The organism is Pandoraea sp. B-6, from assembly GCF_000282835.1.
Taxonomy (GTDB): domain Bacteria; phylum Pseudomonadota; class Gammaproteobacteria; order Burkholderiales; family Burkholderiaceae; genus Pandoraea; species Pandoraea cepalis.
Genome location: NZ_KB290535.1, coordinates 4,337 through 106,027, shown reverse-complemented (window position 1 = coordinate 106,027; position 101,691 = coordinate 4,337). Strand labels below are relative to the sequence as shown.

Sequence of the window (101,691 nt, the reverse complement as noted above, 5' to 3'; positions counted from 1 at the left end):
CGCCGCCGCCCCCCGGAGCCATGAGCGCCGAGGCAGAGTCGACCGAAGTGGCCTCGATGACGTTGCGCCCGCCATCGACGACGACGGCGTAGGTGGTGAGTTTCTTCCCGCTCACGACCGGCAGGTTTCGCCATCCGGATGGCAAGGCACTGCCCGGCACGGCTTTTGAGAAGAGAAGGGCCTCCGGGGCAGGATCGGCCGCCCGTGCCACCGCCGCGCTCAGGCCGACGGCCACGGCTGTCAGCGCGCCCACGAGCACACGCGTCCCCGCGCGCAGGGGGCCATCACGTCGACACGTCGGGACCCACGAGCGCGCGAGTCGCCCAAGCGGCCCAAGCAAAGCAGAGTGGGATGCGGCCAACTCGGGGACGATCGACATGGAGCCTCCAACGGATTCGGTGGCAACGCAATGCGTCCATCATCCCAGATTCTGCGTGAGGCGGTCCGACAGAAGGGCGGGCGAATCCTGAAGCGTCTTGCGCCGCAACGGTGGACGATGCTCGCTTTTCCGACATCCAGGAGGCGCCGACATGCCATTCGTTTCCCATGCAGCATCCCACCCGGTGAATCCGTTCATGCGCTTGGCCAACGAGGCAGTGAACTGCCTGCATGACGGGGTCCGCGGCGATTTCGCAGGCGCATCCGCGTGTTTGCGAGACAGCGGACTGCACCACCTGCTCAACGACGCATGGCAGAGCGCGTGCCTGGGGTATCAGCGACACGGCGCAGCACTCACCGGGGCCGCTGAGGTGACGTTCGCCTGTGCGCTGAGCGCCGTCACGGCGGGCGCCACGTGCCGATATCTTTGGCCCGAGCTGCGCGCGCTGGAGCGCGCCTGCACCGCGGGCGAGGGCGCGCTGCGCGAGTGGGCGCTCGACACCGATGCGCAACTGCAGCGTCGGACGGTGGAGGAAGTCACCGCCATGCGCCAGTGTCTGGCGGCATTCGACGCAACACAGACCGCCGCCCATCCCCTGCCACCCACTGCGGTTTCGCAACGCGCCAGCACAACGACGCGCCGCAAGTTCGCGGAACTGCGCATCGCGGAATCGCTGATTCTGCATCTCGCCGACGCGCCGCAAGCGAGCTTGGCGCAAAGCGACCGCGTCGTCGGGCTTTGCCAGTTACTGGCCCATGGCCTGGGTTTCCGGCTGTCCGGCGCCGTCCGGCACGCGCTCAACCTGAGCGACGACCGTCCCTCGCTGATCCGTGACGATGCTGTCTTCGCGCTGCTGCGCGAACGTCTCGAACCCGATTGGCGACACGATGCCGAGGGCTCGCCGACCTTCAGCGTTCATCCGGTCGACGTGCAACTGTTCGATCCGTTGGAGACGACTGACGATCTCTCGGACGACACGCGAGACGCCCGCGCGATGCTGACCCATCCGGAGGCCCTGCGACGCGTTCGATCCCGCGTCGTCGCGTTGATCGCCGCCAGCGTGCGCGATGACTGCGGCGGTGATGGCGACTGGCGAAATCTCGCCGTGCGCGCGCTGAATACCGCCGCGCTGCGCGGGATGACCTGTGAGCGCGTTCTTGACGCCATCGGCGTCGCGACACGCGCGAGTATCAGTGCGCGCTTCGCTTGGCGCTGGACCGACGAACCGTTGCCGCAGGCGGGAGAGGTCGTCGTTCCGGCGATCCCGATAGACGTTGCCCCCTGGATTGCCCGCTTGATGATGGTGGCCGGAACACCCGAGCGGCGTTCCCCATGCCCACCCCGGCTTGCGGCGCTGGCACGCGGCGATACGCCCGCGTCGCTGGTGATCGGGTCCACCGACTGGATGCATCTGGTCGACGGGATCGGCACGTTGGGCCGTGATCACTGGCACGCGTCGTACGCGCACGTGCGCGAGGCGGGCAGGGGGTGACGTAAGCGGCGGGCGCGACCGCTGCCGCTACAGGTACGCGCCACCGAGCAAACCCGCGATGCTGCCCGCAGCGAGCCACCACAGCGGATGCACGCGCGTGCGGATGGCGAGCACCGCCACGGCCGCCGTGATCCCGCCGAGCCACCACGATGTCGCCGACGCTTCGACGATCAAGGCCGCACTCGCGGCAACGAGTCCCGCCGTCATCGGCACCAGACCAGCCTGCACAAGGCGACGCCATGGCCGGTCCTTGAAGCGCTCCCACAGGTGCAACACGCCGATCGTGATGAGCGATGACGGCCCGAACTTCGCGAGCGATGTCACGAGCATGCCCTGCCAGCCGGCCACGTGCCATCCGACGAGCGGCACGATCATGAGGTTCGGGCCGGGCGCCGCCTGCCCCAGCGCAAACAGTGCGCTGAATTGTTCCGACGTCATCCAGTGATGCAGATCGACGACCTGACGCTCCATCTCCGGCAGGATGGTATTGCCGCCGCCGAAGGCCAGCACGGACAACTGCGAGAAGATGAGCGCGAGCGAGACGAGGGTGCCGGTCATTGCGACACCCGCCACGTGGCGTAAAGGGAGATCGGTGTCATCACCACCATGGTGAGCACGAGCGGCACGCGCAGCACCGCGATGGCGATGAAACACGCCGCCGCCACCGCGGCAAGCACCACGGACTTGCGCAGCGGCCACGAGACTTTCCAGGCGATCTGGATCAACAGCCCGGCAGCGGCCGCTGCGAGTCCGGCGAAGAGATGCCGCACGTGCGGGTCGTGCTGAAAATGCTGATAGATCGTGCCCAGTGCGATCACCACCGCCGACGGCACGGCGATCAGGCCGAGGATCGATGCGAGCGCGCCGCGCCATCCATGAAAGCGCATGCCGAGCGCGACGGACAGATTGATGATGTTGCCGCCGGGCAGAAATTGGCACAGCCCGAGCAAGTCGGTGAATTCGGCGGGCGTGATCCATCGATGCTTCTCGACGATCATCCGACGCGCCAACGGCAGCGCTCCGCCGAACGCGGTCATGCCAAGGCCAAGGAAGCCCAGGAACAAGGCGCGAATGCTTGGGGCGTCGGCAACTGGCGGCGCCGGCGTCGTGGCGGGCAGGCCGGAGTCTGCAGGTGCGGAGGGGGCCGGAAGGCTCATGGCGGGTTCGATCTGAAAACGGGACTGCGGTGGGGGACGCAAGACAGGGGGCCATCGAAGGACGGACAGCACCGATGCCGCGCGCAACCCCTTGAGCGTAGGCGGATTGCGCTATATTGTCCAATATATGGAAGTGACTTGAATCATATCGAATCAATATGGCAAATATCGACGTGCGGTTATTGCGCTACTTCATTGCGGTGGCTGAAACGGGGCACATGACGCGCGCGGCCGAGCGTCTGGGCATCGGACAACCGCCGCTCTCGCAGCAGATCCGGGTGCTGGAAAGCCAGCTGGGCGTGACGCTCTTCGAGCGCCTGCCGCGCGGCATGGCGCTCACCGACGCCGGCCAGGCGTTTCTTGGCGACGCGTACGAGGTCGTGCGCAAACTCGATCAGGCGGTCGACGACGTGCGCCGCGTCGCGGCCGGCATCAAGGGACGGCTGTCGGTAGGCCTGACCAGTTCCGCAGCACTGCACCCGTTCGTGCCGACGGTGATTCGTACCTTCCGAAGCGATGCGCCAGCCGTCTCGCTGATGCTCGACGAGAGCAGTACAAGCGAGCTGCTCGACGGCCTGCGCGACGGGCAACTGGACGTTGCATTCGTACGCCAGCCGCAGGGGGATACCGCGCAGATTGTCTTCGTACCGGTGCTCGAAGAGCCGATGGTGCTCGCGGTCCCGTCGGCGCATCCGCTGGCCCTGACGGGGCGGGCGGGCAAAGCCGCCGTGCCGATGACGGCCATTGCCACGCAGAAGCTGATTTTGTATCGGCGCCGCACCGGGCAGGGGCTGTACGACGCCATCATCGCGGCGTGCCATGGCGCAGGCTTCAGTCCGAACATCGAGCAGGAAGCACCGCGTCTGCTGACGACGCTCTCGCTCGTCGCGGCCGGGTTGGGCGTGTCGGTCGTGCCCGCATCGCTCATGCGCATGCAGGTGGAAGGTATCGTCTACCGGCCGCTTGCGCCCGCGCCACGTGCACCGTTGTTTTGCGCCCACCGCGAAGGCGTGCTCGCCGGGCCGGCGGCGCGACTGCTCTATCACGTGCGCGAGGCCGCGCAGTCGATCGCAGCCGGATGAGGGGGGAAGTCGGAAGAGGCTTGATGCCGTGGGGGGGGGCAGCAACGACGCACACTCAGGCCGTCGTGCCCCCCTTTTGCGTTAGCAACGCCTCGATATGCCCGTGCAGTCCCACGTCGCTCCATTCCAGTTCGCCCATGCGCCAGAAGCGCGCGTTGCCCGCGCGATCGACGAGATAGGTGGCCGGCAGGCCGAGCGATCCGAAACGCTTGTAGACGGCACCGTCGGCGTCGAGCAGCACGGTGCCGTCGATGGGAAGTTTGTCGAGGAACGGCTTGACTGTCGCCAGGGGTTCCTTGTAATTCACGGCGACCAGCGCGAGGCCGCGCTGACGGTATCGACGTGCCACCTCGCCCATCGCCGGAATCTCCTCGCGGCAGGGGCCGCACCACGTGGCCCAGAAGTTGAGGATGACCACGCGTCCACGCCATTCGGACAAGGCGTGCGGCCGGCCGTCGAGTCCATCGAGCGTAAAGGCGGGCGTGGCCCCACGCCACGCCGAGAGCGTGCCGCCGGACGTGCCCGCGAGCGCGCTGTCATCGACTTCCGCCGCCCCATTGACCGGCCCGGCGGCCCGCGCTGGTGCGCCGACGCCCCCCAGCGCACCGGCCGTGCCGAGGGCGCCGAGGGTGTGAAGAAAATGACGGCGATGCATGGCGGTGCGCTCCTTCGTGCGTGACGTCAGGCGGTGATTTCGCGGGCGTTCATGCGATAGCGGAAGGTGTCTGGATCGAGGCTGTCAAGTCGGGCGTGCGCCACCTCGCCATTCGGATACATGAGGAACGGCACGGTGCTCTGGCGCGCCGCCAGTGCGCCCGGGGCCTCCGGCAACGCAATGTCCGCGCCGTGATTGAACGCGACCCAGTTCATTTCCCATTGGCCGAAGAGCATCGCACGCGCGGCCCGCACGCGCAGGTCGTCGATCGGCAGACCGCCGGCCACTTCTTCGAGCATGACCTTGCGCACGTCCGCCGGGTCGACCGGCACCCACCCGTAGCCGGCCGCGTAGAACTCGGCGCGGCAATGCTGCGCCCGCGTGACGTCACCTGCCTTGCCCAGACTGTTGAAGCCCCGCCGCGACGTCGCGACGCGCACGCCATAGGCATCGCGGGCGGGGATGCCGACCGAGCGCGCGAGTGCGGTGAAGAGGGCGTTGATGTCGGCACATTTGCCCGCAAGGTTGCCGGTGGTGAGCATGTAGCGCACGTCGCCCGTGCCACAGCCGCGCACAGTGCCTTCGCGCCGGCAGTTTTCCACGATCCACTGATAGATGGCGCGCGCCTTTGCCACATCGCCCGTCTCGCCGCGCGTGATCTTCTCGGCCGTCTCGCGCACGAGGCCGTCGGTCGGCTGGAGCGCTGTCGGCTGGAGATACTGACGCAAGACCTCCGGCGATTCGCGCGGGGCGTTGGCCGAGGGCGGCTGCGACAAGTCAACGGATCGATCGCGCGTGGTAAAGGTATTCACCAGCGTGACGGTGCGCGTGTCCTGGGCCGCCCCCTCGGGCCATGCCACCGCGAGCATCGGCACACCGATGCCCGATGCGCCATGCACCATGCGCAACGCGGCATTCGCGCCCGGGGCCTCCCAGCGCGTGCCAAGGGCATGCTGGTAGGTACCGGACGGCGATATCGCCACCGGCAGCCAGACATTCGCCGGGCCTCTCGTGGCGGGCAAGTCGACGCGCGTGGTCAGCTCGAACGTACGCCAGCCGTCGGCCGGGCCCGGCGACGGCGAGTCCGTCGACGCGGCCTGGGCTGCGGTGGGAACGAGTGAAGTGGACAGAACGGAAGCGGGCAGGGCGAAGGCGCCCAGCGAGAGGAAGCGGCGGCGTTGCATGGTGGGGTCCCCTTAGGCGTCAGCGCTCACGGCGCGTAGTGGTTAGGGTGTTGCGATGCTGCGGCAATGGCGTCCCCCCGATGGCGGGACGCGGTGAATCGGTCGCCTCATGCCGTCGACCGCCATTTCGAGACAAATCGACATGCAAAAGCTGCTTCATAATACGTCGACTTTTGGCAAACTGTCGTCATTCCGGGCGCAGCGAGTGCGAATTTCTCGCCGGCGACGCGCCGATCGAGGCTGCCGCACGCCTTGTGACGGGTTCCCGGCCATTCGCAACGCACACCAACGACCATGACCGCAATCGATGCAACCCAAGCGGGCGCCACACCGGCCGCTCCGCGTCTCACTTCGCTCTCGCACGGCGGCGGCTGCGGCTGCAAGATCGCGCCGGGCGTGCTCTCCGAACTGCTCGCCCGCAACGACACGCCGCTGCCGGCACCCGCCGCGCTGCTCGTGGGCACGGAAACCTCCGACGACGCCGCGGTCTACCAGCTCAACGACGAGCAGGCCATCATCGCGACGACGGACTTCTTCATGCCGATTGTCGACGACCCGTTCGACTTCGGCCGCATCGCCGCGACCAACGCCCTGTCCGACATCTATGCGATGGGCGGCAAGCCGATTTTTGCGCTGGCGATCGTCGGCATGCCGATCAACGTGCTGCCACGCGAGACGATTCGCGAGATTCTGCGCGGCGGCGAATCGGTCTGCACCGAGGCGGGCATTCCGATTGCCGGCGGGCACAGCATCGATTCGGTCGAGCCGATCTACGGTCTCGCCGCGCTCGGGGTGGTGCATCCGAAGCGGCTCAAGCGCAACGCCGATGCACAGGCGGGCGACGTACTCGTGCTCGGCAAGCCGCTGGGCGTGGGCGTGATGTCGGCGGCGCTCAAGAAGAACCAACTGGATGCGGCGGGCTATCGCCGCATGATCGACGCCACGACGCGCCTGAACCGTGTCGGCCCGGCGCTCGCGGCATTGCCCGGCGTGCATGCCCTCACGGATGTGACGGGTTTCGGTTTGCTCGGTCACACGCTCGAAATGTGCCGCGGCGCGAATCTGGCGGCGTATCTGCGCATGTCCGACGTGCCGTTGTTCGACGGCGTGCGCGAACTGGCCGACCAGGGATGTATTACTGGCGCGTCTGGCCGGAATTGGGCGTCCTACGGGGCATCGGTCGAGCTGGGGGAGCGGCTGACGACGCGTGATCGCGATCTGTTGTGCGATCCGCAGACGGCGGGCGGCTTGCTGGTGTCGTGCGCGCCCGGCGCGGTCGACGATGTGCTCGCGGTCTTCCGCGCCGACGGCTTCCATGAAGCCGGCATCATTGGCGCCATGCGTCCGGGCACGCCCGGGGTGCGAGTGATCTGACGACGGGCATCGTCGCAACGCGCGCCCTCCCTCGGTGGGCGCGCGCCCGCCACGTCATGCCGCCTGACGGTTTGCCGCCGCGTGATGGCGGCCAATGAACGCGATGATGGCCTCGGCCAGTGGCTGGGGCGCGTCGCGGTGCGGTGAGTGTCCGCACGCCGGCAGCTTCACGACGCTCGCGTGCGGCACATGCGCGGCAATGCTGTCCATCTGCGCCATCGTGCCGTACTCGTCGTCCTCGCCCTGGATCGCGAGCAGCGGCTTCGAGATACTCGCCACCGCGCCGACCAGATTCCACTCGCGAAACGCCGGGTCCAGCCAGATATCGTTCCAACCCCAAAACGCCGAATCGACGTCGTCGTGATAGCGACCAAGCTTCGCGCGCAGGTCGGTCGTCTCGTACACCGCCTTCGTCTTCGCGATGCTCTGCACCGACAGATCCTCGACGAACAGATGGGGGGCGAGCACGACCGCACCGGCGAGCCGCTCGGGGAATGCCGCGCTGAACAGCAGCGCGATCGAGCCGCCGTCGCTATGGCCGACAAGCCACACGTGCCCGGCCTGCTCGGGGCCGACGCCCACCGCATCGAGAAAGGCGGGCAACACTTCCCGCGCCTGACGGTGCATGAAGTCGACCGGCCATTTCTCGCCGGGCTCACGCGGGGTGGAGCGGCCATAGCCGTTGCGCGAATAGACGAGCCCGCGAAAGCCGCCCGCGTCGCACAACTGCTGCGGCCAGTCTTTCCACATCGCAACAGAGCCCAGCCCCTCGTGCAGGAAGACCAGCAGCGGGGCGTCGGCAAGCTCACGGTTGAGCCATCGGTATTCCAGCGAGAGCGGGCCGTGCGAGGCCGTCTCGATCCGGGCGAACTGTACGTCCGACATCGTCTTGTCGTCTCCTAAAGCAACTCGCGCAGCTTAAAGCGCTGCACCTTGCCCGTCGCCGTCTTCGGCAGATCGTCGACGAACACCAACTCACGGGGGTATTTGTGCGGGGCGAGGCGCGCCTTGACGAAGGCCTTCAACTCGGTGGCCATCTCGTCGGTGGCTGCGATGCCGGGCTTGAGCACGACAAAGGCCTGTGTCTTGGTCAGGCCGCCGTCGTCGCGTCCCACGACGCCTGCCTCGAGCACTGCGTCATGCTGCATGAGCACCATCTCGACTTCGATGGGCGAGACGTACTGGCCGCTGACCTTGAGCATATCGTCACTGCGCCCGGCATAGACGTAATACCCATTGGGCAGACGCTGGTACTTGTCGCCGCTCTTGAGCCAGTCGCCGAGGAACGTCGCGCGCGTCTTGTCGCGATTGCACCAATACATGAGCGCTGCGCTCGGGCCCTTGATGTACAGATCGCCGATCTCGCCGTCGGGCACGGGATGACCGTCTTCGTCGCGCAATGCCACGGCGTAGCCCGGCACCGGTTCGCCCGTCGTCCCGTAGGCGACCTGGCCGGCACGATTGGACAGGAAGATGTGCAACATTTCGGTCGAGCCGATGCCGTCGAGAATCTCCGCCCCGAAATGCGCCGTGAACCGTTCGCCGATTTCGCGCGGCAACGCCTCGCCCGCCGACGTGCACAGCCGCAGCGCCACGTCTTCACGGGCCGGCAGGTGCGGCGAGGCGAGAAGGTTGGCGTAGAGCGTCGGCACGCCGTAGAAAATCGTCGGGCGATGCTCGCGAAGCCGTTGTGCCACGGCTTGCGCGGTCGGTCGCTCGGCCATCAGCACGACGCTCGCGCCGACCGAGAGTGGGAACGTCAGCGCATTGCCCAACCCGTAAGCGAAGAAGAGCTTCGCCGCGGAGAAGGCGATGTCATCTTCGCGAATGCCGAGCACGTGGCGGCCATAGGTCTCGGCCGTCCAGTACAGGTTGGCGTGCGTGTGCACGGTGCCCTTGGGCTTGCCGGTCGAACCTGACGAATATAGCCAGAAGGCGATGTCGTCGCCGTCGGTGTCGGCGGGCAGTGCGCTCGGGGGGCCGTCGACCAGGGCGTCGAAGGTCGGCAGGGCGCGCGCGTTGCCCGCCTCGGTCGCGATCGGTTGCGAGACGACGCACGGCGGCGGCGCCGCGCTCTCGGCCACCTTGTCGAGCGCGGCCTGCACGGTCGGCAGGAGCGCGCCGGACGCAATCACGAGCTGCGCCTTGCTGTGCGAGATCATGTAGGCGTAATCGTCGGCCGTGAGCAAGGTGTTGACGACGACAGGCACCACACCGGCGTACAGGGCGCCGAGAAAGGCGACCGGCAGGTCGATGGTGTCGAGCATGATGAGCAGAATGCGCTCTTCACGATGAATCCCCGCGCGCGCGAGCCCGGTCGCGAAACGTCGGCTTTGCTCGGCCAGCTCGCCATAGGTGAGCGCGCGCGTGTCGTCGAGATAAGCAGTCTTGGCAGCGCGCCCGCGGTTGAGCGCCTCCAGATGCGCGGCGAAGTTGAAGTTCGCCGGCGGTGGGGTAAGTACGGCTTCCATGGTGTCTCCGGTGGATCACCGCACGGGGCACTCGTTGGAGGCGTGCACGCGCGGCGTGAGGACTTGTCGGCGCTCTGGCGGCGCCTGAATGAATCACCTTGACTGCGACGGTTTGCGACGGCCGCTGAAGAACAGATTACGCCTTCGGGAGTTCGACAGCATCCTGCGTGATCGCTTCGATCAGCGCGGCGGGACCCTGAACGGCCGAGCGCACGTGATAGAAGCGCAACGCGCGCAAACCGCCCAGTTCCTCGCCGCCGCCGGCGCGGCCCGGGCCGCCATGCAGTGATTGCGGCATGACGTTGCCGTGGCCCGTCTGTGTCTTCACGACGGATGGGTCGACCGCGTGCACACGGCCGTGTGCGTCGGCCAGCGCGAGGGCGGGCGCGCGCATGGCCACGGCGTCGTTGCTGTACAGCGAGACGACGAGGGAGCCCTGCCCACGTTTGGCCAGCGCGACCGCTTCGTCGAGATCGCGATAGCCGACGAGCGTGGCGACCGGGCCGAAGACTTCGGTGTCGTGCACGCGCTGTCCGCGCGCACCATCGCGCAGGCCGAGCAGCACGGGGGCCACGCATGCGCTGTCGGCACCGGCGTCGATGAAGGCGGTCTCGCGATTGCCGTCGTAGAGGGTTTCGGCTTCCGCCTGCAGATAGGCGATGCCGTCGAGCACGGCGCGCTTTTGCGCCAGAGCGACGAGCGAGCCCATCTTGACGGCCTCGTTGCGCGGATTGCCGACGACCGTCTTGGCCAGACGCTCGGCAATGGCGGCGGCCGCGGCATCGAAGTGCGCGACGGGAACCATCGCGCGCCGAATGGCCGTGCATTTCTGGCCAGCCTTGACGGTCATCTCGCGCGCCACCTCGCGCACGAACTGGTCGAACGCGGCGGTGCCGGGCGCCGCGTCGGGCAGCAGCACGGCGCTGTTCAGGCTATCGGCCTCCACGTTGATGCGCGCCGAGCGTTCGGTAAACGCCGGATGCGCGCGCAGCGTGGCAGCGGTGTCGGCCGAGCCGGTGAAGGAGACCACGTCGAACGGGCCGATCCGGTCGAGCAGACCGGCGGCGCTGCCGCAAATCACCGACAGGCTGCCCGGCGGCAGCAGACCGGCGGCGACCACATCGGCCACCATGCGTTGCGTGAGCCAGGCGGTCGATGTCGCCGGTTTGACGATGACCGGCACGCCCGCGAGCAACGCGCCCGCGGCCTTCTCCCAAAGTCCCCACGCGGGGAAGTTGAACGCGTTGATGAACAGCGCCACCCCCGGTGTCGGACGGAACACGTGACGCACGGCGAACGACGCATCCTTGGCCAACGGCACCGCCGCGCCGTCGAGCAGCGTGTGCGCGTCGCCCAGCGTTGCGCCGAGCTTGGCATACGTCGACAGGGTGTAGATAGCGCCATCGATGTCGACGGCGGAGTCGGTGGCGACCGTTCCTGAATTGGCTGTGGCGATGGCGTAGTAGTCGTCGCGGTTCGCCTGCAAGGTGGCGACAATCTGTGAGAGTCGCTGCGCGCGTTCGCCATACGACAAGGCGCGCAGCGCCGGGCCGGCGACGTCTCGCGCGAAGGCGAACGCGGCGTCGAGATCCAGACCGGCGCTCGATACGAAGGCGAGTGTCTCGCCTGTCACGGGATCGGTGAGCGCGGTGGGCGCGCCACTACCGGCCACCCAATGGCCGGCGACATAGTTTTCCAGCAAGGCAGGGGAGTGCATGAGCATGAACCGGGGGAATCAGGAAGGGGGCAGGCGCCGGATCAGGCGCTGCGCGTGAATTCAATGGCGCCGTCTGGCAACAGATACAGCACGAGGGCGCGTCCGTGGGCGACTGTCGGTCGATGGGCTGTGCCGGGACCGTAAACGCACCAGCCCGCCGGGTGTCCGTCGAACGTTGCGCCGGGAGTGAGCGGCATGATCAGATCGATTTCGCCATTCGGATGCGCATGGTGCGGTCCGGCCAGATCGGCCATGTCCACCACGTCGACGGAAAATCCGTGCGTGTCGGGCGTGGGCTTGATGACGCGTCCGTAGCGAATGCCACCGCCTTCGCGGTTGCACAGCCAGCCGTCGGCAACGCCGGTGCGACAGGCGTCGGCAAGTGCTTCGTAACCGGCGGAGCCGGCGCCGTAATGCGCGTTGAGCCAATCGGCGAGGGAGGCGTCGAGGGCGCGGCCATCGAGTTGTCGCGTCAGGTCGGCGATCAACGCCTGAAATTGAGGCACATCCATCCATGTCTCCTGGGGACGTCGATATGACGCCGATCAATGGCGGGACTCGGGATGTCCGGTCCGCGTTTGCTTTTTTATCGGCGCATGGTGAAAATTAGAGCATGCAATTTTGGCTGTCAAGCAATATATTACATGTTACCTGCATTGAGGATCTTGTCTGATGAATAAGAGTGCGCAAGCCGATGGGGTGCCGACGGCGCGAGGCGCCGGTGAGAAAGACCCGTTTCTGGTCGCGCTGGGTGAGCGGGTGCGCACGCTGCGCGCCCGGCGTGGCTTGACGCGCAAGGCGCTTGCGCTGGACGCCGGTGTTTCCGAGCGTCACGTGGCCAATCTGGAGTCGGGTGTCGGTAACGCGTCCGTGCTGTTCCTGCGTCAGCTTGCACAGGCACTAAATTGCACATTGGCCGAAATCGTGGGCGACGAGACGACGTCGTCAGCGGAATGGTTGCTCATTCGGGAAATTCTGCACGGGCGCGACGGCGAGGCGCTCACGCGTGCGCGTCAGGCGCTCAGCGAGCTGTTTGCCGGGAGCGAGCGCGACCCGGATCGGCGTGGCCGCATCGCGTTGATCGGGTTGCGGGGTGCGGGCAAGTCGACGCTGGGCCGCATGCTCGCCGACGACATGCATGTCCCGTTCGTCGAACTCAATCGCGTGATCGAACAACTGGCGGGGTGCCCGCCGTCGGAGATCTACTCGCTTTATGGCGCGAGCGCCTATCGCCGCTATGAGTTGCGTGCGCTCGAAGCCGTCGTGGCCGAGCATCCGCGTGCCGTGATCGCCTCGCCGGGCGGTATCGTGAGCGACGCGGCGACCTTCAACTTCCTGCTCACGCACTGCTATACGGTATGGCTGCAGGCGTCGCCCGAAGAGCATATGAAGCGGGTGGTGGCGCAGGGCGATCTGCGTCCAATGTCGGGCAATGCGGAAGCGATGGACGACCTCAAGCGTATTCTGGCCGGCCGCCAAGACTTCTATGCCAAGGCGGATATGAGCTTCGACACCGGCGGGCGGGTGCTGGCCGACGCCTATCTGCAACTGCGCGGCCGCCTCGCCGTGCAATTGTCGTCAGATTGACCTTCATGGGAATGCAAAATAATTCATTTTTGTTTGGAAAACTAGTTGACGGTGTAGTTGTGCTGCACTATATTGCAATCCAACAAGATCATTATTCGTGTTGGAGGCAATCATGTTCGGCAAACCCCACGTCGACTATCGTACGGATCCCACGCAGTACAAGCACTGGAAACTGAGCTTCGAAGGCCCGGTGGCGACGCTCGCCATCGATATCTCGGAAGACGGCGGCATTCGCGAAGGCTACAAGCTCAAGCTCAATTCGTACGATCTCGGTGTGGACATCGAACTGCACGATGCCGTTCAGCGCATCCGCTTCGAGCACCCGGAAGTGAAGACGGTGGTCGTCACGAGCGCCAAGGACCGCGTGTTCTGCTCCGGTGCGAATATCTTCATGCTCGGCCTGTCCACGCATGCGTGGAAGGTCAATTTCTGCAAGTTCACCAACGAAACGCGCAACGGTCTGGAGGATTCCAGCCGCCATTCCGGTCTGAAGTTCCTCGCCGCCGTGAACGGCGCGTGTGCGGGCGGCGGCTACGAGCTGGCGCTGGCCTGTGACGAGATCTATCTGGTCGACGGCCGTTCGTCGTCGGTCTCGCTGCCGGAAGTGCCGCTGCTGGGTGTGCTGCCGGGCACCGGCGGCCTGACTCGCTTGACCGACAAGCGTCACGTGCGCAACGACCGCGCCGACATCTTCTGCACCGTCGTCGAGGGCATTCGCGGCGAGCGTGCCAAGCAATGGCGCCTGGTCGACGAAGTCGTCAAGCCCGCGCAATTCGCACAAACGGTGTCGGCGCGTGCGCTAGAACTCGCTCAAGGCAGCGACCGTCCGGGCGGCAAGGGTGTGACGCTCACGCGCCTGGAGCGCACCGACGAGCCGGACGCGATCCGCTATGAATTCGTCGACGTGGAAATCGACCGCGCCAACCGCACCGCCAGCCTCACCGTGAAGGCGCCGAAGTCCACGCCGCCGGCCGACATCGCCGGTATCGAGGCCGCCGGCGTGAACTGGTGGCCGCTGAAAATGGCGCGCGAACTCGACGACGCCATTCTCAATCTGCGCACGAACGAACTCGATATCGGCACGTGGCTGTTGCGCACCGAGGGCGAGGCGAAACACGTGCTGGCGGCTGATGCATCGCTGCTGGCCCATCAGGATCACTGGTTGGTGCGCGAGACCATCGGCATGCTGCGCCGCACGTTTGCGCGTATCGACGTGTCCTCACGCTCGCTCTTCGCGCTGATCGAACCGGATTCGTGCTTCACCGGCACGCTGGCCGAATTCGCCTTCGCGGCCGACCGCACGTACATGGCGGCGCTGCCCGCCAGCGAGGAAGACGAACCGGCAATCACGCTCACCGAAGTCAACTTCGGCCTGTTGCCGATGGTCACCGATCAATCGCGTCTGGCACGGCGCTTCTATGAAGACGCGGCGGAACTCGACGCCGTGCGCGCCACGATTGGCCGCCAGGTGCGCCCCGATGAGGCGGAACGCCTCGGGCTGGTCACGGCCGCCGTCGACGATCTCGACTGGCCGGACGAAATCCGCATCGCGATCGAGGAGCGCGCGGCCATGTCGCCCGACGCGCTCACCGGCCTCGAAGCGAACCTGCGCTTCAACGGCAAGGAGACGATGAACACCCGCATCTTCGGCCGTTTGTCGGCGTGGCAGAACTGGATCTTCATCCGTCCGAACGCCGTGGGCGAGAAGGGCGCGCTCAAGGTCTACGGCAAGGGCAACAAGGCGCAGTTCGATCCGAACCGCGTCTGACGAATGGGCTGCAACGTCGCCGGTGACGAACGCCGGGCGGTGGCAGGACCGAACAAGTCGTTTTACACAGAATACGTACGAGACACGAGGATTCCCACGATGGCTTCGATCAACTACAGCGAGAAGATCCCCAACAACGTCAACCTGTCGGACGATCGCACGCTGCAACGTGCGCTTGAACAGTGGCAGCCGAATTTCCTGTCCTGGTGGGGCGACATGGGGCCGGAAGGCTCGCACGGCTTCGACGTCTATCTGCGCACGGCGGTAAGCGTGGATCCGGGCGGCTGGGCGCACTTCGATCACGTGAAGATGCCGGACTATCGCTGGGGCATCTTCCTCACGCCGGGAGAAGCCGATCGCAAGATCCACTTCGGCGAGCACAAGGGCGAAGCTGCGTGGCAGGACGTGCCGGGCGAACACCGCGCGAACCTGCGTCGCATCATCGTCACGCAGGGCGACACGGAACCCGCGTCGGTCGAGCAACAGCGTCACCTCGGACTGACGGCGCCGTCGATGTACGACTTGCGCAACCTGTTCCAGGTGAACGTGGAAGAAGGCCGCCATCTGTGGGCAATGGTCTACCTGCTGCATCGCTACTTCGGCCGCGACGGCCGTGAAGAAGCCGAAGCGCTGCTCGGCCGCCGCTCGGGCGACGAAGACAATCCGCGAATTCTCGGTGCGTTCAACGAGAAGACGCCGGACTGGCTGGCGTTCTACATGTTCACGTACTTCACCGATCGCGACGGTAAGTTCCAGCTCTCGGCACTGGCCGAGTCGGGGTTCGACCCGCTCGCGCGCACCACGAAGTTCATGCTGACCGAAGAGGCGCACCACATGTTCGTGGGCGAGTCGGGCGTCTCGCGCGTGATCGCTCGCACGGCGCAAGTGATGAACGAATTGAAGACCGATGACGTCGCGAAGCTGCGGGCAGCGGGCGTGATCGATCTGCCGACGATTCAGCGCTACGTCAACTTCCACTACTCCGTGACGATCGACCTGTTCGGTGCGGATCAGTCGTCGAACGCGGCCATCTTCTACAGCTCGGGCCTGAAGGGCCGCTACGAAGAGGGTAAGCGCGACGACGACCATCAGCTCAACGGTCAAATGTATCGGCTGCTGGACGTGGACAACGGCAAGCTCGTCGAGCGCGAGGTGCCGATGCTCAACGCGATGAACGAAGTGCTGCGCGACGATTACATCAAGGACTCGGTCGCGGGGGTGAATCGCTGGAACAAGGTGCTGGAGAAGGCCGGTATCGACTTCCGCCTTAGCGTCCCGCACAAGGCATTCAATCGTCAGATCGGCACATTCGCGGGCGTGCGCGTGTCGCCGGACGGCCGTGTGGTGAGCGAGGCCGAATGGGCTGCGCATGAGCGTGAGTGGCTGCCGTCGGCGGAAGATCGCGCGTATGTGGCGTCGCTCATGGGCCGCGTGACCGAGCCGGGCAAGTTTGCCAACTGGATCGCGCCGCCCCCGCTTGGCATCAACCGCCAGCCGATCGACTTCGAGTACGTGCGCTTCAACTAAGGCCAACGAGAGCCCAGGCGCGAGCCATCCCACAAGGAGACAGCATCATGAACGGCCCCGTTCCGGTCGAAGTTCTGAAGCAGCATCTGATCGATCCGGAGATCTGCATTCGCTGCAACACCTGCGAGGAGACGTGTCCGGTCGACGCGATCACGCACGACGAGAACAACTACGTGGTGCGCGCGGACACGTGCAATGGGTGTATGGCGTGTATCTCGCCGTGCCCGACGGGGGCCATCGACAACTGGCGCGATGTGCTCAAGGCCGACGCGTATGCTGTCGACGACCAGCTCACGTGGGACGAGTTGCCCGTGCAGGACGATGCGCTCGCCGGTCAGGGCACGATCGGCGAGGCGGCGCCGGGCGTGGCTGGCGGTGCGTCGGCCGACGTCCCCGAGCCCGTCATCGCCGGCTCGGATTTCGTGCGCGGCTCTGTCGTGCCGCCGTGGTCCGCCGCCAAGCCCTATGTCAATCTGTACAACCACAAGGCGCCGGTACAGGCGACCGTGGTCGGCAACTATCGCCTGACCGACGCCAGCACCGAGAGCGACATCCACCATATCGTGCTCGACTTCGGCAAGCAGCCGTTCCCGGTGCTCGAAGGACAGTCGATCGGCATCATTCCGCCGGGCACGTCGGGCGACGGGCGGGCGCACCATGCGCGACAGTACTCGATTGCGTCGCCGCGCGACGGCGAGCGGCCCGGTTACAACAACCTGGCGCTCACGGTCAAACGCGTGACGAAGGATCACCAGGAGCAGGCGGTTGGCGGGGTGTGTTCGAACTACCTGTGCGATCTGAAGAAGGGCGACGTGGTGAACGTGATGGGCCCGTTCGGCAGTACGTTCCTGATGCCGAACCACGCCGATTCGCACCTGCTGATGATCTGCACCGGCACGGGGGCGGCCCCGATGCGGGCGATGACCGAGTATCGTCGTCGTCGCCGTCTGAAGGGCGCGACCGGCAAGCTCATGCTGTTCTTCGGCGCGCGCACGCAGGGCGAGCTGCCGTACTTCGGCCCCCTGCTCAACCTGCCGAAGGACTTCATCGACACGAATCTGGCCTTCTCGCGTACACCAGGACAGGCCAAGCGCTACGTGCAGGACGCCATGCGCGAGCGCGCGGCCGATGTGGCGGCGCTGCTGCGTCACGACCACACCTACATTTATGTGTGCGGGCTCAAGGGCATGGAGGACGGCGTGCTGCAAGTGCTGCAGACCATCGCGGGCGACGCCGGGCTCGACTGGCAGGCCCTCTGGCAACGGATGAAGACGGAAGGGCGTCTGCATCTGGAAACCTACTGATTGACTGACGACTGACGATATCGGCTCGCGCAGCACCCGGCAGAGGGTGTGGCGCGAACCTCGGCTTGACCGACGGCGTTTTGCGCCGGCTTGACACCGCGTGCTTCGGCACGCGGTTTTTTTTCGTTCGTCGATGACGGTCGGGGTATCGAAGGCTGTCGCGGCGACGTCACCGGAATTGAGTAACATGGAGGAGCGGTTTCCCTTCCATCTTTTCTCTGAACGGAGAGTCATATGGGCAAGAAGCGGATTCTGGTACTGGCAGGCGACTATGTCGAAGACTACGAGCTGATGGTGCCCGTGCAGGCACTCATGGCCGTGGGTCACCGGGTGGAAGTGGTCTGCCCCGGCAAGAAGGCGGGCGACAAGGTGCGCACTGCGATTCACGACTTCGAAGGCGATCAGACGTACAGCGAGAAGCGCGGTCACGACTTCACGCTCAATGCGACATTCGACGGACTGTCTCCCGCCGACTTCGACGCGCTGGTGATTCCCGGTGGCCGCGCGCCGGAATATCTGCGGTTGAATGATGAGGTCGTCGAGATCGTCAGACATTTTGCCGAGAGCGACAAACCGATTGCCGCGATCTGTCACGGGGCGCAGTTGCTGGCGGCGGCCGGTGTGATCGAAGGGCGCGAGTGTTCGGCGTATCCGGCCTGTGCGCCGGAGGTGCGGCTGGCCGGCGGGAAGTACATGGAGATCGGGATCGACGAGGCGCATACCGACGGCAAGCTGGTGACCGCCCCCGCCTGGCCCGCGCATCCGGCGTGGATCGCGCAGTTCCTCGCCGTGCTGGGAACGAAGATCGAGCTCTGACGCGCGGCGGATTTGTCCGAACTTGCCTCGTTTTCGAAAGCTTGACGTCCGGTGGCGCAGCAAGATCGGCCGATCTCAACCAGGTCGGTCGGCAGGCGCTGCGCGCGCCGGAGCCCCGGCATACGACGAAGGAGGGTCGTGATGGACGTCAATGCTTATCCCTTCAGGGGCCATGCCGCAGGCTCCCCTGCCAGTCCCACGGCCGCTGGGCCGACGCGTGCCGGATTATTGCCGGAAGCCGGACCACTTGGAACGTTCGGGGCAGTCACCGGACATGACGGTAGCGGCACGCCGCTGCCGCCCATCGGACCTTACGATTTTTCTACCGCGCGGCGCGTGCACGAGGTCCTTCCGGCAGGGGCCCCCAGTGCGGCTGTTCGACTATCGTTCGAAGCGGACGCGCAAGCACCGCAATACGTGGTGACGGCGTTCCCGAGCGCTGGGCATGCCACGCGAGCGTGGCTTGCCTCTCGCCTGTTCGGCGCGTTGGGCCTGGCGACACCGACGGCCGTGTTGGTGCGGGGATGTTCGCTGGCATTCGATGGAACCCAGGCGCCTGAGCGGATCTACCTGGCGACGACGTATCTTCCCGTGTACCGGCCATTGGGGGAATGGTTGGAGGGGGAGGCCGCGCTGCGCGCGATCGACGCGGCAGATGGCGCGCAAAGCTCGCCGAGTGCGCGCGGCGGTGGGGGCGATGCGTGTGAGCGTGCTCGAGACGGCGCCCGCGCGGCCGGACGGCAAATGGCGCAAGTACTTGCGCAGTCCGGCGGTGCACCACTGCATGCGCTCGCTGGCGCGCCGGCACAGGCGTATACCGACGCCACACGCACACGCGACGAAATGCGCGGCGTGCTCTGCGCTTGGCTCCCCGAAGTCTATCGATGCGCATTGGAGCGTCAGTACGTCGCCGCGCTGTGGCTGGGCGATCGGAATCTTTTCCACGCCGTCATGGAAAACGTCGGTGTCTGGCGAGACAAGAACGACTTGCCCTACATGATGACGGTCGATTTCCGGGCCTGCCTCGATGCGGGCTTTCAGGGCGCGCTGTCGGATTTGATGCCGTATCGCCTTGGCGAACCTTCCACGGCATTCGTGCGGCGGTTGGCCGGGCTGACACAGACCGTCGACAGCAAGACGGTGCTCGACGAACTGAAGAATCCGACGGGGGTTCGGGCACTGGCGGCCGAGATGGCCTTCCGCCTCGGGCGAATTTCGGCGCACCACATCGCGCCTTGGGTGGACGATGCCCAGGACTTGGTCCGCGCGACATCGGTCGCTGCCAAGGTGGCCGCGGCGGCCGAGGACTGGAGCGGAATCGTGCCCCACCTCCTGGCGCGACGCGACCGTCTCGTGACCCGGCTGGGTGGCGCCTGGGCCGCACAGGCGTGGACACAACTGTACCCGACGCGCGCCCGCGCCATCGAGGCGCATCAGGCGCCCTTTTTGCGTTCGGCCGCAGCCGAACGCGATCGTGTGTGAGCCCGTCGGATCGGGCCGTCCGACCCATTGTCAAGCCGCCTCGGCGAATGGCACCAATTTGGTGCGCGGCGCCGATTGACGTGCGTTTGCCCCGGTTGCCTAACGTCGCAAGCTCGCATAAACTATCGACGCCACAAACCCCGCGTGACTGGCGATTAGGGTGCACAGCCTTGTGTGCCCGAGGTGGAGCAACCCACCGGGAAGCGCCGGGGTCTTATTTGCCGTTCGCCTGGGCAGCCGTGATGGTTGGTGCTGCCCTGTCTATCGTCTTCCGAAGCACAAAGGAAGATGCGCTGCGCCATCCCCTCCCGGAAAATCTGTTCAATTCAACGGAAACGCCATGTTCGACAAATCGAAATCCACCGTTGCCTCCGTCGATCCCGACGTTTGGGCTGCGATTCAGAAAGAAAATCAGCGTCAGGAAGACCACATCGAGCTGATCGCATCGGAAAACTACACCAGCCCGGCCGTGATGGAAGCGCAGGGCTCGCAACTGACCAACAAGTATGCGGAAGGTTATCCGGGCAAGCGCTACTACGGTGGTTGCGAGTATGTCGACATCGTGGAACAACTGGCCATTGATCGCGTGAAGGCGCTGTTCGGTGCCGAAGCCGCGAACGTGCAGCCGAACTCGGGCTCGCAGGCTAACCAGGGCGTGTACTTCGCCATGCTCAAGCCGGGCGACACCATCATGGGCATGAGCCTGGCGCACGGTGGCCACCTCACGCACGGCTCGCCGGTGAACATGTCGGGCAAGTGGTTCAACGTGGTGAGCTACGGCCTGAACGAGAACGAAGACATCGATTACGACGCTGCCGAGAAGCTCGCGCAGCAGCACAAGCCGAAGATGATCGTGGCGGGCGCCTCGGCCTTCGCCTTGAGGATCGACTTCGAGCGTATGTCGCAGATCGCCAAGTCGGTCGGCGCGTACTTCATGGTCGACATGGCGCACTATGCCGGTCTGATCGCCGCCGGTGTGTACCCGAACCCGGTGCCGCATGCCGACTTCGTGACGACGACCACGCACAAGAGCCTGCGCGGCCCGCGCGGCGGCGTGATTCTGATGAAGGCCGAGTTCGAGAAGCCGATCAACTCGGCCATCTTCCCGGGCATCCAGGGCGGCCCGCTCATGCACGTGATCGCCGGCAAGGCCGTCGCGTTCAAGGAAGCCGCGTCGCCGGAATTCAAGGCGTACCAGGAACAAGTCGTGAAGAACGCCCGCGTGATGGCCGAGACGCTGGTCAAGCGCGGCCTGCGTATCGTGTCGGGCAAGACCGAATCGCACGTGATGCTGGTTGACCTGCGCGCCAAGAACATCACCGGCAAGGCCGCGGAAGCGGCGCTGGGCGAAGCGCACATCACTGTGAACAAGAACGCGATTCCGAACGATCCGGAAAAGCCGTTCGTGACGAGCGGCGTGCGTCTGGGCTCGCCGGCCATGACGACGCGCGGTTTCAAGGAAGCTGAAGCCGAACTCGTCGGCAACCTGATCGCCGACGTGCTGGAAAACCCGGAAGACGCCGACAACCTGGCTCGTGTGCGCGCACAAGTGGCTGAGTTGACGAAGCGTTTCCCGGTCTACGGCTAAGCCCCGGACGCCGCCCGCATGCGCTGCCCGTTCTGCCGTCACGACGACACGCAGGTCATCGACTCGCGTGAAGCGGAAGATGGCGCCGCCATCCGGCGGCGCCGGAAATGCCCGGCGTGCGACAAGCGTTTCACCACGTACGAGCGTGTCGAGCTAGCGATGCCGGCGGTCGTCAAGAAAGACGGCAGCCGCGCCGAGTACGACCGCGCGAAGGTGCGCGCCAGCATGCAGTTGGCGATTCGCAAGCGCCCTGTGAGTGCCGAAGCGATGGATGCCGCAATTGCGCGCATCGAATACAAGCTGCTGGCCGGTGCGGAGCGCGAGGTGATGAGTCAGCGTATTGGCGAATTGGTGATGCGCGAATTGAAGCGGCTCGACAAGATTGCGTACATTCGCTTTGCGTCGGTGTACCGCAGCTTCGAGGACATTGCCGAGTTTCGCGATGTGCTCGAGGAAATCGACAGCACCGATGTCAAGCCCAAGCGTAAGCCGGTGGCCTGAGTCGACGGCGATGCGAGAGCGCGTATGAGCTTGCGCTGGCGACCGTAAGGCCCGTTTGCTGTAAAGAAGGACAGGAAACCCGTCGTGTCTGAAAGGGCACGGCGGGTTTTTTTATGGCACTCCCAGTGCTTTAGGGAACGTCAGCGTGCGCAAGGGCGAGAGCGCGCTAGGTGGCGGTATCTCGGCCAAGTATCGCTTCTGAGCCTGCGTACCCACGTCAGGCGGGCGAAGAATCGTCCTGTTGTGACCAAGCGGAAGTGAAGAAACCCGTCGTGCCTGAGAGAGCGCGGCGGGTTTTTTTATTGGCGCTGGGTATAGGCATTCGGCTCGCATTGTCCGGCCGGAACGCGGTGCAAAACGCATGATGCCGAGCAGAAATTTTTCGTTGGGATATCTCCCGCTTGGTTTCGATATCCGTTGTTTGCGTGTCGCATGCTTCGCATGATTGGGATTTTAATGATGGGATGTCTTGAATTATTGGGACCTTCTTCTTTTTTGATTTTGAATATTTAAAGAATTATCCCAACTTATTGATGGATTGTTTTCTTGGGTTAAGTACCAAAACTCAATGACTTTGCGTCGATTTCGATAATCCGAATTTTAGACTTCGTGAGCCTTGACGCACGCCGTCGTGTCGTGTCTGGAGCGTGATGGAGCAATTCGTCACTTTTCACGAATTAATTTATGGATTATCGAATGCAAAAGAACCATCCGAAGTCGAGCGCGCTGCGTCAGACAAAGATTTGCATGGCCGTCGCGGCCGTAGTGACCGCAGCAGCACTGCCGGGGTATGCTGCGGCGCAAACCGGGCAGAAACAATGGCAGGAGGATCGCACCGCTCGTCTGGGAAAAATTGATACCGATGCCAAGGCTGTGACGCCCGAACTCCAAAAGGCCATTGCCACGCGGCGACTTGCGGAACGTATGGCTGAGCAAATGGAAGCCGCCTCCGCCGTCATGGATTCCACGGCTACGTGGAGTGACAAGAGCTTGGCGCTTGAATTCGTAAGTGCCGCCGTCGGTTCCATTCTCACTGAAACTGCCGATGCTTCCATTTCCACTGACGGATTGTCAAAAAAGACGGCGCTCGCGACGCTGAAGTCGAGGATCGATGTGGCCGCGAAGGCAAAACATGCTGGGCGGGCAGAAGCATACGGTGACCTCGCAACCGAGATCAACAAGCACGCCACTTTTGCAAAGGCGAGTGCCGATGCCGTCACGCCGCTGCAACGCTCGGCCGATTTGTTGGCACTGAAGCAGGCGCGTGTGCAAGCCGCCGGGACAGAGGCGGCACTGACGGCGCTCAAGAATACGCGTCAACTGGACGCGGCCACGCCGAATGCTGAGAAGCAAGTCGCGCGTTTGACTTGGCACGACAAGCATCTGACCAACTTCATGGGGGACGAAGCGAATTCCGATACGCATGCCGTCATCGGCGCCGACACCACGCTGGAGATCACGAGTGCCTCCGGGAGGTCGTCGGATGCGATCCACGGTGTCGTCGGAGGCAAACGGGACGTGGGTACGCTTTACGTCGCCGAAGGCGCCGATCATGACGTTCTCGTCGCCGGTACGGGTAAGGAACTGATCGTTCATCGTGCCATCGAGGGTGCGGGCGATCTGTCCATTTCGGTCGTCGAGGGGGGCGCGCTGACCTTCGCCGCGCAAGGTGAGAATCAGACCGGTGCCATCTACGCGGAGAACGTTGCGCTGTCCGCGACCGGTGCAAACGGAAAGATCCAGTTCAATGAAGGCACCAGCGCCGGATCGGCAACGATTGCACTCAACAACGGTGGCGAACTGGTGTTCGGAACGAACGCCAATGCAGGCAACAGCCAGATCACTGTCGGCATGGCGGTGACCCAGGGCGATGTCGATGCCGCCCTGCTGGCGAATCCGAAATCCGGGCTTGGCGTTGCCGCCGCTGGGAAGCTGACGGTCAGTGATGCCTCGGCGGGCGACGCGACGGTCGTCAATTTTGGACTCGCATCGTTCGACAAGTCGAAGCTTCAGAATCTGGCGTTGCTGAATGCCGGCAAGACGACGCTCAGCAATCAATCCGAGGGCGGCAAGGCGGAAGTCATTAACCTTGGCGGCGCGACACTGGACATCGCCGATACGAAGCTGCAGCGCATGACGCTGACAAACGCCGGTGAAGTCACGATGTCAGGCAGCACGGTCGCGGGCGAAGCGACCATCAACCTCGTGGGCGGTTCTCTGGACGTGTCGGCGATTGCGCTTCCCGCGGCGGAGCCGAGCGATCCCGTTGTCAAAGCGCTCACTATCGGCTCGCTGACGGGCAGCGGCGAAGTTGTTGCCGGTGAGACCACGATTCGCCTCGGCGCATTGCATCAAGACGACGTGTTCGACGGCCGCATTCTGAGCGTCAAGGCTGCAGTGTCGGATAGTGACGACGTTACGGTCAGGCTGGACACGTTCAACAAACAGCCGCTCGCGCTGGGCGACGCGCCGTTGAGCCACCAAGCCGACGCGATCTCCGATCCACCCACCCACCTGCAAGTGGTCAAGGTGGGTAACGGCAACCTGACGCTGACCAACGACCAAAGCGCCGTCAAGCGCATGGAGATCGAGGCCGGTACGTTGACGGCGGCGCACGCCAATGCGATGGGCTCGGGCACCGTGAGCGTTGCCAGTGCGGGTACGGTTGCGCTGGGCGCAGACGTCAGCGGCGTGACCGACATCACGAATGCCGGCACGATTGAACTCGGTACGAACAAGCTGGCCGTGCGCAAGTACGCGTCGAGCGAGGGGGCGAAGATCAACTCGCGTGTTGCGAAGCAAGGTGAAGACCTGGCGTTCGGCGCGATTCAAGTCTCGGAAAGCAGCGATTTCCGCGCGACCAAGATCAACGTCGCCGTCGATGACGGCATCGAAGTCGCCGATCTGCTCAAGCAGCAAGTGACGGTCGTGGATGCGCCGGGCGACGCCGATGTGCAGATCGGTGAAGTCGAGTTCGGCAGCATCGCGACTGGCGATGGTGCCGATGGCGGCACCGATGGCAATACCGGCGGTCGAGTGACGATTACCGAAACCAGTGCAGTGAATTTCCTCGGGGCAGACGGCGGTTACAACGCCAACGAGCAAGCGGTGCTGGCCTCGGTCGACGGCGTGGCGTTGGGCGATCTGGCCTTGGGCAAGATCGGGGGCAGCGTGCTGTCGGCCATGGCGTTGCAAACGGCGGGTTCCGAAGAGCAACGTCGTTCGGCGCGTCTGCTCTCGGGTGAGTCGCTGGTGAACAACGCGACGACGGCGCAAGGGTCGGCTACGTCATTCCAGCGCGGCATGCAAACGCGCATGATCGCCGGTGGCACGATGTTCGACGACAAGACGGCGAACGGCGCGATGGCGGCGGACAACGGCATCGCGGGTTGGGCCTCGTTCAAGGGCGGCAACGCGAGCCAGCGCGGCGACGGCATGTCGTTCGACGTGAAGGGCCTGGACGGCGCGATCGGTATCGACAAGCGGGTGGGCCAGAATACGCTGGTGGGCGCGTCGATGGGCCTGGGCAACCAGGAGTCGAAGGCGAAGGGCATGCCGGGCGAGTCGAAGGTCAACAGCGTGAGCGTGGGCCTGTACGGATCGCACCTGAGCAGCGCGAACTGGTTCGTGAACGGCGCGTTGTCGTACACGAATCACAGCGTGAAGACGGATCGCACGGTGGCGGCGCGCAATGCGTCGGCCCGCTTGACGGGCAAAACGAGCGGTCAGACGTTCGGGATGTTCGGCGAGGTGGGTAAGCGCTTTGGGGTGTCGGGCGTGAACATCGATCCGTCGGTGGGCGTGCGCGTGGCCTCGACGCGTCTGAACGCGTTCGACGAAACGAACCGGGATGGCCAGGGTAACGACGGCCTGAAGGTGGGATCGCAAACGCAGACCTCGACGCGCGGGGTGTTGGGCGTACGACTGTGGAGCGAAGTGGCGAGCTTTGCGGGCGGCAAGGTGGCGCCGTCGCTGCGCCTGTCGTACGAGCACGAGTTCGGCAACACGCAGAGCCGCCTGACGAATGCGATCTACGGCGCGCCGCGTGACTTCACGGTGAAGGGGCCGAAGTTGGGCCGGGACATCATCGCGGCGGATCTGGGTGTGGACATGCAGATCAAGAAGCAACTGGAAGTGCGCGTGGGCGGCAACGTCAGCGTGCGCAAGGGCGAAAGCGCGATGGGTGGCGGTATCTCGGCTAAGTATCGGTTCTAAGGAAGTCGGCAAGACGCTTTCCTCGCAAGGGGAAAGCGCAGATCGCCTCCGAAGACGATTCAGATCGCGCATCGCGCAGTCATGATCGATGCGTTATTGGCCGAATACATTTGGGTCGAAACCCCCGCTACTTATCGTCAGGAAAAAGCCGTCCGGCAATGCGCCGGACGGCTTTTTCGCATCTCGCGCCCGGGGGCTCGCTACTACGCCGCCTGATCAGAACGAATGCGACACGCCGACATAGGCGCCGGTCTGGCCTTTCCCTGCGGGCGGGTTGTCGAGCGAGTCGCTCGGAATGGCCGCGACCGAGAAGTTCTGGTTCGAACTGTTTTTCACGTAAGCGAGGGTGCCATACAGGAACGTGCGCTTCGACAGGCTGTACGTCGTGCCCACCTCGAACATCGTCGCGTTGCCGAAGCCGCCCGGCACGTTGACATGATAAACCGCCGCATTAGCGGCCCAAACCGGGGTGGCTTGATACCTTACGCCGGCCCAGTAATGGTCGGCACGCGTGGCGAAGTCGGGCGCGGGCGCGTCCGGCGCGGACATATGCGTGTAGCCGAGTGAAATCGTGAAGCGGTTCAGGAACACATTCGCGCCGGCGAAGTACTCGCGCGACGTGGCGAAGACATCAGTGAAGCGCCCCGTGCTATCGCGAATTTCGTCATACAAGGCGCGCAACTGGAACCGGTCATGCGTGTAGGTCAACTGGGCCCCCATGCCACGCCCGTTGTTGAACTGCCCGGCGATGTTGGAGAACGCGTATTGGCCCGCCACGTCGAAGCCGTACCAGTTCGGGCTCTGGTAGTTGACGGTGTTGCTCGCCTGCGGCCAGTTACGCCCGCGCACGAGCGACGCCGAGGAGAAGGCTTGCTGCTGGAATGGATCGAAGTCCCAGACCCCGTTGCTGATGAACAGATTTCGCCCGATCGTCAGTTGCCCCCACGAGCGGGAGTTGAAGCCGACCAGCGCGCGCCGGTCGAAGATCGAACCCGCGCCATTGTTGTTGAAGCCGTTCATCAACTGGAAGCCGCCTTCCAGGTTGAATACCGCATGCAATCCTTGCCCGAGATCCTCATAGCCGCGCAGGCCGAACAGGCTCGTGCCGTAGTCGCCGCCTTGCGCGCTCCAGCGCGAGACGGTGCCGCCGTTGCCGTCCTGAAGGTGGTTCATGAACTGAAAGCCGCCATCGACGCGGCCATAAAGTTGCACGCTCGACTGCGCGTGCGCAAACGTGCCGATGCTGCAAAGCAGGCTCGCTGCGATGAGCTTCTTTTTCATGGTCTGCTCCCCAGTTGCGTTTTGCCCCGCACCTTCTTGCGCGGTTATGACCGTCGTCGTCGCACAGCGTCCAAGCGAAGACAACACGAGATGTCGTCGGAAAAGCTTGAAAAGCCTGAAAATTCGTTACGAGTGACAAAGCATCGGGAAGCGGGCACGCCTGGGCAACGGGCGCCGCATGGGGGCATGCGGGCGGTTGCGAGTGATGCCGTCACGCTCTGGTTGTCAGAGTTCATCGTCATGGCAGTCCACTGGCGTAGCGTCGTCGGCGGGGCGGCGCCAATACAGGCGCACACGCGGCCATACGACCGGATTCGGCTGGCGAGGCGGCAGGCGATGCTTCGCATGTCATGGACTGCGACGCAACGAGCCGTTATCGCCCGGATGGCTTCATTTATAGACGAATTCCCCCGCGCGCAACATCGGGGAAAGGCTTAATACGGCGATTGTTGCGTGCCAGCAACCGAAGCCGGGCAACGCGGCGACCGGGTCCATGCCCGTCGACGTTGGCCGTTCACGTCAGTCCGGGGCGCCAAACGCTTCCATCTTGCTCGCCAAATGGGTCAGCAAGCGGTTGGCCGCGCCGGACAGCCGCCGGCCTGTGCGCGTGACGAGATGGGCTTCGGCCTGATTGAGAATCGGGTGATCGATCGGCAGCGCGCGCAGCTCGCCGGCCTCGATCTCCTGTGACACGGCAAACGCGGGCAGGAATGTGGCGCCCAGTCCGGCGCGCACGAAATGCTTGAGCACGGAAATCGAGTTGGTCGTGACCGCGGGCGTCAGCCGATACTTTTCCGACTGCTCGGCCAGCGCCATCAACTGGCGGGTGCCATACGCCCCATGCATAAGGGCGAGCGGCACGTCGTAGAGCGCGTCGAGCTTGAGTCCCCCGGCCGCGCGACACCGCTCTACGAGCGGCGAGTCGGGCGCGACGATCGCGTGCACCGGTTGGCGCATCTGCGCGCGCGACACGATCTTGGGTTCGATCGGGGGGTTATAGACCAGCCCGATGTCCGCATCGTCTTCCGCGACCCGCCGCATGACTTCGTTGGTTCCCGCCAGATCGAGCGTGAGCGTGATGTCCGGATAGCGCTTGCAGAAGTACTGCAGCGGCGCGCCCATCAGATCGCTGACGAACCCCTCGCCGACCGCCAGCCGGATATGCCCGCGCCGCAACCCCCGCACCTCCTGCAGCTTGGCAAGCAAGTCCTCCTGGTGTGCGCGCTGTTCCCGGTAATACTCCATGAGCAACCGGCCGGCCTGCGTCAGATGGACGCCGCGTTTGTGACGTTCGATCAACGGTAGCGCCATTTCGGCCTCCAGCAGGGCGATCTGACGGCTGACGGCCGAAGGGGCAATGTCCAGTCTGTCCGCCGCGGCGCGCACGGTGCCGCACTGGACGGCTTCAAACAGATACAGCAGTCGGTTTTCGTTGATGGCAGGTGTCATACCCTAAAGACTAATTTTTAGAACAAAAATCTTCAAGCGTTGTCATTGAGCGTCGTTTTTTTTCATCCCACACTGCCAATCAATGTCCAAGCGTTGGCCGGCACGTTCGGCCGACGAAGCAACGCGATGTCGCCCAAGGGGGAGACGTCATCCTCGCAGTCAATCTGGAGTCAACATGAAAATCATCGGAGTGGTCGGACTGGGCAACATGGGACGCGGCATGGCGCTGTCGTTGCAGCGCGGCGGTTTCACGGTGCTCGGCTTCGATCCGTCGCCGGCCGCCGGTCGCGCCTTGGCCGACGCGGGCGTCGGACTGCGGGCGTCGGTGGCCGAACTGGCCCGCGAAGCCGACGCCCTCGTGCTGTCGCTGCCGACCTCGCAGGTCGTCGAGGCCGTGGTGAATGGCGCCGATGGGATTGCCGCGAACGGTCGCGAGGGCCTGATCGTCATCGACACCTCGACGGCCGATCCGGCAAGCACGCGTGGACTGGCTGCCACGCTGCGCGAGAAGGGTATCGCGCTGGTCGACGCACCGGTCTCCGGCGGCCCGAAGGGCGCCCTGAACGGCGCGCTCACGATGGTGCTGGGCGGTTCGGTGGAGGACATCGCGCGGATCGAACCGGTGCTCGCCGCCATGTCCGCCAAGCGCGTGCATATCGGCGACGTGGGCGCCGGTCACGTGACCAAGCTGATCAACAACCTGATGTGCGCGGCGCATCTGGTCGTGGCGGGCGAAGCGATGCGTCTGGCCGAAGCCGCCGGCGTAGCGCCGGCGCAAGTGCTGGAGGGGCTGAATGCCGGCTCGGGCCGCAGCGGCGTGACACAGACCAACTACCCGACGTGGATCCTCAACAACGCGTTCGACTCCGGTTTCACGATGAAGCTCATGCGCAAGGACGTGCGTCTGGCGATGGCACTCGCCGAGCAGACGGGCACGCTCGCCACGGGACCGCTCTCGGCCGAAGTCGGTCGTCTGTGGGCCGCAAGCGCGGCAACGGTAGGCGATGACGAGGACTTCAATCGCATCGTGCAGTTCATCGAGCCGGGCCGGGCGTGATCGCGCGTCAGCCCGCTCCGGCATTACGCCGGGTCGTTTGATTTTCCATTGTTGTTTGACGAAACGATGCGCCCGATGCGGCGCGTCGCACGGAGTGTTCTCATGGCAGACCCACAAGCCGCCGCTTTGCTCGGCGCATTCGCAAAGTTCTTCCCCAAGGCCACCACCCTCGGCTCGTTCGTGAATGGCGAACTGCTCGAAGGCACGGGTGACGCGAACATCGAGATCGTGAACCCGGCCACCGGCCAGACGGTATTGTCGTATCGCGACGCCGGTGCCGCCGTCGTGGCCCAGGCGGCCCACGCCGCGCAAGCCGCGCAGAAAACCTGGTGGGCGCTGACCCATGCGGCGCGCGGTCGTGTGATGCAGGCCGTCGGCAGCAAGATCCGCGAAAACGCCGAAGCGCTCGCGCAACTCGAATCGATTGGCGCGGGCAAGCCGATTCGCGACTGCCGCGGTGAAGTCGCCAAGGTCGCCGAGATGTTCGAGTACTACGCGGGCTGGACCGACAAGTTCTATGGTGATGTCATCCCCGTACCGAGCACGCACCTGAACTACACGCGTCGCGAAGCGATGGGCGTGGTGTTGCAGATCACGCCGTGGAACGCCCCGGTCTTTACGTGCGGCTGGCAACTTGCCCCGGCTATCGCCATGGGCAACGGCGTGCTGCTCAAGCCGTCGGAACTGACCCCGGCCAGCTCACTGGCGGTGGCCGAACTGGCCGAGCAGGCGGGCGTGCCGCGCGGTCTCATCAACGTGCTCGCCGGTTTCGGTCACACCACCGGTCAGGCGGCGATCTCGCATCCGGTCGTCAAGAAAGTGGTGTTCGTCGGCTCGCCCGCCACGGGCAGCAAGATCGCCGCGGCCGCCGCGCAGCGCCTGCTGCCGAGCGTGCTGGAACTGGGTGGCAAGTCCGCGAATATCGTGTTCAACGATGCCGACCTGAAGCGCGCCTGCCTCGGCGCTCAGGCCGCCATCTTCTCGAGCGCAGGCCAGAGCTGTGTGGCCGGCTCGCGTTTGCTGGTGCAGCGTGGCGTGTACGACGAGATGGTCGACATGCTTGCGCGCGGCGCGGAGAAGATCCGCGTGGGCGAGCCGCTCGACGACACGACCGAGGTCGGTCCGATCTGCAACCGTACCCAGTACCAACACGTCATGAACATGATCGATGCGGGCGTCGCGGGCGGCGCCCGGTTGGCGGCCGGTACGCAGCAGCGCAGCGATGGCGGCTTCTTTGTGCGCCCCACGGTGCTGGCCGACGCGAACAATACGATGGGCGTGGCGCGTACCGAAATCTTCGGCCCGGTCGTCGTGGCGATTCCCTTCGACACGGAGGAAGAGGCGCTGGCGATCGCCAATGACAGCGAGTTCGGCTTGGCCGGCGCGGTGTGGACGCAGGATGTCGCGCGCGCGCACCGTGTGGCGGCGCAGGTCAATGCCGGTACGTTCTGGATCAACGGCTACAAGACGATCAACGTGGCGTCGCCGTTCGGTGGCTACCACCATAGCGGTTACGGTCGCTCCAGCGGCATGGAAGCGCTGTATGAGTACACGCAGACGAAGAGCGTGTGGGTCGAGACCGCGGCGAACCCCGCCACGCCGTTTGGCTACGTCTGATGCTGGTCCGCGGCGAGCGTAGGGCCATCCGGGGGGAAGGGGTGTCGTCATGCGTTCGGTCGTCGGGGGCGTCGCGTCGACGGGGGCGCGCTGGATCGGGGCGACGGTCGTGAGACCCCGCTCGGTACGGAGCCGTTTCAGCCCGTGAGATTCGGGGCCGAAACGGCCATTTTGGCCGCGTATAATGCCGCCCTCGGGTGGTTCGGCGCGGAACGCTGTTGTTGTCACCGAGGTGTGCCAACCTGGCGAGCCGTCAGGCGTCATGGGGAAGTCCGACGGTCTGGGGACCGGACGGATGGCGTGCCGAATTTCCTTAACCACCGAAATGTTCGTACACCTTCCGGGTCACCGGACGGCACCGGACCGGTTCAATAGCATGTGCAGGGGAGACCCAGATGGCAGTCATGGAAAAAAGCGCGGGCCAACCGCAAGGGGGCGCCTTCAGCGATGGTGTGCGCCTATATATTTGGGCAATCGTGATTCTCGTCATCGCGGAGCTGATCGGGGCGATCAGCATCAATGCGGGGCACGGCAAGATCGTGTTGCTGCCGATGGTCTGGGCGTTGCTGCTCGGCGCGGCGTTGGGTTTGTCGCAAGCGCGTCTGCCGCGTTTTGCGCAGATCAACCTGCCGATGCAACACAAGGCGTCCGCCATTCTGCAACCGGCGCTACTGCTCTTCGTGGCCAAGCTGGGGCTGCTCGTGGGGGGCTCGCTGCCCAAACTCGTGGCCGCCGGTTGGGCGCTCGTGTTCCAGGAGTTTGGCCATTTCGTGGGCACGATCATCCTGGGCTTGCCGGTCGCGCTGATGCTCGGCATCAAGCGCGAGGCCATCGGAGCGACGTTCTCGGTCGGTCGTGAGCCGAGCCTGGCCATCATCGGTGAAAAGTATGGCTTCGATTCGCCGGAAGGCCGTGGCGTGCTGGCCGAGTACCTGACGGGCACGGTGTTCGGCGCAGTGTTCATCTCGCTGTTCGCGGGCTTCATCGCCAGCCTGAATCTGTTCCACCCGCACTCGCTCGCCATGGGCGCCGGCGTGGGCTCGGGTTCGATGATGGCCGCTGCCGCCGGCGCCATCGCCGCGCAGCAAACGCCGGAAGTCGCCAAGGAAGTGGCCACGTTCGCCGCCGCATCGAACCTGATCACGACGACCATCGGCACGTACTTCACGCTGTTCATCTCGCTGCCGCTCGCCGTGTGGGGCTACCGCGTGATGGAGCCGGTGCTGGGCCGCATGAGCCGCCGCGGTCGCGCCAACGCCGAAGCCGCTGCGGTGGCCGATGCCGACGCCGCCAAGGAACTCAAGGAAGCGAGCACGGCGCACACCGTCGAAATGAATTTCGGTGCACGTTTGTTCGCCTGGGTGTTCTCGGGTGCGCTGGCGCTGGTCGGTAACACCATCGCCTTCAAGACGCCGTTCCTCGACGGCGTGCCGGGCATGGTCATCATGATCGGTGCCGTGATCGTGGGCGAGGCGCTGTACTACGTCACGCGCCGCAAGGTGCCCGCCGTGTGCTGGGTGTCGCTCATTGCGATGTTCCTGACGTCGCCGGCTTTCCCGTTCGCGCCGATCGTCGAGCAGTTCACCGGGAAGATCAACTTCCTCTCGTTGGTGACGCCCATGCTGACGTACGCCGGTCTGTCGGTCGCCAAGGATGTGCCGGCGTTCCGTCGTCTGGGCTGGCGCATCGTGGTCGTGTCGTTCCTCGCGAACGCCGGTACGTTCCTCGGTGCTGCGCTCATTGCCGAGTTCTTCCACGTGTAATACGTGCCTGTTGTGCGCGGCGGTGACACGCCGCACGCATGACGCGCAAGCGAATACGCCACGGCATGCCGTGGCGTATTTTTTTGCGCTACCGAGCGAGGGGCTCAGGGTTTCGTGGTTGCCGCGTCGGCTTGCGCGCGCTCGTGATAGTAACGGCGGAAGTAAGCGCGAATCTCCGCGGGCGAGAGCTTGCCGTCACGATTGGCGTCGATCAGCTCGAAATGCCGATCGAGGAACGGCTCGGCGGCCGCCGTTTCGTCGCGGCTCAGATAACCGTCGCCATCCTTGTCCGCCGCCTTGAAATAGCGCTCGAACGTGGCGCGACGCGCCTGCAACTGGCTGTGCTGATAGGCCGACCATTCATTGCGGTCGATCTTGCCATCGCGATTGGTGTCGATGGCGTCGAACGAGCGTTGCAGGTACAGCCCGAGCGCTGCGTTCTGATCCGACGCGTCGCCGTAGTCCGGGCCCGGTAACGGCGCAGGCATGGGCGCCGAAGGTGTCGTCGGCACGACGCCGTTCATCGGCGTCCGCGTCTGTGCATGGCCGGGCAGCGCGACGAGCGACAGGGCGGCGGCGCTGGCGCAAAGCGTGATGACGGCGAGTGTCCGGCGCGCCGTACGCCGTGTCGCGAGGGTTCGAAGCGTACGTTGATGCGGTGTCTGTTGAGATGTCATGCCGCGCTTCTCCTGATTCGTTGAACAGTGACGGCGGTATCGGCCTCGCGATGCGATGCGCTGACGAGAGGGGAGCCGCCCGATGACGGGGAGACCGGTATCAACGGCGACGGCGGTCGTCCGTGATGACGTTACCGATCACGCCGCCGACGACGGCGCCCCCCACGGTCGTGCCCAGGTCGCCGCCGGAGATGAGGGCGCCACCCAGGGCGCCGACGCCGGCGCCAACTGCCGTATTACGCGATTCGCGTGGCGTCATGCCGCCGCAGCCGGCCAGCGTGCCGATCAATGCGGCCCCTGCGAGTACCGGGCCGGCCGAGCGTGACAGACGGGAGAGGTGCGAGATCCATCGTTGTGTAGTTTTCATGACGCATGACTCCTTCAAAGAGGGGGGCGTCGGGCCCCGGGCAATCGCAGGCATCGCCTGCCGTTCAATAACAGCGGTCGCTGACGGCGCAGGCTTGATACACGATCCATTTACGGTCGATGCGCAGTCCAATGCGGTATTGCGCGGTATTCGTATTCATGGCGTCTGTCGCCAGCGCTGATTGATTTAGGTTTGACGCAAGTTGCGGTATTTGGGTCGCCCGATCTTGTAAGACTTTGTAAAGCCCTTGGGTCGGGCGTGACGGTCGCGAACCTGTGAGCTCCACGGTGCTTTCTGTGCGATCGGTATATAAAATGCAGTCCGAAATAAATTGTGGACGTTCTGACGATGCGGAGGGCGACACCAGCGACGCTGGCGCACGCACCATCGCGCATGTTCCTGTGCTTGTGCGACGCCGCGGGCGGATGTCGTCGTAAAGCGGAGCTGTCGAAAGCGTGACATCGAAATTGTTCAAGTTTGAAATGTCTCGGCCGGCGGCTTTAAAAGCCGCCATTCATGCCGGAAGGTGCGGAATGCGCGGAGTATGCGATTACGCGGCGTATTACGCGATGTCTGTCATCGCAAATCGCGCTGAATGCGTTGAAACCATCGGGAAAGTCCGGGGGAGTATTTGCGCTTAGTTTTCGCCGCAAGCTGCGTTTGCGCTGGCATACTGTGCCCGCTGAAGTTCGGTACTGAATTCAGCGATTGTTGAGACAAATCGATTGAGGTGCTCGGCCTATCCGCGCAAGCTTATCCATGCCACAAGTCAAGAAAGAAGACATTCGTCTGGCCATTTTGGAAGCATCGCATGCCCTGTTTCTCGACAAGGGCTATGTCGAAACGACCATGGTGCAGATCGCAAAGCGTGCCGGCATTTCCCACGCGAACATCTACAGCTACTTCACCGCAAAGTTGCAGGTCTTCTTCTGCGTCTACGAAACCTGGTTCAAGGCGCGCATTACCTTGCTCGAAGCCGAGGTGATGGCGGCACACGGCGCCCATGCCCGCATGCGCACCCTGCTCGACGGCCTGCTGGTCCAGATGCCGAGACTCGACAACGGCTTTTCGCACAACCTGGTGCAGGCGCTGGCCACCGTCCGCCCGGGCGATCCGTACGACGCATCGCTGCTGCGCTGGTTTCGCGAGCATCTGTCGGGCATGCTGGCGGCAGTCGCACCGAGCCTTGCGCGCGATAGCGTGCGACGTGCGCGTCTGGTGGATATGCTTGTGCTGACGTTCGACGGATGCCTCGTCAACCATCATGTCAATCCGGCGTCCCTGCCGGACGCCGCGATGCTGGAGGAGTACGTCGTCGCATTCCTGCCGGGCGACCCTGCCGAGTCTGACGCGGCTGCGTCGGTGGCGCCCGCGGCGCAGGGCGTGCCGGGGGCGGGGGCGGTGATACCGTCCGGCTCCGCGGCGGCGGCCTGAACGGCACGCCGATGCGCTCGCTGCCCTGGACCTCCCTCAATCTCGGACGAAAGCTCAAGTTCCACCAGCTTCAGGTGTTCGATCGCGTGCTCGAGACGGGCTCGCTCGTGCGCGCCGCCAACGAAACCGGTCTCACACAACCGGCCGTGAGCAAGATCGTGCACGAGCTGGAATCGTGTTTCGAAGGACCGCTCTTCGTACGCAGTAATCGCGGCATGCAGCCTACGGAACTGGGCGAACTGCTCGGGCATCGCGTGAAATCGCTGATGGCCGAGCTGCGCTACCTCACGGACGAAGTGAATGCGTTCAGCGCAGGTACCAGTGGACACGTCATCGTCGGTACGCTCATCTCGGCCGCCGCGGATCTTCTCCCGCGCACGATTGCGATGCTCAAGTCGCGGACCCCGGGCGTACTGGTCACAGTGCGTGAAGCGACGACCGCGCAACTCTTCCCCGCGCTGGCCAGCGGCGATCTGGATATTGTCGTGGGCCGTCTGCCCGAGCGGGCATTGCCTGTCGCGAACGCCTTCGCCCTGACGCACGAAGTGCTCTTCAACGAATCGCTCAGCGTAGTCGGTGGGGCGCGTCACTGGCCACAGGGGCCGGCGCGCGTGCCGCTTGCGCAGTTGCGTGAAGGGGCGTGGATTCTGCCGGTGCCGGAATCGCCGTCGCGGCTCGCTGCCGAGCGGCTCTTCCACGATGCGGGGCTGGCATTGCCCGAGGACGTCGTCGAGTCGCTCTCGGTGCTGACCAACATCGGCTTGATGCTGGAGACCCCGCGAGTAGCGCTGATGCCGCGTGTGGCGGCCACGCCGTTCGTGGAATCGGGATTGCTGCGGGTGCTGGCCGATACCATGCCCGGCAGCTTCGGCGATGTGGGGTATTCGCTACGTGCCGACAGGCCGCCGAGCCCGGCTTGTGAGCGCTTCGTCGCCTGCCTTCGCGAAGCGTGCGGCCTCAGGCCGTAGCGCCTTCCTGCCGATGTCGCCAAAACGAAGGGCGGCATGCCGGTGCATCGGCGTGCCGCCCTTTGCGATGGGCCGGCGCATGAACCTGCCCACGCGCCCCAACGGTAACGCGAACTGCCGACGCGGCGAATGGCGTGAACGCAATCGCGACACTTGCGAAACCCTGCAGCGAAGCCACCACGGATGCGATGACGATCGTGCGAATGCGGGTCAGAGACGTGCGAGCGACGAGACTAGCCCGGGGTTCTGTTGCACGAGCCGAATGAGGCAGGCGGCCTGGGCATTGGGGCGCGCGCGACCCTGCTCCCAGTTCTCCAGCGTGCGCGGATTCGTACGCAAGTAGTGCGCGAAGACGTTACGCGACATGCCGAGATGCTTGCGCAGGGCGAGCAATTCGTCGGGAAAAACTTCAAGTTTCGGAAGCGGTGTGCGCGGCAGCTCCTTGATATTGAGCGGAAGATCCGCAGGAAGGCCGTTCTTGACGTGCGCCGGTTCGGCAGGCGGTGGCGCACCGGTGTCCTGAGAGAGCAGCCAGCGGAAGGGATTCGAAGGCGTATTGGAGTAAGCCATAGTCCTACCCGGGTGTCGGTGTTAAGTGAAGGGATAAGCACGCTTGCGAAGTCAATCAAGCGGAACCGATTGCACCACAGAGTTCTACTGGGTGCTTTCACAAAACACTCCGGATTTTCGCGTATGACACCCATCGAGGACCAAGCACCCCGCCGAAACGAGGTGCCGTAGAGTGTACGCAAAACGGTGCGGTACGCAGCGTGGCGCGTGCCTCAAACGCCCAGATACGCCTGTAATTCCGGCAACGCGCGACGCAGGCTTGGCGAGTCGCCTTGCCAAGCTACACGGCCTTTGTCGACGATGTAGTGGCGATCGCCGAGTTCGAGCATCGGTGCAAGGTTCTTGTCGATGCACAGGATCGACAGACCGCTGCCTTTGAGTTGCTTCAGGCACTGCCAGATTTCACCCCGAATGAGCGGTGCCAGCCCCTCCGTCGCTTCGTCGAGAATGAGTAATTTCGGATTCGTCATCAGCGCGCGGCCGATCGCGAGCATCTGCTGCTCGCCGCCGGACAGGTTGCTGCCGAGGTTTTTCTCGCGTTCGCGCAGCCGCGGAAACAGGGCGTAGATGCGCTCCAGTGTCCACGGCGAGCGCGCACCATGACGATTGCTGGCGGTGGCCACGAGGTTCTCGCGCACTGTCAGCGTGGGGAAAATCTGGCGTCCCTCCGGCACGAGCCCCATGCCCGCGCGCGCGATACGATGCGACGGGCTGGCGTGCACAGGCTGTCCGTCGAACACGATTTCGCCACGGGCAGGGCGCATGAGGCCTGTCATCGACTTGACCGTGGTCGACTTGCCCATGCCGTTGCGGCCGAGCAGCGTGACGAACGCCCCCCGCTCGATGTCGAGTTGCATGCCGAACAGCGCCTGACTCGCGCCGTAGTACGACTCGACGCCAGACAAAGACAACAAGGGGCTCATGCGGTCGCTCCCAGCATTTCGTTGCGGGTGTCATCCCCGAGATAGGCTTCGCGCACGCCCGCGTCGTTGCGGATCGTGTCGGCGTTGCCGCAAGCGATGGCGCGCCCGTAGACGAGCACGGTGATGCGGTCGGCCAGCGCGAAGACCGCGTCCATGTCGTGCTCCACCAGCACGATGGCGTAATCGCCCTTGAGATCGGCGAGCAGATGCGTCATCTGTTCGGACTCGGCCTGCGACATGCCGGCCATCGGCTCGTCGAGCAGCAGCAGTTTCGGGCGTCCCGCGAGCGCCATGGCCAGTTCGAGCTGACGATGTTCGCCGTGGGCAAGCGCGCTGGCGGGCACGTGCATGCGCGCGGCCAGTCCGGTGCGCGCCAGGATCTCGCGCGCCGGCTCGACGAGCGCCGCTTCGCGAATGGCTGGCCGCCAGAAGCCGAAGCTATGGCCTTGCATCGCCTGCACGGCCACGAGCACGTTCTCCAGCGCGGTGAATTCTCGAAACACCGACGTGATCTGGTACGAGCGCGCGAGCCCCGAGCGGGCGCGCTGCTCGATCGGCATGGCCGTGATGTCGTGTCCGTCGAAATGGATGCTGCCTTCGTCGGCGCGAAGCTCGCCGGCCAGTTGGCCGATGAGCGTGCTCTTGCCGGCGCCGTTCGGGCCGATGATGGCGTGCAGCTCCCCCGGCGCGACATCCAGGCAAAAGTGATCGGTGGCGATCAGCCCGCCGTAGCGTTTGACCAGTTGGTCGACTTGAAGCAGGGTCATGCCTTGCCCTCCACGGTACGGGCGCGCCGGGCGAGCCGCACCTGCAGGTCGCCGAGCAGGCCATACAGGCCGCGTCGCGACACCAGCACCGCCACGACGATGAGCGGCCCGAAGATAATCATCCAGTGCTCCGTCATGCCCTTGAGCCATTCCTCGATCAGCAGCATGGCGGCGCTGCCCAGTACCGGCCCGAAGAACGATCCCAGCCCGCCGAGGACGACCATCACGATCAACTCGCCCGACGCCGTCCACGCCATGTAAGCGGGCGAGACGAAATGCGTGAGGTTGGCGTAGAGCATGCCCGCCACGCCGCAGGTCATGGCGCTGATGATGTAGGCCACCAGCTTGTAGCGCAGTGTCGGATAGCCGAGCGCGCGCATGCGGCGATCGTTTTGGCGCGCACCGCGAATGACCATGCCGAAGCGCGCATCGACCAGCCGGCGACCGGCCCATACGCACAGGCACAGCACGGCGAACGCCACGTAATACAGCGTGGCGGGGTCGTCGAGCGTCATGCTGCCGAAGCGGCTGCCGGCGGTGACCGGCAGGCCGTCGTCGCCGCCGTATTGCCTCAGGCCGACGGCGAGGAAGTAGAACATCTGGGCGAACGCCAGCGTAATCATGATGAAGGCGATGCCGGTCGTGCGCAGCGAGAGCAGACCGGTGACGGCGCCGACGACGGCACACAGTAGCAGCGTCGCCCCGAGATGCAGGAAGCCGTTGTCGATGCCGTGATAGCTGAGAATGCCGACGACATACGCGCCCAGCCCGAGATACAGCGCGTGGCCGAAACTCACCATGCCGCCGTAGCCGAGAATCAGATCGAGCGAGACGGCCGCGATGGCGAACACCACAATGCGCCCGAACAGGGTGAGATAGAACGGTTGCTGGGCAAACGTCGCGTAGAGGGGCACCAACGCCAGCACGGCGAGCAACAGCAGCGGCACGGCGGTGCGAAGATTGAGTTTCATTTCCATCGTCAACCGTGTTTGACCGGGAAGAGACCTTGCGGACGCACAGCAAGCACGGCGGCCATGACAAGGTAGATGAGCATCGAAGCGAGCGCGGGCCCGGCGGTGTCGGCGGTGCTGCGCTCCATGAGGCTGCGCAGCAGCGTGGGCAGGGCAGTGCGTCCCACGGTGTCGACCACGCCGACGATCAGCGCCGCGAGAAATGCCCCGCGCACCGAGCCGATGCCGCCGATCACGATCACGACCATCGTCAGGATCAGAATCGGCTCGCCCATGCCCGGCTGCACCGACAGGATGGGGCCGGCCATGAGCCCGGCGATCCCGGCGAGAATCGCGCCCAGTCCGAACAGCAGCGAGTTGAGCAGCACGATGTTCACGCCGAGCGCGCCGACCATCTGGCGATGGGTCGACCCGGCGCGGATCAGCATGCCGATGCGCGTGCGGTGAATCAGCAGATAGCAGCCCAGCGCCACGGCCAGCCCCACCACGATGATCAGGAAGCGATACGCCGGATACGCGAGGCCGAACAGATCCACCGTGCCGGCGAGCCAGTCGGGCACTTCCATGTAATACGGCGACGGCCCCCAGATCATGCGCGCGAGCTCGTTGAAGAACAGGATCAGACCGAAGGTGGCCAGCACCTGATCGAGGTGATCGCGGTCGTACAGCGTCTTGAGCGCGACGAATTCGACGATCAGGCCGATCACGAGCATTGCGGGAACGATGGCGATCGCGGCGAGCGCGAACGATCCCGTATGGTTGTACACGGTGGCGGCGATGAACGCCCCGATCATATAGAGCGAACCGTGTGCGAGGTTGACGAAGTTCATGATGCCGAACACCAGCGTGAGCCCGGCCGCCATCAGGAACAACAGCACCCCGAGTTGCAGCCCGTTCAGGCACTGCATGACGAAAAGCGTCAGACTCATGCGGCCTCCCGGGGTAGCCCCATCAGGCGAAAGATGGCTTGCGTGAGCGGACTGGCGGTGTCGTTGAGCGTGAGCACGATATCGAAGTGATTGGTGCCGGGCATCGGGACATAATCACCTGCGAAGCCACGGGCGCGCCATGCCGCGAGATAGTCCTCGCTCTGGCGCTTGAATTCCGCCGTCTCGCTCTCGCCGTAGGACACCACGATCGGGCAGCCGTGCGCGGGCAGATGGAAGTGGGGGCTGTTGCGATGCGCGTCGTCGGCGGACAGCTTCATCCAGTCGTTGATGTGCGTGAACGGAATCGGCGTGAGATCGAACAGGCCGGAGAGCGGGGCGGCGCCGGCGACGACGTCGTGGGGCACGCCGTAATCGGCGTGCCAACCCTGAGCGAGCAGCATGCCCACGAGGTGGCCACCGGCCGAGCTGCCGCACACGTGGATGCGGCGGGCGTCGCCGTGGTGTTCGCCAATGTGCCGGTGCACCCAGGCCAATGCACGGCGCGTCTGGTCGACGATGGTATCAAGCGAGGCGCCGGGCGCAAGCGAATAGTTGATCGTGACGACCGTCGCGCCGGCGCGTGTGAAGGCGGGCGCCATGTTGCTCGAATCGTCCTTGCCGAGCGCGCGCCAGTAGCCACCGTGAACAAAGAAGAAGACGGGGGCGTCGGGGACCGGTGACGGGAAGATGTCGAGCGTCTCGTCGGGGTGATCGCCGTAGGCGACATCGAGGACGCAGGGCGTGGTCGCGCGGGCGTGCGCGCTCTCGGTGGCGTACTGCGTCAGGATGTCGAGAACGTTGGGCGTGGTGGCGCGAGCGTTGTACTGAACGTCCAGCTCGGCCTCGTCGAAATTGCGGTAGCGCTTCATAAACCCTCGATCGTGCTCAGGTACGGCTCGGGTCGTGCACCTGCAGTGCCGCCGGCCTATCGCGTGGTATCGCGCCCGCCCGGGACGGCCGGGCGGCGCGTCGGCAACGGCGGGCATCGTCCGCGTCGAACCGCACGCCGGCGATGCCCGCCCGTCGCCTTACGACTTGATCTTGCACTGCGCGGCCAGGTCGGCGCGCGTCTTGATCTGAATCTGCCCCTTGGTCGCGAACCGGGCGCCGTTGGCGTCCTTCACGACATCCACGCGGTAGAACTGCGCCACGGGGAACTGGTTGCTGGCGAACTTGAACGGCCCGCGCACCGACGAGAAATCGGCCGCCTTGAGTGCGGCGCGCAACGCTTCGCGATCCGCCACGTTGCCCTTGGTCTTCGTGAGGGCCGAGTCGATCAGGTTGGCGGCGTCGTAGGACTGCGCGGCATACATCGACGGCACGCGGTTGTATTTCTTCTGGAAGGCCGCCACGAACTGCTTGTTCTGCGCGTTGTCGAGATCGGGCGAGTACGGGGCGCTGGTGATGGCGCCGACCGCCAGTTCCTTGAGCGCGGGCAGGGTCGAGCCGTCGATGGTCGACACGGAGATCAGCGGAATCTTGCCGAGCAGCCCGGCCTGACGGTATTGCTTGACGAAGTTCACACCCATGCCGCCTGGATAGAACACATAGACGGCGTCGGGCTTGGCGGCCTGCAACTGGGCGATTTCGGCCGAGTAGTCGGGCTGGTTGACCTGTGTGTACACCTCGTCGACGATCTGGCCCTTGTAGTCGCGCTTGAAGCCGTTCACGGCGTCGCGTCCGGCCTGATAGTTCGGGGCCATCACGTACATCTTCTTGTAGCCCAGGTCGCTCGAGAGCTGGCCACCGGCCTCGTGCAGTTCGTCGTTATCCCACGACGTCGAGAAGAAGTTCGGCGAGCATTGCGCGCCGGCAATCGGGGTCGGCCCGGCATTCGAGCCGACCATGACCACGCCCGCATTCGTCACGGTCTTGTGAATGGCCATCATGACGTTCGAGAACGTCACGCCGGTGATGAGCGACACCTTGTCGCGCTCCACCAGCTTCTGCGCGGCCTGCACGCCGACGTCGGGCTTGAGCTGGTCGTCTTCCTTGATCACCTGCACCGGCACGCCGCCCAGTTTGCCGCCCTTTTGCTCGATGGCGAGCATGAAGGCGTCGTACTGATCCTGGCCGAGCGCGCCGCCCGGGCCGGAGAGCGTGCCGATGAAGCCGATTTTCACCTGGGCGTGCGCGCCGCTCGAGGCGAATATCGCCGCGCCGGCGGCAAGGGCGCCGAGCACGGCGATGGCTTTGCGTTGCGTGGTCTTCGTTCCCGTCATCATGGTCTCCAAACTTAGTTCCAAAACAGGCAAACACTTTCCGCAGAGGACTCGCGCCGGGAGACTTGACCGCTTCTTCACGTCGGTCATCGCAGGCCAGGCGCGTCAGACTACCTAAATTGTTTAAGCATCAAATATTTAAGTGCCCAGCGTAAACGACGCCTTTTACGTAGGCAAGCGATTTCAAAAACACCTCGGGAAAGCACCAGTTACAGGCCGAAGAACTCGCGGGCGTTCGCGGCCAGAATGCGGTGGCGAGCCACGTCGTCCAGATCGGGCTGCTCGGCCACCAGGCGGCCGATGTCCTGCTCGCCGAGCGGGAACGGATGATCCGAGCCCAGCATGATGCGTTCCGAGCCCAGGGTGTCGACCAGCAGGCGCAAGGCGCGCGGGTCGAACACGGCGCTGTCCACGTAGAAACGATCCAGATAATGGGACGGCGGATGCGGGCTGTCGGCACGCACGATGTCGCGGCAATGCCAGGCATTCTCGGCACGGCCCAGCAGATACGGGAACGCGCCGCCGCCGTGAGCGAAGCACAGCTTGAGCGAGCGGGGCAGACGCTCGAACGCGCCCGAGAGGATCAGCGAGAGGATCGAGAGCTGCGTCTCGGCAGGCATGGCGACGAGCCACGGCATCATCCATCGCTTCATGCGGCCGTCGGTCATCATGTCCCACGGATGCACGAGCACGGGGATGTGTTCGTTGCCGCAGTGCCGCAAGAAGGCCACGAGCTGTTCGTCGTCCAGGTCCTTGTCGCCGAGATGGTTGCCGATCTGCACGCCGACGTGGCCGCTCGCCTTGGCGCGCGAGGCTTCCGCGCAGGCCAGATCGAGGTTCTGCAGCGGTACTTGCGCCATCGCCTTCAGGCGCGACGGCGCGTAGGCACAGTGCTCGAGCGCCAGATCGTTCATGCGCTGCACCCAGTCAATGACTGCGTGCCCGTCGTAGCGATAGCCGAACATGATCGGCGTGGCACAGACCACTTGCAGGTCGATGCCGTGACGGTCGAGTTCTTCGACGCGCAGCGCGGGGTCCCACAGCGCGCGGTAGACCGGTCGGAAGGCGCGGTCGTCGATCATGATGTTGCCGGTCTCGCCGCCGTCGTCGATGCGCAGCCACGGCGCGGTAGCGGGGTCAAGGCGGGCCGCCTCGTCCCGCGTGATGCGCGGGAAGAAGTGGGCGTGCATGTCGATTTTCTTCATGACGTAACGGGTAAGGGGCTGGGCGCGGCGTCGCGAATCAGGCCGACGCCGGTGCCGTAGTCTTGGGTTGCGCGGCGCGGCCCGGGTGGATCTCGCCGCAACTCGGGCAGCGGCGCAGCGATTCGGTGCCGTAGAACGTTTCGAACAGCGGCGGCAGGTCGGTCACAATGCTCTTGAGCTGCACTTCCACACGATGAACCAGCGTGCCGCATTGGAGGCAGTACCACTCGAAGCCGTCGAGCAGGCCGGGCGGGCGCTGGCGTTCGATCACCAGGCACAGGCTTCCCACTTCTGGCCGCTGCGGCGAGTGGCGCACATGCGGCGGCAGCAGGAAGATGTCGCCCTCCTTGAGGTCGATGCGCTCCGGGCGGCCGTTGATCCACAGATTGACCCACGCGTTGCCCTTGAACTGATAGAAGAACTCCTCGAGCGGGTCGTCGTGATAGTCGGTGCGATGGTTCGGTCCGCCCACCACCGTCACGATGAAATCGCTGTCCTGCCAGACCTGCTGATTGCCGACGGGCGGCTTGAGCAGTGACGCGTGATCGTCGATCCAGCGCTGGAAATTGAAGGGCTTGCCATACGTCAACATGCTGTCTCCCAGGTCATGCGGCGTCAGGTGGAGTCTCGGGGTGCTTCAGCGCGAACGCGGCGCGTAGGCCACGCACTTGATTTCGATAAGCAGCAACGGATGCGGCAACTGGTGGACGGCCACCGTGGTGCGCGTCGGCCCGCTCTCGTCGAAATACTCGCCGTACACCGCGTTGTAGCCGCCGAAGTCGTTCATGTTCACGAGGAACGCGCCGACTTCGACCACGTCGGCGAGGGTGGCGCCTTCGCTGGCGAGAATGTCACGAATGTTTTCAATGACGGCGCGCGTCTGCTCACGAATGTCGAGCTGCGTCACGCCCAGCGCATCGACCTGCGCACCGGCGTAGGTGTTGTCCGGGCGGCGCGAACTGGTGCCCGAGACGAACAGAAAGTCGCCGGCGCGCTTGATGTGCGGGAACTTGCCGCGCGGCTTGGCCTTGCCGGCCACCACGCGGGCCTGCGTGTCTTGCGATGCGCTCATGTGTCGTCAGTCTCCGTTGTGCCTTGTTCTTGGGACGGCGCACGGGTGCGGGGGGCTCGACCCCCATCGATACCCCCGCACCGTCGCCTCACAGTTTGATGCAGATGTTGGTGATTTCGGAATAGAAGTCGAGCGAGTGGCGTCCGCCTTCGCGGCCCAGTCCCGAGCGCTTCACGCCGCCGAACGGCGTGCGCAGGTCTCGCAGGAACCAGGTGTTCACCCACACGAGCCCCGTCTGGAACTGACGCGCCACGCGATGCGCGCGCGACAGGTTCGTTGTCCATACGCAACCGGCAAGTCCGTACTCGCTGTCGTTGACGCGGCGAATCACTTCGTCCTCGCGATCGAACGGGGCGACGTGGCACACGGGGCCGAAGATCTCCTCGCGGACACAGCGCGCCGTATCGGGCAGGCCGGTCCAGACCGTGGGTTGGACGAAGGCGCCGTCGTCGCGGGCATCGCCGAAGGCGGGCACGCCGCCGCCGGTCACGACCGTCGCGCCTTCTTCCACCGCCAGACGATAGTAAGCGAGCACCTTCTCTCGATGTTTGCGAGACACGAGCGGACCCATCTGCACGCCGATGGCGTCGGGTGCGTCGATGCGCAACGCGGCGGCACGCTCGGCCAGCGCGGCGACGAAACGGTCGAAGATCGGTCGCTCGACATAGACGCGCTCCGAACACAGGCACACCTGACCCGCGTTGGTGAACGACGAGCGAACCACGCCATCGAGCGCGCGCTCGAAGTCGGCGTCCGCGAACACGACAGCGGCGTTCTTGCCGCCCAGTTCGAACGAGATTTCCTTCACGCCGTCGGCCACGGCCTTCATGATCGCGCTGCCGGTCCGCGACTCGCCGGTAAAGGTGATCGCCGCTACGTCCGGGTGTTTCGTCAGGTGTTCGCCGGCCGAGTCCGGGCCGAAGCCGTGCACGAGGTTGAAGACCCCGGGCGGCACGCCGGCGGCGTCCATCACCTCGGCGAGCAGGGTGGCGGAAGAGGGCGTTTCTTCCGACGGCTTGGCGACCACGCAGTTGCCCATCGCCAGCGCGGGGGCCACCTTCCATGTGAAGAGCAGCAGCGGCAGGTTCCACGGCGAGATGATGCCGATGACCCCGAGCGGTTTGCGCGTGACGTAGCTCATGACGTCGCCCCCGTCGGCGGCGCGCATGTCGTACATCTCGGTGCCGGCCGTCTTGACGAGATCGGCGAACATGCGGAAGTTGGCGATGCCGCGTGCGATGTCGAGGGTGCGGGCCTGTTCGACGGGGCGGCCCGTGTCGGCCACTTCGGCCGCGACGAAATCGTCGAAGCGCGCCTGGATGCCGTCGGCGATCCGATGCAGCACCGCGGCGCGCTCGGCGGGCGTGGTGTTGCCCCACGGCCCGTCGTGCAGGGCACGGCGCGCGGCGCGCACGGCGCGATCGACGGTAGCGGCGTCGGCTTCGCAAACCTTCGCGACGAGCCGCCCGTCGACAGGGCTGACATTATCGAACTGGCGATCGGTGGCAATGAACGCGCCATCTACGTAGTGCCGCAGCAGCGGCGGAGTCGCAAGGCTCACGAGGTCTCCTGGAGCAGGGTGTTTTGCGGGGTGGCGAGGGCGAGAACGCCAGGGCACAACCGCCGGATGCCCTCCAGTCTAGGCATCTGGCTATATAAAAAATAATGAAAACTATCGTGGCGTCTATTCCTGATTGGAATAGCAAGGGGCAGCAAGGAACAGAAGGGGGCAGCGGGGAACAGCAGCCAGGCTCAGTGGTGCGCGTCGTGGCTCATCCGTGCGCGCGCCTCGCGCAGGTCACGCGCCTCGCGCGCTTCGCCGATGGCGGCGGGCGGCAGGTCGGTGTCGAGGCACTCGACCAGATGGGCGTTGAGCAATGCCGCGAGACCTTCGCCGCCACGTCGCATGACGTAGTTGTGATTCCAGCGGAACAGCGGACGGGCAATGGGCGCGAGCTTGTTCATCCAGGCGCGCTCCGTATGCACGTCCCAGGCATAGCGCACCGCCGTAATCGGCCCTTCCGTGTCGAAGCGCCACACGCCGGTGCCCTCCAGCTCGCCTGACGCGACACTGCGCACCTCGCGCATCGGGTCGACGTGCGTGACGCGCGTCTCGATGGTGAGCGAGTAGGGCAGCGCACCGTGCCAGGTCAGCACACGCACCGCGCCCACGCCTTGCGCGTCGCCCGGATCAAACGTGCGCACGTCGCGCACGCACGGCCACCACCGTGCCCAGTGGTCGACGTCGCGAATCGCGTCCCAGACTTCGTCCAGCGGCGCGGTGAGCCGCCACAAGGTGAGGAAGTGATAGTCGTTCATGGCCGATCCCGGTCGTGGAGGGAGAGGGTGCCGTCATGCCCCTTCGGGCTGGGGAATTTCAGTATAGGCGGCATCCCGGGGGCCGGCGTGCCGCTGCTCATGTCGACCACGCCGGGCAATGCGAGCCAGGGCTGGACGGGCGAATTGCCGGCGGTGTCTGCCCGTTGTCGTTCCTTGTCATTTTTTGGGCGATGTCATGAATCCATCACATTGTCTCCATAGAATCCCGAAGTGAAAACGTTTTCGTAAACGTTTACATTTGCAAAAAATCCGTCAACGGCAAGTATCGACGGTACGACACAAGGGAGACGAGCGTGGCAGATATCCGGGACGTGGCGCAGCGCGCGGGGTGTTCGATTGCGACGGTGTCGCGCGCGCTCAATTCACCTCGGTTGGTGCGTCCCGAGACACTGGCGCGCGTGCAGGCGGCCGCCGCCGAGCTCAAATTCCGTCCCAATGCACTTGGCCGTCAGTTGCGCGGCGAGCGCACCGGACTGATCGGCGTGATGCTGCCCACGCTGGGCAACCCGGTCTTTGCCGATTGCCTGGAAGGCATTGAAGCCGCCATTGACGGCACGGGCCGACGGTTGTTGCTCGTTACCACCCAATACGACCCGGAGCGCGAGCGCAACGCCATCGAGACCTTGCTGCAACAGCGCGTTGATGGCCTGCTGCTGACGCTGGCCGACGCCGAGCACAGCGCGCTGCTCGACGATATCGCGGCGGAGGGCGTGGCGTGCCAACTCGTCTATAACGATGCGCCGGAGCGTCCATGCGTCTCCGTGGACAATCGGACCGCTGCCGCGCAGGGGGTGGCCATGCTGATCGAGGCGGGTCATCGCGACATCGTGATGGTGACGGGCGCGTTGCATGCTTCCGACCGCGCCAAGCGCCGCTATCTCGGCTACGGCGATGCCATGCAGGCCGCTGGGCTGACGCCGCGGCCGGCCTTTGAGATCGACTTCAACAGCGGGGCCCGTGGCGAGCGGGTGCGCGAATGGCTGGCGCAGCGCGAGCGCGACGGCGCGCGTCCCACGGCACTTTTTTGCTCCAACGATCTGCTCGCCCTTGGCGTGATGCGCGCCCTGCGCGAGGCGGGGCTGCGAGTGCCCGACGATATGTCGGTGCTGGGCTTCGACGGGCTGGGGGTGGGCGAGCTGCTTTCGCCGACGCTGGCGACTGTCGTACAACCGAGTGTGGACATCGGCCGTCACGCGGCGCAACGTTTGCTCGCCCAGATCGACGCGCGCGTCGGCGCGACGCCCTCGCACGACGCCTCACTGAGCCATGCGCTGATTCTGCCGCACGAGATTCGTCGCGGCGGCACGGTGTCGGCACCGCCGCGCCGGCGGGGGTGAGACGCGCCATCGAACGGTATTGCACGGTTTTGAAGGGAACGTAGTAGCAAGGAAAGCGGCCGACGACTGGCTCCGGAAAGAGAGTTCAGCGCCGGCCGAGGCAATCAGGCATCCGGGCATGAGGCCCGCACTTATCCGGCGGCACGTGAGTTCCGCCAACGCTCAGACATTCAGGAGCTTACCAACATGAAGCTTTGGATCACCCGCGCCGCCCGCACGCTGGCGCTGTTCACCCTGCTCGGCGCTGGCGCCGCGCAGGCCCAGCAGACGGCCATCTGCTACAACTGCCCGCCGGAATGGGCCGACTGGGCCGGTCAGGTCAAGGCGATTGCACAAGACACCGGCATTCGCGTGCCGCTCGATAACAAGAACTCCGGCCAGGCCGTTGCGCAATTGATCGCCGAGCAGAAAGCGCCGGTGGCCGACATTGTGTATCTGGGCATCACGTCTGCCATCGAAGCGGCGAAGAAGGGCCTGCTCGCGCCGTACAAGCCGGCGAACTGGGATCAGGTGCCGGCCGCCATGAAGGATCCGAACGGCATGTGGACGACGATCCATTCGGGCACGGTCGGCTTCTTCGTGAACCGCGACGCGCTGGAAGGCAAGCCGGTGCCGCGTTCGTGGGCCGACCTGCTCAAGCCGGAATATCGCGGCATGGTGGGTTACCTGGATCCGAGCAGCGCATTCGCCGGCTATGCCGCCGCGATTGCCGCCAATCAGGCGCTCGGCGGGTCGATGGACAACTTCGGTCCGGCCATCAGCTATCTCCAGAAGCTCAAGGCGAACGCGCCGATCGTGCCTAAGCAAACGGCGTATGCGCGCGTGCTCTCGGGTGAGATCCCCATCCTGATCGACTTCGATTTCAACGCCTACCGTGCCATCTACAAGGACCACGCCAACGTGCAGTTCGTGATCCCGAAGGAAGGCACCGTGTCGCTGCCGTACGTGATCGCGCTCGTGAAGAACGGCCCGCACCCGGACAACGGCAAGAAGGTGATCGACTACACGCTGTCCGACAAGGGCCAGGCGCATTGGGCGCAAGCGTTCCTGCGTCCGGTGCGCGCGAGCACGATGCCGGCCGAGGTCGCCGCCAAGTTCTTGCCCGCGAGCGACTACGCGCGGGTGAAACCGGTCGATTTGCAGAAGCTCGCCGCGCAGCAGGACGCGTTCGGTCAACAGTATCTGAAGAACGTGCGCTAAGCACGCAGGGTCGTTTCGCCCTGATGTTCAACGAGGAAGAGGAGCAAAACAAGCGATGCGTGACCTGACTCTGCCGCGCGGCTGGCGCGTGGCACTGCTGCTGCCGGCGCTGGCGGTCTTTCTGGCGTTCTGGCTGTTGCCAATGGCTGCCCTGGTGCAGGTGAGCGGCGACGGTCACGCGTTCGAGACCTATCGCGCCATTCTCACCAATGCGCGTTATCTCGACAGCCTGTGGCAGACCATCGCGCTCTCGGCGCTGGTCACCCTTGCCACGCTGGCGTTATCGCTGGTGGCGGGCCTCTTCCTCACCCGTCACGACTTCCTGGGGAAATCGGCGCTCGTATCGATGCTGACGCTGCCGTTGGCGTTCCCCGGCGTGGTGGTCGGCTTCATGGTCATCATGCTGGCGGGGCGTCAGGGGCTCATCGGCGATCTGTCGGCGAAACTCCTTGGCCACAAACTCGTGTTCGCGTACTCGCTCACCGGGCTCTTCATCGGCTACCTGTATTTCTCGATTCCGCGCGTGATCCTCGCCGTGATGGCCGCGGCGGAGTCGCTCGATCACTCGCTCACGGAAGCGGCCGCGTCGCTGGGCGCCGGGCCGTTCGCCATCGCGCGCGACGTGACGCTGCCTGCGTTGGCGCCGGCGCTGATCGCGTCGGGCGCGATGTGTTTCGCCACCTCGGTCGGCGCATTCGGCACGGCCTTTACGCTGGCGACCGATATCGACGTGCTGCCCATGACCATCTACACCGAGTTCACGCTCAACGCCAACGTGGCGACGGCGGCGGCGCTCTCGGTGGTGCTCGGCGTGGTGACGTGGGCGGTGCTCATGCTGGCCCGCAATTTTACGGGGCAGGCGGTTGCCGCCGGAGGTTGATTCGCATGCTCAAGAAAACGCTTTTCACGCTGCAACTGCTGCTCACGCTGCTGATGTGTGCGTTCCTGCTGGTGCCGGTGGGTATGTCGATACTTGCCGGGCTGTCGGTGAACTATTTCCGGGGGCCGTCGGCCGGCCTCACGTTCAAGTGGGTGATCCAGGTCTGGCAGGACTATCACGACGCGATTCTGAATTCGCTGTACGTCGGCGCCGCCACGCTTGTGCTGGTGACGCTGCTCGGGGTGCCGGCCGGTTACGTGCTGGCGCGCTGGCGCAGCCGCATGGCGCGCTGGATCGAGGAGCTGCTGACGTTGCCCATCGCGCTCCCCGGGCTGGCCAGTGCGCTCGCGCTGATCAGCGTGTATGGCGGCATGCGCGGCTTCCGCGAGAGTCTCGCGTTCATTGTCGTGGGTCACGTCATCTTCACGCTGCCGTTCATGGTGCGTGCCGTGGCGGCGGCATGCGCCGACGCGCGCATCAAGCTGATGGAGGAGGGCGCGGCAAGCCTCGGCGCGGGTTTCCTGCGGCGCTTCACGACGGTGGTGCTGCCCAACATCCGCAGCGAGATCGTGGCGGCCGCACTCATCGTGGTGACGCTCTCGCTCGGCGAATTCAACCTGACATGGATGCTGCACACGCCCGACACGAAGACGCTGCCCGTGGGGCTGGCGGACGCTTACGCGTCGCTGCGCCTGGAGATCGGCAGCGCGTACACGGCGGTGTTTTTCGTGATGATCGTGCCGTTGCTGGTCGTCATGCAGATGACGGCGCAACGGGCCAAAGTGTCGAACGGGAAAACGTCGGCGCGTGGCCGCACTTGATCCGGCGGATGCGAGTACGCCACCGAATGCTTAGGATATGACGATGAAACTGACTTCCATCCCAATTCATCTCGAACGCTGTGCCAAGACGTTTCACGGCACCACGGTGTTGCAGCCCCTCGATCTGACGATCGGCGCGGGCGAGACGCTGGTGCTGCTCGGCCCGTCGGGGTGTGGCAAGACCACGACCCTGCGCATGATCGCCGGACTCGAGCGGCCCGACGCTGGCGGCCGCGTGCGCTTCGGCGACGAAGACGTCACGCGTCTGCCCATCGAGAAGCGCCGCGTGGGGATGGTGTTCCAGAACTACGCGCTGTTCCCGAACTTCACCGTGCGCGGCAACGTCGCGTACGGCCTGAAGCTGCGAGGCCTGCCGTCCGCGCAGATCGACAAGCGCGTGAACGAGCTGCTCGACCTCGTGCAGCTCACGCCGTTCGCCGAGCGCGCGATCGCGCAGCTCTCGGGCGGTCAGAAGCAGCGCGTGGCGTTGGCGCGCGCGCTCGCGCCGGAGCCTCGCGTGTTGCTGCTCGACGAGCCGCTCACGGCCCTCGACGCCAAGCTGCGCGAGACGGTGCGCGCCGATATGGATCGTCTGCTGCGTGGCCTGGGGGTCACAACCGTGTATGTCACCCACGACCAGGACGAGGCGATGGCGTTGGGCGATCGCATCGTGGTGATGAGCGCGGGGCGCATCGAGCAGATCGGCGCGCCGCGAGACATCTACTACCAACCGGCCTCTCGCCATGTCGCCAACTTTGTCGGCACGATCAACCGTCTGGCCGGCGTGTGGCGCGAGGGACATTTCCATCTGGAAGGCGGACGTTTTGCCTGCCCGAATGTGCGTGCCGACGTGCAGGAGTTGTACTTCCGCCCGGAAGATGCGGTGGTCGTGCCGGCGGACGATGCAGCGCTCGTCGGCCGTATCGAGGAAGTACAGTTTCTCGGCGACCGTACCCGACTGACGCTGGGCGGCGTGTCCGCCGCGGGGTCGGTGCTGGTCGAAGTGTCCAGCCGTCGCGCATGCCGCGTCGGCGAACAGGTCGGGTTGTCGCTGCCCGCCGCCCATGTCTTTTCGCTTCACGGATAAACTGCCCATGCTGTTCGCACAAATCAGCGACCTTCACATCAAACGGCCCGGCAAGCTGGCCTATCGGCGCGTGGATACCGCCGCCTATCTCGAACGCTGCGTGGCGCGTCTGAATACGCTGGTGCCGCGTCCCGAATTCGTTGTGCTGACGGGCGATCTCGTCGATTTCGGTGCGCGCGAGGAATATGAGCACCTGCGTCGTTTGCTCGCGCCGTTGCAGATCCCGTACTACCTCATCATCGGCAATCACGACGGTCGCGACGCACTGCGCGAGGTGTTTCCCGAGCACACGTATCTCGGCGAGCCGGGCAGCTTCGTGCAGTACACGGCGACGCTCGGCGCGCTGCGGCTCGTGGCGCTCGATACGCAGGACCCGCCCAACGGCGGTGGGCGCTTGTGCGACCAGCGTCTGCAATGGCTCGAAGCGGCGCTCGCCAGCGATACCGCCACGCCGACGGTGATCGCCATGCACCATCCGCCTTTCGCGTGTGGTATCGAGCACATGGATGCTCAGGCGCTCGATGCCGCCGATGCGGCGAAGCTCGCCGACGTGGTGCGCCGTTTCGACAACGTCGAGCGATTGATTTGCGGTCACGTGCATCGGCCGATTCATACGCGCTTTGCCGGCACAATTGCGAGCGTATGCCCGTCACCGGCCCACCAGGTCGCGCTCGATCTGCGCGAGGGCGGACCGTCCGCGTGGGCGCTCGATCCGCCGGCGTTCCAACTGCATCGATTCACGCCGCAGATCGGACTGGTCTCGCATCTGGCCTTCGTCGACGATGCGGGCGGCTCGCATCCGTTCTATGACGCCTCGGGCGCCTTGATCGACTGAGGTGTCATCGGCGGCGGCCCGCGCGGCGGGGGCACTGCATCTCGATGACAAAACGACACGAGGCCCCCAGATTCGGGGGCCTCGTGTCGTTTACCGCGGGGCTGGATCAGAGCAGGTGATCGAGCGCGTCCGGACCGAAGACTTCACGATGCAGACGCTCAGCCGGCACGCCGGCGTCGCGCAGGGCGCGCCATTGCGTCTGCATGAACGGCACCGGGCCGCACAGCAGGTAATCGGCGTTGGCAGGCAGTGTGAGGCGCGAGATGTCCATGCGGCCGGCGTAGCTGTAGTCGGCGCCTTCGCGTTCGTGGCTTTGCGGCGTTTCGAAGAACGTCGCCACGCGCAGGTTGGGCAGTTGCGTAGCCGCGAACGTCAGGTGACGGCGCAGAGCGACATGCGAGCCGTGGCGGGCGGCATGCGCGAACAGAATCTCGCGGCGCGACCCCTTGGCCGCCAGCGCGGCGACCATCGACATCATCGGCGTAATACCGACGCCGGCGCTGAGCAGCACGAGCGGACGAGCCTCGTCGAGCGACGTCGTGAACTCGCCGTACGGCGCGCTCACGAGCAGGCGGTCGCCGGCCTTCACATTCGCGTGCAGCCAGTTCGAGACCTGACCGGCCGGCTTCGTTTCGTCGGCGGCCTCCGCCTTGACGGTGATGCGCCAGTGCGCGGCTTGCGGTGCGTCGGACAGACTATATTGACGGCGTTGTTGCAAGCCATCCGGCAGCGTCACCGAGACGCTCACATATTGTCCCGGGGAGAACTCACCCGGCGAGCCACCTTCGGGCGTGGTCAGGTAGTACGAGACGATGTGATCCGTTTCGCGGTCGACATCGGCCACCACCAGTTCGCGCAGCGCGCCCAGCGGCGAGTGCGTGCGTTCCGACAAACGGGCTTCGGCCGCGATCAGTTCGCCGGCGAGCAGCCAGTAGGCTTCGTCCCACGCGGCGATCAGTGCGGGCGTGGCGGCGTCGCCCAACACGTCCTTGATGGCACCGAGCAAATGGCGGCCAACGATCGGGTAATGCGACGGCGTGATGCCGACCGACACGTGCTTGTGCACGATACGCTCTAGCACCGGCCCAAGCGCTGCGGCGTTGTCGATGTTCGCGGCGTACGCGAACACGGCCGAGGCGAGCGACTGTTGCTGCGCGCCACTGGCTTGATTGCCCATGTTGAAGAGATTGCGCAGCTCAGGATGGGCTTCGAACATGCTTGCGTAGAAGTGGCGCGTGATCGCAAGACCGTGCTCGCGCAAAACCGGAACACTCGCATCGATGTAGGGGCGGGAAGCTGCGGAAAGCATGGCAAAAACTCCTGAGTTTGTAAGATGCAATTCATATGCATCTTTTTTGTCGCACTTGTGGGTATTCCATCAGCACCGCCGGATCTCATTGTGCGGAAGATTCTCGGTGCGGCATTCGGTCGCCGGTGTCCCAGGGCTCACAACACGACCATCTCTTTAGGGACCCGGCGAGCGCATTATAAGATGCAAATTAAATGCATGTTATGGGGATGCGACGTAATGTCGCATCGTCGCGACGGGCTGTCGCGCGATCGACACGGCCGAAGCGCCCGATCCGCCCGAAGCGCGCGATCCGCCGCATGTTGGGGCGCGCGCTATTGCCGTTGGGCGACCTTCTGTCGCGCGCTGTTGCGCGTCTCGGAGACGAACGCGAAGCTGGCCCGCACGAACCGGGTGCGCTCGGTGCTCAGGAACGAGAGTGCCGTATTTCCGCATCGATTGGGCCGGGTGGGATCGCCACCATACCGCAACGCTGTGCTCAGCATGTAGTCGGCCAGGATGGCGCTCTCACGCGTGCGGGTCGCGCCCGCCAGGGCGTGAATGAGCGTATTGCCGTCCGGCCCGCAGGCGTTGGCGTTCGGGTGGAGTGCGAGCAGCACTTCGGCGGCGCCGCAGTATCCCTGTCGGGCCAGCCACAGGACCGGGGGCGTGCCGTCGGTATGTCGTTGCCCGATGTCGACGCCGTCGCGCTGGAGCGACATCCCCAACTGGAAGATCGATTCGTGCGGCAGCAAGGGGTCGTGCCCCTGCGCGATGAGTCGATGCGCCTCGGCGGCCACGGCAATGACGAAGGGCGGTACATGACGGTTGGCGTTCTGGGCACCCGGCGCCGTGGAGGCCGACACGCCACGCCTTGCCCGCTCGCGAGCTTGCGCAATCATCGTCTGATTGAGCCGCAGGTACTGCGCAAGGCCGTCGCGAAGCAGTGCGCACGGCGTCGTGCCTTCCCGGTTGGGTTCGGCGGGATCGTGGCCGAATCGCAAGGCGAGGTTGAGCAGGAAAAAGGCGGAGACGGCGTGTTGCCGGAGGTGCGTCACGGCCGCGAGATAGTGCATGAGCGTATTGCCGTTGCGGTCGGGATGACTACCGCCCGCGCCGAGCGAAAGCAGGGCCTCTGCCGCGGCGCAATAGCCGTTCAGCGCGAGCAGCATGGCAGGGGGGGATCCGGTGCGGGAGCGCTGCGACAGATCGGCGCCATGTGACTGGAACATCGCGCCAAGTTGCTGATACGACACATGCGGGACGAGCAAATCGTGGCCCTCCGCATAGAGACGTTGGGCCTGGGCCGCCAGGGCGGTGGCCACGAGCGGCACACCGTTGACGGTGCGTTGATTGACGTCGGCGCCGTAGTTCAGCAGTGACGGCAACCATTCGGGCGCGACCTGGCTGCACACATGCGAGAGCGGGAGATGGACATCGCCCGCGACTTCGGACGCCGCGACGTCGTTGGTCGTGTCACGGCCGCAGGCGACGAGCACCCGGAGCGCCGCGGCGAGCGTCCCTGTCAGCTCGGCGGGGGCGTTCAGGATCGAATCGACAAACACGCTGAGGTAGCCCGATGGCGACGCGGCAAAACGGAGCCAGAGCCGCAGTCCTTCGTCGCTCAACAGCAAGGCGGCGTCCTCGGGGCGTAACCGGTCACGTCGTGTCCGGTCGATGAAGATGCCGGCTTCGTCGAGTTTGGCGAGGGTGCGGTCCTGCGCTGCCGTGCAGAACAGCGTGGCCATCGAAAAGGCCAATTCCTCGGGGCGGGACGCGCCGGAAATCAGGCAACTGTCGCGTAGCTCCCGGCCTGCCGTCGTGTTCAGGTTCATCAGTATTTCCCATGCCTGCTGCGGTGAGCATTGGCCGTCTTGTTTGGCGATCAGCAGGCGATCGAGCGTCATGTCGGACAGCGCCGAGGAGGCGGTGGCGACTGAACCGCTGGGGCCGATGTCAGAGGGCTTGGGCTGTGCTGCGGGACTCAGGCAAGCGGCCCCGCTACAAGCGGACGGCGTGGCCAGTGGTGATTGAGGCATGGAGAATAGGAGTGCAAAGCAATATGGGGGTGCGCATGTCGAGGCAAGCGCGATGCGGCAAGCCGCCGTCGCGCGACGCCATGTCGCATGGCGATGGCCGCCGCGCGACGGCGTGCGCGCCGGAGGACGGCGGAACTCGGGCCGGTGCGCGAACTAGATCAGTGCGCGAATCCGTCGAAGCGCCGTGGTTCTGACGGTGTCGAGGTGCTGATCGCCGATCTGAGGGGCGGCGGGCAACGGTTCGGGGATCCACGAGCGCGGCGTTTGTCCTGCATGGTTGGCTCGGGTCATGTCGCCGCCGTAGCCGGACGCGACGACGAGGGCGTGTCGCGCGAGGCACGCGCAGTCGATCTTTACCGGGTCGTCCTGCAGGCGAACGATGTACGCGAGATGGTGCATCAGCGTGTTGCCGTTCCGGTCGGGGGCGTTCGGATCGGCGCCGGCGGCGAGCAGGGCTTCGGCGGCGCCGCAGAGCCCGTGGAGCGTGAGCAGGGCCGGCCCGGGCATACCATCGCGATTCGATTGTGCGAGATCCGCGCCTTGGCGCCTGAGCAGTTGTGCGAGTTGGTGCAGCGAGTCGTGCGGATCAAGGGGATCGTGATCGGCGGTGTACAGGCGAAGCGCTTGCGCGCGCATGGCGACCACCGTCAGCGGCATGCCTTGGTCGTTCATCTGCTCGGGGCACGCACCGAGTTGGAGCAGGCGGCGCAGCCATTGTGGGGCGGTCTGGCTGCACAAATGCGCGAGGGGATTGCGAGGGGCCGTGGCGGTCGGGTTCGCGGGTGTGGCGTCGGTCTTGTCGCGCCCGACCGCCACCAGCACGCGAAGGATCTTGTCGATGCGCGCGCGGCTTTTGGTGGTGGCTTCGCCGAAGACGTCGGAGCCGTCGAACACGCTCAGATAGCAGGTCGGCGACGCGGCGTATTGCAGCCAGAGTTTCAGGCCTTCGTCGCTTCGCAGCAGGGCGGCGTCGTCGGCGCGAAGTTGCCGGGCGCGGGCCGGTACGAGGAAGATGCCCACGTCAATCAAACGATCCAGCGTGCGCTCCTCCTCGGGCGTGTTGAGCAGGGTTGCCATTTGGAGGAACAATGGTCCGTTGGGGGAGGCGCTCTCGCAAGCGAGTCGTAGTTCGCGACCCGCATCGGCTTGGGGATCGACTATCGCACGCCAGATATCCTGCGTGCGATAGTCGCGCGACCGGCTTGCCGCGAGCAGTTGACTGAGTGTCATGCTCGCCAATGACGCTGTGTCGCGATGGTGGATACGCCGCACGGCCCCATTTTCGGCGGAGGGCGGAGCAGGCGAGAGAATTTCGGGCGTGCTGGCGGCGGGAGACGGGATGGACGACGGACCGGGCATAGTCGTTGGACGCGTGGCGGTGGGAAAACCGCATGGTGGCGCAGATGCCGTCGGGCCGTTTTGGCATTCGTGCCCCTGAATTATCGATGCTGAGCATGCTGGCGGACATGCGTGTTGGACGCGGTGGGAATTACAATGCGGTATTCATGATGAATCGCCAAGTGCCCGTATGACGCAGAAGACCTTTCCCGTCCCTGACACCACACCCCCCATGGCGCAAGCGCAAGCGCAAGACCATGAGGCTGTGATCGCGGCGACGCGTCATTGGCTCACGCGTGCGGTGATCGGGCTGAACCTTTGCCCGTTTGCGAAGGCGGTGCACGTGAAGGAGCAGATTCGCTACGTCGTGAGCGCCGCGCGCGACATGGAAGGGACGTTGCTCGATCTCGAACGCGAGTTGCAGTGGTTGGCGCAAGCCGATCCACAAGCCGTGGACACGACGCTGCTGATCATGCCGGGTGCGCTGCTCGATTTTCACGAGTACAACGACGCGCTGTTCTTCGCGCAGCGCATGCTCAAGTCGTTGCATCTCGAGGGCGAACTACAGATCGCGAGTTTTCATCCGGACTATCAATTCGAAGGTACCGCGCCGGACGACGTGGAAAACTACACGAACCGCGCGCCGTATCCGATATGGCATTTGCTGCGCGAGTCGAGCATCGATCGCGCAGTCGAAGCGTTCCCCGAGGCCGAGATGATCTTCGAGCGCAACGAAGCGCTCATGCGGCAGATGGGCGTGGCGGGCTATCACGCGTGGATGGCGCAGGCGGCGGAAGATGAAGATGGGGCGAATGATAATGCGGTCGATGGCGCGGCCGACGGCAGCCAAGCGAAGCGCTGAACCGCGAGGCGATCGCTCGCGTCCCGGTCGTGGTGTGGTGTGGCGGGAGGCCTCGTTATGCCCCTAAAAATGCCCTCGGATGGGGCGAGAATAGGGGGGCATGGCGTCCCAATTGCGAGAAAACAAAAAACCCGCAAAGCTAATGCTTATGCGGGTTTTGAGGACTTCGTCGTACCCAACGATTTAAGTCGCTGGTGCCGGAGAGAGGAATCGAACCCCCGACCTTCTCATTACGAATGAGCTGCTCTACCGACTGAGCTACTCCGGCGCTGCGAAGAAGTGAGATAATAGCAGACTTTGCCCGTTTGTCACTACCTTTTCCAAAGATTTTTTACTGTCTTTGCGTGAGTTACGCGTAAATCTTTGAAATCTCAGACATTCGGCGCTTTCGTCGTCGCGAGGCATTTTTCCCAATCATGGGCTCGCGTCATGCGGCCTTCGCAACGACGATCCATCCGCCTTGATTCCGCTTCATTCGCCCTGTTTCGTACCCGCTTCCAGGTGATAGCCCGTCACGCGCTCGACTTCATGCTTCGAGCCGAGGAACACCGCCACGCGCTCATGCAACTTTTGCGGTTGAATTTCCAGAATGCGCTGCACGCCGTTCGTCGCCGCGCCACCCGCCTGTTCGACCAGGAAGCTCATCGGGTTCGCTTCATACATGATGCGCAGCTTGCCGGGCTTGTCCGGATCGCGCTTGTCGGCCGGGTACATGAACACACCGCCGCGCGTGAGAATGCGATGCACGTCGGCCACCATCGAGGCGATCCAGCGCATGTTGAAGTCCTTGCCGCGCACGCCTTCCTTGCCTTGCAGCAGCTCGTTGATGTAACGCTGCACCGGCGCATGCCAATGACGCTCGTTCGACATGTTGATCGCGAACTCCTTGGTGTCCTCCGGAATGCGCATGCCTTCCTGCGTGAGCACCCACGACCCCATCTCGCGATCGAGCGTGAAGCAGTTCACGCCGTGACCCGTTGTCAGCACCAGTACCGTTTGCGGGCCATACACCGCGTAACCGGCCGCGACCTGTTGCGTGCCCGGTTGCAGGAAGTCCTTCTCGGTCGGATCCGTCACGCCGTCCGGACAACGCAGCACCGAGAAAATCGTGCCGATCGACACGTTCACGTCGATATTTGACGAGCCGTCGAGCGGATCGAACATCAACAGATACTCGCCCTGCGGATAACGGTTCGGAATATGGAAGACGTCTTCCATCTCTTCCGATGCCATCGCCGCCAGATGACCGCCCCATTCGTTCGCTTCGAGCATGATTTCGTTGGAGATCACGTCGAGCTTCTTCTGCACTTCACCCTGGACGTTTTCGCTGCCGGCGCTGCCCAGCACGCCGCCAAGCGCGCCCTTGGACACGGCATGGCTGATCGACTTGCACGCGCGCGCGACCACTTCGATCAGCAGGCGCAGCTCAGCAGGAATATTGTCGAACTCCCGCTGCTGTTCGATGAGATATTGGGTAAGGGTCTTGCGCCGCATGTGGGCCTCCGGAAAAGCAAAAAAGCGTACCGATTCGAGATGGACGCAATTTTACTCGTAAAGACACACTGCCCCCGCGAAAAATCCTTGGGGGCAGTGCAATTTCAGGTGTGTCTGAGGTCGGTTTCGGTGTTTTCCGAGCGACGACCGATCAGTCGAGGCCGTCGAACAGGGCGTCGTCCGGGCCGATGTGCGAAGGCGCGCGCCACGCGGCGTCGCGCATGCTGTGCTGCACCTGCTTGTCCACGCCGAGCAGGATCGCGAAGATCGCCATGCGCACCGGAATGCCGTTGTCGGTCTGACGGAAGATCGCCAGGCGCGGGTCGTGATTCAGGTCCGTCGACAGATCGTTGGCGCCGGGCCGGCTGTCACGCGGCAGCGGGTGCATGATGATCGTGCGGGCGTCGCAGTACTGATTGATCAGCGCTTCGTTGATCTGGAAGTCCGGCGTATAGCCCTCGATGGCCTCATCGGCGAAGCGTTCCTTCTGGATGCGCGTGGCGTACACCACATCCGCACCGTTCAGATCGGCGAGCGAGTGGCTCTGCACGATCACGTGACCATTTTGCGAGATCTGATCGAGGATGTACGTCGGCATTTCCAGCGACGGCGGCGAGATCAACGTAAACTTCAGGCCGCGGTACAGGGCGAGCAGCTTGATGAGCGAGTGCACCGTGCGGCCGTAGCGCAGGTCGCCGACCATCGCGACATGCGCGCCGTCGACCAGCTTGCCCAGACGCGAAAATTCCCGGCCGATCGTGTACAGGTCGAGAATCGCCTGGCTCGGGTGTTCGCCCGGGCCGTCGCCGCCGTTGATCACGGGAATGTTCGTGGCGCGCGCAAACTCGGCGACCGAACCCTTTTCCGGGTGACGTACGACGAGCGCGTCGACATATCCGCTCATCACGCGACTCGTGTCGTAAATCGACTCGCCCTTGGCCATCGACGAGAACGTGAAGCCGGTCGTGTCGCACACCGAGCCGCCCAGGCGACAAAAGGCTGCGCCAAAGCTTACGCGGGTACGCGTGCTGGCTTCAAAGAACAGATTACCGAGCACCGCGCCTTCGAGCACGCGCGAAATCTTTTGCCGGCGTGCAATCGGTTGCATGATATCGGCAACGTGGAACAGGGCTTCGAGCGAATCGCGCGAGAACTGGTCGACCGAGATCAGATGCGGCTTGCCGTCGAGGCCCATGCGTTCACGCAGCGGTTTGTGTGCGCTTTGCGTAGATTCCGAGGACGGAGCTTCGCGACCGAGGATTTCACCGACGAATTTCTCCACGATGCTCGGCATCGTGCGATATTCGCTCGAGTCCTCCGGCAGCAGCCAGGTGTCGAGGGCGCGCCGGCGAACGCCGATGCGCTCGGCGAAGCTGTCGCGGGTCATGTTCAGGCGGCGCATCGCGTCGCGCAGGAAAGTCTGCTGTGCACTCATGGTCGGGTCGGCAGGGAGGTGTACGCGATGCGTATAATAGGCGTCGATTCGTTGTTTGTCCAGCAAAAGACGTGCCCCGCGCGGGGCCGCGCCAGCCGGGCGTTTCCGGCATTTCCGGCGTATGCCGTACGGGTATGGAAAACCTTCTCCGCAAGCTAGACCTTACATCGTTGCGCCTTTTCGTGGCCGTGTGCCAGGAGCGGAGCATGGCGCGTGCCGCCGAGCGCGAATTCATTGCGCCGTCGGCGATCAGCCGGCGCATTGCCGACATCGAGGCGATCGTCGGCCTCCCGCTCATCCAGCGTCATCAGCGCGGTATTACCGTCACGCCGGTGGGCGAGACGGTGCGCCGCTATGCCGAACACATTCTCGGCACCATCGAATCGCTGGGGGCGGAGTTGTCGCAGTTCCACGAAGGTGCGCGCGGCAGTGTGCGCATCGCGGCGAACCTGTCGGCCATCGTGCAGTTCCTGCCGGAAGATCTGGCCGCGTTCGGCCGAGTGTTTTCCGCCGTGGACGTCGAGCTCGACGAACAGCACAGCAACGAAGTGCTCCAGCGCGTGGCCGAGCGGGCCGTGGACGTCGGAATCTGCAACGCCGTCGAAGGCATCGAGGCGTTCACGATGGTGCCGTACCGCCGCGACCGCCTCGCCGTGATTCTGCCCGCTGGACATCCGCTGGCCGCGCGTGCGGGCGAGATCCCGTTCTCGGCCTGTGCCGGCGAGACGCTGGTGGGCCTTCAAGGCAACAGCGCACTCACGCAGTTGCTGCGCCAGCAGGCGAGCGCAGCAGGGGCGCCGTTGCGGATCAAGATTCGCGTGTCCAGTCTCGACGCGTTGTGCCGCATGGCGCATGCGGGCCTGGGCATTGCCATCGCACCCGAGCAGGTCGGTCAACTCTACGTGGGCAAGCTCGATGTGGTTGTGCGCCCGCTGACCGACGAGTGGGCGCATCGCCAGCTCTGGCTCGTGTTCCCCTCGCGCGAGCAGTTGAGTGCGACAGCATCCGCCGTGGTGAATTTCCTCGCACAAGGGCAGGCGGGATCCGGGCTGTAACGGGAACTCGCGACGCGCGAAGGCCTTTCATCGGCTCGTCGGCGGCACGCCGGCGGCCCGAGGCGCCCCCGCAACGGGTCACGCCGACGCACCGAACCGGCGATCCGCCGCGCGCGCCTCACTTCGCAAACGGTCACGCCGGCCTTGCCAAGACGGCACGGCAGGGCGCAAACCGCGCCGCTATGCTGTCTTCGGGAGCACGGTCCGGCTGCGACGTTCGTTTCGGTGGCTGCATTCGGTTCCTGTCCGACGTTCCGGTCATCGTGCGCGGTGCGCGGACTTGATGAATATCGCCATTTTTCGTAGTACGTGGCAAAGCTGACAGGTGCGGTGTCATTCGTGGCACAATTTCGCCCCCTTGCCTGTCGATTCATGGTGTATCCGATGCGCCGGTCACGGCTCGTCAGGCGATTGCCTGCCAGCCGGTCGGCCGGGACGCGTCGGACAATGATCTGTTCGGCCATGACCGAGCGGGCCCGGAGACGATTTCCATGCTATCCCCCGACGCTTCAATGCCTTCCATGCCTCGCGCCGCTCAAGCCCCCGCTGCGGCAACCCGCCTGAGCGCCGGCGAGATCTCCGCCCGCCTCGACCGTTTGCCTCCGACGCGCACCGTCTGGAAACTGGTGGTGTTGCTCAGCCTGGGCTTCTTCTTCGAACTCTACGACCTACTGTACACGGGCTATGTGGCGCCCGGGCTGGTGAAAAGCGGCATCCTGACGCCCACGACATCGGGGTTGTTCGGGATGACGGGCGTGGCGAGCTTCATCGCGGCGCTGTTCACCGGTCTGTTCATCGGCACCATCGCCTGCGGCTTTCTCGCGGATCGGTACGGCCGTCGCGCCGTCTTCACGGGCTCGCTGCTCTGGTACACGGTGGCCAACGTCATCATGGCGTTTCAGGACACCGCCACGGGTTTGAACTTCTGGCGCTTCGTGGTGGGGCTTGGCATCGGCGTGGAGCTGGTGACGATCGGCACCTATATTGCCGAACTCGTACCCAAGCAGATTCGCGGTCGGGCGTTCGCGTGCGAACAGGCGGTCGGTTTCACCGCCGTGCCGGTCGTTGCGCTGCTCGCCTACTGGCTCGTGCCGCGCGAGTTCCTCGGCCTGGAGGGCTGGCGCTGGGTGGTGCTCATCGGCGCCCATGGTGCGGTGTTCGTCTGGTGGATTCGCCGCGCGCTGCCGGAGAGCCCGCGCTGGCTGGCGCAGAAGGGGCGCCTCGACGAGGCGGACCGCGTCTTGTCAGAACTCGAAGCGAAGGTCGCCCGCGAATACGGCAAACCGCTGCCGCCCCCGGGCGAGCCGGAGCGGGTCGTGCCGAAGGGCGCGTTTCGCGACATGTGGGTGCCGCCGTATCGCAAGCGCGCGATCATGATGATTCTGTTCAACATCTTCCAGACGGTCGGCTTCTACGGCTTCGCCAACTGGGTGCCGACGCTGCTCATCAAGCAGGGGATTACCGTGACGACGAGTCTGGCATACGCCAGCGTGATCGCGCTGGCCGCCCCCGTGGGTCCGCTGATCGGGCTGTGGATGGCAGACAAGGTCGAGCGCAAGCACGCCATCGTGTGGACGGCCGGCATCGGTATCGTGTGTGGGATCGCGTTCTCGCAGGTGACGTCGTCGTTTCTGCTCGTGGCAATGGGGATCGGCCTGACGCTCGCGAACAACATCATGTCTTACAGCTATCACGCGTATCAGACCGAACTGTTCCCCACGGGGATCCGGGCGCGCGCCGTCGGCTTCGTCTATTCGTGGAGCCGCTTCTCTGCGATCTTCACGGCGTTCCTGATCGCCGCCGCGCTGCGCCATTTCGGGGTGACCGGGGTGTTCGTGTTCATCTCCTGCGCGATGCTGATCGTCATGCTCGCCATTGGCCTGATGGGCCCGCGCACGCGTGACATCGCGCTGGAGAAAATCTCGCAGTAAGGCATAGTGCCACGCGCTGACGCGGTCATTCCCCGCTGGCTTCCGGAGTCGCCGATCATGACGGATCTGCAAACAGAAGCGGCCTACGAGGCCAACGCCGTTCGTTACAACGAGGACTGGTGCAACCAGCCGCCGCCGGACGACATGTACGCACTGCTGGTGCGCCATTTCGTCCCCGGTGGACGCACGATCGATGTGGGCTGCGGCAACGGACGCGATGCCGCCTGGCTCGCGCAGCAAGGGTTCGACGTGGTCGGCTACGACAGTTCGCCCGCGCTCGTCGAACTGGCGCGTCAATCGTTTCCGTCGGTGACGTTTCACCTCGGGCACCTCCCGGGACTGGAGGGCGTGACGGCGCAGTTCGATAACGTGGTGTGCGAGACGGTGCTGATGCATCTGCCCGCGAATGATGTGCCGCAGGCGGCCGCCCGGCTCTGGGCGCTCGTGCGTCCGGGGGGCGTGCTTTACGTTTCATGGCGTGTCACCGAGGGTGACGATCTTCGCCATGCGGACGGACGGCTCTACAGCGCCTTCTCGCCCGACGTGGTGCGCGCTGCCCTTCACGGCGGCGTTGTCTTGCACGAAGAAGACGTCACCAGCGCGAGTTCCGGTAAGCGAGTGTGCCGTCTGGTCGTACGTCGCCCGGCATGACACCGCGGATGGCTATCGGCCGCGCGACGCCGCGTCAGAGCAATTCGATTTCCGGAAGCGTGAGCAGGCTCGTCTCGCGCATGAGCGAGACGAATTCGCCGATATAGGGACGCGCGGTGATCGCTGGCAACGTTGCCGCCCAGAGTTCCGCGGTGAGCCCTTGCGGTGTGATCGGGCGCGCGCTCACATAGCGGCGCTCGAGATAGCCCGACACGGCCCACAGCGGCAGGGCAGCCAGCCCGCGCCGGCTGGCGACCAGTTGCAGAATCGCCACCGTCAACTCGGTGGTACGGCGCGTCGGTTCGATCCCTGCGGGACGCAGCACCTGACGCACGATATCGAGCATGTCGTCGGGCACGGGATAGGTGATGAGCGTTTCGTCACGGAAGTCCGCGGCGTCGAGATACGGTTTGCCGGCGAGCGGATGGTCGTTCGCCATGAGCGCCATCATCTGGAAGCGGAACAGCGGGTGGAAATCGACCGCCTCGCCTTCTTCACGTTCGGAAATGATCGCCAGATCGGCGCGGTCCTGATGCAACAGCCCGATGGGGTCGGCATGAAAGCCCGACACGATATCGAGTTCGACTTCCGGCCAGCGTTGCCGGAAGGCATCCATCGCGGGCATCAGCCAATCGAAACACGTGTGGCACTCGACCGCGATGCGCAGCGTGCCCTGGGTGCCCTGCGCAAGCCGCGTGAGGTCGCGACCCGCTTCGTCGACGGCCGGTACGACTTCTTCCGCCAACGCCAGCAGCCGCTTGCCCGCGGGGGTGAACACCAGCGGCGACGACTTGCGCACGAACAGCGGCAAGCCATAGAAATCCTCCAATGCCTTGATCTGATGCGAGAGCGCCGACTGCGTCAGGTGCAGCCACAGCGCCGCACGCGAAACGCTGCCCGTATCGCGCAGCGCGAGCAACGTCTGCAGATGGCGAAGTTCGATGGGAGTGCGTTGCATGAATAAAATTAATAATAAATGGCAAAAACTTTCGTTTGAATAATACACGGATGGCCGGGATACTGCCAGCCTGGGCGGGCATTGCCCGCAGACGACGACTTCGCAACATCGCACGCTTCCCGGAAGGACACCCCCATGGCTCAGGCCCACGTACTCGGATTGCCGCGCATCGGCGCACACCGTGAACTCAAATTCGCCGTCGAGGCGTTCTGGCGCGGCGAGATGAGCGCCACCGCGTTGCAAGAGATCGGACGGCAGATTCGCGCGGCCAACCGGCGCGCGCAGCGCGAGGCGGGGCTCGACTGGATCACCGTCGGCGACTTCCATTGGTACGACCACGTGCTCTCGACGCTGGCGCTCGTCGGCGGGCTGCCGGCGCGCTTTGGCTGGGCGCCCGCAGCGCTCAGCCTCGACGACTACTTCGTCGCTGCGCGGGGCGATGCTGGCCAAAGCGCGATGGAAATGACCAAGTGGTTCGATACGAATTACCACTATCTCGTGCCGGAATACTCGCCGCAGACGCGTTTCGGCGAGGGCACCGAGTGGCTGTTCGACGACGTGGCGGAAGCGCTGGCCGAGGGCGGAAGCGTCAAGCCGGTGTTGCTCGGCCCGCTTTCGCTGCTGTACCTGGGCAAAGAGAAGAACGGCCTGGCCGACCGTCTCTCGTTGCTGCCCGACCTGCTCACGCAATATGAGCGGGTGCTGGCGCGCCTGAAGACGCAAGGCGTGACGTGGGTGCAGATCGACGAGCCGATTCTGGCGCTCGACCTGCCCGAGCCGTGGCGCGACGCCTTCACGCCTGTGTATCACCGTCTCGCGCCCGTCGCCCCATCACTGCTGCTCGCCACGTACTTTGGCGATGTCAGCGAGCACGCGGCGCTGCTGGCGGCGTTGCCCGTGGCCGGGGTGCATCTCGACGGCGTGCGTGCACCGAAGCAACTCGACACATTCGCCGCGCAGTGGCCGCAACAGAAGGTGCTGTCTGTGGGAGTGGTCGATAGTCGAAACGTCTGGCGCTGCGATCTGGCGAAGGCGAGGGCGTTGCTCGTGCCGTTGGCGGATGCGCTCGGGGACCGGCTGTGGGTGGCGTCGAGCGGCTCGCTGATGCACTGCCCGGTCGACCTGGCGAGCGAAGGGCGTCTGGACAAGGAAGTGCGCACTTGGCTCGCCTTTGCCGTGCAGAAGCTTGCTGAAGTGGCGTTGCTGCGCCGCTCGCTGGACGCTGCGGCGTTCGCGAGCGCCGACGTAAGCGCCGCCTTCGTCGCCGATGCCACCGCGCAGGCCGCGCGCCGAACGTCGCCGCGCATTCACAACAGCGTGGTGCAAAAGCGTCTGGCGGCGCTCACCGACGCGCACGCGCGCCGTGCGTCCGACTACCCAGCGCGTGCCAGCGCGCAGCGCGCGTGGCTCAAGCTGCCCGTACTGCCGACGACGACCATCGGATCGTTCCCGCAGACGCCGGCGATTCGTCGGGCGCGAGCCGACTTCAAGCGACGCGCGCTGTCGCATCTCGATTACCTGGAGACGATGCGTGCGCAGATTCGTCTGGCCGTCGAGAAGCAGGAAGCGTATGGACTCGACGTGCTCGTGCATGGCGAGGCCGAACGCAACGACATGGTCGAGTACTTCGGCGATCTGCTGTGGGGCTTCGTGATCACCGAGCAAGGCTGGGTGCAGAGCTACGGTTCGCGCTGCGTGAAGCCGCCGGTGATCTACGGCGACGTGTACCTGCCCGAGCCGATGACCGTCACATGGAGCGCTTATGCGCAGCAACTGACGGACAAGCCGGTCAAGGGCATGCTGACCGGCCCGGTGACGATGCTGCAATGGTCGTTCGTGCGCGACGATCAGCCGCGCGAACTCACGGCGTTGCAGATTGCGCTGGCGCTGCGCGAGGAAGTGGCTGCGCTGGAGAAGGCGGGCGTGCGGGTGATTCAGATCGACGAACCTGCGCTGCGTGAGGGGCTGCCGTTGCGCGAGGGCGATTGGCCATCGTACCTCGATTGGGCGGTGCACGCGTTCCGTGTGTGCTCGTCGGGGGTGGCCGACGACACGCAGATCCATACGCATATGTGCTATTCGGAGTTCCACGACATTCTGCCGTCGATTGCGGCGCTCGATGCCGACGTGATCTCCATCGAGACCACGCGCTCCGACATGGAACTGCTTGGCGCCTTCGAGGCCTTCGCGTATCCGAACGAGATCGGCCCGGGCGTGTACGACATTCACTCGCCGCGCGTGCCGTCGCAGGCGGAGATGGAGCATCTGATCGAGGCGGCGCTCACACGCATTCCGGCCGAGCGTCTGTGGGTCAACCCGGATTGCGGGTTGAAGACGCGCGACTGGGCGCAGGTCGATCGCGCGTTGACGAATATGGTTGCCGCCGCGAATGCCGTGCGCAAGCGTCTGTCGGCGGGGCAGCGGCAGGTGTTGGCTGCCTGACGTTGCGGTCGTCTCCGGCGTGGGGCATTCAAGACAAAACGCCGCTGATGCACGGGCGCATCGGCGGCGTTTCTTGCGTTGCGGGGCCGGTCAGCCCAGGTCAGCTCAGGCGAGCGATTTTTCGACGATCTCGCGCACATCCTTCGACAGTGCCGCGTGCTGCGAGACTTGCTGCAACGCCTCACGCATGCGCTCGCGCAGGGCGGGCGTGTATTTGCGCCAGCGGTCGAGCACGCGAGCCAGCCGGGCGGCCACCTGCGGGTTCAGCGCGTCGAGCGCGAGGACCTGTTCGGCCCAGAATCGATAACCGGAACCGTCGGCCGCATGGAACTGCGCGGGATTGCCGCTGCAGAAGCTGAAAATCAGCGAGCGCGCGCGGTTGGGGTTCTTCAGCGTAAAAGCCGGATGCCCCATGAGGGCGCGCACCCCGTCGATCACGCAATGGCCGCCGTCGCCGCGTTGCATGGCTTGCAGCGCGAACCACTTGTCGATGGCGAGCGGCTCGTGCTCGAAGCGCTGATAGAAGTCTGCCAGCACCTCGACGGCATGGAGCGACCCATGTGCCGCGTCGCTCTCGCGCGCGGCGCCGCCGCGTTGTACGAGCGCGGTGAGCGCGGCGAAACGGTCGGTCATGTTGTCGGCCGAGTCGTATTGGGTACGCGCGGTCTGCGCGATACCCGCATCCGAGAGTTCCATCAGGTACGACAGCGCAAGGTTCTTCAGCGCGCGCTCGCCCGCCGAGGCGGCGTCTGGGCGGTAGGCGCCCGGCACGCGATGGTTGTGATACGCGGCGAGCCACTCGGTATGTAGCGAAGCGGCCAGACGCTGACGCAGATACTGACGTGCCGCGTGAATGGCCGCCGGGTCGATTTCCGTCATCTGCTCGCCGAGATACGACTCGGCCGGCAGCGTGAGCGCTTGCGCGCGGAAGGCGGGGTCGAGCGTCTCGTCGCGCAGCACCTGGCGGAAGGCTTCGAGCACATAGCTGTCGACGCTCGGCAACTGGCCCATCTGAATCGATTCGACGAGCGCCAGCAACTGACGCGTGGCCAGCCGCTGTCCCGCCTCCCAGCGGTTGAACGGATCGCTGTCGTGCGCCATCAGGAACGCGAGTTCGTCGATGGTGTACTCGTGCTCGACGATCACCGGCGCCGAGAAGCCGCGCAGCAGCGACGGCATCGGGTTGTGCGGCACGTCGACGAACGTGAAGCTCTGGCGCTCCTGCGTGAAGTCGAGCACCTGCGTGGTGGCGGCCGGCGCATCGCCGGGCTCACCGGCCAGACGCAGTGCCATGTCGCGACCGTCGCGATCGAGCAGGCCGACGGCGAACGGGATATGGAACGGCTGCTTGACGAGCTGGCTGTCCTGCAGCTCCACACCGACCTTCGGGCAGCGCTGCGTCAGCGTGAGGGTATAGGTGCGCGCGGCCTCGTCATAGGCGGCTTCGACGCTTACGCGCGGGGTGCCGGCCTGGCTGTACCAGCGGCCAAACTGCGTGAGATCGCGCTGATTGGCATCGGCCATCGCGGCGCGGAACTCGTCGCACGTGACCGCCTGCCCGTCGTGACGCTCGAAGTACAGGTCCATGCCCCGGCGGAAGCCCTCGCGCCCGAGCAGCGTCTGATACATGCGCACGACTTCGGCGCCCTTTTCGTAGACGGTGACCGTGTAGAAGTTGTTGATTTCGACGTAGCTCTCGGGACGCACCGGGTGCGCCATCGGACCGGCGTCTTCCGGGAACTGGGCCTGACGCAGCACGCGCACGTCGTCGATACGCTTGACGGCGCGGCCCGACTCGGAGCCCATCATGTCGGCCGAGAATTCCTGATCGCGGAACACGGTCAGGCCTTCCTTCAGGCTCAACTGGAACCAGTCGCGGCAGGTCACGCGATTGCCGGTCCAGTTGTGGAAGTACTCGTGGCCCACCACGGCTTCGATGTTGCCGAAGTCGTCGTCGGTGGCGGTGGCGGCATCGGCCAGCACATACTTCGTATTGAAGATGTTCAGGCCCTTGTTCTCCATCGCGCCCATGTTGAAGTCGCTCACGGCCACGATCATGAAGCGGTCGAGATCGAGCACGCGGCCGAAGCGCTGCTCGTCCCACCGGATCGAGTTGACCAGCGAATCCATCGCATGTTCGGTCTTCTCCAGATCCTGCGGCTGTACCCAGACCTGGAGCAGCTTCTCGCGGCCGTCGCCGGCGACGAGGTGCTCCTCACGGCACACCAGTTGACCGGCGACCAGCGCGAACAGGTAGCTGGGCTTCTTGAACGGGTCGTCCCAGACGGCGAAATGACGGCCATCGGGCAGGTCGCCCTGGTCGATGAGGTTCCCGTTGGCCAGCAGCACCGGATACGCTTCGCGATCGGCGCGCAGCGTCACGGTGTACGTTGCCATCACATCCGGGCGGTCGAGGAAGTACGTGATCTTGCGAAAGCCCTCGGCTTCGCATTGCGTGAAGAAGTTGCCGCCCGAGACATACAGCCCCATGAGCGACGTGTTCTCCTGGGGGCGACAGCGCGTGACGAGCATGAGGTCGAAGGCCTCGGGGGGCGCGTCGACCGTGAGCGTTTCCTCGCCGGTGCGGTAGCCGGGCCAGGGCTTGCCGTCGAGTTCGAGGCTCACCAGTTGCAGGCCTTGCCCCACCAGTTCAAGCGCGCCGCCCGGACCCGCCGGGTTGCGGTGGACCCGCATGCGGCTGGTGACGGTGGTGACGTCGGGGGCGAGGTCGAAGTCGAGTTGGACGGTGTCGATCAGATACGCCGGGGGCGTATAGTCGGAGCGTTGGATGACACCTGCGAGGTCGGTTCTGAGCATGGACGGTGTTTTGCGGACGGCCAAGGATTTGCAAATTGTAACGGAGTGGCGGCGCCTTGGCGTTCAGGCGAGCGATTTGCTGAATTTTGCTTCGGCGCCGCCGTCAAAGGTTTCGGATGTGCGCGCTGCGCCGTCCTATGTTTAAATCGGCGCGACGGGTGCACGGCGGTGCGCCCGGCCGCTTACTGGAGCAGGCGATCATGGGGAAACGATGGGCCTTGGCGACGTTGGCCGTCGTCAGTGTTTTGCTGGCGGGGTGCGCCAGCACGGTCACGAGCCAGGTGACCGCGTTCGGCGATGCACCGGGCTTCGACGGCCCGCGAACTTACGCGCTCGTGCGCACGCCCGAACAGCAGAACAATCAGGAGCACGCGACTTACGAGCAGTGGCTGCGAACGCGTCTGGCCGGAGACGGCTTCAGCGAGCGAAGCCCGTCGAGCGCGCACTATCTGGTTGGGATGAGCTACGGCATCACCCAACAGATAATGCGTGTGGCTGAGCCCGTCTACGATCCGATGTTTGCGCCCGCCCCGTGGGGGCCTTGGGGGCGTCCGTGGGGCGGTTACGGCTACCCGTTCGGCGCGCCGCCCGCGTACGTCCAGCGGGATTATTCGTATGGGCTGGCGGGTTTGCAGTTGCGCTTCACGGACCGTGCGAGCGGCAAGGAGGTCTACCGAGTGCAGGCCAATACCAGTGACGCAGGCACGTCGCTGGCCTCGGCCATGCCGTACCTGATCGACGCCGCGCTCAGGCAGTTGCCGTTGCCGAGCGGGCGCACGATTAATGTCGAGCAGAAGGTCGGGCGTTAGGCGGGCGTCAGGCCGGCCGAGGGCGGGAAGGGGGTAGGTTGCCAGGGGAGAGACCCGGCAGACGTTGGGCGGTCATCCAGAGGTCACGCCGACGAACGGCATGCGACAGACTTACGCCAAGGCGAGGCGACGTGTCTTCGAGACGCGCGACTCGCCTTGGCGTTTGCGGTTTACTGCATCAACGTGATGATGCCGAGCACTGCGAAGATCACGGCGGCCACGGCGTGTACGGTCTTGGTCGGCAGACGACCGGCGAATTTGTGGCCCACGAGCACGGCCGGCACGTTGGCCAGCATCATGCCGAGCGTGGTGCCGGCCACCACGCCGAAGAAGTCCTGGTAGCGCGCGGCGAGCATTACCGTGGCGATCTGCGTCTTGTCGCCCATCTCGGCGATGAAGAACGTGAAGACGGTCGTCACGAACACGCCGAATTTGCGGCGCGTGGTGGTCTCTTCGTCATCGAGCTTGTCGGGGATGAGAATCCAGATCGCCATGCCGAGGAACGACGCGACGACGGCCCACTTCATGATGGCAGGACTGATGGCCGTGGACAGCCATTCGCCGACGGCGCCGGCAAAGCCATGATTGACGAGGGTGGCGACGAGAATGCCAAGAATGATCGGCACGGGCTTCTTGAAGCGCGCGGCGAGCACGAGGGACAGCAGTTGGGTTTTATCGCCGATTTCAGCGAGCGCGACCACACCGGTCGAGACCAGGAAGGGGGACATCGTATTTTTTATCTCCGCCGGGCCGTGAATACGCGAGCCAATGACCATGCGTCCCGGCCCGGATGGCGGAAGCATCGTCATCGGTCTCGCCAGGCCCGAGGGCTGCGCACGCCATAGCCGGTATCGGCCAAGTCTGTTGACGTACGCCCCTGCAGATGACAATCGTCTCTGACAGGGCGGCTACTCCCCAATGAATCGGAGCGGATTATAGCATTTGCCACGTGACATGGGCATGACGGGGAGGGTTGGCCGCTGGATGGGCACTTGATAAGCACTTGACGGGCGTATGCCGGGAAAGGAAAAAAGGGCAGCCGATCGGCTGCCCAAGGAGATCCCCGGCCGCATGCCCCTTGCGCGCGACCGGTGACCGCGAGGGAATGCGCGTCGTGCCAAGGCGACGGCGCGCGTTCTCTCGCGTAAGTCGTGACGCTCCGTGATGTCTCACAGCGTCTTGCAACGTCTCGCAGCGTCCCAAACGTCCCAAACGTCCCAAACGTCCCGAATGTCGTGAACAAGCTGAACGACCCGAACGCCCGTGCGGACGCCAGGCGCGTCAGTGCGTCAGTGCGTCCGTGCGGCGATGCACCGGCTGGCCGGCGGCGTAGGTTGTGGCGATGGCACGATCGTCGCCAAGCATGGCGAATGCGAACAGCAGCTCTTCGAGCGATTCGGCCAGTGCCGTGCGACGGGCGAGCAGCGGGGTGGCCTTCGGGTCGAGCACCACGAAGTCGGCCTCTGCGCCCACGGCCAGCGTGCCGATGGTGCCGTGCAGATCCAGCGCGTGCGCGGCGCCTTCGGTGGCCAGGTAGAACATGCGTTCGGCCGAGAGGTGATAGCCCGACAATCGCGCCACCTTGTGGGCCTCGTTCATCGTCTGCAGCATCGAGAAGGTCGAGCCGCCGCCCACGTCGGTCGCGAGCGTCACTGGCATGCGGCTCGCTTCCGCTGCCGCGAAGTCGAACAGACCACTGCCGAGGAACTGATTCGACGTCGGGCAATGCGCGGCGACAGTGCCCGTTTCGAACATGCGGCGACGATCATGCTCGTCGAGCCAGATGCAATGGCCGTACACGGCGCGCTTGCGCAGCAGCTTGTAGTGGTCGTACACGTCGAGGTAGCTGCGATGCCCGGGAAACAGCGAGCGCACCCATTCGACCTCGTCGGTGTTTTCGGCCACGTGGCTCTGGATGAATACGTCTGGATACTGCGTGGCGAGTTCGCCGCAAACGCCCAACTGGGCTTCGGTCGATGTCGGCGCGAAGCGCGGCGTGAGCGCGTAGAGCTGGCGTCCCTGGTTGTGCCAGCGCTGAATCAGCGCCTCGCTGTCGCGCGCGCCGCTCTCGGCCGTGTCGCGCAGGAATTCGGGGCAGTTGCGATCCATCATCACCTTGCCGGCGATCATGCGCAGATTGCGCGCGTCGCTGGCCGTGAAGAACGCATCGACCGAGCCGGGGTGCACCGTGCAGTACACGAGCGCGCTCGTGGTGCCGACACGCAGAAGTTCATCCAGGAAGAACTGGGCGACGTCGGCCGCGTAAGCCGGATTCTCGAAACGGCGTTCGGTCGGGAACGTGTACTTCTCGAGCCACGGCAGCAGCCCCGGCGCGGGCGACGCGATCATGTCCGTCTGCGGATAGTGGATGTGCGTGTCGATGAAGCCGGGCGTGACGACCTTGTCGCGCAGATCGTCGATCGGCGTGCCGTCGGGCAGCGTGGGGGCCACCTTCGCGTAGTCGCCCACGGCGGTGATGCGCCCATTCTCGAAGGCGACGAGGCCGTCGGTATGGTGCACGGTGCCTGGCGAGCCGTCGAGGTAGGCGCGCGACGGATCGTGCGTGAAGTAGACCAGTTGCGCGCGCACAGCGCGCAGGGCTTGGTGTGTCGTGGACATGTACAGGGTCCTTGCGTCGTTACATTTGCGTGAGCAGCAGCACTGCCAGCGCGGCGACGATCCACATCGCCGGCTTGATCTCCTTCACGCGTCCCGTGAACAGCTTGAGTACGACGAACGCGAGGAAGCTATAGGCAATACCGTCGGTGATCGAGTACGAAATCGGAATCATCACGACTGCGATGAAGCTCGGAATCGCTTCGTCCATGCGGTGCCATTCGATGCGCGCCACGGACTCCATCATAAACACCCCGACCAGGATCAGCGCCGGCGCCGTCGCGATGGCGGGCACCAGCGAGAGCATCGGGGAAACGAACAGGAACGGCAGAAACAGCAGGGCGCATACGACGGCGGTCAGCCCGGTGCGTCCGCCCTGGGCAATGCCGGCGGCCGATTCGATGTAGGCGTTGGCCGGGCTCGTGCCGAGCGGGCCGGAGATCAGCACCGAGAACGAATCGACGATCATGGCCTGACGCATATTGCGCGGATTGCCATCGCGATCCTTCATGTTGCCGGCCTCGGCAATGCTCATGAAGGTCGAGAGCGTATCAAAGAACGCGGTGAAGAGCATTACGAAGATGAACGGCAGGTACGCGACCTTGAGCGCACCCAGCAGATCGAGCTGGCCGATACCCGAGAAATCGGGCGCGGCGAAGAAACCGTGGAAGTTCACTAACGTGGCCGTGGCGATTTCCTTGGGGAAATACGCGCTGCCGTCGCCCCACAGACGTCCGACCGGAATGGCCATGAGCGTGGTCGCGATGATGCCGATCATCAGCGCACCGTTCACGCGGCGCGCGACGAGCACGGTCGTGAGCGCCAGCCCGATCAGGAACGTGACGGTCGGCGGCGACAAGTGGGCCAGCCGCACGACGGTTACCGGGTCGCCGACCACGAGCCGGGCGTTGACGAGGCCGATCACGGTGATGAACAGGCCGATGCCGCACGAGATCGCATAGCGCAGGTTCGCCGGAATCGCCTCGACCACGAAGCGTCGCACATTGAGCGCGGCGAGCAGCGCGAAGAGGATGCCCGACCAGAACACGCAGCCGAGTGCGGTCTGCCACGGCATGCCGACGCCGTGCACCATCGTGAACGCGAACAGCGCGTTCAGCCCCATGCCCGGCGCGACCAGCACCGGATTGCGCGCGTAGAGCCCCATCGCGCAGCTGCCGAAGAAGCTGATGAGCACCGTAGCGGTCAGGGCCGCCGGGAACGCCATGCCGGTCTTCGACAGAATGGCCGGGTTGACGACGATGATGTACATCGCGGCAAGGAACGTCGTGATACCCGCGATCACTTCCGTACGGAACGTCGATCCGAGTGCGGTGATGCCGAAATATCGGTCGAGGGTCGAGACAGGTTGCGCGCCCGCCACGCGCGCGCTGTCGTGGGCCGCTTCGGGCGCGGCACTGCCCGCAGGAGGGCTGAGCGATGAGTCCATGGGGTGTTGTCTCCGATGTTCTAAGGTGTCGTGCTCGCATGACGCCGCGGGTGTGGGGGCACCGCGTGACGCCTATCTGGGCACGCTCGAAAAATAGCATCGGGCCCCGGCGAAAATATTCCCCTTGCGGCATGTTCCACATCATCGCGAGATGATGTGGCGATGCATCGGGGCGCGGTGTGCGTTGCGCGGGCATAAAAAACGCCCGAAGGGCCTTCGGGCGTTGTGAGATTCGATGCGGTTCGGGGTGGCCGATCGACAAGGCTCGGCTAACGCTTACCCCGCCTGCGCGGCGCGAAAACGCTCCAATTCGTCCACCAGACGCCGTTTTTCGCTGTCGTCGATAAACGAGGCTTCGAAACTATTCCTTGCCAACGTGTAAGCGTCGTCGAGCGTCATGTCCAGCGCGTCGAACGTGGCGAGGAAGTTCTCATTCAGGTAGCCGCCGAAGTAAGCCGGGTCATCCGAGTTGATCGTGACGGCCAGTCCGCGCTTGAGCAACGCGTGCAGCGTGTGCTGACCCATATGGTCGAACACCTTGAGGCGTATGTTCGACAGCGGGCACACTGTCAGCGCGATCTTTTCCCGAGCCAGACGCTCGAGCAGCGCCTCGTCTTCAATGGCGCGAACGCCGTGGTCCACACGCTCGACGTGCAGCACGTCCAGCGCCTCGTGAATGTACGCGGGCGGCCCTTCTTCCCCGGCATGCGCCACGAGGTGCAGCCCCAACTCGCGGCACCGCGCGAACACGCGCGCGAATTTGGCGGGCGGGTGGCCTTGCTCGGACGAATCGAGGCCTACGCCGACGAGCCGGTGCCCGTGGCTGTTGAAATACGGCAGCGCTGTTTCCAGCGTTTGCAGGGCGTCTGCTTCGGGCAGATGACGCAGGAAGCAGAGGATCAGGCGACTAGTGATGCCGTGCTGCGCCTCGGCTTCGGCCAGTGCGCGTTCGATGCCGTGGATCACCGTCGCCATCGACACGCCGCGCGCGGTGTGCGTCTGCGGATCGAAAAAGATTTCCGTATGGCGGATGTTGTCGGCGGCCGCGCGCGCAAGGTAGGCGCGGGTCATGTCGTAGAAATCGTCTTCGGTGAGCAAGACGCTCGCGCCCGCGTAGTAGATGTCCAGGAACGACTGGAGATCGGTGAAGGCGTAGGCGTCGCGCAGGGCCTCTACGCTCGGGTAGGGCAGCGTGACGTGGTTGCGCTCGGCGAGCCGGAAGATCAGTTCGGGCTCCAGCGTGCCCTCGATATGCACGTGCAGCTCCGCCTTGGGCATGGCGCAAAGGGTCTTGGCGAGTTCGGGCGTGAGTGGCATGACTAGGTCTTGATGAGGGGGATGGGCGGGATTTTACCGTCGCCCGCGAAAGTCGGTCACCCGGTGTCCCGGGCGCTGGGGGGCCTTCAAACGTGGACGCCGGTGTCCTGCAACGCGGCCGGTCCGCTGTGTTGCATCTGTTGCTCGCGCACGCGCAGCAGTTGCGCGGCGACCGCGATCGCGATCGTCGCCGGCGCCTTGCCCGTGATGCCCGCCACGCCGATCGGGCAGATCATCTGCGCGAAACGCTCCGGCGGCACCCCGCGATCGCGCAGGCGATGCTCGAACTGACGACGTTTGGTCATCGAGCCGATCAAGCCGAAGTAGGCGAAGTCGTCGCGCTTGAAAATGGCCTCGCACAGGCGCTGATCCAGCGCATGGTTGTGCGTCATGACCAGGAAATACGCGCCCGGTGGCGCTTCGTCAACGACGGCTTCGGGGGTGTCGGTGGACTCGACGACGGTGTTCGGCGGCACCGTTTCCGGGAAGGTCTCGGTCCGCTCGTCGGCCCAGGTGACGCGGCACGGCAGGGTGGCCAGCACCTGCACGATGGCCTGTCCGACGTGACCGGCACCGAACAGCACGATGTGGAAATCGCTGGGCGCCAGCCGCTCGCTCAGCCAGAGCCAGCCATCGCTGGCTTGCCAGAACGAGCAGGCGGCGTCGTCGGCGTCGCGGGTTAACGTGTGCGGATGCGCGAGCGGTTCGCTCGGATCGAGTGCCGTGAGCAAGACGGCGCCGCCTTGCTGCTGGCTGGCCGCCGCATCGGCCCCGGGTGCGCCGAACGCCACGCTGCGCAAGCTGGCCTCGCCGGCTGCGAGCCGTTTGTGCAGGGCACTTACCCAGGCCAGATCGGTTAGCGTGAGCACCTCGAAGGCGAGGGTGACGGCGCCGCCGCAGCACTGTCCGAGGCTCGGGCCGAGCGCGAAACGCTCGACGTGCCGCGCGCCTTGCTGTCCGTACTGGCGCAGCAACTGGCGCGCGACGTCCATCGCCCGCCATTCGAGATGGCCGCCGCCGATGGTCTCCCACGCGTGCTCGCGTGTCACAAGCAGGTGCGTGCCCGCTTCGCGCGGCGCGGAGCCTTCCACGCGCGCGATCGTCACCAGTACCGCGGCCTCGCCGCGGACCAGCAGCCTGTGAGCGGCCTCGACCCAGCGATGCATCAGGCGGCGCTCCGCGTGCGCAGCTCGGTGATTGCCGTGAGCAGCGCCTCGGACGTTGCCGGCGCATTGAGCACCGGCTCGTCCCGATAGTCGTTCACGCTCGCCACGGCGTCGCGCAACGCGTTGAACACCGAGAACGGCAGCAGCAGCGGCGGCTCGCCCACGGCCTTGGAGCGGTGGATGGAGTCCGACACGTTCGTGTTCTCGAACAGCGCCACGCGGAAATCCGTTGGGCAATCGCTGATGCCGGGGATCTTGTACGTGGACGGCGCGTGCGTCATGAGCTTGCCCTCCTGATTCCACCACAGTTCTTCGGTCGTCAGCCAGCCCATGCCTTGAATGAACGCCCCTTCCACCTGCCCGATGTCGAGCGCGGGGTTGATCGATTTGCCGGCGTCGTGAAGCACGTCGGCGCGTAGCAGACGCCATTCGCCGGTGAGCGTGTCGAGCACCACTTCGGAGACGGCCGCGCCGTAGGCGAAGTAGAAGAACGGGTTGCCGTTCATGGTCGCGGCGTCCCAAGACAGGCCCGGCGTGGCATAGAAGCCGTCGGACCACAATTGCACGCGGGCCCAATAAGCCGCTTCCACCAGATCGGGGAAGGGGATGTCGTGGCCGTTTGCACTCACCACATCGTTGGCGAACTGCACGTCGTCGGGCGCACCGCCGTACTTCTGCGCGGCAAACGCGGCCAGACGTTGGCGGATCTGCCATGCGGCGTTCTGCGCGGCCTTGCCGTTCAGGTCGGCGCCCGTCGAAGCTGCGGTGGCCGACGTGTTCGCCACCTTGCTGGTGTCGGTCGCCGTCACGCGCACATGCGAGAGATCGACGCCCAGTTCGTGCGCCACGACCTGCGCAACCTTCGTGTTCAGGCCCTGGCCCATCTCGGTGCCGCCGTGATTGACCAGCATCGAACCGTCACGATAGATGTGCACCAGCGCGCCCGCCTGATTGAAGGCCTGCACGTTGAACGAAATGCCGAACTTGAGTGGGGTGAGCGCGAGGCCCTTGCGCAACACGGGACTCGTGCGATTGAACGCGCGCACGGCGTCGCGACGTGCGCGATACTCGCTCGTCTGCTCCAGTTGCGCGACGAGTTCGTGAATGATGTTGTCCTTGACGACCTGTCCGTACGGCGTGACGTTGCGCTCGGTCTTGCCGTAGAAGTTCACGCGGCGCACGTCGAGCGCGTCTTTGCCCAGGCGCCGTGCAATGGCGTCCTGTACGACTTCCATGATGAGCGCGCCCTGCGGGCCGCCGAAACCGCGAAACGCCGTGTTCGATTGCGTGTTCGTCTTGCCGCACAACGCGCGCAGGTCGGCGTCGGGCACGAAATAGGCGTTGTCGAAGTGGCAGATGGCGCGTGTGGCGACCGGTCCCGACAGGTCGGCCGAGAAACCGGCACGCAGTGTCATGTCGACTTTCGCGCCCGTGATACGGCCGTCGTCGTCGAAGCCGACGTCGTATTCGAAGTAAAAGCCGTGGCGCTTGCCGGTCATCATGAAATCGTCGTCGCGATCCAGACGCAGCTTGACCGGGCGTTTCAGACGCGTGGCGCACAACGCGGCGACACAGGCAAACAGCCCCGATTGCGATTCCTTGCCGCCGAAGCCGCCCCCCATGCGACGGCATTCGACCTGCACCTGATGGCTGTGCCAGCCCAGCGCGTGCGAGACGAGCGCCTGCATCTCGGTCGGGTGCTGCGTCGAGCAGTAGACGTGAATGCCGTCGTTTTCCTTCGGGATCGCGTACGAAATTTGCCCTTCGAGATAGAACTGCTCCTGCCCGTTGCACTCGAATGTGCCGCTCAGACGGTGCGGCGCGGCTTGCAGCGCGGCGTCGGCGTCGCCACGGCGCAGTTGATAGGGCGGCAGCACGCTGGCCCCCGCGGCCTTGGCGGCCTGTGGCGTGAGAATGGCGGGCAGGTCTTCGTATTCGCCCTTGGCCAGACGCGCCGCGCGGCGGGCCGCGTCATGCGATTCGGCCACCACGGCGAACATCGGCTGCCCGATGTACTGGACGAGGCCGTCCGCGAGAATCGGGTCGTCGTGAATGACCGGACCGCAATCGTTCACACCGGGGATGTCGGCGGCAGTGTAGACCGCGACCACGCCCGGCGCCCGACGCACGGCGTCGAGATCGAGCGAGAGCACGCGTGCGTGCGCCTTGGGCGACGCCCCGAGCGCGCAGTGCAGCGTGCCTTGCAGTTCGGGGATGTCGTCGGTGTAGGTGGCTTCGCCGGCCACGTGGAGTTCGGCCGACTCGTGGGGCCGCGAGCGGCCCACCTGTGCGCTGGCGCCTGCCGCGGCACCGGTCTGCGTCATGAAGCCTTCGACTTGCGTGTTCATGGGCAACTCCGGTTAGACGTTGGCGAACGCGTTGACTTCGTGTGCCGCAAGCGGCGCATCGAGGCGCGTCTCCAGGAAAAAACGATACAGCAGATTCTGCGCGCCGGCGAGCCGGTAGGCGCTGGTCGCGCGCATGTCCGAGAGCGGTTGGTAGTCGGCGGGCAAGGCCGACATTGCCGCGTGCACGGTGGCGTCGGTCCAGGGCTGGCCGATCAGGGCCGCTTCGATGGCGCTGCCGCGTTTGGGCGTGGCCGCCATGCCGCCGAAGGCCACGCGTGCCGAGCGTACGATCTCGCCGTCGAGTTCGACCGCGAAGGCCGCGCATACCGCCGAGATGTCCTGATCGAAACGCTTGGCCAGCTTGTAGGTGCGAAAGCGTTGCACCGCCGGGGGCAGCGGTACGCGGATGCCCTGCACGAATTCGCCCGCCTCGAGCGCGTTCTTCTGATAAGCCACGTAAAAGTCTTCGAGCGGCATCTCGCGCACGGCCCCGTCGCGATGCAGCACGATGCGCGTGCCGAGCACGATCAACGCGGGCATCGAATCGCCGATGGGCGAGCCGTTCGCGACGTTGCCGCCCAGCGTTCCGGCGTTGCGGATCGGGAACGAGGCGAAGCGCTGACGCAGCTCGGCCAGATCCGGATAGTGGGTGACGAGCGCATCGAACGCATCGTTGAGCAGCGCCCCCGCACCGATGTAGAGGCCGTTCGGACCCTCCGAAATCTCGCGTAGTTCCGCCACCTGTCCGATATAGATCAGATGCTTCAACTCGCGAAATTGCTTGGTGACCCACAGACCGACATCGGTGCTGCCAGCCAGAAGGCGCGCGTCCGGGTAGGCGGCGCGCAGGCGGCCCAGCTCGGCCAGCGTGCGCGGGGCGTGGAAGACCTGGCCGTCGTGCGAATACGACAGCGTGTCGTCGCGTTGCAACGCCTGGAGCTGCTTCGCCAGCGCCGCGCGGTCGAATTCCTGGCGCGGCAGGTCGAACATCTGCTGGGCGGCGTCGACGATCGGACGATACCCGGTGCAGCGGCACAGATTGCCGGAGAGCACGTCGTCGATCTCGCGGCGGGTCGGGCAGCCGGCCTGCTCGGGGCGGTTCACGTACATGGCCCACAGCGACATCACGAAGCCCGGCGTGCAGAAGCCGCATTGCGAGGCGTGGCAGTCCACGAGCGCCTGCTGCACCGGATGCAGCGCGCCGTCGGGCGCGCGCAGATCCTCGACCGTGAAGAGCGCGCGGCCGTCGAGCGTGGGCAGAAACTGGATGCAGGCGTTCACCGCGCGCAGCGCCACGTTGCCGTCGTCGGCCAGTTCGCCGATCACGACGGTGCAGGCGCCGCAGTCGCCCTCGGCACACCCTTCCTTGGTGCCGGTGCAGTGCAGGTCTTCGCGCGTGTACTGAAGCACGGTACGGGTCGTGGCTTCGCCAGTGACCTCGTGCACCTTGCCGCGGTAATAGAAGCGGATGGCTTGTGTCTCCATGGTTCTCAGTGTAGTGCAGTGGGATTGCGGGCGCGCCGGGACATGGCCGGCGTGGGAATGAGCCGAAGATAGCACCGGCGGCGGGGGTAAATATTTCGCGGCCATGATGATGGCTATTCGGTCGCCCCGATGACGTGGCATTGTCATAAACTATGGCTCGACCCCAAGCCTCGCAGAGCGCGCCCGCCCCATGCAAAGACCCCGCGAACAGATCGACGCGTACCTGCTGCGGGTACTGCACACACTGCTCACCGAGCAGAGTGTCTCACGCGCTGCGCTCAAGCTCGGCCAGTCGCAGCCGGCCATCAGCAACTCGCTGCGCCGCCTGCGCGAGATCACGGGTGACGCCATCCTGGTGCGCGGCAAGAGCGGCATGGTGGCGACCGAGCGTGGCCGGGAGTTGCTGGGCTACGCCACCGACGCGCTCGCCGCCATCGAGCGCATCACCCATCCCGCTACGGAATTCGCGCCTCAGACCACCACGCGGGCGTTTCGCCTCGGTGCCCCCGATTACCTGGACGCCGTCTTCCTGCCCAACATCGCCGAAGTGCTGCGCCGTGACGCCCCCTCGGCGCGGCTGCACGTGCAGCCGATCAACACCGCCTTCGACTACGCGGGCGCGTTGGAGAACGGTTCGCTCGACGTGGTGATCGGCAACTGGCTGGAGCCGCCGCCGCAACTGCACATGTCCCGGCTGTTCGACGACGAAGTGGTTTGCATGTTGGGCGCGCAGCATCCGCTCGCGAACAAGGGCATTTCGCTTAAGCATTATCTGGAATTGCCGCATCTGGCACCGACGCCTTACGTGGCCGAGCGCCAGAGTTTTATCGACGGATGTCTGGCCGAGCAGGGCCTGCGCCGCAATATCCAGATGACGATGCCTTACTTCGGACTCGTGCCGTACGTGCTGATGCGCACCGATCTGGTGTTCACGACCGGGCGGCAGTTTGCGCAGCACTATGCCCGCTATCTGCCGATTCGCGTGTTGCCGTCGCCCTTTGCCTTTCCGCCGATGCGCTTCTATCAGCTATGGCACGAGCGCACGCATGCCGCACCGGAGGTGACGTGGCTGCGCCGACGCGTGGCGGAGGTGGCAACGGAACTCGATGCCGCGAACGGCGGCGGGACGCCGGCGCCTGTGGTGGCGCGACCTTGACGGCGGGGGGCGGACGTTTGAACGACCGGACGGCTAAAGGGGCGGCGAGATGAGGCCGCTGCCCGGAGGCAGGCGGCCCCGGAAACGCGTGACGCTCAGCGCAGCGAAATCGCGCGGCGCGGACGATGCAACGCCAGCGAGAGGAAGATCACGACAAACGCGGCGAGCGACCACATCGGCAGGGTGAGACCGAGGATGGGCGGGTACATCGTCTGACACATCCCCTGAACCTGGAAGACTTGCGGCAGCAGGCGCGACGTCGGCAACGCATCGACGAATGCCTCGACCACGTCGTACCCGCAGCTCACCAGCGGATTGGCCTGCACGTAGATCAGATACCCCGACGCCGCCATGCCGCCGATCGCCGACAAAGCGGCGAGCACACGCGCGAACTGAATACCCGCCCAGCCACGCGAGACCGCGCCGGCCAGCCCGAAGATCGCGATCAGCACAAGTGCGTAACGCGCCAGAATGCACAGCGGACACGGATCCTCGTGACGCACATACTGGAAGTACAGCGCGCCGCCCAGCAAGGCGAGGCAGACGACGGTGAGCAGGAGGTACCGCAGGCGTTCGCGGCGCAGGGCCGGGTCGATTTGAGCGTTCATTTCACTTCGGGCGGTAGGCCATCACGAATCCCGCTCAACCCCACATGACGCCGGGCGGCAGGCACTTGGGCTGGCATTGTAACCCCAGCCCGAGGCGTGCGTGAGTCGAAAAGTTGCGGAACTATTTGCCCGAGAATGAGACGGTTGCGGACGCTGCGTCGACGGTCATGGCCCGGTGTTGCGGCGCAGCGCGAGCGGTGCCGCCGCCCGCGCTGCCAACATCAACCGCCCAGGCCGGCCGAGCGCAGGGCGTGCTCGATGGCGCGTCCGACCGGGAACAGGCGGGCGTCGTCGCCTGCCGCGGCGCTGACCATCAGGCCGATGGGCGCTTCGCCCTCGGCCTGGCACGGCAGCGAGAACGCGCAGCCGTCGATCATGTTGATGGCCGTCGGGTTGCGCAGCACCAGCGCGTTGGTGGCCGTAAAAGTGTCGTCGTTCGCCTCGAGCGGCGCGATGGCCGGTGGCGTGAGCGGCACGGTCGGACACAGCACCGCGTCGAAGCCCTGCCAGACAGGGGTCGCTGCGGCGATGAGCGCGGCGCGGGCGTTCAGCAGGTCAATGTAGTCGGCGGCGCTGGCCGGCTCACCCTTGCGGATGCGCACCAGCACCCGAGCGTCGTAGTCCTGCGCACGCTCGGCCTGCAGCTTGCGATGCCACGCGAAGGCTTCGATGGGCGAAAAGCCGAATCGATTGATGGCGGGCAACTGTTCGAACGGTGTGAACTGGAATTCCACCAGCGTCGCCCCCGCCCTGGCGAGCGTGGCGAGGGCGCGCTCGTAGATCTCGATGGCGGCGGGTTCCGCCCCGTCCAGCACGAAGTTCGTCAAGACGCCCAAGCGCATGCCGCGAACGTCGCGCGGCGGCGGCAGGGACTCGTCGACGGCATGGCCCGAGAGAATCGCATCGACCCAGGCGCAGCAATCGACCGAGCGGCCGATGGGGCCGACCGAGTCGAGCGATGTCGACAGCGGCAGGGCGCCGTCGCGCGGCGTGCGCGCCGCCGTCGGCTTGAAGCCTGTCAGGCCGCAGAAGGCCGACGGAATACGGATCGAGCCGCCGGTATCGGTGCCGAGTCCGACCGCCGCCATGCCATCGGCCACCGACGCGGCCGCGCCCGACGACGATCCCCCGGCAATGTGCCCGGCCTGACGCTGCCACGGCGAGCGCGGCGTGCCGTAATGCGGGTTCAGGCCGAGTCCGGAAAAGGCGAATTCGGTCATGTTGGTGCGGCCGATGATGACGGCGCCGGCCTGACGCAGGCGCGCCACGGCGAGGGCGTCGTGCTTGGCCGGGGCGGCGTTCGACAGGACTTTGGACCCTGCGCGCGTGACTTGTCCGGCGACGTCGAACAGATCCTTCACCGACACGGGAACGCCCATCAGCGGCGACAGACGTGCACCGGCCCGGCGCAGGGCGTCGAGGCCGTCGGCGGCGCTGCGCGCGGCTTGTGCATCGACTTGCGTGAAGACGACGTTGCCCTGACCCGCCGGATCATTGATGCGCGCGAGCGCCTGCTCGGTCAATGCGCGGCTGGTGGTGCGTCCGGCGTCGAGCGCGGCGGCGAGGTCGGACAGGGGGCGTTGCAGATCGATGGCGTCGGTGCTCATGGTCAGATCGCTTTCAGGATATGGGTACGGAATTCTTCGATATGCCGGGCGATGGCCCGGCGGGCGCGTTCGGCATCGTGCGCGGCGAGCGCTTCAAATAGTTCGAGGTGTTCCTCGTAGACGTCTTCCATATGGCTGGGCGTCGACAGGGCGAGGAACCAGAATCGCAGCGAGCGCTCGTGCAGACCGCGCAGAAGCTCGGCGAGCGTCTGGTTGCGCGAGGCGCGCGAGATGGCCAGATGGAAGTCGCGGTCGATGCGCATCATCGCCGCCACGTCGCGTGCGGCGATGGCCGCCTGAGACCGTGCCAGCACGGCTTCGATGGCGGCGAGGTCGTCCGGCGTGGCGGCGCGCGCGGCCAGCCCCGCGCAATACGTCTCGTTGATCATGCGCACGTCGATGATCTCGAGCGCATCGTTGAGCGAGACCGGCGCGACCATCGCCCCCTTGCGCGGCAGGATCACCACCCACCCTTCGAGGGCAAGGCGGTGCATCGCCTGATGCACCGGGGTGCGTCCGAGTCCCGTCGACTGCATCAACTGCGCTTCGTTGAGCGTCTCGCCCGGGCGTAGACGCAGCGTGATGATGTCGTGCTTGATCGCGTCGTACGCGCGCTCGGTCAGGCTGCGGCCATCTGCGGCGGCCTGCGGTGTGGCGGTAGCGGACGCATCGGGATTGGCCGCGAGAAGCGTGTCGTCGGGGGTGTCGTTGGGCATCGGGGCGGGTCGGTTCTGTCGGCCAGCGTCGGGTCGGCGCTTCGATGGGCGCCGGTCGGCGTCAGTCGGCTTTAGTCGGCAATCGCCAGCGCCTGCGTGGCGTAGCGATGTCGGATCGTGCGGCCGAGGACCGGATCGTGCAGTTCGATCTCGAACTGCTCGCCGCCAGCCACGCCGCCAATGGCAGCGAGTGTGCCACAGAACATGGCGGCGCCCGCCGGCAGGCCATCCGGCCCGAGTTTGTCCATCAATTCCTGCGGCGAGAGCAGGCTGGCCACGGTGCCTTCCTGATAGAGGCGCCGTTCGCCGTCGCACGTCACCCAGGAGCGCAGCATCAGCTGATCCCAGTGCGCGCCGACATCGGCAAAGCGCCACGCGTCGCGTGCCACCGGCTTCGCGCAGACTTGCTTCGAGACGGTCACGCCATAGGCTTCGACTTCGCGGTCGGTGTGATCCGAGCCCACGCTCACGAGCAAGTCGCCACCGTGGCGCACGAGCACGCATTCAGCTTCGCCGCTGCTCGTCTGGCCGACGACGTCGATGGTGTCATCTTGCGCGAGCAACGCGGGCGCCAGTCGGTAGAAGCACGGCGTGCTCGACGGGCGGCGCACGCCCAATGCGGCCAACTCGGCAATGTGGTGCTCGACGGCGTCGCGATCGCGTCCGGCCCAGCCGGCGATGATCAACGTGTCGACGGACACGTCGACGCACGGATGGGGGCCGTCGCCGGACACCCTGAAGGACAGACGGGAACGCATACGTGACCACCCCTGTAAAATTCTGTTGATATCTGTGTGATATTTCACAAGGTCGGAAGACAAAAAGCAAGCGGAAAAATTTCGTCGTGTGCGACGAATATGGGGAATTTTTTATGAAAAGCCCCGTCAATCCTGGGTTGCGCGCGTGTTCGCCGATCGCGTATATTGAATCGGCATCGGTATTAGATTGGGTATTCGTCTGATTTTTGCCGAAACGGTCGCGGAGGCCGACGCCCCTCAGGGGGATTGGCGGGACAGCGGACCGGCGGCCAATGCCCGAGTGACGACCGGGCGAACGAGCGCAACGTCAATCAGGTCGGCGGCACACCGCCGGCTTCCCACCTTCATCAAGCATCGCGTTTTGCATCGTCGCGGCGGCCCGTCAGGGAAGCGGCGCGCGGCGGGCGTGACATCAAAAACAGCAAAATCGGCGCAGCGCGCCGCGGGGAGAACGTATCGGATGCATCACGCCATCGACTTCATTCAGGACCTGGCCGTCATCATGCTGCTGGCCGGCATCGTGACGGTCATCTTCAACCGGTTCCGACAGCCGGTCGTGCTCGGCTATATCGTGGCGGGCGTGATCATCGGCCCGTATACACCGCCGTTTGCGCTGATACATGACGAGAAGACGATCGGCATTCTGGCCGAGCTCGGTGTCGTGTTCCTGATGTTTTCGCTGGGGCTAGAGTTCAGCTTGCGCAAGCTTGCGCGAGTGGGCGTGACGGCATTCGTGGCGGCGATCACCGAGATTGTGCTGATGCTCTGGCTTGGCTACGAGATCGGCCGCTTCTTCGGTTGGAAGGCGATGGACTCGATTTTCCTTGGCGCGATGCTCGCCGTCTCGTCGACCACCATCATCGTCAAGGCGCTCGACGAACTCGGCATGAAGCGAGAGCGATTCGCCCAGCTCATCTTCGGTGTGCTGATCGTGGAAGACGTGCTCGCCATTGGCATGATCGCGCTGCTCTCGGGCATCGCCATCAGCGGCTCGGTGGATGCCGGCGAGGCCACCTTTACGCTGGGCAAGCTGCTGCTGTTCATGGTGGTGTCGCTTGTCGTGGGCATTCTGCTCGTGCCGCGAATTCTCGCGTACGTGGCGAAATTCAAGAGCGATGAGATGCTGCTGGTCGTCGTGCTCGGCCTGTGCTTCGGCTTCTGCCTGCTGGTGATCCAGATGGGTTACAGCGTGGCGCTCGGCGCGTTCCTGATCGGCGCGATCATGGCCGAGGCGCGAGAGCTGCATACCATCGAACGGTTGGTTGCACCGCTGCGCGACATGTTCAGCGCCGTGTTCTTCGTCACCATCGGACTGCTGCTCGATCCGCACGTGCTGGCGACGTACATCTGGCCGATTCTCGTCATCACCCTCGCCGTCGTGATCGGCAAGATCGTCTCGTGTGGATTGGGGGCGTACCTTTCGGGGCAGGACGGCCGGACGTCGATGCGCGTGGGCATGGGGCTGTCGCAAATTGGCGAGTTCTCGTTCATCATTGCGTCGCTCGGGTTATCGCTCAAGGTGACGAGCGACTTCCTCTACCCGATTGCGGTCGCCGTCTCGGTCATCACGACGCTGCTCACGCCGTACCTGATCAAGAGCGCCGATCCGTTCACGGGATGGCTCGGCCGCATGATGCCCGGGCGCCTGTCATACGTGCTGCGTCAGTACACGCAGTGGTTGCAGAGCATTCATCTGACGGGCGATAGCGCGGCGCTCGTCGGCATCGTGCGTCGCATCGTGATGAGCGTGGCGATCAATCTTGCGCTCGTGGTGACGATCTTCCTCGGCGGCGCCTTCTTCTATCGGCGTTTGGCGGCGCTGATGTCGCCGTGGGTGCGCGACCCGAGCCTGCAAAGCGCGGTGGTCTGGGGCGTGGCGCTCGTGCTGTCGCTGCCGTTCCTGATCGCGGTGTACCGCAAGCTCAAATCGCTCTCGCTACTGCTTGTGGAGTTGTCGGTGCCGCCGAGCCTGACCGGTCGCTACACATACCAGGTGCGCCGCGTGGTGGCCGAAATCCTGCCGATTGCCGCCATGGTCGGGGTGATCCTGCTGGTGGCGGCCTTGTCGGCGAGTATCCTGCCGTCCACGGAGATGGTCGTGCTGATCGTGGCGGGAACGGTGGTGCTGGCGATCATCATGCGGAGCTGGTTCGTGCGCATGCACGCCAAGCTGCAGATTGCACTCAAGGAGACGCTGGAACACCAGCCCGATAGCGAGCAGGGCGGCGGGTCCCCGCATTGAGCGACGCGCGAGCCGTGGCGACGTCCTGACGACGGCGCGCAGCGGCACAAAAGCCCGCCGGGGGATTTGCTTCCCCGGCGGGCTTTTTCATGGGGCGTCGCTGCCCTTATGTCTTGCGCGGCGGCAAGTCGAAGATCAGGCACGTCGTCGTGGCGTGCGCATACAGGGTGCCATCCGGACCGACGATGCGGCCCTCGGCGATGCCGACCTGACGCCCGACCTGGATGACTTCGCCTTCCGCACGCACGCAAGGCACGTCACGCGTGAGGGCGCGCACCATATTGGTCTTGAGTTCGAGCGTGGTGTAGCTGCGTCCGGCGGGTAGCGTGGAGTGCACCGCGCAGGCGACCGCGGAGTCGAGCAGCGTGGCGAACCAGCCGCCGTGTATGGCACCGAGCGGGTTGTAATAGGGCAACGCCGGGCGGCCCTGAAAGACCGCGCGGCCGTTCGCGGCTTCGATGGCGATGAAGCCCAGCGTCTCACTGATCGGCGGCAGCGGCAGCCTGCCGTCGAACATCGCTTCAAATATTTCCATGCCCGACAGGCCGATCACGTCGGACGGCGTTGCCACGCCGTAGCGTAGCGGACCGTTACGTGTGAGCCGTTCGCGCACGGCGGCTTCGTCGGCTTCCCATTGCGCCAGTACGGCGGCGGCATCCGGTCGGGTATTCATGGCGTTTTCCTCGTAACTTTTATCAGGCAAGCGATGGCGCGAGATTATAAAAGTCACGGTGCGCCCCGGGGGTTTCGGCGTTAGAGGGAAGCGTCGAGACCGGAGCACGGCAACGGCGGCTCACGCCGTCGCCGTGATTCGGGTTGTCGTCGTTACCTCGGAAGGAGGGGGCTGGCCGCGCCGCCAGCTCAGGCCGCTTGGGCGTGCCTGCGACGATACTGGGCCAATTCGTCGATGGTCAGGATCGGCAGGCCATGTTGCTCGGCGAAGCGCTCGATGTCGGCGCCGCGCGTCATCGTGCCATCTGGATTCATCAACTCGCACAGCACGGCGGCAGGTTTCAGGCCGGCAAGCACCGCCAGATCGACCGAGCCCTCCGTGTGACCGCGACGCGTCAGCACGCCGCCCGGCTGTGCGCGCAGCGGGAAGACATGGCCCGGGCGGGACAGGTCGGCGGGCTGGGCATCGTCGGCGATGGCGGCGCGAATCGTGGTCACGCGGTCGGCCGCGCTCACGCCGGTGCTCACGCCCTGGCGCGCCTCGATTGTCACGGTGAAGGCCGTGCCATGGCGGCTCTGATTCTGCTCGACCATCGGCGGCAGATCGAGACGGCGCAATGTCTCGTCAGGCAGACACAGGCACACGATGCCACTGCATTCGCGGATCAGCATGGCCATGGTGGCCTGCGTGATTTTCTCGGCGGCGACGATCAGATCGGCCTCGTTCTCGCGGTCCAGGTCGTCCATCAGAATGACCGGACGGCCTTCGCGCATGGCGTCGAGCGCGGCTGGCAGACGGACGTCGACCGGTGCCAGGTTGGCGAACGCCGGGTTGGCATGCAGATCGTCGGTTGTGCGGGTCGCATCGGCCCTGTGAGCGGTCGATGTAACGGCTTGCGATACGGCTTGGGTGGTGCTTTGGGTAACGGACATGAAACGCTCCTCGCGTAAATCAATCGGGCGAAAAACGTTTTCGGGGCATGCGAACGGACGCCTCCATGGGACAGTGCCCCATAGCGCGCGGGTATCGACGCATCTTCTCTCATCCGGACTATGACCGTCGGCTCTGGCTTCGCACCAGATCTGCTGACCCTGTCAGTGTCACGAAAGCGACGGTGACAGGCGCTCGCGGGCTCATGACCCACGCAGCTTGCACTGCGCGGCGTCACATACCGCCGGTGGGGACTTTCACCCCGCCCTGAAGACGTGTATGCCGCAAGCAGCGCGCCTCGCAGTCACTGATCGCGTGGCGTTGTTGCGTAGTCGGCGAGAGAGAGCGTAGCACAGGGTGTTGCTGCGCTGCAGGGAAGACTGCGCGGCGCTCGTGGGAATGATGGCGGACGATTGGCTCAACGTCGGCTCGGGAGGAAGGCCGGCGCGGATGTCGCGCCGACCGCCGATGTGAGCGTTGCGCGACGTCGGACGTGCCAGGCGATGCTCAGGCGTGGGTGCCCTTGACGGTGTACCCGGCGTCGGTGATGACGGCGCTGACCTCGGTGGGCGAGAGGCGGCTTTCGACGTCGACGCGACCCGAGTCCAGATCCACATTGACCTTGGCGGCCGGATCGCGCTCGGTGATCGCACGCGTGACGGCTTTGACGCAATGACCGCAGCTCATTCCTTCGACTTGCACTTGCATGTTGCACTCCTTGAAAGCGGTTTCGGTGACGGTGATCAAACAAATCGATGATAGACCTTCCTACGACAGGAAGCTCAAGCGCTATTTTCAGTGTATTCGCTGGATCGCCCAGACGCAGCCCAAACCCGAGCGGTTCCGGGCGCGCTATCGTAATAAATGACGAGACTGTCATGGGATGGTGTGCGGCAGATTGACGCTGGCGGCTTGACCTTCCCTTCATGGAAAGGTCTATGCTTCGACGCATGATGACAGTCCTCCTGGAGACCCTGAAATGATTCGGAACTGGTCGGTCGGTATCGAAGGCATGACCTGCGCCTCATGTGTGACGCGGGTTGAGAAGGCATTGCGGCGCGCGCCGGGCGTGGCCAGCGCCAACGTCAATCTCGCGACCGAGACGGCGGCCGTGGAAGCTGCGCCCGGCGTGACGCCCGCGGCTCTGCTTGGCGCGGTCGAGACGGCCGTCAACGACGCGGGATACCAGGTGGCGGAGCAATCGTTCGAGTTGGCGATTGGCGGCATGACCTGCGCATCGTGCGTGGGGCGTGTGGAGAAGGCCCTTCGTCAGGTGCCCGGTGTGGTCGAGGCAAACGTGAACCTGGCGACGGAGCGTGCCGCCGTGCGCGGGGTGCGTGGCGTCGTCGACGTGGCGGCGCTCACCGCTGCCGTGGAGCAGGCGGGATACGAGGCGTCGCCAGTCACGGACCCCGCGCAGGCGGCCGCATCCCACGAAGGTCCGGCGTGGTGGCCGGTTGCCGTGGCGGCGGTCTTGTCCCTGCCGTTGTTGTTGCCAATGCTGCTCGAACCCTTCGGCATTCATCTGATGCTGCCGCCGTGGGTGCAATGGTTGCTCGCCACACCGGTGCAGTTCTGGCTCGGGGCGCGCTTCTATCGGGCGGGGTACAAAGCGGTGCGCGCCGGTAGCGGCAATATGGATTTGCTGGTGGCATTGGGCACGTCGGCCGCCTATGGGCTGAGTCTTTACGAATGGTGGCGTGCCCCGGCGCACGGCATGACGCACCTGTATTTCGAAGCGGCGGCCGTGGTCATCACGCTGGTGCTGCTTGGCAAGTGGCTGGAAGCGCGGGCAAAGCGTCGCACCGTGGAAGCGATTCGTGCGCTGGCGGCCTTGCGTCCCGAGACCGCGCGCGTGTTGCGCGATCCGCAGGGCGCGGCGAGCGAGGTGACGGTGCCGCTGGGCCAAGTGAAGGTCGGCGACTGGGTGGTGGTGCGCGCCGGTGAACGGGTGCCTGTCGACGGCGTCATTCGCGAGGGGGCGAGCCAGCTCGACGAGTCGTTGCTGACCGGCGAACCGTTACCGATCGAAAAAGCGGCCGGCGACAAGGTCGTTGGCGGCTCGATCAACGGCGCCGGTACGCTGCGGGTGGAGACGACGGCGGTCGGCGCCGATACGGCGCTGGCCCGCATCATTCGCATGGTCGAAGATGCGCAGGCGGGCAAGGCGCCGATCCAGCGCGCCGTCGATCGGGTGGCCGCGGTGTTCGTGCCGGTGGTGGTGCTGGTCGCCGTCGTGACGCTGGTCGTTGGCTGGGGGCTCGGCATCGGCCTGGAGACAGCGCTGCTCAATGCGGTGGCAGTGCTGGTCATCGCGTGCCCGTGTGCGCTGGGCCTGGCAACGCCTGCCGCGATCATGGTGGGCACTGGGGCGGCGGCACGGCAGGGCATTCTCATCAAGGATGCCGAAGCGCTCGAACTGGCGCACCGCATCCGCGTCGTGGCGTTCGACAAGACGGGCACGTTGACCGAGGGCAAGCCGCGCCTCGTGGCACACCTGCCGGTGACGGGGGTGCGTGCCGATACCTTGCTGCGATGGGCCGCGGCGGTGCAGTCGGGCAGTTCGCATCCGCTGGCGAAGGCGGTCACGACCGCCGCAGCGGAAGCCGGGGTGACCTCGGCGGTGCCGACGGCATTCGACATCGCTGCGCTGCCGGGGAGAGGGATGCGGGCACGTATCGAGGAAGTTGGGGAGGGTGGGGGTGTTGGGGGCGTCGAGAACGCGGGCGCCTCGCGCAACGGTCATACGCTGCAGCTGGGGAACGCGCGGTTGCTTGAGGAGTTGGGTGTCTCGGAAGGGGCGCTGGCTCACGAGGCAGCGCGTCTGGCGGCCGAGGGACGTACCGTCTCGTGGCTGGTCGAGACTTCAGGGGAGGGCGCAAATGTCGAGGCACCGGCGCGCTTGCTTGGGCTGTTGGCGTTCGGTGACACGCTCAAGGCCACGGCGCGGCCGGCCGTCGACCGCTTGCATGCGCTGGGCGTGCGTTGCGTGATGGTGACCGGCGACAACGCGGGGAGCGCCAAGGCGGTCGCCGACGCGTTGGGACTCGACGAGGTGCATGCCAACGTGCTGCCGGAGCACAAGGCGGCGGTGATCGCGCAACTCAAGCGTGACGGCGTGGTCGTAGCGATGGTGGGCGACGGCATTAACGACGCCCCAGCGTTGGCCGCGGCCGACGTCGGCATCGCGATGGGCTCGGGTACCGACGTGGCCATGCAGACGGCGGGCATCACACTCATGCGCGGCGATCCGCTGCGGGTGGCCGATGCCATCGATGTGTCGCGTCGCACCTGGTCGAAGATTCGCCAGAACCTCTTTTGGGCGTTCGCGTACAACGTGGTCGGGATTCCGCTGGCGGCGTTCGGGCTGTTGAGCCCGGTGATTGCGGGGGCGGCGATGGCGCTCAGCAGCGTGAGTGTGGTGAGCAACGCGTTGCTGCTGCGGCGCTGGCGTTCATCGGCGACGCAAGACGTCAGTGCCGGCGCTGCCGCCAAGATTGGCGAGGCCCGCAGCGCGAGTGCTTGAGGGCGGTTTGCCCGGGCACAAGGCGAACGGCGCATAATGAATTTGTTAGAGGCACGCGCGGTCGGCGACTGCCCGATGCGTTGCCTGAATTTTTAATTGACTTGAAATTCGTCGAAAGCGGCATCATTTGATTGGTATCGTCTGCCTTCCGGCGCGGAATGAATCCTGCCGAACATGAATAGCCTCCATATCGCAAGTTACAACATCCACAAGGGCTTTTCCGCATTCAACCGTCTGCGTGTTCACGAACTGCGTGCCGGCTTGGAAGGGCTTGCGCCGGATCTGGTCTTCTTGCAGGAAGTGCAGGGCCTGCATCAGGGGCATGCGGTGCGTCACAGGAATTGGCCGGTGCAGCCGCAACACGAGTTTCTGGCCGGCGCCATGTGGCGCGATCACGCGTATGGGCGCAATGTCGTCTATGAACAGGGGCATCATGGCAATGCGATTCTGAGCCGTTATCCGATCGTCAGGTCGGACAACCACGACATCACAACCTATAGTTTTGAGAAGCGCGGCATGCTTCACTGCGAGATTGCCGTGCCGGGTCTGAAGCAGCCGCTGCATTGCCTGTGTGTGCATTTGTCGTTGGCCGGACATGGTCGCCGTCGCCAGTTCGAAATGTTGACGGAGCGTGTGGCCGACGCTATTCCCGCCGATGCGCCGTTGATTATCGCGGGTGACTTCAATGACTGGAGCAATCAGGCAGACCGGTTGCTGGCGGAACGCTTGGCGCTGACCGAGGTGTTTCAGAACCACGGGGGGCGTCCGGCGCGCAGTTTTCCGAGCGGATTGCCGCTTTTACGACTTGACCGCATTTACGCACGAGGCTTTCATATCGAAGGGGCGCAGGTTTTACACGGGCGTCCCTGGTCACGGATTTCCGATCATTCACCGATCAGCGCCCGACTTGTGCCGTCGGACGCCAACAGGACGATGAGCGGTTCCTCCACTCCCGTCGTTCAACCCTCGTTCCCCCCAGTGAGGCAGCCATGAACATCGGACAAGCGGCGCAGGCCAGCGGCGTCACGGCCAAGATGATCCGGTACTACGAAAGTATCGGCCTGATGCCCCCGAGTCCCCGCTCCGAGGCGGGTTACCGGCGATATGGCGAGCCGGATCTCCATCTGCTTCGCTTCATTCGCCAGGCGAGGCGGCTGGGTTTTGGGATCGATCAGATCCGTCAACTGCTGGCACTATGGCAGGATCGAGACCGATCCAGCGCGCAGGTGAAGGCGTTGGCGCAAACCCATGTCGATGAACTCAACCAACGCATCGGTGAATTGGTGGCCATGCGCGACACGCTCTCTCATCTCGCCATGCACTGTCACGGTGATGATCGTCCAGACTGCCCGATACTCGAGGGGATCGCTGCCGCTGACCTTCCCGGTGACCTGGGCGGCAAGGGGGCGCGTTTCGCGAGCGCGATAGCGTCGTGCGGTCCGGCGCAGTCGGCCACAGCCTCAGACGCCGCAACCGGCACCGATGCCCCGGCGTCGGCAGGCGGCTCGGTCAGTGACAGCGAGGGGCAGATCCGTCACGTCCCCCAGCCCTAACACATGAAGTCGACATGACCGGCTGACGCCCGATATCCCCTATGACGCGCCGCAATGACGGCGCTTTTTTTGTTTCCTGAATTTTGATTCGCCCGCTGCGACAGCATGCCGCAGCGGGTGTTGCGTTACGTCGACAGCCGAATATGTATTTGATTTTAAATAGAATTTTCACGAATTGACTGGATTCGAAGTGAGCCTCTAGCAGATTTTTGATGTTTTTCGCAAATAGGGGCTAACCCTTAACGGGAAAACCCTATACAATGCGAAGCACTGCTGCAATGCAGCACACTAAATGAATTGGAGAAACATCATGGTTGCCGCCCTGTTTGAAGTCGTGAACACTTGGTTTGAAACGGCTGAGCGTCGTCGTCGCGAAGCGTTCCTGGCTGAGTCGAAGGACATCATTGAGTTGGAACAACGTATCCGCGCGCTCGAAACCGCCGGTTACTAAGCAAGTTTGTAGCAAGTCCCTCCGGACGAACGGTCGTCGCTGGCGCAATCAGGCAAGTCGATCGTCACAGCGGGCGATCCCCGTCATCCATGCGATGGCGTGCGACGGCGCCCAACCGTGAGTCCGGATGCCAATCCCTGCGGTTTCGGGGTTGGCGAGTGCAAGCCCGCCACTTTGGCGGGCTTTGTCGTTAATGTCCTGCCCTTTCGTCCTTCGCTTTCGCCGTACCCCGGCGGAACGTGTCTATTTCTCGATTCTGAACTCGGTGGCGAGCGCCGCGCCGTTGGCGAGCGAGGTCACACCGTAGTACTTGTCACCGACCTTGAACATGAAGCGGCACCAGTTCTCGGTCATCGCGCGCCATTCGAGGTTCACGCAATACGAACCGTTGTCGTTGACCGACCACGTGCCGGTGGCGTGAGCGACCTGGTTCGCGCGGCTACCCGACCCGATGCTGCCCTTGTTGTCGCTCGTGGCATTGAGCGACCCATTGGTGTCGTTGATCCATTTGCGCGTACTGCCGTTGTTGGCGAGGTGGGTGATGTGCGCGCCGGGCATGAGCGAGCGCAATTCGTCGACACTGAGTTGCTGACCGCTGGCACTCTTGATATCGGAGAGATGCATCGGGTCCGCGTGGGCGAACGACGACAGTGCGAGCAGGCCGGTAGCAAGGAATGCCGTGGCGGGGGAAGTGAAGCGGCGGACCATGATGACTCCCGGACGAAGCCTGCCAATGTTGCGTGCAGGCCGACGGAACACGCGTCGCGATCGGTCGTGCGTGCCGTCAGACGTTATCGTCCCGCATTGAGACGCGGTGTCGCTATCGGTCCAGATGATGCGCTATTACTATAGGCGACAAGCGGGCGTCTGCACAGATGCGTGCCGTCCGGGGCGCGCGGTGAGCAACCCATCGCCTCGTCCCCGAAGATCTCGCGCAGCTTGGCCGGACTGACCTGGTGGATGTCGCCGGCTACGGGCAGGTCGTTCTGGCGGAACGACTCGTCGTCGTGTTAGTGCGTCGACGGAGGTATGCGCGCCGCTGCGCCAAGCGCAGCTTGGCGATACACTCGCACGGCTTTCCCCTCATACTTTCGATAGGAGTGTTGTCATGGCCGACAGTGAAGCCCGCCCGCCGTTTCCGCCATTCACGCGTGAGACTGCAATTCAGAAGATTCGTATGGCCGAGGACGGCTGGAACTCGCGCGATCCTGCACGGGTTGCGTTGGCCTATACGGTCGACAGTCGCTGGCGCAATCGGGCCGAATTTCCGCGTGGCCGTGAACAGATCGTCGAATTCCTGACGCGTAAATGGCAACGCGAACTCGACTACCGGCTAATCAAGGAACTGTGGGCGTTTACCGAGAATCGCATCGCGGTGCGGTTCGCTTACGAATGGCGAGACGATTCGGGCAGTTGGTTCCGTTCGTATGGCAACGAAAACTGGGCGTTCGACGCGCAAGGGCTCATGGCCGAGCGCCATGCCAGCATCAACGACTCGCGCATCACCGAAGGCGAGCGCCTGTTCCATTGGCCGCAGGGACGCCGTCCCGACGATCATCCGGGATTGACCGAACTCGGGCTGTAAAGCCGGCGGGCATGGCGACGATGACGCTGACGCGCGTCGCGTCGCCGTTTGCGCGACCTCAGTCCAACCCGACGATGAGCAGCAGGTTAGTGGCGGTGATGACCGCGAAGAGGCCCCACGCGAGCGCCTGTGCGGGACGCCCGAGCGTGTTGCCGTTCATCACGCGCGGGTCGCTCACCGAGCGGATGAGCGGCCACATGGCGAACGGCAGTTGCAGACTGAGCAGCACCTGACTCCATACCAGCAGCTTGCCCACGGCGCCGTCGCCGAGCCACAGCACGCCGATCAGCGCGGGCACGAGCGCCAGCCCGCGCGTGATCAGACGACGCTGATAGCAGGGGATCCGGGCGTGCAGAAATCCGTCCATGATGACTTGCCCGGCGATCGTCCCGGTGAGCGTGGAACTTTGTCCCGACGCAAGCAGGGCGATGCCGAACAGGAAGGCCGCGGCGCCGCCCGCAAGCGGCGTGATGAGCCGATATGCCTGCTCGATATCGGTGACGTTGGTCTGGCCGCTGGCGTGAAATACCGAACCCGCCAGTATCAGAATGGCCGCATTCACGCACATGGCGAGCGCGAGCGAGACCCATGTGTCGATGCGCACCAGCGCGAGGGTGTCGCGCACGTCGCCGCGTTTGCCGCCGACCACCCGCCGCGTCTGCACGACCGACGAATGCAGGTACAGATTGTGCGGCATGATCGTGGCACCGACGATGCCGAGCGCCAGCACGAGGGCATCGTGCCGGTCGTGGCTGGGCGCACCCGGCATGAGACCGGCGGCCACCGCATGCCAATCGGGCGGCACCATGGCCACTTGCGCGACGAAGCACAGCGCCATCGTGCCGATCAAGCCGAAGACAATGGCTTCGATCTGACGGAAGCCTTTGCCCTGCAGGCCGAGCACGATCATCGTGTCGAGCGCGGTGAGGACGATGCCCCAGGCGATCGGCACCCCCAGCAATAGCTTGAAGGCGAGCGCACAGCCCAGGACTTCGGCGATATCGCAGGCGACGATCGAGATCTCGGCGGTGATCCACTGGACGAGTCGTCCCGCCCGCCCGTAGCGCTCGTAGCTCGCCTGCGCGAGGTCGCGCCCGGCGACCAGTCCCAGCCGGGCAGCGAGCATCTGGAGAAAGATGGCGGCAAGGCTGGAGAGCGCCACCACCCAGAGCAGCGAATAGCCGAATTGCGATCCGGCCTGGATGTCCGTCGCCCAGTTGCCGGGGTCCATATAGCCGATGGCGACGAGCAGGCCCGGGCCGGCAAAACGCTTGAGTTTGATCCAGCGGGGTTCGCGTGCGTCGATGACGATGCTGCCTTTGACTTCGGAAGGACAGAAGGGCGCAGTGGCGGTGGTCGGCAGCGGCATGAGAAAAGGAGATCGGTCGATGACGCCAACGGTAGCCGGGCCGGCGCCTGCCCGCAAGCGCGATCATGGCGGCGGCAAGGTCACGGATATCACGGCGGTGGCAGATGAACTGCTATACTGTACATTCATACAGTATTTTGGGTGCGCGATGACCCTGCCACTTTCCTCTTTGCCTGCCGGGCTGTGGCGCGCCAGTGAACTGGCGCATTGCCACCGTGCTGGCCACACCACGGGTTTTGCCGCGCTGGACGCCGAGCTGCCCGGCGCCGGGTGGCCGCATGGTGCGGTGACGGAGTTGCTGAGCGAGCGTCCGGGCATCGGTGAATGGCGGTTGCTGGCCCCGACGCTACGCGATCTCACGCAGGCGGGCCAGCCGGTGATGGTGATTGCGCCGCCGATGCTGCCATATGCCCCGGCGCTGGCGGGATGGGGCATCGATCTGCGCTGGCTCAGTGTCGTGATGCGTCCGGTGAGTCCGGCACGTCAGGCGCCTCGGGCGCGCGGCACACGCGGCCTGAAGGCGGAGGATCGCGACATGCTCTGGTGTGCCGAGCAGGCCCTCAAAAGCGCGTGCTGCGGGGCGGTGCTCACCTGGCTTCCGGCCGCGACGCCCGAGCAGATCCGGCGGCTTCAGGTCGCGGCCGGTGGCGGCGAGACGCTGACCTGGGTGGTGCGAGGGCCCGCCGCCGTCGCGACCGCCTCGGCGGCACCGTTGCGGCTGGGGCTTGCCGTTGGGCCGGGGAGTCGTCTCGGCGTGCAGTTTCACAAGCGGCGGGGACCGCCGCGTCTCGAACCGCTCTGGCTGACGTTGCCCGCGCCGTATGCGCATGTCTCGCAACCGGTGACGGGCGCGGCCGACGATGCACGGCCGGGGCCTGTCGGGCCTGGTCCGGCACCTTCGTCCACACCGTCCACGGTGCCTTTGGTTTCTGTTTCCGGAGTCTCGCA

General features: G+C 65.0%; 85 protein-coding genes, 1 tRNA gene, 3 pseudogenes and 3 riboswitches. Of the genes and pseudogenes, 38 read left to right on the top strand and 51 right to left on the bottom strand.

Annotation, left to right across the window (positions count from 1 at the left end):
* Positions 1-253, bottom strand: a pseudogene (locus A985_RS29320) (DUF3047 domain-containing protein); the annotation flags it as partial.
* Positions 254-530: 277 nt separating this feature from the next.
* Here A985_RS29320 and A985_RS0115250 point away from each other — a divergent pair.
* Positions 531-1,871, top strand: a complete 1,341-nt coding sequence (locus A985_RS0115250; RefSeq protein ID WP_017234267.1) for a hypothetical protein — start codon at positions 531-533, stop codon at positions 1,869-1,871.
* A gap of 27 nt (positions 1,872-1,898) precedes the next feature.
* Here A985_RS0115250 and A985_RS0115245 read toward each other — a convergent pair whose 3' ends face one another.
* Positions 1,899-2,429: a chromate transporter gene (locus tag A985_RS0115245; RefSeq protein ID WP_017234266.1), complete on the bottom strand. Its 531-nt coding sequence runs from the start codon at positions 2,427-2,429 to the stop codon at positions 1,899-1,901.
* Positions 2,426-3,028 (bottom strand): chromate transporter, encoded by a 603-nt coding sequence (locus A985_RS0115240; protein ID WP_017234265.1) that lies wholly within the window; start codon positions 3,026-3,028, stop codon positions 2,426-2,428. Before A985_RS0115240 ends, A985_RS0115245 begins: the two co-directional genes overlap by 4 nt.
* Before the next feature lie 158 nt (positions 3,029-3,186).
* Between A985_RS0115240 and A985_RS0115235 the strand changes: the two genes are divergently transcribed.
* A complete protein-coding gene (locus A985_RS0115235) occupies positions 3,187-4,110 on the top strand; it encodes a LysR family transcriptional regulator (protein WP_017234264.1) in 924 nt (307 codons plus the stop codon).
* A gap of 55 nt (positions 4,111-4,165) precedes the next feature.
* Here the strand turns inward: A985_RS0115235 and A985_RS25670 are convergent, their stop codons facing one another.
* Positions 4,166-4,765, bottom strand: a complete 600-nt coding sequence (locus A985_RS25670; RefSeq protein WP_017234263.1) for a TlpA disulfide reductase family protein — start codon at positions 4,763-4,765, stop codon at positions 4,166-4,168.
* 26 nt (positions 4,766-4,791) lie between these two features.
* Positions 4,792-5,949, bottom strand: coding sequence for a transglutaminase-like domain-containing protein (locus A985_RS0115225; RefSeq protein WP_017234262.1), 1,158 nt, complete (start codon positions 5,947-5,949; stop codon positions 4,792-4,794).
* A gap of 294 nt (positions 5,950-6,243) precedes the next feature.
* Between A985_RS0115225 and selD the strand changes: the two genes are divergently transcribed.
* Entirely contained in the window at positions 6,244-7,323 is a 1,080-nt protein-coding gene (gene selD, locus A985_RS0115220; RefSeq protein ID WP_017234261.1) for a selenide, water dikinase SelD, read from the top strand.
* A 54-nt stretch (positions 7,324-7,377) separates the two neighbouring features.
* Here selD and A985_RS0115215 read toward each other — a convergent pair whose 3' ends face one another.
* The 4 genes from A985_RS0115215 to A985_RS0115200 all read right to left on the bottom strand — a co-directional run bounded on the left by A985_RS0115215 (position 7,378) and on the right by A985_RS0115200 (position 12,023).
* Complete coding sequence (locus A985_RS0115215) at positions 7,378-8,208, bottom strand: alpha/beta fold hydrolase (protein WP_017234260.1); 831 nt, start codon at positions 8,206-8,208, stop codon at positions 7,378-7,380.
* 14 nt (positions 8,209-8,222) lie between these two features.
* The gene (locus A985_RS0115210; RefSeq protein ID WP_017234259.1) at positions 8,223-9,794 is read right to left on the bottom strand and encodes a benzoate-CoA ligase family protein; all 1,572 of its coding nucleotides are present in this window, start codon (positions 9,792-9,794) and stop codon (positions 8,223-8,225) included.
* A 136-nt stretch (positions 9,795-9,930) separates the two neighbouring features.
* Entirely contained in the window at positions 9,931-11,517 is a 1,587-nt protein-coding gene (locus A985_RS0115205) for a 3,4-dehydroadipyl-CoA semialdehyde dehydrogenase (RefSeq protein WP_017234258.1), read from the bottom strand.
* Between the two features lie 35 nt (positions 11,518-11,552).
* Positions 11,553-12,023 (bottom strand): DUF4863 family protein, encoded by a 471-nt coding sequence (locus A985_RS0115200; RefSeq protein WP_017234257.1) that lies wholly within the window; start codon positions 12,021-12,023, stop codon positions 11,553-11,555.
* 160 nt (positions 12,024-12,183) lie between these two features.
* Between A985_RS0115200 and A985_RS0115195 the strand changes: the two genes are divergently transcribed.
* From A985_RS0115195 to A985_RS0115150, 9 genes are all read left to right on the top strand, one after another.
* Positions 12,184-13,098, top strand: coding sequence for a helix-turn-helix transcriptional regulator (locus A985_RS0115195; RefSeq protein WP_017234256.1), 915 nt, complete (start codon positions 12,184-12,186; stop codon positions 13,096-13,098).
* 112 nt (positions 13,099-13,210) lie between these two features.
* The gene (gene boxC, locus A985_RS0115190; RefSeq protein WP_017234255.1) at positions 13,211-14,866 is read left to right on the top strand and encodes a 2,3-epoxybenzoyl-CoA dihydrolase; all 1,656 of its coding nucleotides are present in this window, start codon (positions 13,211-13,213) and stop codon (positions 14,864-14,866) included.
* Between the two features lie 99 nt (positions 14,867-14,965).
* Positions 14,966-16,393: a benzoyl-CoA 2,3-epoxidase subunit BoxB gene (boxB, locus tag A985_RS0115185; RefSeq protein WP_017234254.1), complete on the top strand. Its 1,428-nt coding sequence runs from the start codon at positions 14,966-14,968 to the stop codon at positions 16,391-16,393.
* 47 nt (positions 16,394-16,440) lie between these two features.
* Positions 16,441-17,697 carry a benzoyl-CoA 2,3-epoxidase subunit BoxA gene (gene boxA, locus A985_RS0115180; RefSeq protein WP_017234253.1) on the top strand — a complete coding sequence of 419 codons (1,257 nt, stop codon included), beginning with the start codon at positions 16,441-16,443 and terminating at the stop codon, positions 17,695-17,697.
* Between the two features lie 234 nt (positions 17,698-17,931).
* Complete coding sequence (locus tag A985_RS0115175; RefSeq protein WP_017234252.1) at positions 17,932-18,513, top strand: DJ-1/PfpI family protein; 582 nt, start codon at positions 17,932-17,934, stop codon at positions 18,511-18,513.
* Positions 18,514-18,849: 336 nt separating this feature from the next.
* A complete protein-coding gene (locus A985_RS0115165; RefSeq protein WP_157211481.1) occupies positions 18,850-19,995 on the top strand; it encodes a hypothetical protein in 1,146 nt (381 codons plus the stop codon).
* Positions 19,996-20,129: 134 nt separating this feature from the next.
* A riboswitch (ZMP/ZTP riboswitch) is annotated at positions 20,130-20,237 on the top strand.
* 98 nt (positions 20,238-20,335) lie between these two features.
* The gene (gene glyA / locus A985_RS0115160; protein ID WP_017234250.1) at positions 20,336-21,583 is read left to right on the top strand and encodes a serine hydroxymethyltransferase; all 1,248 of its coding nucleotides are present in this window, start codon (positions 20,336-20,338) and stop codon (positions 21,581-21,583) included.
* An 18-nt stretch (positions 21,584-21,601) separates the two neighbouring features.
* Positions 21,602-22,084 carry a transcriptional regulator NrdR gene (gene nrdR, locus A985_RS0115155; RefSeq protein WP_017234249.1) on the top strand — a complete coding sequence of 161 codons (483 nt, stop codon included), beginning with the start codon at positions 21,602-21,604 and terminating at the stop codon, positions 22,082-22,084.
* Positions 22,085-22,780: 696 nt separating this feature from the next.
* Complete coding sequence (locus A985_RS0115150; protein ID WP_157211480.1) at positions 22,781-26,299, top strand: autotransporter outer membrane beta-barrel domain-containing protein; 3,519 nt, start codon at positions 22,781-22,783, stop codon at positions 26,297-26,299.
* Positions 26,300-26,515: 216 nt separating this feature from the next.
* Here the strand turns inward: A985_RS0115150 and A985_RS0115145 are convergent, their stop codons facing one another.
* On the bottom strand, positions 26,516-27,580 hold the full coding sequence (locus tag A985_RS0115145; protein WP_017234248.1) for a porin: 1,065 nt from the start codon (positions 27,578-27,580) through the stop codon (positions 26,516-26,518).
* A 519-nt stretch (positions 27,581-28,099) separates the two neighbouring features.
* Positions 28,100-29,029, bottom strand: a complete 930-nt coding sequence (locus tag A985_RS0115135; protein ID WP_017234246.1) for a LysR family transcriptional regulator — start codon at positions 29,027-29,029, stop codon at positions 28,100-28,102.
* Between the two features lie 82 nt (positions 29,030-29,111).
* Here A985_RS0115135 and A985_RS0115130 point away from each other — a divergent pair, with 82 nt between their 5' ends.
* From A985_RS0115130 to A985_RS0115120, 3 genes are all read left to right on the top strand, one after another.
* Positions 29,112-30,086 carry an NAD(P)-dependent oxidoreductase gene (locus A985_RS0115130; RefSeq protein ID WP_083902320.1) on the top strand — a complete coding sequence of 325 codons (975 nt, stop codon included), beginning with the start codon at positions 29,112-29,114 and terminating at the stop codon, positions 30,084-30,086.
* Positions 30,087-30,188: 102 nt separating this feature from the next.
* The gene (locus A985_RS0115125; protein WP_017234244.1) at positions 30,189-31,703 is read left to right on the top strand and encodes an aldehyde dehydrogenase family protein; all 1,515 of its coding nucleotides are present in this window, start codon (positions 30,189-30,191) and stop codon (positions 31,701-31,703) included.
* Positions 31,704-32,098: 395 nt separating this feature from the next.
* Positions 32,099-33,466 carry a DUF3100 domain-containing protein gene (locus tag A985_RS0115120; RefSeq protein WP_017234243.1) on the top strand — a complete coding sequence of 456 codons (1,368 nt, stop codon included), beginning with the start codon at positions 32,099-32,101 and terminating at the stop codon, positions 33,464-33,466.
* 104 nt (positions 33,467-33,570) lie between these two features.
* Here the strand turns inward: A985_RS0115120 and A985_RS27095 are convergent, their stop codons facing one another.
* From A985_RS27095 to A985_RS28225, 3 genes are all read right to left on the bottom strand, one after another.
* Positions 33,571-34,143: an EF-hand domain-containing protein gene (locus A985_RS27095; protein ID WP_017234242.1), complete on the bottom strand. Its 573-nt coding sequence runs from the start codon at positions 34,141-34,143 to the stop codon at positions 33,571-33,573.
* A gap of 100 nt (positions 34,144-34,243) precedes the next feature.
* Positions 34,244-34,510, bottom strand: coding sequence for a glycine zipper 2TM domain-containing protein (locus A985_RS0115110; RefSeq protein WP_017234241.1), 267 nt, complete (start codon positions 34,508-34,510; stop codon positions 34,244-34,246).
* A gap of 64 nt (positions 34,511-34,574) precedes the next feature.
* Positions 34,575-34,985 (bottom strand): hypothetical protein, encoded by a 411-nt coding sequence (locus A985_RS28225; RefSeq protein ID WP_157211479.1) that lies wholly within the window; start codon positions 34,983-34,985, stop codon positions 34,575-34,577.
* Between the two features lie 284 nt (positions 34,986-35,269).
* Between A985_RS28225 and A985_RS27090 the strand changes: the two genes are divergently transcribed.
* Positions 35,270-35,944, top strand: a complete 675-nt coding sequence (locus A985_RS27090; RefSeq protein ID WP_017234239.1) for a TetR/AcrR family transcriptional regulator — start codon at positions 35,270-35,272, stop codon at positions 35,942-35,944.
* 11 nt (positions 35,945-35,955) lie between these two features.
* The gene (locus tag A985_RS0115095; protein ID WP_017234238.1) at positions 35,956-36,912 is read left to right on the top strand and encodes a LysR substrate-binding domain-containing protein; all 957 of its coding nucleotides are present in this window, start codon (positions 35,956-35,958) and stop codon (positions 36,910-36,912) included.
* Positions 36,913-37,122: 210 nt separating this feature from the next.
* Here the strand turns inward: A985_RS0115095 and A985_RS27085 are convergent, their stop codons facing one another.
* The 12 genes from A985_RS27085 to A985_RS25645 form a co-directional block, all read right to left on the bottom strand.
* Positions 37,123-37,482 (bottom strand): DNA-binding transcriptional regulator, encoded by a 360-nt coding sequence (locus tag A985_RS27085; protein WP_017234237.1) that lies wholly within the window; start codon positions 37,480-37,482, stop codon positions 37,123-37,125.
* 212 nt (positions 37,483-37,694) lie between these two features.
* Positions 37,695-38,405 carry an ABC transporter ATP-binding protein gene (locus A985_RS0115085; RefSeq protein ID WP_017234236.1) on the bottom strand — a complete coding sequence of 237 codons (711 nt, stop codon included), beginning with the start codon at positions 38,403-38,405 and terminating at the stop codon, positions 37,695-37,697.
* Positions 38,402-39,172, bottom strand: coding sequence for an ABC transporter ATP-binding protein (locus tag A985_RS0115080; protein ID WP_017234235.1), 771 nt, complete (start codon positions 39,170-39,172; stop codon positions 38,402-38,404). The genes A985_RS0115085 and A985_RS0115080 overlap by 4 nt, the downstream gene beginning before the upstream one ends.
* Positions 39,169-40,143 (bottom strand): branched-chain amino acid ABC transporter permease, encoded by a 975-nt coding sequence (locus tag A985_RS0115075; RefSeq protein ID WP_017234234.1) that lies wholly within the window; start codon positions 40,141-40,143, stop codon positions 39,169-39,171. The genes A985_RS0115080 and A985_RS0115075 overlap by 4 nt, the downstream gene beginning before the upstream one ends.
* 8 nt (positions 40,144-40,151) lie before the next feature.
* The gene (locus A985_RS0115070) at positions 40,152-41,072 is read right to left on the bottom strand and encodes a branched-chain amino acid ABC transporter permease (RefSeq protein WP_017234233.1); all 921 of its coding nucleotides are present in this window, start codon (positions 41,070-41,072) and stop codon (positions 40,152-40,154) included.
* The gene (locus A985_RS0115065; RefSeq protein ID WP_017234232.1) at positions 41,069-41,941 is read right to left on the bottom strand and encodes an alpha/beta hydrolase; all 873 of its coding nucleotides are present in this window, start codon (positions 41,939-41,941) and stop codon (positions 41,069-41,071) included. The genes A985_RS0115070 and A985_RS0115065 overlap by 4 nt, the downstream gene beginning before the upstream one ends.
* 159 nt (positions 41,942-42,100) lie before the next feature.
* Positions 42,101-43,294, bottom strand: coding sequence for an ABC transporter substrate-binding protein (locus A985_RS0115060; RefSeq protein ID WP_017234231.1), 1,194 nt, complete (start codon positions 43,292-43,294; stop codon positions 42,101-42,103).
* 209 nt (positions 43,295-43,503) lie between these two features.
* On the bottom strand, positions 43,504-44,499 hold the full coding sequence (locus A985_RS0115055) for an amidohydrolase family protein (protein ID WP_017234230.1): 996 nt from the start codon (positions 44,497-44,499) through the stop codon (positions 43,504-43,506).
* Between the two features lie 37 nt (positions 44,500-44,536).
* The gene (locus tag A985_RS0115050) at positions 44,537-45,091 is read right to left on the bottom strand and encodes a 3-hydroxyanthranilate 3,4-dioxygenase (RefSeq protein ID WP_017234229.1); all 555 of its coding nucleotides are present in this window, start codon (positions 45,089-45,091) and stop codon (positions 44,537-44,539) included.
* Positions 45,092-45,136: 45 nt separating this feature from the next.
* On the bottom strand, positions 45,137-45,571 hold the full coding sequence (locus A985_RS0115045; protein WP_017234228.1) for a RidA family protein: 435 nt from the start codon (positions 45,569-45,571) through the stop codon (positions 45,137-45,139).
* Positions 45,572-45,659: 88 nt separating this feature from the next.
* The gene (locus A985_RS0115040) at positions 45,660-47,132 is read right to left on the bottom strand and encodes a 2-hydroxymuconic semialdehyde dehydrogenase (protein ID WP_017234227.1); all 1,473 of its coding nucleotides are present in this window, start codon (positions 47,130-47,132) and stop codon (positions 45,660-45,662) included.
* Positions 47,133-47,323: 191 nt separating this feature from the next.
* Positions 47,324-47,890: an SRPBCC family protein gene (locus tag A985_RS25645; protein ID WP_017234226.1), complete on the bottom strand. Its 567-nt coding sequence runs from the start codon at positions 47,888-47,890 to the stop codon at positions 47,324-47,326.
* A gap of 314 nt (positions 47,891-48,204) precedes the next feature.
* Between A985_RS25645 and A985_RS0115030 the strand changes: the two genes are divergently transcribed.
* The 6 genes from A985_RS0115030 to A985_RS0115005 all read left to right on the top strand — a co-directional run bounded on the left by A985_RS0115030 (position 48,205) and on the right by A985_RS0115005 (position 54,071).
* Positions 48,205-49,248, top strand: a complete 1,044-nt coding sequence (locus A985_RS0115030) for a LacI family DNA-binding transcriptional regulator (protein WP_017234225.1) — start codon at positions 48,205-48,207, stop codon at positions 49,246-49,248.
* A gap of 186 nt (positions 49,249-49,434) precedes the next feature.
* Positions 49,435-50,448 (top strand): extracellular solute-binding protein, encoded by a 1,014-nt coding sequence (locus tag A985_RS0115025; protein ID WP_017234224.1) that lies wholly within the window; start codon positions 49,435-49,437, stop codon positions 50,446-50,448.
* 55 nt (positions 50,449-50,503) lie between these two features.
* On the top strand, positions 50,504-51,328 hold the full coding sequence (locus tag A985_RS0115020) for an ABC transporter permease (protein WP_017234223.1): 825 nt from the start codon (positions 50,504-50,506) through the stop codon (positions 51,326-51,328).
* Positions 51,268-52,149: an ABC transporter permease gene (locus A985_RS0115015; protein ID WP_369751581.1), complete on the top strand. Its 882-nt coding sequence runs from the start codon at positions 51,268-51,270 to the stop codon at positions 52,147-52,149. The genes A985_RS0115020 and A985_RS0115015 overlap by 61 nt, the downstream gene beginning before the upstream one ends.
* Positions 52,150-52,192: 43 nt before the next feature.
* Positions 52,193-53,236 carry an ABC transporter ATP-binding protein gene (locus A985_RS0115010; RefSeq protein WP_017234221.1) on the top strand — a complete coding sequence of 348 codons (1,044 nt, stop codon included), beginning with the start codon at positions 52,193-52,195 and terminating at the stop codon, positions 53,234-53,236.
* Positions 53,237-53,243: 7 nt separating this feature from the next.
* Positions 53,244-54,071 (top strand): phosphodiesterase, encoded by an 828-nt coding sequence (locus A985_RS0115005; protein ID WP_017234220.1) that lies wholly within the window; start codon positions 53,244-53,246, stop codon positions 54,069-54,071.
* Positions 54,072-54,177: 106 nt separating this feature from the next.
* Here A985_RS0115005 and hmpA read toward each other — a convergent pair whose 3' ends face one another.
* The 3 genes from hmpA to A985_RS0114985 form a co-directional block, all read right to left on the bottom strand.
* Positions 54,178-55,380: an NO-inducible flavohemoprotein gene (gene hmpA, locus A985_RS0115000; RefSeq protein WP_017234219.1), complete on the bottom strand. Its 1,203-nt coding sequence runs from the start codon at positions 55,378-55,380 to the stop codon at positions 54,178-54,180.
* A gap of 314 nt (positions 55,381-55,694) precedes the next feature.
* Positions 55,695-57,266, bottom strand: a complete 1,572-nt coding sequence (locus tag A985_RS0114995) for a hypothetical protein (RefSeq protein WP_017234218.1) — start codon at positions 57,264-57,266, stop codon at positions 55,695-55,697.
* Between the two features lie 285 nt (positions 57,267-57,551).
* A complete protein-coding gene (locus A985_RS0114985) occupies positions 57,552-58,628 on the bottom strand; it encodes a hypothetical protein (protein ID WP_017234216.1) in 1,077 nt (358 codons plus the stop codon).
* A gap of 161 nt (positions 58,629-58,789) precedes the next feature.
* On the opposite strand from A985_RS0114985, the gene A985_RS29315 reads away from it, so the two are divergent.
* Both A985_RS29315 and A985_RS0114975 read left to right on the top strand, forming a co-directional pair.
* Positions 58,790-58,930 (top strand): hypothetical protein, encoded by a 141-nt coding sequence (locus tag A985_RS29315; protein ID WP_017234215.1) that lies wholly within the window; start codon positions 58,790-58,792, stop codon positions 58,928-58,930.
* A 38-nt stretch (positions 58,931-58,968) separates the two neighbouring features.
* Complete coding sequence (locus tag A985_RS0114975; RefSeq protein ID WP_017234214.1) at positions 58,969-59,598, top strand: DUF1415 domain-containing protein; 630 nt, start codon at positions 58,969-58,971, stop codon at positions 59,596-59,598.
* Positions 59,599-59,790: 192 nt separating this feature from the next.
* Here A985_RS0114975 and A985_RS0114970 read toward each other — a convergent pair.
* From A985_RS0114970 to A985_RS0114960, 3 genes are all read right to left on the bottom strand, one after another.
* Positions 59,791-59,866 (bottom strand) — tRNA-Thr (locus tag A985_RS0114970).
* A 203-nt stretch (positions 59,867-60,069) separates the two neighbouring features.
* Positions 60,070-61,092, bottom strand: coding sequence for a class 1 fructose-bisphosphatase (locus tag A985_RS0114965; protein WP_017234213.1), 1,023 nt, complete (start codon positions 61,090-61,092; stop codon positions 60,070-60,072).
* 151 nt (positions 61,093-61,243) lie between these two features.
* On the bottom strand, positions 61,244-62,527 hold the full coding sequence (locus tag A985_RS0114960) for an aspartate carbamoyltransferase (RefSeq protein ID WP_026131998.1): 1,284 nt from the start codon (positions 62,525-62,527) through the stop codon (positions 61,244-61,246).
* Between the two features lie 134 nt (positions 62,528-62,661).
* Between A985_RS0114960 and A985_RS0114955 the strand changes: the two genes are divergently transcribed.
* The 3 genes from A985_RS0114955 (at position 62,662) to A985_RS0114945 (ending at position 66,164) form a co-directional block, all read left to right on the top strand.
* Entirely contained in the window at positions 62,662-63,582 is a 921-nt protein-coding gene (locus A985_RS0114955; protein ID WP_026131997.1) for a LysR substrate-binding domain-containing protein, read from the top strand.
* A 512-nt stretch (positions 63,583-64,094) separates the two neighbouring features.
* Complete coding sequence (locus A985_RS0114950; protein WP_017234210.1) at positions 64,095-65,513, top strand: MFS transporter; 1,419 nt, start codon at positions 64,095-64,097, stop codon at positions 65,511-65,513.
* 57 nt (positions 65,514-65,570) lie between these two features.
* Entirely contained in the window at positions 65,571-66,164 is a 594-nt protein-coding gene (locus A985_RS0114945; RefSeq protein WP_017234209.1) for a bifunctional 2-polyprenyl-6-hydroxyphenol methylase/3-demethylubiquinol 3-O-methyltransferase UbiG, read from the top strand.
* A gap of 34 nt (positions 66,165-66,198) precedes the next feature.
* Here A985_RS0114945 and A985_RS0114940 read toward each other — a convergent pair whose 3' ends face one another.
* Positions 66,199-67,122 (bottom strand): LysR family transcriptional regulator, encoded by a 924-nt coding sequence (locus A985_RS0114940; RefSeq protein ID WP_017234208.1) that lies wholly within the window; start codon positions 67,120-67,122, stop codon positions 66,199-66,201.
* A 135-nt stretch (positions 67,123-67,257) separates the two neighbouring features.
* Between A985_RS0114940 and metE the strand changes: the two genes are divergently transcribed.
* Complete coding sequence (metE, locus tag A985_RS0114935; protein WP_017234207.1) at positions 67,258-69,564, top strand: 5-methyltetrahydropteroyltriglutamate--homocysteine S-methyltransferase; 2,307 nt, start codon at positions 67,258-67,260, stop codon at positions 69,562-69,564.
* 105 nt (positions 69,565-69,669) lie between these two features.
* Here the strand turns inward: metE and pepN are convergent, their stop codons facing one another.
* Positions 69,670-72,381, bottom strand: a complete 2,712-nt coding sequence (gene pepN / locus A985_RS0114930; protein WP_017234206.1) for an aminopeptidase N — start codon at positions 72,379-72,381, stop codon at positions 69,670-69,672.
* Positions 72,382-72,581: 200 nt separating this feature from the next.
* Between pepN and A985_RS0114925 the strand changes: the two genes are divergently transcribed.
* On the top strand, positions 72,582-73,190 hold the full coding sequence (locus A985_RS0114925) for a DUF4136 domain-containing protein (protein ID WP_017234205.1): 609 nt from the start codon (positions 72,582-72,584) through the stop codon (positions 73,188-73,190).
* 170 nt (positions 73,191-73,360) lie between these two features.
* Here A985_RS0114925 and A985_RS0114920 read toward each other — a convergent pair whose 3' ends face one another.
* From A985_RS0114920 to xdhA, 7 genes are all read right to left on the bottom strand, one after another.
* Positions 73,361-73,918 carry a TMEM165/GDT1 family protein gene (locus A985_RS0114920; RefSeq protein WP_130027900.1) on the bottom strand — a complete coding sequence of 186 codons (558 nt, stop codon included), beginning with the start codon at positions 73,916-73,918 and terminating at the stop codon, positions 73,361-73,363.
* 17 nt (positions 73,919-73,935) lie between these two features.
* A riboswitch (yybP-ykoY riboswitch) is annotated at positions 73,936-74,119 on the bottom strand.
* Between the two features lie 352 nt (positions 74,120-74,471).
* Entirely contained in the window at positions 74,472-75,809 is a 1,338-nt protein-coding gene (gene guaD, locus A985_RS0114915) for a guanine deaminase (RefSeq protein ID WP_017234203.1), read from the bottom strand.
* 19 nt (positions 75,810-75,828) lie between these two features.
* The gene (locus A985_RS0114910) at positions 75,829-77,253 is read right to left on the bottom strand and encodes an NCS2 family permease (RefSeq protein WP_017234202.1); all 1,425 of its coding nucleotides are present in this window, start codon (positions 77,251-77,253) and stop codon (positions 75,829-75,831) included.
* A gap of 276 nt (positions 77,254-77,529) precedes the next feature.
* The gene (locus tag A985_RS0114905; RefSeq protein ID WP_017234201.1) at positions 77,530-78,570 is read right to left on the bottom strand and encodes an adenosine deaminase; all 1,041 of its coding nucleotides are present in this window, start codon (positions 78,568-78,570) and stop codon (positions 77,530-77,532) included.
* Positions 78,571-78,656: 86 nt separating this feature from the next.
* A complete protein-coding gene (gene xdhC, locus A985_RS0114900; protein ID WP_017234200.1) occupies positions 78,657-79,736 on the bottom strand; it encodes a xanthine dehydrogenase accessory protein XdhC in 1,080 nt (359 codons plus the stop codon).
* Complete coding sequence (gene xdhB / locus A985_RS0114895) at positions 79,736-82,084, bottom strand: xanthine dehydrogenase molybdopterin binding subunit (protein WP_017234199.1); 2,349 nt, start codon at positions 82,082-82,084, stop codon at positions 79,736-79,738. Before xdhB ends, xdhC begins: the two co-directional genes overlap by 1 nt.
* A gap of 12 nt (positions 82,085-82,096) precedes the next feature.
* Entirely contained in the window at positions 82,097-83,569 is a 1,473-nt protein-coding gene (gene xdhA / locus A985_RS0114890; protein ID WP_017234198.1) for a xanthine dehydrogenase small subunit, read from the bottom strand.
* 190 nt (positions 83,570-83,759) lie between these two features.
* On the opposite strand from xdhA, the gene A985_RS0114885 reads away from it, so the two are divergent.
* Positions 83,760-84,725, top strand: a complete 966-nt coding sequence (locus A985_RS0114885; RefSeq protein WP_017234197.1) for a LysR substrate-binding domain-containing protein — start codon at positions 83,760-83,762, stop codon at positions 84,723-84,725.
* Between the two features lie 95 nt (positions 84,726-84,820).
* Here the strand turns inward: A985_RS0114885 and A985_RS0114880 are convergent, their stop codons facing one another.
* The 4 genes from A985_RS0114880 to A985_RS0114865 all read right to left on the bottom strand — a co-directional run bounded on the left by A985_RS0114880 (position 84,821) and on the right by A985_RS0114865 (position 88,414).
* Positions 84,821-85,333 (bottom strand): disulfide bond formation protein B, encoded by a 513-nt coding sequence (locus tag A985_RS0114880; protein ID WP_017234196.1) that lies wholly within the window; start codon positions 85,331-85,333, stop codon positions 84,821-84,823.
* Between the two features lie 221 nt (positions 85,334-85,554).
* A complete protein-coding gene (locus tag A985_RS0114875; RefSeq protein ID WP_017234195.1) occupies positions 85,555-86,940 on the bottom strand; it encodes an amidase in 1,386 nt (461 codons plus the stop codon).
* 2 nt (positions 86,941-86,942) lie between these two features.
* A complete protein-coding gene (locus A985_RS0114870; protein ID WP_017234194.1) occupies positions 86,943-87,656 on the bottom strand; it encodes a GntR family transcriptional regulator in 714 nt (237 codons plus the stop codon).
* A 71-nt stretch (positions 87,657-87,727) separates the two neighbouring features.
* A complete protein-coding gene (locus tag A985_RS0114865) occupies positions 87,728-88,414 on the bottom strand; it encodes a DUF2848 domain-containing protein (protein WP_017234193.1) in 687 nt (228 codons plus the stop codon).
* A gap of 460 nt (positions 88,415-88,874) precedes the next feature.
* On the opposite strand from A985_RS0114865, the gene A985_RS0114860 reads away from it, so the two are divergent.
* Positions 88,875-90,656: a cation:proton antiporter gene (locus A985_RS0114860; protein ID WP_017234192.1), complete on the top strand. Its 1,782-nt coding sequence runs from the start codon at positions 88,875-88,877 to the stop codon at positions 90,654-90,656.
* A gap of 106 nt (positions 90,657-90,762) precedes the next feature.
* Here A985_RS0114860 and A985_RS0114855 read toward each other — a convergent pair whose 3' ends face one another.
* The 3 genes from A985_RS0114855 to A985_RS0114845 all read right to left on the bottom strand — a co-directional run bounded on the left by A985_RS0114855 (position 90,763) and on the right by A985_RS0114845 (position 92,967).
* Entirely contained in the window at positions 90,763-91,329 is a 567-nt protein-coding gene (locus tag A985_RS0114855) for a PaaI family thioesterase (protein ID WP_017234191.1), read from the bottom strand.
* 188 nt (positions 91,330-91,517) lie between these two features.
* Positions 91,518-92,261, bottom strand: coding sequence for a 3,4-dihydroxy-2-butanone-4-phosphate synthase (gene ribB / locus A985_RS0114850; RefSeq protein WP_017234190.1), 744 nt, complete (start codon positions 92,259-92,261; stop codon positions 91,518-91,520).
* A 97-nt stretch (positions 92,262-92,358) separates the two neighbouring features.
* A riboswitch (FMN riboswitch) is annotated at positions 92,359-92,538 on the bottom strand.
* Between the two features lie 228 nt (positions 92,539-92,766).
* On the bottom strand, positions 92,767-92,967 hold the full coding sequence (locus A985_RS0114845; RefSeq protein WP_026131995.1) for a heavy-metal-associated domain-containing protein: 201 nt from the start codon (positions 92,965-92,967) through the stop codon (positions 92,767-92,769).
* 271 nt (positions 92,968-93,238) lie between these two features.
* Between A985_RS0114845 and A985_RS0114840 the strand changes: the two genes are divergently transcribed.
* The 4 genes and pseudogenes from A985_RS0114840 to A985_RS27595 all read left to right on the top strand — a co-directional run bounded on the left by A985_RS0114840 (position 93,239) and on the right by A985_RS27595 (position 97,789).
* Positions 93,239-95,785 carry a heavy metal translocating P-type ATPase gene (locus A985_RS0114840; protein ID WP_017234188.1) on the top strand — a complete coding sequence of 849 codons (2,547 nt, stop codon included), beginning with the start codon at positions 93,239-93,241 and terminating at the stop codon, positions 95,783-95,785.
* A 174-nt stretch (positions 95,786-95,959) separates the two neighbouring features.
* On the top strand, positions 95,960-96,778 hold the full coding sequence (locus A985_RS0114835; RefSeq protein ID WP_017234187.1) for an endonuclease/exonuclease/phosphatase family protein: 819 nt from the start codon (positions 95,960-95,962) through the stop codon (positions 96,776-96,778).
* Positions 96,775-97,164, top strand: a pseudogene (gene cueR / locus A985_RS25640) (Cu(I)-responsive transcriptional regulator); the annotation flags it as partial. The gene A985_RS0114835 and the pseudogene cueR, both read left to right, overlap by 4 nt.
* Positions 97,165-97,648: 484 nt before the next feature.
* Entirely contained in the window at positions 97,649-97,789 is a 141-nt protein-coding gene (locus A985_RS27595; protein ID WP_017234185.1) for a DUF3563 family protein, read from the top strand.
* Between the two features lie 243 nt (positions 97,790-98,032).
* Here the strand turns inward: A985_RS27595 and A985_RS0114820 are convergent, their stop codons facing one another.
* Complete coding sequence (locus A985_RS0114820) at positions 98,033-98,497, bottom strand: DUF995 domain-containing protein (RefSeq protein ID WP_017234184.1); 465 nt, start codon at positions 98,495-98,497, stop codon at positions 98,033-98,035.
* An 83-nt stretch (positions 98,498-98,580) separates the two neighbouring features.
* Positions 98,581-98,781, bottom strand: a pseudogene (locus A985_RS29835) (hypothetical protein); the annotation flags it as partial.
* 116 nt (positions 98,782-98,897) lie between these two features.
* Here A985_RS29835 and A985_RS0114815 point away from each other — a divergent pair.
* On the top strand, positions 98,898-99,374 hold the full coding sequence (locus A985_RS0114815; RefSeq protein ID WP_017234183.1) for a nuclear transport factor 2 family protein: 477 nt from the start codon (positions 98,898-98,900) through the stop codon (positions 99,372-99,374).
* A gap of 58 nt (positions 99,375-99,432) precedes the next feature.
* Here A985_RS0114815 and A985_RS0114810 read toward each other — a convergent pair whose 3' ends face one another.
* A complete protein-coding gene (locus tag A985_RS0114810) occupies positions 99,433-100,743 on the bottom strand; it encodes an Nramp family divalent metal transporter (protein ID WP_017234182.1) in 1,311 nt (436 codons plus the stop codon).
* Positions 100,744-100,762: 19 nt separating this feature from the next.
* Here A985_RS0114810 and imuA point away from each other — a divergent pair.
* Positions 100,763-101,691, top strand: a 929-nt coding sequence (imuA, locus tag A985_RS25635) for a translesion DNA synthesis-associated protein ImuA (protein WP_017234181.1), incomplete at its 3' end; no start/stop codon positions are given.

Coding starts and splice junctions, on each gene's coding strand:
- A985_RS0115250 (WP_017234267.1), top strand. CDS start 531: ATGCCATTCGTTTCCCATGCAGCATCCCACCCGGTGAATCCGTTCATG.
- A985_RS0115245 (WP_017234266.1), bottom strand. CDS start 2,429: ATGACCGGCACCCTCGTCTCGCTCGCGCTCATCTTCTCGCAGTTGTCC.
- A985_RS0115240 (WP_017234265.1), bottom strand. CDS start 3,028: ATGAGCCTTCCGGCCCCCTCCGCACCTGCAGACTCCGGCCTGCCCGCC.
- A985_RS0115235 (WP_017234264.1), top strand. CDS start 3,187: ATGGCAAATATCGACGTGCGGTTATTGCGCTACTTCATTGCGGTGGCT.
- A985_RS25670 (WP_017234263.1), bottom strand. CDS start 4,765: ATGCATCGCCGTCATTTTCTTCACACCCTCGGCGCCCTCGGCACGGCC.
- A985_RS0115225 (WP_017234262.1), bottom strand. CDS start 5,949: ATGCAACGCCGCCGCTTCCTCTCGCTGGGCGCCTTCGCCCTGCCCGCT.
- selD (WP_017234261.1), top strand. CDS start 6,244: ATGACCGCAATCGATGCAACCCAAGCGGGCGCCACACCGGCCGCTCCG.
- A985_RS0115215 (WP_017234260.1), bottom strand. CDS start 8,208: ATGTCGGACGTACAGTTCGCCCGGATCGAGACGGCCTCGCACGGCCCG.
- A985_RS0115210 (WP_017234259.1), bottom strand. CDS start 9,794: ATGGAAGCCGTACTTACCCCACCGCCGGCGAACTTCAACTTCGCCGCG.
- A985_RS0115205 (WP_017234258.1), bottom strand. CDS start 11,517: ATGCTCATGCACTCCCCTGCCTTGCTGGAAAACTATGTCGCCGGCCAT.
- A985_RS0115200 (WP_017234257.1), bottom strand. CDS start 12,023: ATGGATGTGCCTCAATTTCAGGCGTTGATCGCCGACCTGACGCGACAA.
- A985_RS0115195 (WP_017234256.1), top strand. CDS start 12,184: ATGAATAAGAGTGCGCAAGCCGATGGGGTGCCGACGGCGCGAGGCGCC.
- boxC (WP_017234255.1), top strand. CDS start 13,211: ATGTTCGGCAAACCCCACGTCGACTATCGTACGGATCCCACGCAGTAC.
- boxB (WP_017234254.1), top strand. CDS start 14,966: ATGGCTTCGATCAACTACAGCGAGAAGATCCCCAACAACGTCAACCTG.
- boxA (WP_017234253.1), top strand. CDS start 16,441: ATGAACGGCCCCGTTCCGGTCGAAGTTCTGAAGCAGCATCTGATCGAT.
- A985_RS0115175 (WP_017234252.1), top strand. CDS start 17,932: ATGGGCAAGAAGCGGATTCTGGTACTGGCAGGCGACTATGTCGAAGAC.
- glyA (WP_017234250.1), top strand. CDS start 20,336: ATGTTCGACAAATCGAAATCCACCGTTGCCTCCGTCGATCCCGACGTT.
- nrdR (WP_017234249.1), top strand. CDS start 21,602: ATGCGCTGCCCGTTCTGCCGTCACGACGACACGCAGGTCATCGACTCG.
- A985_RS0115150 (WP_157211480.1), top strand. CDS start 22,781: ATGCAAAAGAACCATCCGAAGTCGAGCGCGCTGCGTCAGACAAAGATT.
- A985_RS0115145 (WP_017234248.1), bottom strand. CDS start 27,580: ATGAAAAAGAAGCTCATCGCAGCGAGCCTGCTTTGCAGCATCGGCACG.
- A985_RS0115135 (WP_017234246.1), bottom strand. CDS start 29,029: ATGACACCTGCCATCAACGAAAACCGACTGCTGTATCTGTTTGAAGCC.
- A985_RS0115130 (WP_083902320.1), top strand. CDS start 29,112: ATGTCCAAGCGTTGGCCGGCACGTTCGGCCGACGAAGCAACGCGATGT.
- A985_RS0115125 (WP_017234244.1), top strand. CDS start 30,189: ATGGCAGACCCACAAGCCGCCGCTTTGCTCGGCGCATTCGCAAAGTTC.
- A985_RS0115120 (WP_017234243.1), top strand. CDS start 32,099: ATGGCAGTCATGGAAAAAAGCGCGGGCCAACCGCAAGGGGGCGCCTTC.
- A985_RS27095 (WP_017234242.1), bottom strand. CDS start 34,143: ATGACATCTCAACAGACACCGCATCAACGTACGCTTCGAACCCTCGCG.
- A985_RS0115110 (WP_017234241.1), bottom strand. CDS start 34,510: ATGAAAACTACACAACGATGGATCTCGCACCTCTCCCGTCTGTCACGC.
- A985_RS27090 (WP_017234239.1), top strand. CDS start 35,270: ATGCCACAAGTCAAGAAAGAAGACATTCGTCTGGCCATTTTGGAAGCA.
- A985_RS0115095 (WP_017234238.1), top strand. CDS start 35,956: ATGCGCTCGCTGCCCTGGACCTCCCTCAATCTCGGACGAAAGCTCAAG.
- A985_RS27085 (WP_017234237.1), bottom strand. CDS start 37,482: ATGGCTTACTCCAATACGCCTTCGAATCCCTTCCGCTGGCTGCTCTCT.
- A985_RS0115085 (WP_017234236.1), bottom strand. CDS start 38,405: ATGAGCCCCTTGTTGTCTTTGTCTGGCGTCGAGTCGTACTACGGCGCG.
- A985_RS0115080 (WP_017234235.1), bottom strand. CDS start 39,172: ATGACCCTGCTTCAAGTCGACCAACTGGTCAAACGCTACGGCGGGCTG.
- A985_RS0115075 (WP_017234234.1), bottom strand. CDS start 40,143: ATGAAACTCAATCTTCGCACCGCCGTGCCGCTGCTGTTGCTCGCCGTG.
- A985_RS0115070 (WP_017234233.1), bottom strand. CDS start 41,072: ATGAGTCTGACGCTTTTCGTCATGCAGTGCCTGAACGGGCTGCAACTC.
- A985_RS0115065 (WP_017234232.1), bottom strand. CDS start 41,941: ATGAAGCGCTACCGCAATTTCGACGAGGCCGAGCTGGACGTTCAGTAC.
- A985_RS0115060 (WP_017234231.1), bottom strand. CDS start 43,294: ATGACGGGAACGAAGACCACGCAACGCAAAGCCATCGCCGTGCTCGGC.
- A985_RS0115055 (WP_017234230.1), bottom strand. CDS start 44,499: ATGAAGAAAATCGACATGCACGCCCACTTCTTCCCGCGCATCACGCGG.
- A985_RS0115050 (WP_017234229.1), bottom strand. CDS start 45,091: ATGTTGACGTATGGCAAGCCCTTCAATTTCCAGCGCTGGATCGACGAT.
- A985_RS0115045 (WP_017234228.1), bottom strand. CDS start 45,571: ATGAGCGCATCGCAAGACACGCAGGCCCGCGTGGTGGCCGGCAAGGCC.
- A985_RS25645 (WP_017234226.1), bottom strand. CDS start 47,890: ATGAACGACTATCACTTCCTCACCTTGTGGCGGCTCACCGCGCCGCTG.
- A985_RS0115025 (WP_017234224.1), top strand. CDS start 49,435: ATGAAGCTTTGGATCACCCGCGCCGCCCGCACGCTGGCGCTGTTCACC.
- A985_RS0115020 (WP_017234223.1), top strand. CDS start 50,504: ATGCGTGACCTGACTCTGCCGCGCGGCTGGCGCGTGGCACTGCTGCTG.
- A985_RS0115010 (WP_017234221.1), top strand. CDS start 52,193: ATGAAACTGACTTCCATCCCAATTCATCTCGAACGCTGTGCCAAGACG.
- A985_RS0115005 (WP_017234220.1), top strand. CDS start 53,244: ATGCTGTTCGCACAAATCAGCGACCTTCACATCAAACGGCCCGGCAAG.
- hmpA (WP_017234219.1), bottom strand. CDS start 55,380: ATGCTTTCCGCAGCTTCCCGCCCCTACATCGATGCGAGTGTTCCGGTT.
- A985_RS0114995 (WP_017234218.1), bottom strand. CDS start 57,266: ATGACGCTCGATCGCCTGCTGATCGCCAAACAAGACGGCCAATGCTCA.
- A985_RS0114985 (WP_017234216.1), bottom strand. CDS start 58,628: ATGACACTCAGTCAACTGCTCGCGGCAAGCCGGTCGCGCGACTATCGC.
- A985_RS29315 (WP_017234215.1), top strand. CDS start 58,790: ATGGTGGCGCAGATGCCGTCGGGCCGTTTTGGCATTCGTGCCCCTGAA.
- A985_RS0114975 (WP_017234214.1), top strand. CDS start 58,969: ATGGCGCAAGCGCAAGCGCAAGACCATGAGGCTGTGATCGCGGCGACG.
- A985_RS0114965 (WP_017234213.1), bottom strand. CDS start 61,092: ATGCGGCGCAAGACCCTTACCCAATATCTCATCGAACAGCAGCGGGAG.
- A985_RS0114960 (WP_026131998.1), bottom strand. CDS start 62,527: ATGAGTGCACAGCAGACTTTCCTGCGCGACGCGATGCGCCGCCTGAAC.
- A985_RS0114955 (WP_026131997.1), top strand. CDS start 62,662: ATGGAAAACCTTCTCCGCAAGCTAGACCTTACATCGTTGCGCCTTTTC.
- A985_RS0114950 (WP_017234210.1), top strand. CDS start 64,095: ATGCCTTCCATGCCTCGCGCCGCTCAAGCCCCCGCTGCGGCAACCCGC.
- A985_RS0114945 (WP_017234209.1), top strand. CDS start 65,571: ATGACGGATCTGCAAACAGAAGCGGCCTACGAGGCCAACGCCGTTCGT.
- A985_RS0114940 (WP_017234208.1), bottom strand. CDS start 67,122: ATGCAACGCACTCCCATCGAACTTCGCCATCTGCAGACGTTGCTCGCG.
- metE (WP_017234207.1), top strand. CDS start 67,258: ATGGCTCAGGCCCACGTACTCGGATTGCCGCGCATCGGCGCACACCGT.
- pepN (WP_017234206.1), bottom strand. CDS start 72,381: ATGCTCAGAACCGACCTCGCAGGTGTCATCCAACGCTCCGACTATACG.
- A985_RS0114925 (WP_017234205.1), top strand. CDS start 72,582: ATGGGGAAACGATGGGCCTTGGCGACGTTGGCCGTCGTCAGTGTTTTG.
- A985_RS0114920 (WP_130027900.1), bottom strand. CDS start 73,918: ATGTCCCCCTTCCTGGTCTCGACCGGTGTGGTCGCGCTCGCTGAAATC.
- guaD (WP_017234203.1), bottom strand. CDS start 75,809: ATGTCCACGACACACCAAGCCCTGCGCGCTGTGCGCGCGCAACTGGTC.
- A985_RS0114910 (WP_017234202.1), bottom strand. CDS start 77,253: ATGGACTCATCGCTCAGCCCTCCTGCGGGCAGTGCCGCGCCCGAAGCG.
- A985_RS0114905 (WP_017234201.1), bottom strand. CDS start 78,570: ATGCCACTCACGCCCGAACTCGCCAAGACCCTTTGCGCCATGCCCAAG.
- xdhC (WP_017234200.1), bottom strand. CDS start 79,736: ATGCATCGCTGGGTCGAGGCCGCTCACAGGCTGCTGGTCCGCGGCGAG.
- xdhB (WP_017234199.1), bottom strand. CDS start 82,084: ATGAACACGCAAGTCGAAGGCTTCATGACGCAGACCGGTGCCGCGGCA.
- xdhA (WP_017234198.1), bottom strand. CDS start 83,569: ATGGAGACACAAGCCATCCGCTTCTATTACCGCGGCAAGGTGCACGAG.
- A985_RS0114885 (WP_017234197.1), top strand. CDS start 83,760: ATGCAAAGACCCCGCGAACAGATCGACGCGTACCTGCTGCGGGTACTG.
- A985_RS0114880 (WP_017234196.1), bottom strand. CDS start 85,333: ATGAACGCTCAAATCGACCCGGCCCTGCGCCGCGAACGCCTGCGGTAC.
- A985_RS0114875 (WP_017234195.1), bottom strand. CDS start 86,940: ATGAGCACCGACGCCATCGATCTGCAACGCCCCCTGTCCGACCTCGCC.
- A985_RS0114870 (WP_017234194.1), bottom strand. CDS start 87,656: ATGCCCAACGACACCCCCGACGACACGCTTCTCGCGGCCAATCCCGAT.
- A985_RS0114865 (WP_017234193.1), bottom strand. CDS start 88,414: ATGCGTTCCCGTCTGTCCTTCAGGGTGTCCGGCGACGGCCCCCATCCG.
- A985_RS0114860 (WP_017234192.1), top strand. CDS start 88,875: ATGCATCACGCCATCGACTTCATTCAGGACCTGGCCGTCATCATGCTG.
- A985_RS0114855 (WP_017234191.1), bottom strand. CDS start 91,329: ATGAATACCCGACCGGATGCCGCCGCCGTACTGGCGCAATGGGAAGCC.
- ribB (WP_017234190.1), bottom strand. CDS start 92,261: ATGTCCGTTACCCAAAGCACCACCCAAGCCGTATCGCAAGCCGTTACA.
- A985_RS0114845 (WP_026131995.1), bottom strand. CDS start 92,967: ATGCAAGTGCAAGTCGAAGGAATGAGCTGCGGTCATTGCGTCAAAGCC.
- A985_RS0114840 (WP_017234188.1), top strand. CDS start 93,239: ATGATTCGGAACTGGTCGGTCGGTATCGAAGGCATGACCTGCGCCTCA.
- A985_RS0114835 (WP_017234187.1), top strand. CDS start 95,960: ATGAATAGCCTCCATATCGCAAGTTACAACATCCACAAGGGCTTTTCC.
- A985_RS27595 (WP_017234185.1), top strand. CDS start 97,649: ATGGTTGCCGCCCTGTTTGAAGTCGTGAACACTTGGTTTGAAACGGCT.
- A985_RS0114820 (WP_017234184.1), bottom strand. CDS start 98,497: ATGGTCCGCCGCTTCACTTCCCCCGCCACGGCATTCCTTGCTACCGGC.
- A985_RS0114815 (WP_017234183.1), top strand. CDS start 98,898: ATGGCCGACAGTGAAGCCCGCCCGCCGTTTCCGCCATTCACGCGTGAG.
- A985_RS0114810 (WP_017234182.1), bottom strand. CDS start 100,743: ATGCCGCTGCCGACCACCGCCACTGCGCCCTTCTGTCCTTCCGAAGTC.